Source organism: Amycolatopsis sp. NPDC088138 (assembly GCF_044741685.1).
Lineage (GTDB): Bacteria > Actinomycetota > Actinomycetes > Mycobacteriales > Pseudonocardiaceae > Amycolatopsis.
On record NZ_JBIUTB010000001.1, the window covers coordinates 169863 to 277440 of the forward strand.

Genomic DNA, 107578 nt, shown 5'->3' on the forward strand with positions numbered 1-107578 from the left:
AGCGATCGAGGCCGCGCGGGCCCGCCTGACCGGCGTCGTCCTGGAGACCCTGCCGCAGCTGCTCGACCGCGACGCCGGGCCGCTGCCCGCGGTCACGGCGGACGAGGAGCGGCTGTCGCTGCTGATCTACACCTCCGGCAGCACCGGCACGCCCAAGGGCGCGATGTACCCGGCGCGGCTGGTGGCCGAGCTGTGGCGCGGGTTCTTCCCCGAGCGCGCCGGCCTGCCCCTGCTGGGCGTCAACTTCATGCCGATGAGCCACATCGCCGGCCGGGCCGTGCTGTTCGGCACGCTCTCGCGCGGCGGGACGTCGTTCTTCGTGGCCCGCAGCGACCTTTCGACGCTGTTCGAGGACATCGCGCTCGCGCGGCCGACCGAGGTGATGTTCGTGCCCCGGATCTGCGACATGCTCTTCCAGCGGTACCAGAGCGAGCTGGGTCGCGGCGGCACCGACGTCAAGGCCCGGCTGCGTGACGAGGTCCTCGGTGGCCGGATCCTGTGGGCCGCCAGTGGTTCCGCGCCGCTTTCGGCCGAGCTGACGACGTTCGTCGAGTCCGTGCTCGGCCTGCCGTTGCACGACGGGTACGGCTCGACCGAAGCCGGCGGTGTCCTGTTCGACCACAAGCTGATGCGCGAACGCGTGCTCGACTACCGCCTCGACGACGTCCCGGACCTCGGCTACTTCCACACCGACGCGCCGCACCCGCGCGGCGAGCTGCTGATCCGCTCGAACACGCTGATCCCCGGCTACTACCACCGCCCCGACGCCACGGCGGAAGTGTTCACCGAGGACGGTTTCTACCGCACCGGCGACGTCATGGCGCAGACCGGCCCGGACGAGCTGGTCTACCTCGACCGCCGCAAGAACGTGCTGAAGCTGTCGCAGGGCGAGTTCGTCGCGGTGTCCCGGCTGGAGGCGCTGTTCGCGGCCAGCCCGGTGATCCGGCAGATCTACGTCTACGGCAGCAGCGAACGGGCCTACCTGCTCGCCGTGGCCGTCCCGACGCCCGAAGCGCTCGAGCGGGCCGGTGGTGACGTCAAGGCGCTGCTCCTCGATTCGCTGCAACGGATCGCGAAGGACGAAGACCTCAACTCCTACGAGATCCCGCGGGACCTGCTCGTCGAGACCGAGCCGTTCACGACGGAGAACGGCCTACTGTCGGGGATCCGCAAGCTGCAGCGGCCCAAGCTGAAGGAGCACTACGGCGAGCGGCTGGAACGCCGGTACGCCGAGCTGGCCGAGCGGGAAACCGATGAGCTGCAACGCTTGCGCGCCTCCGGGCGGGACCGTCCGGTCCTTGAGACGGTGACCGCGGCCGCGGCGGCCGTGCTCGGCACCACCGCTGGGGATCTCGGCCCGGATGTGCACTTCACCGATCTGGGCGGCGATTCGCTGTCGGCGCTGACGTTGTCGAACCTGCTGCAGGAGATCTTCGCGATCGAGGTGCCGGTGGGCGTCGTCGTCAGCCCGGCCAACGACCTCGGCGCACTGGCGGAGTACGTCACCCGCAACCTCGCCGGCAGCGAACGCCCGACCGTCGCCGGCGTCCACGGCCCGGACGCGACCGAGGTGCGGGCCGCCGACCTGACCCTGGACAAGTTCTTCGACGCCGGAACGCTCGCCGCCGCGGAGAGCCTGCCGCGGCCGGCCGGGCCGACCCGGACCGTGCTGCTGACCGGCGCGAACGGCTACCTCGGGCGGTTCCTGTGCCTGGAGTGGCTGGAACGGCTCGCCCCCGAGGGCGGCAAGCTGGTCTGCGTGGTCCGCGGCCGGGACGACGCGGCCGCGCGCGCCCGGCTGGACGCGGCGTTCGACAGCGGCGACGCCGCACTGTCGCGGCACTACCGGGAACTGGCCGACGCGCACCTGGAGGTGCTGGCCGGCGACCTCGGCGAACCTCGCTTCGACCTCGAACCCGCGACCTGGCAGCGGCTGGCGGAGAGTGTCGACCTCGTCGTGCACCCCGCCGCGCTCGTCAACCACGTGCTGCCGTACGCGCAGTTGTTCGGCCCGAACGTGCTGGGCACGGCGGAGGTGATCCGGCTCGCGCTCACCACGAAGCTGAAGCCGGTCACGTACCTCTCGACGGTCGGTGTCCTCACCGGCGACGCGGCGACCGCGGCGGAGGACACCGACGTCCGCCGCACCAGCCCCACCCGGCCGCTGGACGACGGTTACGCCAACGGTTATTCGAACAGCAAGTGGGCGGGCGAGGTGCTGCTGCGCGAGGCGCACGACCTGTGCGGCTTGCCGGTGGCGACGTTCCGCTCGGACATGATCCTCGCGCACAGCCGCTACACCGGGCAGCTGAACGTGCCGGACATGTTCACCCGGCTGCTGCTGAGCTTGATCGTCACGGGCATCGCGCCTCGGTCGTTCTACCGCACTTCGGAGCCGGCGCATTACGACGGCCTCCCGGCGGACTTCACCGCCGCGGCGATCACGACGCTGGGCGCGGGCGTCGCGAAGGGGTACGAGACGTACAACGTCCTCAACCCCCACGAAGACGGGATCTCACTCGACACGTACGTGGATTGGCTCGTCGAGGCCGGCCACCCGATCACCCGGATCGACGACTACGGCACGTGGTTCGCCCGCTTCGAGACGGCGATCCGGGCGCTGCCCGACCGGCAGAAACAGCACTCGCTGCTGCCGCTGCTGCACGCGTTCGCCGTTCCCGCGGAGGCGGTGCCGGGCTCGGGCATCCCGGCGGACCACTTCCGGAGCGCGGTCCGCGAGGCGGAGGTCGGCCCGGAGCGGGACATCCCGCACGTGACGGCGGAGCTGATCGCCAAGTATGCGGCGGACCTGACGGGGCTCGGGTTGCTCTGATCCGTGGCGCGGTGCCCGGGTCAGGTCGGGCACCGCCGGCGGCGGGGTCGGGTTGTCCTGATGCCCGGGCGGTCGGCTCTTTCGGCGGTCGGGTCCGCCGCGAGACCCGAGGCTGAGGTTGGCCCGGACCGGGGCATCCCACAGGCGGTGGCGGAGCTGATCGCCAAGTACGCCTCGGGACTGCAAGGGCTCGGGTTGCTTTGACCCTGGCGCGGTGCCCGGGTCAGGCCGGGCACCGCCGGCGGCGGGGTCGGATTGTCCTGATGCGCGGTCGGTCGGCTCTTCCGGCGGTCGCGTCCGCCGCGAGGTCCGAGGTGGAGGTTGGCCCCGGACCGGGGCGTCCCGCAGGTGATGGCGGAGTTGATCGCCAAGTACGCCTCGGACTGCAAGTGCTCGGGTTGCGCTGACGCCTGGCGCGGTGCCGGGCATGGATTCCGTCGGGGTCGGTTGTTCCGGTCGGCCGCTTCCGCGGGTTGTCCTGATGCGCGGTCGGTCGGCTCTTCCGGCGGTCGCGTCCGCCGCGAGGCCCGAGGCGGAGATTGGCCCGGACCGGGACATCCCACAGGTGACGGCGGAGCTGATCGCCAAGTACGCCGCGGACCTGAAGGGCTCGCTGCCGACGGGGTCGGGCCTTGCCTGCCGATCGCTTCTGGCCTGCGGCTCACGGGCGGAAGTCGTTGCGGATCAGGGATATCCGCATGTCGTAGGCGAAGGGTGACCCCCGGCGTCAGGGCGGACGCAGCCGGTCGCGCAGACCGGCTGCGAGCCCGGCCACCGTCAGCAGGTCGAGCAGGCCGCCGCCGTACTCGGCGAGGCGGGGGCGGCGGGCCCCGGCCAGGCGGAAGCGGAGGTGGACCCGGGTGGTGCCGTCGCCGTCGTCCGTGAGGCGGATCGCCCAGCTGATTTCGAGGTGGCCGCGGGTGGAGCGGTGGATCAGGGTGTGCGGCGGGTCGTGGGTGACGATCTCGAAGGTCGCGTCGCGGCCGCCCCAGTCGTCGATCACGTCGCCCGGGCTCAGGTGCTGCAGCGCGAGGTCGAGGCGGCGCAGGGCGCGGCGGCGCCGGGGCAGCAGCGCCTCGGCCCACGTCGGCAGGTACCAGCCCGCGCGGTTCTTGCCGAGCTGGGCGAACCACGGCCAGACCCGCTCGGGCGTCGCGTCCAGGGTGAACCCGCGGTCCATCACGACGTCCGGATGGGGGACGAGGTCGTCGCCGGGCACGGTGGCGGCGATCTCGTCCGCGCGGGGTGCCACTCCGAAGCCGATCACCTTGACCACCACCGTTCCGTATCGAATGAAACCGTATCACCCGACGCCCTTTGGGGTAGGGTGCTCGCATGACCGGTAAGCCCAAGGCCCGCGCCACCGACCGCCCGGGGGACGTGTCCCCGTTCGCGCTGGGGCTGCTGCTGCGCCGGGCGCACGCCCGGGCGGCGGGGGCGATGGCCGCCGCGATGCGCCCGCACGGGTTGGAGCTGCGGCACTTCGCCGTGCTGATCATCCTCGCCGACCGCGGGCCGACGACGCAGCGGGACCTGGTCGAGGCGACCGGCTCGGACAAGGCCGGGATCATGCGGGTCGTCGACGACCTGGAGGCGAAGGGGTTCGCGGTCCGCAACGCCGTGCCGGGGGACCGGCGGGTGCGCGAGGTCGAGATCACCCCGGACGGTGTGAAGGCCTTCGACGCCGCGCACGAGGACGCCCTCGCCCCGGCCGAAGAACTGGTCTCGCGCCTGCGGGCCGGCGAGCCGGCGAAGCTGATGGACCTGCTGACCAGGTTCACCTACCCGCCCGGGGACGAGGTCACGCCACGGCGAGACCGTGCCTGAGGGCCGCGGCCATCGTCGCGACCCGGCGGCCCTGTGAGCGGGCCGCCGTCAACGCCGTTTCGCCGACGGCGATCGAGCCGTCGTCTCCGGTGACATGGCTTGCGCCGTAAGGGTTTCCGCCGGAGTCGTCGTGGTGGTCCTTGTAGCCGGGCGGGACGATGACGCCGCCGAAGTGGTAGACGGAGTTGTAGAGCGCCAGCAGCGTGGATTCCTGGCCGCCGTGCGCGGACGCCGTCGAGGTGAATCCACTGTAGACCTTGTCCGCGAGCAGATCGCGCATCCAGAGCCCGGACAGGGTGTCCAGGAACTGCTTGAGCTGGCTCGCGATGTTGCCGAACCGCGCCGGGGTGCCGAACACGATCGCGTCGGCCCAGAGCAGGTCCTCGTGCGTGGCCACCGGGATGTGCCCGGTGCCGGCCAGGTGCTCGACCCAGGCGCCGTTGCGGGCGATCGCCTGGACGGGCGCGATCTCCTCGACCCGCCGTAGCCGCACCTCCGCCCCGGCGTCGGCGGCGCCGGCGCGCACGGCGTCGGCGAGGGTGAAGATCGTGCCGGTCGCGGAGTAGTAGACGACGGCGACGTGACAGGTCGGCTCGGACATGACCGCTCTCCTCGTTGATTCATCACTCGGTGAATCCTTCACGACTGAACGTATCACATGATACCGTCGCGAACGAAACCAAATGACTGCGTCGAGAGGAGGCGTATGGACCTGGACGGGATCGACGCGATCGGGCGGACCGCGTTCGAGGTGGCGCTGCTGCGCGCGGCCGAGGACCGGCGCCCGGACCGGCTGTTCGCCGATCCGTGCGCGCGGCTGTTCCTGGAAGCGGCAGGGATCACCGAAGAGAAGCCCGACTTCGCCGCGCTGATGGGACCGCAGGTCGCCGTGCGGACGCGGTTCCTGGACGACGCGCTGCTGTCCGGCGAAGCCCGGCAGGTCGTGCTCGTCGCGTCCGGAATGGACGGACGTCCGTGGCGGCTCGGCTGGCCCGGCGGCACGGAGGTCTTCGAGATCGACCAGGCCCCGGTGCTGCGGTTCAAGGACGCCGCCGCGGCTTCGCTGACGGCCCGGTGCGTCCGGCGCCCCGTCGTCGCCGACCTGCGTGAGGACTGGGCGGTGGTGTTGCGGGAGGCCGGGTTCCGGCCCGACCGGCCCACCGCGTGGCTGACGGAGGGCCTGCTCTACGCACTGGACGAGGCCGCCGCGGAGGGCCTGCTGGCGACGATCAGCGGGCTCAGTGCGGCGGGCAGCACACTCGCGTTCGACCACGTCGAGACCAGTGCGGCGTTGCGGGCGGCGATCGGCCCGGACCTCGCCCGGCTGTGGCGGTCCGGGCCGGTCGATCCGGCGCGGTGGCTGACCCGGCACGGCTGGGAGCCGGACGTGACTGAACTCGCCGACATCGCCGCGAAGTACGGACGGCGGATCCACTCGGCCTACGACCTGGCGGCCGGTGGCACGGCGCGGGCGTGGCTCGGCCGAGCCGTCTTCCTCGGACGGGAAAGGTGATCATGAGTGCACCGAGGTTCGTCACCCACCCCGACGGCGTGCACCAGCCGCCGGGCAACGCGTTTTCGCACGCGGTCGTCGCCGGCGGCCTGGTGCACACCTCGGGCCAGGTCGGCATGAGCCCGGACGGCCTGCTGCTGGACGGCTTCGAGGGCCAGGCGAAGCAGGCGTTCGAGAACCTGAAGGTGGTGCTCGGCGCGTGCGGCGCCGGGCTGGCCGACGTGGTGAAGGTCAACGTCCTGGTCGCCGAGACCGCCGACGTCCGCAAGTACCTCCCGATCGCGGCCCGGTACCTCGCCCACCGCCCGGCGAGCACCCTGCACGCGGTGAAGGCGTTCGCCATGCCGGGGCTGCTGTTCGAGGTGGACGCGGTCGCGGTGCTGCCGCGCTGAGAGAGCGGTGCCGGGGACCCTGGCCCGGCACCGTTCGTCAGCGAACCGGGAACATCCGTTGCTTGACCGGCGGCAGGGCTTCGGCGAGGCGCAGCACCGTCCGGAAGGCGTGCCGCGGCAGCCGGGACGTCGTCGCCGCGCCGCGGGCGTTGCGGGTGGACAGCGCCAGTGCCGCGTTGGCGTAGGCGCGCATGTCGTCTTCGTAACCCCGCACCCCGCCGTCGCCGGCCAGGTGCCGGCACAGCGTGTCGGCGTCGCGCAGGGCGGTGTTGGCGCCGATCCCGGCCATCGGGGTCATGTTGTGGATCGCGTCGCCCAGCAGGGTGACGGCCGTAGGTGCCCAGTGCGGCAGCTCCGGCATCGTCTTGAGCGGGATCGCCGCGACGGTCGCGGGATCGGTCCCGGCGATGATCCGCCGGAGCGGGGGAGCCCAGGCCGCGGTCCGGTCCCGGACCAGCTCGAGCAGGTTGGTGGCGTCGAGGTCGTCCGGGTAGGTCGAGCGGTCCGCGGCCCACGCCCACACGACGTACCGTGCCTCGGCCCCGGCGTCCCAGGTGGACAGGAACATCCAGCCGGGCCGGGCGGGCACGACGTTGTTGACGGCGCCGTCGACGAGCGTCGCCGGCAGGGCGCTCGCGAGCTCGGGGGTGAGCCGGACGCGCCCGGCGACGTTGACGATGCCGAGGTCCTGGCGCCGGAGATCGGGCAGCCGTTGCTCGCGGACGCGGGAGTTCGCGCCGTCGGCTCCGACGAGCAGGTCCGCGTCGATCGTGCGGCCGTCGGCGGTGTGCACGCGGACGCCGTCGCCGCTGTACTCGAAGCGGTCGAACGCGGTGCCCCAGCGGAGCACGCCGGCGCAGCCGAGGAGCAGGGCGTCACGCAGCGCGTCGCGGTTCACCGCCCGCCGGCGCGTGACGGGATCGGTGTTGGCCGGGCTGCCGGTGTGGTCGCGTTCGGCGAGCACCCGCAGGTCCTGGTCGTGGAAGCGGACGATGTCCGGCGCCGGGGTCGACGTCTCGGCCAGCTGGGCCCAGTTCTCCTCGGGAAGACAGGAGTGCAGGGCGCGCAGGCCGTCGGCGTTGAGGTGGATGCCGTAGCTGGCCGGCCGGGCGTCCGGGGTCGGGTGGCGTTCGAGCACGACGACGTCCACGCCGCCGCGGCGCAGTCCGTGGGCCAGGCACAGGCCGCCGAGCCCGGCGCCGGCGATGACGACTCGCATGAGTTTCTCCCTCTTCGGTGATCAGGGTCGGTGGATCAGGTATCGCCGGGAAAGGCGAGCCGGGTGAGCTGGTCCAGCAGGAGCCGGACGTCGCCGAGGCCTTCGCGCAGGCGCGCGGCGACGGGCTCGGCGTGGCGGTGGGCGGTGTCGAACACGGCCGTCCCGGCGGGGGTCGGGGTGATCGTGTGCACCCGCCGGTCGCCGGGGTGCGGGTCGCGGGTGACGAGCCCGGCGCGTTCGAGGTCGTCGACGACGCGGACCATCGTGGCCTTGTCGCCGCCGACGGCGCCGACGAGCGCCCGCTGGCTCATCGGCCCGCTGGTGTGGAGCGCGACGAGCACGATGAAGTGCCGGAACTCCAGCCCCAGCGGCCGCAGGACGCCCAGCAGCTCCGCGGCGACGCGGTCGTGGGCGCGCCGCAGCAGCAGGCCCAGGGCGAACGGGGACTCGTCGCCGGGTCCGTCCGTCGCTCTCGCCGTGCCCAGCTGCATCGTCATGACCGAGAACGTATCAGTCGATACGACCTTGCGCAAGAAAGTTTCATGTGAGACGTTCTCTGGTGTGAACACGAACCAGGAAGTACGCGTCCCGTCCGAACCCGCGGCCCCGCCGCGCAAGAACCGCTGGGAAGGGATCGTGGTGACCGCCGCGCCGACGGTGGCCTTCCTGGCCGCCAACGCCCTCGGCGATCTCACCGCCGGCCTCGTGGCCGCCGCGGTCACCGCGATCGCCGCGTTCGGCTGGCGGCTCCACCGCCGCCAGCCGGTGCGCCAGGCCGTGCTGGGCCTGCTGCTGGTCGCGGCGTGCGCGGTGGTGGCCGCCGTCACCGGCGAGGCGCGCGGGTTCTTCCTCATCCCCGCGCTGATCCCGTTCGCGGTCATCGCCGTCTGCCTGGCGACCGTCCTCATCGGACGCCCGCTGACCGGCATCGTCCTCAACCGCGTCGCCGGCGGGCCCGCGGACTGGCGGTCGGTGCCCCGGCTACGGCGGATCTACACCGTCTCGACGCTCACCTGCGCGGCGGTCAACGTCGTCAACGGCGCGCTCCAGGTGATCTACTACCGGGGCAACCAGCCCCTGGTCCTGGGAGCGGTGCACATCGCGACGGGTCCGGTGTTCGCCGTCATCGTCGCGGTGACGATCACCTGCGTCCGGCGCGCCCGGCCGGGTCACGTACGGCGGAGCGCGTAGCCGAGCCTGCGCGTACGGCGCTCGACGTACGCGCGAAGCCGCCTCACGCCCGGCGACGGCGGTGCCCTCGGCCCGGGACACTGTGCGCGTCAACGCATCCGTGACGGATCAAAGGTGGCGCTCATGACCGGGACAGTGCTCGGCGAACGGACGAAGGCGGGCTGGGCGCGGGCGATGCGGGTCGCCGCGACCGGGGAGGTGCTGCTGGTGCTGCTGCAGGCGGCCACCGCGGGGCAGCTGCTGGAGGGGGTGGCGTCGGCCCGGACCCTGCACGGCGCCGGGGCGATCCCGGTGTCCGTGTTCGCGGTGGCCGAGCTGGTCGTCGCCGCGGTGCTGTGGCGGCGGGGGCCCGGCCCGGCGTGGCCGGTGTGGGCGAGCGGGGCCCTGGTCGTGATGACGGTCGTGCAGGCGATGCTCGGCGGGATGGGCAACGTGGCGGTGCACGTGCCGTTCGGGGTCGCCGTGGTGGTGCTGGCGTCGGTGCTCGCCGCGTGGTCCTGGCGGTCGCGTCCGTCTACTGTGGAGTGAGCGGTGCCGTGAACGTGTGCCGTCCCGGTCCTTCGGTCGTGGTCCCGCCGGGAAGCCGGATCTCGGCACGGGTGCCGGGCGGCACCTCGACGGTGAGCCGCAGCTGGTCGCCGTCGCGCTGCCACGCGCTGCGGATCGGGCCGTAGGGACCGAGGTGTTCCGCTTCGGCCCGGTCCAGGCCGCCGCCCGGGCGGGGCTCGACGATGAACCGGCGGTACCCGGCCTCGCCGGGGCCGGGGTCCTCGGGCAGCCGGATGCCCGCGATGTGGGTGTACAGGAACGAGATCGCGGCACCCTTGCTGTAGTGGTTGAGCGAACCCCGGACCTCGCCGCCGTCGACAGCGTCCCAGCGTTCCCAGAACGTCGTCGCGCCGCGGTCGAGCATTTCCAGCCACGACGGGATTCCCGTCGACAGCAGCACCCGGTAGGCGACGTCGAGGTAACCGTGGTCGGCGAGTGCGGGCAGCAGCAGGCCTGTGGTGAGGAAGCCCGTGCCGACGCGGTCACCGGCGTCGGTCACCAGCGAGGCGAGCCGGGCGGCCACGGCGTCGCGCAGGTGTGACGGCACCAGCCCGAAGGCGAGCGCCCGGACGTGGTTTCCTTGCGTGGACTCGCCGAGCGTGCAGAGGTACTCGTGTTGCCAGGCGTCCCGGACGCGGTCCGCGAGCCGCCCGAACCGCGCGGCATCCGAGTCGTGGCCGAGGATCCCGGCGATCCGGCCGAGCACCCGCGCGGAGCGGGCGAGGTAGGCCGTGGCCACGATGCCGTGGTCCGCCGTGGGGTCGGGGTTCGGCGGGACGCCGGGCTCGAGCCATTCGCCGAAGTGCCCGCCGGTGTCCCACAGGAACTCCTCGTGCGGCAGCGGACTCCCCGCGCGGTCGGGGTGCCGCCGTTCGCGCGCGGCCGCCGCCGCGTACTCGACCCAGCGGACCATCGACGCGTACTGCCGGGCGAGCAGCTCCCGGTCGCCGTAGGCGCGCCAGAGTTCCCAGGGCACGAGCACCGCCGCGTCGCCCCAGCCCGCGGACCCCGCCATCGCGTCGGTGAACGGGTTCCCGGACGGGCCGTCACCCGTGGGGTCGGGGGTGATCGTGGGGACGCGGCCGTCGGGCCACTGGTCGGCGGCCAGGTCGTTCAGCCACTTCGCGGAGAACCCGGCGACGTCGTGGGTCAGGGCGGCGGTGGCGACGTACACCTGCCAGTCGCCGGTGAACCCGGAACGTTCCCGCTGCGGGCAGTCGGTCGGGACGTCGCAGGCGTTGCCGCGCAGGCTCCACACCGCGGCGCGGTGCAGGGCTTCGAGACGGGCGTCGCCGCACCGGAACCAGCCGGCCTCGGGAAGATCCGTGTGCACGACGACGGCGGTGATGTCCGACGCGGCGAGCGCGCCGGGCAGCCCGTCGATCTGGACGTAGCGGAAGCCGTGGGTGGTGTGACGCGGCTCGAAGACGCCCGGGCCCGCCGACACCACCGTGTCGACTTGCCCGGCGGGCAGGAGCTGCTTGGTGGCGAAGTCGAACGCCCGCAGGTGGTCGGTGGTGACCCGGCCGTCCGGGCCGAGGTGCTCGCCGTGGGTCAGCCTCAGCCGGGTGCCGGCCGGGCCGAGATCGCTCAGCCGGACCCAGCCGTTGAGGTTCTGCCCGAAGTCCACGACCACGCTCTCGTCGAGCCGGCTGACCGAGACCGGCGGGAGCTCCGCGATCCGCCGCACCGGCGGCGCTTCCGTCAGCACCAGCTGGTCCGGGCCGCCGTCGCGAGTGCGTGCCGGGTGCCAGCCGGGCGCATCCAGTGCCACGGAACCCGGTGCGGGCAGCCGGAAGTCGGTCGCCTGGCCGTCCATGAGGTCCGCGGTGAGCCGGCTCGGCCGCGACCACCAGCCCGGGCCGGTGGTGACCGTGGTGACGCCGTCGACCTCCAGGACCAGCCACGCGGCGACGCGGTCGCCGAAGCCGTCCGCGGCGCGTTCGAACCCGTGACGGCCGCGGAACCAGCCGTCGGACACCAGGAACTCGACGGAGTTGACACCCGCCCGCAGTAGGGCACCCACGTCGTGCGGCTCGACCTGGAGCCGCTTGCGGTAGGCGGTGAACCCCGGCGTCAGCTCGAGGTCGCCGACGCGGGTGCCGTTGACGAACAGTTCGTAGATCCCCTGCGCGCTCGCCCACGCCGTCGCGGTCACGACCGGCTCGGCGAGCGTGAATTCGTGCCTCAGCTGGTAAGCCGCACGCTCGCCGGGCGGCGCGACGACCGGCTCGTGCGGCTCGATCCACGCCGCCGTCGCCGTGGGCAAGGCGACGACGGTCCACGGCGCGGGCTCCGACCAGTCGCTCTCCCCGAGGTCGGTCCAGACGCGGACCTGCCACGACGTGGCCGGGCGTTCCGGTGCGAAAACGAGCACCGACTGAGCGCTCTCGCACCGGCCCGACGTCCAGTCCGGGCCGGTCAGCCGCACCTCGTAGGCGTACTGCACGGCCGCGCCCTCGGGCAGCCACCACGAGAGCCGGGGTCGTGGCCCCGACGGGCGGCCCGGCGTGAGGTGGCCGAGCCGCAGCCGGGTGGGCGCGGTGCTCACGTCAGCCGGTAGAGGTCGTAGCGCACGGTGTCCGGCGTGCGTTCCGCCGACGCCACCAGCACACCGGCGGACAGCCGCCGCTCGACCGCGCCGGAAACCGTTACGCTGAGCCGGAATTCGTACCGGGACCGGTCGACGTGCTCACCGCGGGCGAGCGCGGCCAGCACCTCGGGCGGTCCGGTGCGGACGCCGGTGGAGGTGATCGAGACGAGCCCCTCGCCGGTTTCGACGACGTAGCGCGCCTCGACCAGCGTGGTCCCGTCGGGCAGGATCCGCTGCCAGTCCGCGCCGACCGGCCGGATCCGCCCGGCGAGCCCCGGGCCGTCGAACTTCCCGCCCGTGATGGGGACGACCCGCCGGTGCCCTTCGAGCGTTTCGCCGAGGTCCAAGGGTTCGCCGAGTTCGACGACCGCGCTGGTGACGTAGTCGAGTGCTGGTAGCGCGAACAGCGGCACTAGCGGACCTTCCGGATCGGCAGGATCAGCACCGCGCCGAGCAGCCCGGCGACCGCGCCGGCGATGAACAGCGCGGGGAAGTTCTGCGGCACGGCGGCCGACGCGCCGATGGCGAGGATCGCGGGGGCCAGCGCCGGCACGATCGACGTCGGCAGGTTGCCCGCGAGGTTCATCAGCCCCAGGTCCTTGGCCGTGTCGTCCGGGTTGGGCAGCACCTGGGTGATGAGGGCGATGTCGACGGCGAAGTAGACCCCCTGGCCGAGGCCGATGATGCCCATCGCGACCAGGAACAGCGGGTAGGTACTGGTGAAGGTGGCGAACAGCAGCCCGATCCCGAAGATCACCGCGGCGGTGACGACGAACGGCTTGCGGCGCCCGATGCGGTCGGAGATCTTGCCGGCCAGGGGAGCGAACAGCAGGGCCGCGCCGGTGAGCACGAGCGTGGACAGGAAGACCGCGTTCGCGATGCCCGCCGGCGAGATGTGGAAGACGTTCATCAGGTAGAAGGCCTGGTACGCCTGGATCGCGGCGACCCCGAAGAAGATCAGCAGCCGGCTCAGCCAGGTGAACCCGAAGTTGGGGTGGCGCACCGGGTTCACCCAGAACGTGCGGGGCAGGTCGCGCCACGCGAACGCGGGCCGCTCCTCCGGCGAGAGGCGCCGGTCCCGCATCGTGAAGGTGAGCAGGAGCGTCCCGAGGACGGCGAGCCCGGCCGGCAGCAGGATCATCGCGGGCAGGTTCGGGGCGACCAGCTGGGCGATGAACAGGCCGACGACCGCGCCGACCGGCAGGGCCAGCCCGACCACCGCGGACGCCGGGCCGCGGCGGTCCGGCGGCAGCTGGTCGGGGATGACCGAGGTGAACGCGACGGTGGCCGCGCTCGCGCCGACCGTCGTGCAGCTCGCCGCCACGGTCAGCGCGAACGTCGTGGTCCCCAGCTGCAGGCCGATGGCGCCGAGGGTGAACAGGACGGCGCCGAGCAGGAGGAACGGCCGGCGCCGGCCGAACCGGCCCGTGGTCCGGTCGCTCAGCCTGCCGAACACCGGGAAGGCCACGAGGGAGCACAGGGCGCTGATGCTGGTCACGATCGACACCATCGTCGTGGCGCCGGCCGGGTCGAGCAGGGTGGCCTTGACCGACAGGGTCAGCACGGCCGGGACGAGCACGGCCATGCCCGCGCCGACCGCGGCGAAGGCGAAGAAGAAGAGGAACCCGCGCCGGGGTGCGGGAAACGCCGCTCCCGCGGAGGAGGTGGACTCTTGGCGGAAAGAAGTACTCATCGTTGGGCACCTTTCGCGTCTGGTCGGCTGACCTGCGGGGAAGGATGAGCGCCTCGTGCGGTGTACCGTGAGGGGGATGCCAATCAATGGAACACCGATGTCGATATGACCGATTCCGCGCGGGTGCGGGGCCGCCGTCCGGCCCATGGTGAACCCGTGGTCGATCGCGCGCTTTCCCTGCTGGCGTCGTTCGACGCGGAGCATCGGACCCTCACGCTGGCGGAGCTGAGCAGGCGGGCCGAGATCCCGCCGAGCTCGGCACTGCGGCTCGCGAACCGGCTCGTGGACTGGGGTGCGCTGGAGCGGGACGACGCCGGCCGCTTCTGCGTCGGGCTCCGGCTCTTGGAGGTCGCGACGCTCGCACCGCGCGGCCACGGCCTGCGGCAGGTGGCGCTGCCGTTCATGAACGACCTCGCCGAGGTGACCCACCAGCACGTCCAGCTGGCGGTGCGCGACGGGATGCAGGCGATGCTCGTCGAACGGCTCTCGGCGCACCAGGCCGCGCCGGTCGACTACCGGATCGGCGGGCGGCTTCCCTTGCACTCCACCGGTGTCGGGCTCGCGCTGCTGGCCTTCGCGCCGAAGGAGGTGCAGGAGGAACTGCTCTCCAAACCGGTCTACAGCGAGCCGGACAACCGCCTGATCGCCGCGGACGTCCTGCGCCGCACGCTGGCCGACGTCCGGCGCGAGCGGCTGGCGATCTTCCGGCGGGAGGACGAGCACGAGTCGATCGTCTCGGTCGCCGCGCCGGTGTTCGGCCGCGACGACGTCGTGCTGGGGGTGGTGGGTGTCCTCGTCCCGAAGCGCGTCGCTCAGCCGCGCCGGCTGGGCCTGGCCGTGCAGACCACCGCGCGGGGTATCTCCCGCGAGCTCGGCGCCGCCGCCACACGCATCTGACGCTGCCATTCAATGGAACTGACGTAGGTGCACGCGGCCGCGTGCCGCCATCCTCGGCGCCATGCTCCCTGTGCTCGACGACAACGGCGTCGCCTTCCGCGATCTCGACGGCGACGGCGTGATGGCCCCGTACGAAGACCCGCGCCGCCCGGCGGAAGAACGGGTGCGGGACCTGCTTTCCCGGATGACGGTGGCGGAGAAGGCCGGGTTGCTGTGCCACGCGCCGGTGTCGGTGGCGCCGGACGGCGGGCTGGTCGATTCCCCCGCAGGGCTGCTGCCGACGGCGCCCACGACGTCCGTGCTGCGCGACGGGCACCTGCGCTGCCTGAGCCTGATGGCCCCGGTCGCCGCCGGGCCGCTGGCCCGCTGGCACAACCGGGTCCAGGACGTCGCGGCGCACAGCCGGCTGGGGATCCCGGTGCTGTTGTCGTCGGACCCGCGGCACTCGGCCACCGAAAACCCGCTGACGTCGGTGGCCTCCGGCGGCTGCTCGCGCTGGCCCGAGCCGCTCGGGTTCGGCGCCCTGGCCGACGAGGAGCTGGTGCGCGAGTTCGCCCGTACCGTGCGGGCGGAGTACACGGCCGTCGGCATCCGGCTGGCGCTGCACCCGATGGCCGACCTGGCCAGCGAGCCGCGCTGGGCCCGGATCTCCGGCACCTTCGGCGCCGACCCGGACGTCGTCGCGCGCCTGGCCGCGGCCTACGTCGAAGGCCTGCAGGGACCGGCGCTCGGCCCGGGCTCGGTGGCCGCGATGGTCAAGCACTGGCCGGGCGCGGGGCCGCAGGCGGGCGGGCTCGACGCGCACTTCGCGTCCGGGCCGGACCAGGTCTACCCGGCCGGGCGGTACGAGCTGCACCGCGACCGGTTCCGCCCGGCACTGCGGGCCGGGGCCGCGGCGGTGATGCCGTACTACGGCCGTCCGGTGGGTGTGCCCGGGCTGCGTGAGGTCGGGTTCGCGTTCGATCCCGAGGTGGTGGCCGGGCAGCTGCGCCGCGGCGAGGGCTTCGACGGCCTGGTGTGCACGGACTTCGGGCTGCTGACCGACAGCGTGCTGGCCGACGGGACGGTGTGGCCCGCGCGGGCCTGGGGCGTCGAGCACCTGGACCGGGCGGAGCGCGCCCTGCTCCTGCTGGACGCCGGGGTCGACCAGTTCGGCGGGGAGTGGTGCCCCGAGGTGATCACGGGCCTGGTCGCGGCGGGCCGGGTGCCCCAAGCGCGGCTCGACGAGTCCGCGGGCCGGGTACTGACGCTGATGGTCCACTTGGGACTGTTCGAGAACCCTTACGTATCCGAGGAAAACGCGGTGCGCACGGTCGGACGTTCGGACTTCACGGCCGCGGGTGCGGCGGCCCAGCGGCGATCGATGGTCCCGCTCGACTCCGGAATCCTGCCGCTCACCGAGGGCATCCGGCTCTACGTCGAAGGCGTCGACCCGGCGGTCGCGATCCGGTATGCATCCCTTGTGGACACCCCGGCCGCGGCCGACGCGGCGCTGGTGCGTCTCGGCACGCCTTACGAACCCGCGCGGCGGCTGCCCGAGGCGTTCTTCCACCAGGGACGGCTGGACCTGCCTGCCGACCGCCGTGATGAGCTGGTCGCGCTGGCCGCGACGGTGCCGACCGTCGTGGACGTCTTCCTCGAGCGCCCGGCCGTCCTGCCGGAGGTCGCCGCGGCCGCGGATGCGTTGCTCGCGGACTTCGGCGCCTCCGACGAAGCCGTGCTGGACGTCGTGTTCGGCCGCGCGCGGGCCGAAGGCCGGTTGCCGTTCGAACTGCCCCGCTCGATGGCCGCCGTCGAGGCGCACCCCGAAGACCTGCCCGGCGGGACGGCCGACCCGCTCTTCGCACTCGGACACCCCCAGAAAGGCTGAGCCGCATGCCGATCCACCCCGCCGTCGTCGAGAAGCTCCCGCTGCTCGACGGCGTCCCCTCGTTCGAGGCGCTGGTGACCGATCCCGCGTTCCAGGACCGGATGATCCGGTTCATGACGCCGTCCGTGGGCGGCCCGCCGCCGGCCGTCGAGACCCGCGACGAGAAGGTGCCCGGGCCGCACGGGCCGATCCCGGTCCGCGTCTACGCGCCCGGTGAGGGGCGGCCGTGCCTGGTCTGGCTGCACGGCGGCGCGTTCAAGATGGGCGACCTCGACATGCCGGAGGCGGACTGGGTGGCGCGCGAGATCGCCGCCCGCGCGAGCGCGACGGTGGTCAGCGTCGACTACCGGCTCGCCGTCCCGTACCCGGTGCCGCACGACGACGTCGTCGCCGCGGTCCGCTGGGTCCGTGACACCCTGGGCCCGTCCCGGATCGTGCTGGGCGGCGCCAGCGCGGGCGGCAACCTCGCGGCGGGCGCGGCCCTGCGCCTGCGCGACGCCGACGGCTGGCAGCCCGCCTCGCTGGCCCTGGTGTACCCGGTGCTGCACCCGGAACTCCCGCCGCCGCCGGCGTCCCTGACCCGGCTCATGACCGAAGTGCCGCCGCTGCTGCACTTTCCGCCGGACGAGGTCCGCTCGATCACGGAGGCCTACCTCGGCGGCCCGGTGAGCAGCGCGGACGGCTACGCGATGCCGGGCCTGGCCGTGCTGGCGGACCTGTGCCCGACCCTGCTGCTCACCGCGGAGTACGACGACCTGCGGCCGTCCGGTGAGCGATTCGCGGGAGCCCTGGCGGCCGCCGGGGTGGATGTGCACCACGTCCAGATCTGCTCGATGCTGCACGGTTTTCTCGGCCTGCCCTCGGCGATCGAGCCGGTGGACCGGGCTTTGACGCTTATCGCGGGTACGCTCGCGTAGCCCACGCAGGTACTTCCCCGAACGCCGCCTCGGGAAGCTCAGACGAGCGCGTGCAGGAACTTCGCCGATCGGTCGACGATCGCGCCGATGTCCCGGGCGTCCGTCCACATGTGACGGGCGCCCGGCACCAATTCCAGTTCCACCGGCGCACCCGCCGCCCGCAACGCCGAGGCCAGTCGCTCGCTCTGGGACGGTGGCACCAGGTCGTCGGCGTCGCCGTGCATCAGCAGGATCGGCGGCGCGTCCCCGTGCGCGTAGGTGAGCGGGCTCGCCGCCCGCGCTCGCTCGGGATCGGCCGAGGGGGACACGCCGAGCAGTTCGGCCTCCCGTGAATCGTCGGCCGCGCCGGTGAGATCGTCGCCCAGGCCCAGGAGGTCCGTCGGCGGGTACCACGCGACGACACCGTCCACGTCGCCGCCGTCCAGCGCCGTCAGCAGGGCCAGGTGCGCGCCCGCCGACTCGCCCCACAGGAACGTCGCGGCACAGTCCACTTCGGACCGCAGCCACGCGATGGCCGCGCGGACGTCGTCCAGCTGCGCGGGAAAACGTGCCTCCCCGCTGAGCCGGTAGTCCACCGCGGCGACCGCGAAACCCCGCTCCGCCAAAGTCGGGCACAGGTCCGCGGGGATCGTCTTCCGCCGCGATCCGCGTCGCCAGCCGCCGCCGTGCAGGTACACGATCGCCGGGTGCGGGCCGGGGCCGGACGGCAGGTGGAGGTCCAGCTCCAGCGGCCGGAAGCCGAGGACTTCGCGGTAGACCGTCACGCGGCGGGCGCCTTGTGGAACCGGCCGCCCTGCATGATCGCCAGCAGGTTTTCCTTGTCCTGCAACAGGGTCACGTCCGCAGTCGGGTCACCCCTCACCACCAGGACGTCGGCGAAGTAGTCCTCCGTCAGCACACCGACCGGCATGTCCAGCACCTGGCCACCGTACTGCGTGGTGGCGCGCAAGGCCTCCGCGGGGGAGTAGCCGAACAGCCGCACGAACAGCTCCAGGTCGCGCGCGTTGCGCCCGATCGGGTTGTTCGGGAAACCGTAGTCACCGCCGGGCAGCACCCGCAGACCGCGTTTGCGCAGCTCCGGGTAGAGCTGCTCCATCGCGGCCAGCGACTTCACCGAGCCCATCTTCTCCGCCAGCGCGGCGTCGATGCCGAACTCGGCGCCCTCGTGGACGTTCGCCCACATGATGCCGACCGCGGGGGACAGGAAGATCTCGTCCTTGTGCTCCTCCAGCAGGTCGATCGCCTCCTGATCGGCGTAGGAGCAGTGGTAGACCGACCGGAACCCGCTGCGCACGGCCAGCTTGATCGACTCCGGCGACTGCGCGTGGCAGTTGAGCCACACCCCGGACTCGCGGGCCTGCTCGCCCGCCGCGGCGGCTTCCTCCGCGCTGTACTGCGTGACCATCGAGCCGCCTTCGAAGAAGACGTCGTCGTTGCTCATCAGCAGCTTGACGCTGTCGAAGCCGAGCGCGGCCTGCTCACGGATGAACGCGCGGACCGCCTCGGGCCCGATCTCCTTCGGCGTCGGGCCGTCCGGGCCCATCTGCACCGGGTTGTTGTCGCGTTCGAACGACGCCGCGCGCATCCGCGGGCCCGCCGTCAGCCCGGCGGCGATGCGGTCGCGCAGCCGCACCTCGGTCGGCACCGGCGTCAGCGAACCCGCGGAGTACGCGCTGGTGAAGCCGTGGTCCAGGAGGATCCGCGCGTTGCGCTCGGCGAGCGCGAGGTGCTCGTCGGGCGTCGGCATGTGGTGGAAGAACGAGACGTCCAGCGGTGGGTTGAACGACGGGTCGACGTGCCCGACGGCGGACGGGAACGTCAGGTGCGCGTGCGACTCCACCAGCCCCGGCATGACCGTGGCGCCGCGGCAGTCGACGACCTGGTCACCCGGCTCCGGTTCGACGCCCGCGCGCACGGCCTCGATCCGGTCGCCGCGCACCACGACGTCAGCCGGCACGGCCGGGGAGCCCGTCCCGTCGAACACTCGGCCGCCGGTGAACACCACTCTGGTTTCGCTCATTGTTCCGTCCTCACTGACGAAATGACGAAATGACGAATCAGGCGCCGATCATGTTGTAACCGCCGTCGGCGACCATGAAGCTGCCGGTCATGTGGCTCGCGTCGTCGGACGCGAGGAACAGCGCCGTCCCGGCGAGCTCCTCCGGGCCGGGGATCCGGCCCAGCGGGGTCGCGTCCCGCAGCTTCTCCGCGCGGCCGGTCTTCCAGTCCTCACGCCCGAGCGTCGCCTCGGTCTCCATGAAGCCCGGCGCGAACACGTTCACCCGCACGGTGGGGGCGAGGGCGTGCGCGTAGGACTTGGTCAGGCCGATGATCCCGTACTTCGCCGCCGCGTACTGCGGGGCGCGGGCGCTGCCGCGCGCGACGACGGTCGAGCCGATGTTGACGATCGCGCCGCCGCCCTGGGCGAGCATCCGGTCACCGAACTCGTGGGTGCACAGCAGCGTGCCCTTGATGTCCACGGCCAGCACGTGGTCGATGGACTCCTCGGTGATGTCCCGCCAAGACATCTGGTCCCTGGCGACGTCCCCGACGTTGTTCACGGCGACGTCGACCCGGCCGAAGTGGCTCCACACGTCGTCGGCCATCCGGCGGATCTGCTCGTGCTCGGCGATGTCGGCCTGTACGAGGAACGCCTTGCGGCCCAGCGCTTCGACGCGTTCCACGGTGCGCTCGGCACCCTCGCGGGACCCGCGGTAGTGCACGGCCACGTCGGCGCCCTCCTCGGCGGCGCGCACGGCGATCGCGGCGCCGAACCCGGTGCCGGCGCCGGTGACGAGGACGACCTTGTCGGTGAATCGCACAGAAACTCCTTAAACGAGGGTGCGGCCGCCGTCGGCGTACAGGACGTGTCCCGTGACGAACGCCGAGCGGGCGGAGCAGAGGAACAGGATCGGGCCGAGCAGGTCGTCCACCGTGCCGAGGCGGCCGGCGGGGACCAGCGACGTCAGCTCGTCGCGGACGCCGGGCTTGCCGAGATGGTGCCGGGTCAGCCCGGTCTCGGTGTAACCGGGGGCGACGGCGTTCACGGTGACGCCGCTCGCCGCCCACTCCCGGGCCATCACCCGGGCGAGCTGGTTGACCCCGCCCTTCGTGGCGGCGTAGGGCGCGTGGTGGGGGTGCGCGAGCAGGCCGGAGACCGACGACAGGTAGACGATCCGGCCGTGCCCGGCCGCCGTCATCACCGCGCCCGCGGCCTTGCCGGTCCAGAACGCGCTGCCCAGGTTGAGCCTGACGATGTCGTCCCAGACCTCGTCCGGGGTGTCGAGCACCGGGCGCCGGTCGTTGACGCCGACGGCGTGCACGAAGACGTCCAGCCCGCCCAGCAGCTCGGTGGCCCGGGCGACGCACTCCCGGCTGCCCTCGGCGGTGGTCAGGTCGGCCTTGAGCGTCTTGGTCCCGACGGCGGCCAGCCGCTCCTCGTCGACGTCGGCGACCACGACCTCGGCCCCCGCTTCGGCGAGCGCGGCGGCGACCCCGCCGCCGATCCCGCCGGCGCCGGCCACCAGGGCCTTCCGCCCGCCCAACCCGAGCCAGTCCACCCGCACGCTCCTCTTCGGTTCTTGGTCCACCCCACGCTAGGTTCCGGAGGCCGGGACGGGGAACGGCCGTGCCATTGGTTGGCACATCCGGGCGCACCGGGCGGGGGCGCTGGTGGGATGGGCGGCATGAGCAGGCTGCCGCACCTCACCCCCGACGACCTCGAACCCGACCAGCGGGCGCTGTACGACGAGATCACCGGCGGCCCCCGCGCGGCCGGACCGCAGCGGTTTCCCCTGGTCGACGCGGCCGGCCGGCTGGCCGGTCCGTTCAACGCGATGCTCGTCGCGCCCCCGGCCGGGCAGGCGCTGCAGGCGCTCGGCGCCGCGATCCGGTATTCGACGACACTGGGGGACCGGATCCGGGAGCTGGCGATCCTCGCCGTCGCGGCCCGCTGGGACAGCGCGTTCGAGCGGTACGCCCACGAGCCGCACGCGCTCGCCGCCGGGCTCACCGAAGCTCAGGTCGAGGCCGTCCGCGACGGCTCACTGCCGGACCTGGCCGACGAGACCGAGCGGGCGGCGCTGCGGTTCGTGTCCGCGCTGCTGCGCGAGGAGGACGTCGACGACGTGACTTACGCCGAGGTCTTGCCAATCATTGGCAACCGGATGGCCGTCGAGCTCACGACTTTGGTGGGCTACTACGCGACGCTGGCCCTCCAGCTGCGTGTGTTCCGCGTGGCCGACCCCGCAGGAAGTGGACCCCGATGAAGCTCGTCACCTTCAACGACAACCAGGTCGGGCGCATCGCCGACGACCAGGTGCTGGAACTCGACACCGCCTCGACGCGCGAGTTCTTCGAACGCGACCGGGACGTGCCCGAGACCGGCCGCCGCTACCCCCTGGCCGACGTGCGCCTGCGCGCGCCGATCGTGCCGAAGAAGTTCTTCCACACCGCCGGGAACTTCCGCGAGCACCACGAGGACCTCGTCCGGGTGAACTGGTCGCACCCGGTGAACAAGGGGATCGTCTTCTTCCAGAACGTCGACGCGATCATCGGCCCGGAGGAGCCGATCGTCTACCCGTCGCACCTGACGTCCGAGCTGGACTACGAGCTCGAGCTGGCGATCGTGCTCGGCAAGCCGGGCAAGTTCTTCAGCGCCGAGCAGGCGGCCGAGCACATCGGCGGTTACCTCGTCTTCAACGACATCACCGCGCGCGACATCCAGCGCCGCGAGATGCAGTCCGGCGTCTTTTCGTTTTCGAAGGCCATCGAGACGTTCTGCCCGATCGGCCCGTACATCGTCACCGCCGACGAGATCGAGGACCCGCACAACCTGGACATGGAGCTGCGGGTCAACGGCGACGTCCGGCAGAAGTCCAACACCGGCCGGATGTCCGTGTCGATCCCGCAGCTGATCGCCTACCACTCGCCGCAGACCTACAGCGCGGGCGACCTGATCACCACCGGCACGGTCGCGGGCGTCGCGGCCAGCACCGACGACCCGTTCGCGAACTACCTCAAGCCCGGCGACGTCGTCGAGGCCGAGATCGAGGGCATCGGCGTGCTGCGCAACCCGGTCGTGTCCTGGGAGGACGCCCACGGCACCCCGCCGCCGGCCGCGGACCAGTGGGTCTGATGCGCCTGTCCACAGTGGACGACCGCGCGGTCCTGCTCGTCGGCGACGGTTTCGTGGACGTCGCCCACGCGAGCGACGGCCGGTTCGGCCCCGACCCGATGGCCGTCCTCGAGGAGTGGACGGCGTTCCGGGTGTGGGCGGCGAACGCTTCGCTGCCCACCGCGGAGCCCCTGGCCGGCCGTGCGCTCGACGCGCCCGTGCCGCGGCCGCGCCAGGTCTTCGCGATCGCCCTCAACTACCCGCCGCACGCCGCCGAGGCGGGCTACCAGCCGCCGGCGGATCCACTGGTGTTCACCAAGTTCCCGAGCTGCATCACCGGCCCGGACACCACGGTGGAGCTGCCCGGCGACCGCGTCGACTGGGAGGTCGAGCTGGTCGCGGTGATCGGCGCCGGCGGCCACCGGATCGCGGCCGAGGACGCCTGGGAGCACGTCGCCGGGCTGACCGTCGGGCAGGACCTGTCCGAACGCGGCGTCCAGCTGCTCGGCACCCCGCCGCAGTTCTCGCTGGGCAAGTCGTTCCCGGGCTTCGGCCCGACCGGCCCGGCCCTGGTGACCCCGGACGAGTTCCCCGACCCGGGAGACCTGCGGCTGACGACCGAGCTGAACGGAACGGTGGTCCAGAAGTCCCGGACCGGCGAGATGATCTTCGGCATCCCGGAGCTGATCGCGCGGCTGTCGGCGATCTGCCCGCTACTGCCGGGCGACCTGATCTTCACGGGAACCCCGGCGGGTGTCGGCAACCGGATGAGCCCACCGCGCTACCTGGGGCCGGACGACGTGCTGGTCAGCCGGATCGAGGGAATTGGGGAGCTGCGCACCCGGTTCCGGGCCGCCTGAGCCTGCTGCGAGGTGTCGATGGAGGATTCTGGCCGCTGAGCGACCAGAATCCTCCATCGCCGAACGCCGAGGGCTCTTGTCGGGCCGCGACCTACTCCCGGCCCGCGGGGGCGAAGGTCGCCGTGCCGGGTCTCCGGCGGGCTGTATGCGAGGTTCTCGGGTGGTGCCGGTCAGCTGGGTTGCTGCACCACTCGTGTTTCCCGGCCGCTGCGGCCTACTCCCGGTCCGCCGAGGCGAAGGTTGCCATGCCGGTTCCCCGGCGGTCTGCAGGCGAGGTTCTCGGGATGGTGCTGGTCAGCTGGGTTGCTGCACCACTCGTGTTTCCCGGCCGCTGCGGCCTACTCGCGGCTCGCCGAGGCGAAGGTTGCCATGCCGGTTCCCCGGCGGTCTGCAGGCGAGGTTCTCGGGATGGTGCTGGTCAGCCGGGTTGCCGCGCCACCCGTGTTTCCCGGCCGCTGCGACCTGCTCGCGGCCCGCCGAGGCGAAGCTCATGTCCTGGTACCGATCCCCGGCCACCTGCCCGGCCAGCGGCTCACGGCGGTGCAGGTCGCCGGGTTTCCCGTGACCTGCACCGCGAGTACTCGAGCCGGATCGCGCCGCGTTGCGATCCGGCTCCCGTCAGCGGGACCCCGGTCCCTACTCGCGGTCCGCCGAGGCGAAGGTCGACATGCCGGGTTCCCGGCTGCCTGCACGCGAGGTTCTCGGGATGGTGCCGGTCAGCCGCACAACCCGCCTTCCCAGCCGCCGCGGCCTACTCCCGGCCCGCCGAGGCGAAGCTCATGTCCCCGTACCGATCCCCGGCCACCTGCCCAGCCAGCGGCTCCAAGGCTGCCACCTCGGCGTCGGTCAGCTCGATCGCCGCACCCGCCGTGTTCTCCGCGACCCGGGTGCGGCTGCGGGTCCCGGGGATCGGCACCACCGGCAGGCCGAACACGCGCTCCCGCCCGTGCAGCCAGGCCAGCGCGATCTGCGCCGGCGTCGCGTCCCGTGCCGAGGCGATCTCGCGTAGCGGAGCCAGCAGGTCGGCGTTGGCCGTGGCGTTGGCGCCGGCGAAGCGCGGCAGGTCGCGCCGGGCGTCGCCGTCGGCGAGGTGGACCGGGGCGCCGGCCAGGACGCCGCGGCCCAGTGGTGAGTAGGGGACCAGGGCTACGCCCAGCTCGGCCGCCGTCGGCACCACCCGAGTCTCGATGTCGCGGCTGAACAGCGACCACTCCGACTCGACCGCCGCGATCGGGTGCACCGCGTGCGCGGCCCGCAGCTCGTCGGCGGTCACCTCGCTCAGGCCCAGGTGCCGGACCAGCCCGGCTTCGACCAGCTCGGCCATCGCGCCGACGGTGTCCTCGATCGGCACCGCGACGTCGCGGCGGTGCAGGTAGTACACGTCGACGTGGTCGACCCCCAGGCGGCGCAGGCTGGCTTCGGCGAAGCCGCGGACGCGGTCCGGGTCGTTGACGATGCCGCGCGCCCGGTCCGCGAGGCCGAACTTCGTCGCGAGGACGATCCGCTCGCGGTGCGCGGCGACGAAGGGCGCGAGGAAGGTCTCGTTGGCACCGTCGCCGTACGCGTCCGCGGTGTCGAACAGCGTGATGCCGAGCTCCAGCGCCCGTTCGAGGGTGGCGCGGGACTCCGCTTCGTCCGTGTGCCCGTAGTACGCCGTGTTGATGGCCATCGCGCCGTAGCCCTGGCGGCCCACCAGCGGGCCGTTCGCGCCGAGGCGCACCTTGCCGAGTTCGTTCATGCTTCGAGCGTGTGCCTGGCCGCCGCGGGCAGCCAGCGTCACGCTCACCCTAGGTATGGCAGAACCACCTTCGCCGTCGCGCGGCGTCCTATCCTGGGACCGTGAGCACCATCGGCGACTTCCTCCGCTCGCGCCGCGCCCGGCTGACCCCGGCCGACGTCGGACTCGCCGACTTCGGCCGCCGCCGGGTGCCGGGCCTGCGCCGCGAAGAGGTCGCCCAGCTGGCGGGGGTCAGCGTGGACTACTACGTCCGGCTGGAACAGGGCCGCGGGCAGCACGTGTCGGACTCGGTACTCGACGCCGTCGGCCGGGTGCTGCGGCTCGACCCGACCGAGCACGCCTACCTCAAGGACCTCGCCCGGCCGCGGCGCGCGGCGGACCCGGGCCGGCCGCCGGTCCGCGACTCGGTGCGGCGCCTGCTCGACGGCATCGGCGACGCGCCGGCGGTCATCGTCGACCACCGGATGGCCATCGTCGCCGCGAACGCGCTCGGCGCGGCCCTCTTCAGCCTCACCGACGACCCGGCGAGCCACGACCGGCCGCGCGAGTTCTTCCTGAACCCCGCGTCGCGCGACTTCTTCGCGGACTGGGACGGCGACGCCGAGACGGTGGTCGCGGAGCTGCGCCTGCAGGCGGCCCGCCACCCGGGTGACCACGTGCTCACCGACCTGATCGCCGAGCTGACGGCCGAGAGCCCCGAGTTCCGCGCGTTGTGGGCCGAGCACCCGGTGCGGGAGAAGCAGTACGGCGTCAAGCGGGTGAACCACCCGGTCGCCGGACCGCTGTCCCTGACGTACGAGCGTCTCGGGGTGGCCGGCGACGACGAGCACGTGCTGGTCGTCTACCAGCCCGAGCCCGGGACGCCGACCGCGGAGCGCCTGGGCCTGCTCGCGGCGCTGGCCGTCTGACGGGCCGCTACTTCCGGCGCCCCGCCGCCTTGGCGCGGTCGTGCGCCCACCCCGTCAGCACGACGCCGATCGCCGTCGCGACCAGGTAGCAGACCAGCGTCCCCGTGAACCCCGCGTCGAGCCAGCCGAGCAGGCCGACGTTCCCGTGGTCGATCAGCAGGCGGATCGCGCCCTGCGCCCCGGCCACCGTCAGAACCATCCCCAGCACCTGCAGCACGTCGAACTTCATGGTGTCCCCTCCCGTTGGTGATACGACTGCATCATAACCAGGAGTGACCGACGCGCTCAACTGCCGGGAGCGCGGTAGCGTGTCCGGCGTGGCGGGGAGCCGGATCACGGTGCGGGTGGGCGAGCGGCAGCTGACGCTCTCGAACCTCGAAAAGGTGCTCTACCCGAAGACCGGGTTCACCAAGGGCGAGGTGCTCGACTACTACACCCGGATCGCGCCGCTGCTGCTGCCGCACATCCGCGACCGGGCCATGACGTTCGTGCGGTTCCCCGACGGCGTCACCGGCGGCTCGTTCTTCGAGAAGGACGTCTCCCGGCACGCCCCGGACTGGGTCCGCACCGCCCGCCTCGCCGTCGGCGGCCGCGGCAAGGAGCACGAGATCGTCGCCTACCCGCTGATCAACGACCTGCCCGAGCTCGTCTGGGCGGCCAACCTCGCCGCGCTCGAGCTGCACGTCCACCAGTGGACCGTCGACGCCGACGACGAGCGGAGCACCCCGGACCGGCTGGTGTTCGACCTCGACCCCGGGCCCGGCGCGACCGTGGTCGACTGCTGCCGGGTCGCCGAGCGGCTCTACGACGTGCTCACCGAGGACGGCTTCACCCCGGTCGCGAAGACCAGTGGCTCCAAGGGCATGCAGCTCTACGCGGGCGTGGTGACCTCCGACGGCGGTGAGACGTCGCAGTACGCGAAGGCGCTGGCCGAGCGGCTGGCCGCGGAGACCCCGGACCTGGTGGTCGCGCGGATGACGAAGACCCTGCGCCCGGGCAAGATCTTCATCGACTGGAGCCAGAACAACCCGTTCAAGACCACGGTGGCGCCGTACTCGCTGCGCGGGCGCGACGAGCCGACGGTGTCGACCCCGGTCACCTGGGACGAGGTGCGCGCCTGCCGGCACGTCACGCACCTGCGGTTCACCGCGGACGAGGTCCTGGAGCGCGTCGCGGACATCGGTGACCTCTTCGCGGACCTGGAACGCACGCGCGTGCCGATTCCGGCATTCGGCTGAATTTCGGAAAACGCAATTCCCCGGTGAATGGTTGCCGGTTCTCGCCGTGCCCGTCGTATCGGCCGGAAGAATTGCCGGATACCGGCGGTACCAGGGCGATTCGATCGTCCTCTTCGGACTGGTGCACGTGCAGACGGCCGTGTCGGTGCACGCCCTCCGGAACGGGATCTTCCCGTTGTGCGCCAAGGTGGACGGACTGGGTACGGTCTACGCGTAAACCGTCAGGATGAGCCGCCGGAGCCGGTCATGAGGATCCAGAAACCACCGCGGCTTTCGCGAGCCTTCGGCCGCAGTTCGCCGGGCGCGTTGTGCGAGCCGTTCTCGGTCACCACCACGTTCGAAGGTGATCGGTGCGCGGTCGTCGCCGTGGTGGGCGACATTGATCTCGCCACCGTCGGAATTCTTGTCGAATGTATTGAAACCGCGGTTCGGGCGGGCGGGGTGCTCGTCGTCGACCTCGCGGAGGTGACGTTCTGCTCGGGGGCCGGGCTCCGCGCGCTGCACGGGGTGCGGCGCGGGGCCGAGCTCGCGGCCGTGCCGGTCGCCTGGGTGGTGCGGAGCCCGCGGGTGTGGCGGTTGCTGCGGGGGACCGGCGCCGCCGGGTTCGCCTGCTACCGGGACCGCGCCGACGCGCTCGCCGCCGTCGGCTGAGCGCGGTCTCGACCGGCCGGGCAGGGCGCCCGGCCGGTTTCGGAGGAGGGAAAGGAAACGGGTGTCCGGCCTGATCGACGCCGATCTCGAGTTCTGGTTCCAGCGCGGCCTGCGCGCCTACCTGGGCGAGGTGGCCAGGGCGCTCGGCTTCGGCCTCGAGTCGTGCACCGTGGACGTCGACGTCCCGGTGTCGGCCTACCTCGCGGTCGACTGGCGCCTGCGGCACTTCCCGGAGCGCGACGTCGCGCTGCTGTGGGACGAGGTCCACGGCTGGGCGGTCGCGGTCGAGGCGGCCTGCGGGGAGGAGATGATCGTGCTGGCCTACCTGGGCGGGGCCGACATCCTGCCGGACCCCCGCGTGATCGTCCGGTTCCTGGCCGCGCTGCGCGCCGGTGACCTGGCCCATGACGGGCCCGGCTCGCCCGTGCTGCGCCGCGCCGGCAGCCACCAGGAGCTGCTGCCCCTGCTGCCGACCGGTTAGCGCGCCGGGGCTCGATCCTCCACACTGGACGCCATGGCGGGGACGGTGCCGGACGCGGTTGCGCCGATGCTGGCCGTCGACGGGCCGCTTCCCGACGACGACCACCACGGCTACGAGTGGAAGTGGGACGGCTTCCGCGGCTGCGTGCGCGTCGCGGGCACCGGCGAAACCCGGATCACCAGCCGCAGCGGCAGCGACCACACCCCTCGCTACCCGGAGCTCGGCGACGTCTTCGGGCCGGCGCTCGGCGGCCGGGCCGCGGTGCTGGACGGCGAGGTCGTCGCGCTGAACGCGGCCGGGCGGCCGGAGTTCGAGCTGATGCAGCGCCGCGCCATGCACGAGCCGACGCCGAAGCTGCGCGCGGAGGTCCCGGTCGTCTACTTCGCCTTCGACCTGCTGCGGGTCGACGGCGAGTCGCTGCTGACCGTGCCGTACGCGCAGCGGCGCGAGCTGCTGGCCGAGCTGGTGCGCCCGGCGGACGGCCGGATCGTCGTGCCGCCCTGGTACACCCGCGCCGACATCGCGCCGGCCGAGCTGCTGGCGACCGCGGCCGAGCACGGCATCGAGGGCGTCGTCGCGAAGCGCCTGGACGCGCCCTACCTGCCCGGCGCCCGGTCGCCGTTGTGGACCAAGCGCGCGCTGACCCACACGGACGAGGTGATCGTCGGCGGCTGGCGTCCCGGCGCCGGCCGCCGCGCGGGCACCCTGGGCGCGCTCCTGCTGGGCGCGTACGACGACGAAGGCGCGCTGGTCTACCTCGGCGACGTCGGCACGGGTTTCACTGACGACGCGCTCGAGAACCTCAGCGCGGTGCTCGCCCCGCTGGCCCGCCCGGCGAGCCCGTTCGACACCGAGGTCCCGCGCGACCGCGCCCGCGGCGCGCACTGGGTCGAGCCGACGCTGGTCGGCGAGGTCGTCTACCGGCGGATCACCCCGGACATGCGGCTGCGCCACACCTCCTGGCGCGGCCTGCGCCCGGACCGGACCCCGGACGAGGTCCGAGTCCCGCTGTCGTGAGTGCCGGAAACTGTCGGTGGCCGGTGGTTTCATGGGCGCCATGACGACTTCAGTCCTGCAGGCTCCACCCGCGCGCATCCACCGGCCGGACGTCACGGTCATGGAGCAGGCCACCGTCGACGAGCTGCCCGAGATCCAGAAGCTCTGGCCCGCGTTCGAGCGGCTGGTCGGGCTGCGCGGGCGCAAGATGTACGGGCGCGCCGACGTCAAGGCGAACACCTACACGGCTTGCACGCCGGTCAAGGACGACGACCGGCCGGCGGAGTTCGGGCTGGCGACCGGGGTGCTGGCCGGCGGCTGGTACCTGCGCGGGATCCTGACCGGTGAGCCGCCCGCGATCTTCGGGAAGATCGGCCCCGGGATGGCCGAGCTGGAAGGCGCCGAACCCGTCGACCACGGCCGCCCGCTCGTCGAGTTCTACCGCCGCAACGACGTCATCGAGCTGTGGGTGCCGGTGTTTCCGGCGTGACCGGGCCGATGGAGCTGGTCGAGATCACCGGCGAGAACCGGGACGCCGTGTGCGCGCTGGCCGTGCGGCCCGGCCAGGAGCGGTTCGTCGCGTCGGTGGCGCGGTCGCTGGACGACGCCGTGGCCACGCCCGAAGCCGAGCCCTGGTACCGGGCCGTCTACGTCGGCGGCGAGCCCGCCGGGTTCGTCATGCTCAGCTGGAACGTGCCGCCCGGGCGGCCGGGCATCCTCGGGCCGTACTACCTCTGGCGGCTGCTGATCGACGCGCGCCACCAGGGGCGCGGGCTCGGCCGGGCGGTGCTCGCGCACGTGGCCGGCCTCGTGCGCGCGGACGGCGGCACCGAGCTGCTCACCAGCCACCAGCCCGACGACGACGGCCCGGGTCCCTTCTACGCGAAACTGGGGTTCCGCCCGACCGGCGAGATCGACGACGGTGAGGTCGTGGTGCGGCTCGTCCTTTGACTCAAACGAGCAAGAGGGCCACGTACACCCCGCCGCCCGCGGAAAGCAGGCCGAGGAGCAAACCCGCCCACCGCGGGATGTCGTAGTCCTCCAACAGGAGTTCGCGGACGAGCGCGATGAGGAGGCCGATCGAGGCGACGACGATGATGCCGATGTCGTTGCCCACGGTGTTGCGCAGGTCCACGACCGTGCCGTTCTTGCGCACGGAGACGATGTCGTCCGTCGTCTTCGACACCTGGACCACGACCTGCGTCCCCGGCTCGGTGTCCAGCGCCTGCTGTTCGTCGCCGAACTCGAAGTCCCCGGTCGCGCTGCGGACGGTGATGAAGTAGGTCGTGTACGGGGTCGAGTCCTGGGTCGCCTCGTGGTGCTGCTGCCGGTGCCCGACGACGGTGCCCTCGATGCTGTAGGTCGGCGCGTCCCGCACCTCGAGGTCGTGGACGGCGTAGGTGAGCACGCCGGCCGGGACGCCGAACCACAACAGGGTGCCGATGAGCCGCAGCACGATCATCGCTTCAGCCTTCCGTCAGGCGGCCTCTGGCGGGAGGGGGTAACGACCGTCCTCGGAAGTGACCACGGTCACGTCGCCGGCTGTCACACGGGCGCGGTCCCCGGGGTCGAGCAGGTGACGGTCCCCGAACCCCGGGGGCCGGAAACCCTTGAGGAGCCCCGATGTCCACCGCCTACCTGATCGTCAGCATCGTCGGTGCCGCCATGGCCGGGTTCTCGGCCTACTCGGTCTTCAGCCACGCGAAGTGGGTCGTGGAGCCGCTCGCCGAGTACGGCGTGCCCCGCTCGTGGTGGCCGTGGCTCGGCACCGCCAAGGCCGCCGGCGCGGTCGGGCTCGTCGTCGGCCTGTTCGTCCCGGTGATCGGCGTCGCCGCCGGCATCGGCCTGGTGCTCTACTTCACCGGCGCCGTCATCACCGTCGCGCGGGCGAAGTCGTACGCGCACCTGGTCTTCCCGGTGGTGTACATGGCGCCGGTCGTCGCTTCGCTGGCGCTGGCGTCCTGATCAGCGCTGCGTGAGCCAGCCGAGTGCGTCGGCGGCGTGGTCGAGCACGGACAGGTGCCCCTCGGCGGGGTACGGCCGGAACTCCGCGGCAGGACAGTGCGCGGCGAGCCACGCGCCGTGCGTGGCGGGGATCAGCCGGTCGTCTTCGCCGTGCAGCACCAGCAGCGGTGTGGTGATCGACGCCGGATCGCAGCCCCACGGCGTGACGTACGCGAGGTCGTCGTCGACGAGCCCGCCGATTCCGCCGTCGAGGGCGGCGCGGACGACGTCGTTCAGCCACGACTGCGAACCCTCGAGCGCGGCGAAGTCCGCGGCCGTGAAGATGTCCGGGTCGAATTCGGCGCCGGCCTCGTGTTTTTCCTTGGCCGCCCGGCCTTCGGCGGCGGCGCGCAGCGAGGCCGCGCTCGCCGGCGCCATGCCGCCGAACCAGTCGAGCCCCGCCGCGCCGAACGGCGCCATAGCGGAAATGCTCACCGCGGCGACGACCCGGCCGGGCAGGAGCGCGGCGCAGGCGAGGGCGTGCGCCCCGCCGCCCGAGTGCCCCATGACGGCGAACTCGCCGAGGCCCAGCGCGTCGGCGACGGCGGTGGCGCACGCGGCGGCGTTCGCGATGTCGCGCCCGGGCACCGGCGTCGAGGTGCCGTACCCGGGCCGGTCGTAGGCCACCCACCGGACGCCGGGGGACGCCCGCACCAGCGGCGCGGGCGGCGTGCCGGTGTTGGGCGTGCCGTGGTGCCACAGGACGGTGAGCCGGGCGGGCCCGCCGGTGTCGTGGACGTGCAGCGTCCGGCCGTCGGGCAGCGCCAGGTCGGTCTCGGTCACCATGGCCCGACCCTAGCGGCTGTAACGAAACCCCGGTGCCGGTCCGGCTTCTGCACGGTGTCGACGCCAACCCGGCCGACGACCACGGCAGAAGCCCGGCACGGTGTTCAACGCCAACCCGCGGTCCGCCGACTACAGCCCGGCGAACTTCAACCGCCTCGCCCGCTACCTGCGCCAGCAGGGCAAGCCCGCGCCGGCCGAGGCCGCACTGCACACCCGCCAGCTGGCCCGGCGCGACGACGTGATCCGGCAGGCGGGCGGCTGAACCGCCGTCAGCGGGCCAGCCGTTCCGCCAGCCAGGCCAGCGAAAGCGGGTAGCGGTAGTCGATCGCGGCGTGGCCCGCGTCGAACAGCTCGAAGTGCACCCGCTCGTCCGGGACGCCCGCCTTGGCCAGCTGGTCGCGGAACGCCTGCGCGCCGACGTCGAGGTAGTACTCGTCGCGGGTGCCCGCGTCGATCCAGACCGCGCGCAGCGAGCGGACCGCCTCCGCGTGGTCCGGCACCATCCGGACCGGGTCCCAGTCGAGCCAGCGCTGCCACGTCTCCGGCCGCAGCACGCCCGTCGCGGGGTTGAACGGCAGCTCCGGCTTGCCGTCCTCACCGGGGGAGAAGCAGGCGGAGACGCCGATCAGCTGCAGCAGGTTCCCGTCCTCCGGCTTGGTGAACGCCGGGCGGGCGCGGAAGTCCGCCCACCACCGCTGGATGTCCTGGTCGTAGCCGCGCAGGGCGCGGACGGCGTCGCCGAAGTCCGGGACGTAACAGAGTTCGTACAGGGTGTCGCCGGCGTGGGTGGCCAGCGCGCCGAACAGGTCCGGGCGCAGCATCGGCGTGATCATCGCGCCGAACCCGCCCGACGACTTGCCCGTGATCGCGCGGGATTCGCGGTCCGGGATGGTGCGGTAGTGCTCGTCGACCCACGGCACGATCTCGTCGCACAGGTACGAGTGGTAGCGGCCGGTGCCCGGCGAGTCGACGAACTGCGAGCCCCCGTAACCGGTCCACGCGTCGACGTACACCACGACGCAGCCGGGCGCGCCGTTGGCGAACACCGCGTCGGCCGTCTCGATGAACGGCTGCCGGAACGGCGTCCGGTTGGCCCACATCGCCAGGTGCCCGGTGTAGCCCTGGATGACGTACACGACCGGGTAGCGCTCGGTGCCGTCGTCGTAGCCCGGTGGGACGTACACCCACAGCGGCCGCTCGTGCGGGTCGCCGAGCGGATTGCCGCGCAGCAGCGCGGAGTTCACGGTGTGCCGGTCGAGCCGGCCGGCGAAGTCGCCGTCCCAGGGCAGCATGCCGCCAGTCAACCACGCACCGACCAGTTGCGTGGGCTAAGCGATAGCTGTTTTCCTCGCGTAGCGTTTGAGCCGCTTCGACCCGACTGCCGTGTTAAGGGCACGGTGGTGGGTAGGGAGATGCGGGGAAGATCATGAAACGTCCGGGGCCGTTGTTCACATTGCTCGCCGGGGTCGTGCTCGCCGGCGGGATCGGGATCACCAACCTGGTGACGGGGACCGGCGTGACGCCGGTCGCCGGGGCCGCGAACGCGGCGGGGGCACCCTCCGCGACGGAAGCACCCCGGACGGAGCCGCCCAAGACGGCTCCGCCGAAGACGTCCGAAGCGCCGAAGTCCGACGCACCGGCGCGGGCGGACTACGCCGGGCGTGTCGAGGGTGGCGGCGCGTCGGTGGCGGTGTCGATCCGCGACGGCCACGCGATCGCCTACGTCTGTGACGGCAAGAAGGTCGAGGCCTGGCTGCAGGGGGTGACCGTCGGCGGGAAGCTGGACCTCAAGGGCCCCAAGGACGCGAGCCTCGCCGGGAGCTACAACACCGCGGCGGTGACCGGCTCGGTCACCGCGGGCGGCAGGACGTGGCGGTTCACGGCGGGCCCGGCCAAGAAGCCCGCCGGGCTCTACCGCGCTGCGCCGAAGGTGCGGGGCAAGGCCTCGAAGGCCGGCTGGATCGTCCAGGCCGACGGCAGCCAGGTCGGCATCCTCACCACGGACGACCAGTCCGCCGCCGCGCCGGTGCTCGACCCGGCGGCGCGGACCGCGACGGTCGAGGGCGCCCTGGTGGTCGCCGAGCCGATCAGCGGTGTCGACGGGGCGGGTGAGTTCTGATGACCGCCCCCGCCGCCGGCAACCGGGCCGGGTCCGTGCTGCTCGTGCCGCTGCTGGTCGGCGCCGTCGTCGCGGTGGCGCTCGGCGTCTACGGCAACCTGCACACCCCGACCGGGGTGGCGGTGAACGTCGCGGGCTTCTCCGGCCCGCAGGCGGTGAAGGCGTGGCTGGCCACGGTCGTCGTCGTGCTGGCGCTCGTGCAGCTCGTCACGGCCCTGGTGCTGTACGGCAAGCTCGGGCGCAGCGCGCCGGCGTGGGTCTCGCCGGTGCACCGCTGGTCGGGCCGCCTGGCGTTCCTGGTGTCGATCCCGGTGGCGCTGCACTGCCTCTACGCGCTCGGGTTCCAGTCGTTCGACACCCGCGTCCTGCTGCATTCGCTGCTGGGCTGCTTCTTCTACGGCATCTTCGTCGTGAAGATGCTGCTGCTGCGCCGTGACGGGGCGCCCGGCTGGTCGCTCCCGCTCGTCGGCGGGCTCGTGTTCACCGCGCTGGTCGGGCTCTGGCTGAGCGCGTCGTTGTGGTTCTTCACCCAGTCCGGCTTGACCTTCTAGGGGGACGATCGTGCGCGACGAAGAAACGCTGGGCCGCCGGACGGCGCTCGCGGTGCTGGGTGCCGGGCTGGTGGCGGGCTGCAGCACCTACGGCGGCGGCGCGGGCGGGACGTCCGCGGCCCAGCAGCCCGCCGCGGGCAGCGGAACCGAGCTGGGCGCGGCGGGCGACGTCCCGGTCGGCGGCGGGAAGGTGTTCGCGGACAAGAAGGTCGTGGTGACGCAGCCGGCGGCGGGCACGTTCGCCGCCTTCTCGGTGATCTGCACCCACCAGGGCTGCGCGGTCGACGCCGTGGCGGACGGCACCATCAACTGCCCCTGCCACGGCAGCAAGTTCAAGATCGCCGACGGCTCGGTCGCGGCGGGCCCGGCGACGCAGCCGTTGGAGAAGAAGTCGGTCACGGTCACCGGCGGGAAGATCACCCTGGCCTAGGTCGTGCCCGGCAGCGCCGAGTCGGCCGCTCCGATCGGCAGGGCCGGCACGGGCACGGGCTCGGTTGTGTCGAGGTGCATTCCGGCTACCGCGCGGAATCGTCCGGCCGGCTGTGTGGCCGCGAGGTGACGATGGAGGAATGGAGACGTCGGACGGCCAGAATCCTCCATCGACAAGCCCCGGCCAACGGCCATCCTGCGAAGCTAGGTGTAGGCCTTGCTGATCGTCGCCGGTGGGGCGGCGCCCGCCGGCACTGTCCACAGTGGAGTCGAAGTGTCCGGGTCGCCGGACAGCACGGTCCGGCCGTCGGTGCAGGTGTAGCGCGCGGGCGGGGGCGCGGCGGCGCACTGCAGGCCGCTTGCGAGGGTGAGCAGGAACGGGCTCGCCGTCCCGCCGGCCGCCGGTGGTGCCGGCAGGGCGCCGGGGTAGGTCAGCAGCACGCCCCTGGTCGGCGACGTCGGGCAGACGACCTGGTGCCGCGGATTCGCCGCCGTGGCGGCGAAACACGGGTCGTACGCCTTGTCCCCGGCCGTGCAGCGGTAGGCGTCGTGCCGGCCGGACACCGCGGACACCGCCGGGCAGGCGCCGGACGCGGCCGTGGTCCGGATGTCGGCGGCGACGCGCGTGCCGGTCCACGCCCGGTAGACGACGGCCTGGGTGAACGGCCCGGTGCCGCGGCTCGCGGTCAGCGGCACCTCGACGCCGGGGCTGCCCGCGGCGTCGGCGAGCCAGCCGGTCAGCGGGCCGATCCCGGCCGCCAGGAAGCTGTGCAACGCGCCGGCGTCCGCCGTGCCGCACGCCGTGAGCGCCGTCCAGGTTTCCGCCGCGACCTGCGCGAACGGCCGGTCGGCGGCGTAGTGCGCGGCGCCCGCCTCCGCCGCGCAGGCCAGCACACCCGGGTCCTGCTCGAGCTCGCCGGGCCGGTCGAGCGCCATGCCGAAGAGCCCGGCCGCGCTGTGGGCCGTCCAGGCCAGCGCCAGCCCGAGGTACGGGCCGGGGTCGGCCTGACCGCGGATGGTCGCCGGCAGGCGGGTGACGGGGACGTCGTAGGTGACGCCCGCGCCGGGCCAGAGCAGGTCGTGGAACCGGGGCTGCGGGAACAGCTGGACGGCGGACGTGCTCGGCGCCGCGGTGCGGGCGGTCGGCTCCGGCCAGCCCGGCGGCAGGACGAGCCGGTACGGCACCCGTGCGTTCGACGTCAGGGTGACGCTCGCGCCGCCGCCGTTCGCGGTCACGCACGCCCGGACCGGCGACCGCGGGTCGGTCCCCGCCGCTCCACCGACCTCGACGGTGAGACCGGCCGAACTGGCCGCGCGCCCGAGGCACGTCGCCGGCGGGTCCGCCGCGGCCTGGCCGACACCCCGGCCGAGCGCGGCGAAGTCGAGCAGCCCGCCCCAGAACGCGCCGTCGGGTGCCAGATCCGCGACGATCCGGTGGGTCTCGGTGTCGTAGGTCGCGAGGGTGAGGCGCGTTCCGTTCGCGGTGACGACGACGGGCGCGAACCCGGGCGGCGGCGCGGCGGGCACCGGGATCCGCACCTGGACCGGCAGCCGCGGCCGCGCACCGGCGTCGAAGGTCAGCTCGGCGCCGCCGCCGCTCCGGCGCGCCGCCGGGGTCAGGGCGCCCGGCTCAGGCGCGGGGTGGGCGGACAGCCGGGTGCCGGGCACGACGGCGTCCGGGGGCACGACGACCTCGATGTCCCCGACGGTCAGCGTCGCGCCCGCGGCCCCGGTCACCTCGGAGGCGTCCCCGGCGGCGGCCAGCCGCTGCTGCACCAGCACCCCGCCGGCGCCCAGCAGCAGCGCGACCACGGCGGCCGCCAGGGCCAGCCGGGCCGGCCCGTGGTCCGTGGCCATCCGCGCCTCCCAACACCTGCTCGTCCAGTCTCCGGACCGCACCCGCTCGTTAGCCGTCGTCGCCCAACCGTGACCGGGACGCATTATGGGCCCCCGGTCGCACCGTGCGCGAGGCTTCGGCCCAGGTAATGGGCTCGCCGCCGTCCGGCCCGTCTGGCACCATCGGGCGGGTGAACCCGGTCGAGATCGCCTGCGACGAGTCGGGTTCGGAGGGGGAGAACCTCGTCGGCGGCGAAACGGACGTCTTCGCGCACGCCGGGATCCGGATGTCGCCGGAGCAGGCCCGGGCCTGCGTGCGGGAGATCCGGCGCCGCATCGGCTCGCCCGCCGAGGAGTACAAGGCCAACCACCTGCTGCGCGCCAAGCACCGGCCGGTGCTCGAATGGTTGCTCGACCCGGCGGGCCCGCTCGCCGGCCGCGGGCACGTCCACCTGACCGACAAGACCCTCTTCGCCGTGCGGGCCGCGGTGACGCTGCTGGCCGAGGGCGGCACCGACACCATGGCCCGCACGCTGCACCGCGGCGGCCGGGCGGCGTTCGGCGCTCGCTGGGACTTCTTCCTGGCGTCGTTCACCAGCGTGCTGCGGCTCAACCCGCGCCGCGGCGTGACGACGTCACCCGCCGAGTTCTTCGCCCTGGTCGGCGAGCTCGCCGAGACCCCGGGGGAGGCCGGCGAGATCATGAGCCGCTTCCGCGACGGCGGCGAACGCGTGGCCGCCTACCGGGCCCGGCTGGCCGAGGACCCGAGCGTCGTGCCGGTGCTGGATCCGCTGGTGCCCGCGGTGCTCCACACCATCCGGCACTGGAGCGCCGACGGCACCCCGGTCGCCGTGGTGCACGACGAGCAGCTCGCGCTGACCGCCGAGCGTGTCCTGCAGCTCAAGGCCACGCTCGGGCCCCGGCTGGCGGGGGTGCGGTTCGTCGACTCCCGGTCCGACGCCCGCGTCCAGGTCGCCGACTTCCTCGCCGGGGTCGCCCGGCGCATCGCCTCCGAAGAGCTGAACGCCCGCGGTGACACCACATTGACCGCGCTCCTGGAGTCCTTTGTGGACGCGGAGTCGGTCTGGGACGGCCCGTTCGTCAGCAGGTGACGACCGTGGCCGGTGACGTCGTGTTGTCGAGCCGCTTGACGTAAGCCGCCCCGGCACGCTGCGCGCACGCGGTTTCCTTGCCCGCGAAAGGACCTTCGTAGACGGCGTACACGTCGGCGCCGTTCACCTGCTGCCGCAGCGAGCCGCAGCCGGTGCTCGGCGTGTGCAGGTAGTGCGCGCCCGGGTGGGCGGTCAGGAACTGCTGGACGTCGGCGCGGTAGCGGGCCGGGGTGATCGCGGAGCCGAGCACCACGACGTAGGAGCCGTCGCACGCCGGGGTGCTCAGCGGGGTCGCCAGCCCGAGGTCGGCCGCCGGGACGACCGAGGTCTGCACGGTCACCTGGGTGGTCGTCACCGGCGGAGCGCTCGACGTCGGTGGCGGCGGCGGTGTCGAGGTGGGCGCCGACGGGCTGGGCGTCGCCCCGGCCTGGGACGACGACCGGTCGAGGAGGAACCACACACCGGCGGCCACCAGGGCGAGCACCGCCACCCCGGCGACCAGCCACGGCACCTTCGAACTCCGCGGGACGGCCGTGGCGGGCGGTGCCGTCCGGGTCGCCTGGCGGGTCGGGGGCGCGGGGGAGTGGACCGGGCTCGTGCCGCCGAGCGCGGCCCGCGCGGCGTCGGCCAGTTCCGTCACGGTTCCGAACCGCTCCGCCGGATCCTTCGCCATGCCTCGCGCGATGACGTCGTCGAACGCCGCGGGCAGGCCCGGCCGCACTTTGCTCGGCCGCGGGGGCGGCTGGTGGAGGTGGGCGCCGATCAGCGCCGCGGTGGTCGTCGCCGCGAACGGCTTGCTGCCGGTCAGGCACTGGTGCAGCACACAGGCCAGCGCGTAGACGTCGACGCGGTGGTCGGCCGGCGCGTCGGTGAACCGTTCCGGCGCCATGTAGTCGAGGGTGCCGACGGCGCCGCCGGTCGCCGTCAGCTCGGTGCTGAGCCCGGCGGCGCGGGCGATGCCGAAGTCCACGAGGTAGGCGAACCCGGTCGGCCCGACCAGCACGTTCGACGGCTTGACGTCCCGGTGCACCAGGCCTTCGGCGTGCGCGGCGGCCAGCGCCTGCGCGACCTGGCCGACGACGTCGACGGCGTCGGCCGCCGGCAGCGGCCCGCCGGCGGTGAGGCGGGTGCCGAGGTCGTCGCCCTCGACCAGGCGCATGTCGAGGTAGAGCCGCCCGTCGATCTCGCCGTAGGCGTGGATCGGGATGACGTGCGGCTCGCGCAGCCGCGCCACCGCGTGCGCCTCGCGCCGGAACCGCTCCTGGAACGCCTGGTCGGCGGCCAACTCGGGGGCGAGCAGCTTCAGCGCCACGACGCGGTCGTGGCGGGTGTCGTAGGCCCGCAGCACCTCGCCCATCCCGCCGCGGGCGATCGGCGACTCCACCCGGTACGGCCCGAACTGCCAGCTCACGCGCACTTCCTCCACTCCGTCACCGGGCGTGAGGAGACTACGCGATCCGGGCGGGTCCGGGAGCCGGTCCACTGTGGATCAGGCTCCCGGTCCGGCCGGGCTCAGGTCCGGGGCGTGCCGAAGTCCTGCGTCCAGTACGCCTTCTTGGCCGAGTCGACGCTGTAGGCGATGCCGATCTCGCGCAGCGAGCAGTCGAGGATGTTGGCCCGGTGCACCGGGCTGTGCATCCACGCGTCGACGACCGCGGTGGGCGTGCGCTGGCCGGCGGCGATGTTCTCGGCCCACTGCGCCCAGCGGTAGCCGGCGTCGGTGATCCGCGCCGCGGGGTTCTCGCCCTTGCGGCCGGTATGGCTGAAGTAGCGGTACTTCGCCATTTCGTCGTTGTGCGCCTGGGCGGCCACCGCGAGCTGCGGGTCGGCGGTGAGCGGCTTGCACCCGTTCTGCACCCGGTTGCTGTTGGTCAGCTGGAGGACCTGGGCGGGGTAGAGGTCCCCGGCGGACGCGGGGGCGGCCACCCCCGGGACGAGCGCCAGCGCCACCACGCCGCAGGTCACCATTTTCCGGAACATCACAACCTCCTCGATGGACGGTTTTCCCGACTCCCAAGGACTGCGCCGGGGGCCCGGGTGACCAAACCCGCCCATGGGGCGGATCCCGCCGCCACGGGCCGTGCCCGCGGCGGCCGGATCTTCACCGGAACCGGGAGCGGCGGCACCGGGCGGGTGGATCTCCGGGAAACCCTCGCCGACGAAGAGTCGCGGCCCGTTCAGCAGGTTCTCTGACTATGGTCAGGGAATGGACCGGGACCTGGTGGACGGCGTGCGGCGGTTCAACCGGACCGTCACCCAGCGGATCGGCGCGCTCGAGGACGCGTTCCTCGCCCGCGACCGGCCGCTCGGGCAGGCGCGCGTGCTGTGGGAGCTCGGCGAGGCCGGGTGCGACGTCCGGGAGCTGCGGGAACGGCTCGGCCTCGACTCCGGCTACCTCAGCAGGCTGCTGCGCGCGCTGGAGCAGGACGGCCTTGTCCGCGTCGAGCGCAGTGGCGAAGACGGCCGAGTCCGGGTCGCGCGCCCGACCGAGGCCGGGCTCGCCGAGCGCGTCACGCTGGACGAACTCTCCGACGCCTCGGCCACCTCGATCCTCGAACCGCTGTCCGAGGGCCAGCGCACCCGGCTCGTCGCGGCGATGGCCGAGGTCGAGCGGCTCCTGACGGCGTCGGCCGTCACGGTCGAGGCGCGCCTGCCCGGGCACCCGGACGCCCGGTTCTGCCTGGGCGAGTTCTTCGCCGAGCTGGCCCGGCGGTTCGACGGCGGCTTCGACCCCGCGCGCAGCACCCCCGCGGCCGACGACGAGATGACCCCGCCCGCCGGGGTGCTGCTGGTGGCCACCCTGCACGGCGAGCCGGTCGGCTGCGGCGCGCTGAAGTTCCACGGTGACGCGCCCGCGGAGGTCAAGCGGATGTGGGTGGCGCCGTCGGCACGCGGCCTCGGGCTCGGCCGGCGGCTGCTGGGCGAGCTGGAGGCGCGCGCGGCCGCGCACGGCGTCCGCACGCTGCGGCTGGAGACGAACCGCGCGCTCGCCGAGGCGATCGGCCTGTACCGCGCGGCCGGCTACCGCGAGGTCCCGGCGTTCAACGACGAGCACTACGCCCAGCACTGGTTCGAGAAGTCCACGTAGGCTGGTTCGGTGCGTACCCGGCCCACCCTGACCTGGACTTCGGCGGACGCGCCGCTGCCGCGGACGTCCAGCCTCGACGAGCTGACCGACGTCGTCTCCCGGCGGCGGGTCGCCGTGCTGAGTGGCGCCGGGCTGTCCACCGAGTCGGGGATCCCCGACTACCGCGGCGAGGGCGGCAGCCTGCGCCGCCACACCCCGATGACCTACGACGAGTTCGTCACCAGCGACGCCGGGCGGCAGCGCTACTGGGCCCGCAGCCACCTCGGCTGGCGCACGATCGCCCGCGCCGACCCGAACGACGGCCACCGCGCGGTGACCGCCCTGCGCGACGGCGGCTTCGTCGCCGGCGTGATCACCCAGAACGTCGACGGGCTGCACCAGGCGGCGGGCACCGCGGACGCCGTCGAGCTGCACGGCAGCCTCGACCGCGTGATCTGCCTCGGCTGCCGCCGCACCAGCCCGCGTGCCGAGCTGGACCGGCGGCTGCGCGCGGCCAACCCGGACTTCGAGGGCACCGCGACCCGGATCAACCCGGACGGCGACGTCGAGCTGCCCGAGGAGGTCGTGCGCCGGTTCAGCCTGGTGCCGTGCGCGGACTGCGTGTCCGGCGTGCTCAAGCCCGACGTGGTGTTCTTCGGCGAGAACGTGCCGCGCCCGCGGGTCGAGCAGTGCTTCCGGCTGGTCGACGACGCCGACGCGCTGGTCGTCCTCGGCTCGTCCCTGACCGTGATGTCCGGCCTGCGGTTCGTCCGGCACGCGGCGAACGCGGGCAAGCCGGTGGTGATCGTCAACCACGGCGAGACCCGCGGCGACCGCTACGCGACGGTGCGGGTGGACCGGCCGCTGGGCCAGGCCCTGACCGAGCTGGCGGACCGGCTGGACTGCCCGGTCAGCGGGGGTCCCGGCCGAACCGCGTGAGCAGCCGGTCCTGGCGCGACGCCGTCGATGCGACAGCTGGTTGCCCGGCGAAGAAGCGGTCCACCGCGAGCCCGGCGAAGATGTCGTCGTAACCGTCGTCGACCCACGCGACGAGGTCTGCGTCGAGCGTGTCGTCGGCGCCGAGGGCGCGGGCCAGGTCCCACGTGTGGACGACGCTGTCCGCGGTCCGCACGGCCAGCGCCTGCCGCCCGCTCAGCCGGCCCATCGGGTAGTCGACGACGCGGTCCAGCGCGCCGCTCCCGGCGAAGGCGTCCGCGCAGGCGGTGACGGACGCGGTGAACGCCGTGAGGGGGTCGTCGCCGAGCGCGTCCGCTTCCCGCTGGGCCAGGAACTCCTCGCGGGTCGCGCCGCGGACGAGCCCGACGTAGTTCAGGTTGCCGCGGGCCATGTGGTTGGCCAGCTGCCGGACGTCCCACTCGGTGCAGGGGGTCGGCGCGTGCCAGCCGCCGGGCGCCACCGTGCGGAGGTGGTGCTCAAAACCCTTGCTGGCAAGGAGAAACCGGTCCAGGAGCCCGGTGAAGGTGTCGGCCATGGCGCCCAGTCTGCCGGGCGCGCGCGGCGCGGGCAGGCGGGTTTCGGACACGGCGTCCGGTGGACGAACCGGCCCGGGCGGGTTGGGGGGAAACACGCCCGGGACGGCTCTGCGACGGACCTCCACAGCCAGTCGTTGCCAACAAGACGCCGCGGCCGTCCCGGGCGTTACAAGGTCTGCAACCCGTTCCACGACCAGCGCGGAACGGCCAGGTCAGCCGGTACTTCGCCGGGCGGTCCCGGGTAGGTGAGCACCTCGGCCACGGCCCACTCCATGTAGGACCGCAGCACGGCGCGGAACTCGGGATCGGCGGGCAGCTCCGCGTCGTCGGCGGCGTGCACGAAGCAGTCGACGAACCGGCGGCCGAGGTCGCTCATGTCGCCGTTGCCGGCGTGCATCCGGAGCATCGCCGAATGGTCCGCGCACTCGGTGGAGAACCGCGGCGGGCCACCCATGACCTCCGCCCAGTACCAGGCCAGCCGCTCCACGTGCTTCGGGTGCTGCCCCGGGTGGGAGAACGGGTGGTTCAGCTCGGGGTCGGCCAGGCAGCGTTCGTGGTGGGCGGCGGCCAGCGCGAGGAACGCGGGGTCCCCGCCGGCGAAGTCGTAGAGGGTCGGGCGCACGGGCCGAGCCTGGCACGCGCGGCCCGCGAACGCCAGGTCAGCGCGCGGCCGCGGCGGCGCGTTCCGCGGCCGGCGTGAACCCGCCGAACGCGTCGACGGCGTTGCGGACGTCTTCGGCGACGAGGTCGTGGTTCAGCATCCCCGCGGCGGCCGCGCCCTGCGCCGCGGCGATGATCACGGTGGCCCGCGCGTCCACGACGTTGCCCGCCGCCCACACGCCGGGGACGCTGGTCTGCCCGCCGGCGTCGACCTTGACGACGTCGGCCTCCACCGCGCAGCCGAGTTCGCGCAGCTGCGCGTCGTGCGGGACGGTCCGGGTGCGGATGAACAGCGCCACCCGCGGCACGAACCGGCCGCCCAGCTCGACACCGGTCATCGCGCCGTGCTCGCGGCGCACTGCGGTCACGGTCCCGTCGACGACCCGGATGCCCCGCGCGTCGAGCCGCTCACGGTCCTCTTCGGACGGTGGCGCGGTGTGGGCGAAGTACACGACGTCCGGCGACCACTGGCGGACGAGCAGCGCGTGCTCGACGCTCGCGGGCTCGGTGCCGAGCACCCCGAGCGGCTGGTCGCGCACCTCGTAACCGTGGCAGTAGGGGCAGGTGACCGCGTCGGTGCCCCAGCTTTCGCGCAGACCGGGGACGTCCGGGAGGTCGTCGTGGACGCCGGTGGCCCACAGGACGCGCCGCGCGCTCAGCTCGCGGCCGCCGGCCAGCCGCAGCGTGAACCCGGGCTCGAGGCGCTCGACGTCGTCGTCGATGAGGTCCACGCCGTAACCCAGGAGCTCTTCACGGCCGATCTTGAGGAGCTCACCCGGCGGGAGTCCGTCGCGGGAGAGGAAGCCGTGCATGTGGGCGGCGGGGGCGTTGCGCGGCGCACCGCCGTCGACGACCGCGACGCGCCGGCGCGCCCGGCCGAGCATCAGGGCGGCGTTGAGACCCGCGGCGCCGCCACCCACCACCACTACGTCGTACCTGCTGTTTTCGCTCATGCGCCCACCATGACCCGGGCGTCGCGAATTCGACAACAAATGTTGCCGTTTCCGGGACGAAGGAGTTTCCTGGAGGGCATGACGGACGCGATCAACCAGGCACTGGCCGAGGTCGGCCCCCGGCTCAAGCGGGTGCGCACGCAGCGGCGCGTCACCCTCGCCGACCTCTCGGAGGCGACGGGCATCTCGAAGAGCACGCTGTCCCGGCTGGAGGCCGGCCAGCGGAAGCCGAGCTTGGAGCTGCTGCTGCCGATCGCGCAGGCGCACCAGGTCCCGCTGGACGAGCTGGTCGGCGCCCCGGAGGTCGGCGACCCCCGCGTCCGCCTGACGGCCCGCCGCATCCCGCGTCACAACGGCGCGACGATGACGGTGCTGCCGCTGACCCGCCAGCCGGGCGCGCCCCAGGCGTTCAAGATGATCCTGGAGCCGGAGACGGGCGAGCCGGATCCCCAGGTCCACGAGGGTTACGAGTGGCTGTACGTGCTCTCGGGACGGCTGCGGCTGGTCCTGGCGGACCGCGACATGACGCTGGGCCCGGGTGAGGCGGCGGAGTTCGACACGCGGCTGCCGCACTGGTTCGGCGCGGTCGACGGTCGCCCGGCGGAGATCCTGAGCTTGTTCGGCAAGCAGGGGGAGCGGCTGCACCTGCGGGCCAAATCGCGTTAAGGACCTTCGACGCGGGTGATCAGCTGCTCGCTCCAGGCCCGGAGGGTCGCGGCGTGCTCGGGTGTCAGCGAGTCGAAGAAGAGGCGGCGGATGTTGCCCGCGTGGTGGGCGATGGCGTCCCGCGCGACCCGGCCGCCCTCGGTGGTCAGGCCGATCCCGGTGCGGCGGCCGGTGGCCCCGAACTGCGTCCGCTCCACGAAGCCGCGGTTCTCCATGCGGGTCAGCATGTGCGACACGCGGCTCTTCTCCCAGTCGAGCGACTCGACGAGCTCACTGACGCGCAGTTCGCGGCCGGGCGCCCGCCACAGGCTGAGCAGCACGCTGAACTCGGCCTTCGAGATGCCGCAGTCGTCCTGCAGGCCGCGGTCGAGTTCCCGGGCGAGCAGGCGTTGCGCCCGCATCCAGGTGTCCGGACCAGAACCTTGCTGCGTGGCGGAATGGTGGTCAGCATGGACCCGGCCGTCGGCGATCTCGCGCGGGGTGACGTGCTCATCGAGGACGGCCGGATCGCCGCGGTCGGCGCTGTGGTCGACGCGGCCGGCGCCGAGATCGTCGACGCCACGGGCAAGATCGTGCTGCCCGGCTTCGTCGACACCCACCGGCACACCTGGCAGACCGCGTTCCGCGGCCTCGGCGCGGACTGGACGTTCGACCAGAACCGTGTCGCCATGCACGGCGTGCTCAAACCGCACTACCGGCCCGAAGACGTGTACCTGGGCAACCTGCTCGGCCGGATCGAGGCCGTCAGTGCGGGTGTGACGACCTTGCTCGACTGGTTCCACTGCTCCGAGCGTCCGGAGAACGCCGACGCCGCGATCCAGGCGTTGCGGGAGGCGCCCGGCCATTCGGTGTTCTGCTACTGCACGGGAGTCGCGTCCGAGCTCGAGCGCGTGCGGTCGCTGGTGCCCGGCGACGGCATGGCGCTGGGCCTGCGCGGGCCCCAACTGACCACAATGGACACCACCGCCGACGATGTCGCACTGGCGCGGGAACTCGGGCTGCGGGTGAGCGTCCACGTGCACGGCGCCGCCGGCTGGCCCGGCGGCCGCCGTCCGATCGCCGAGATGCGTGCGCGAGGCCTGCTGGACGACCGCACGACCTTCGTGCACGGCAACGGCCTGTCCGACGACCAGGTGTCGATGCTGGCCGACGCGGGCTGCTCGGTGTCGATCAGCCCGGAGGTCGAACTGAAGATGGGCTTCGGTGCGCCCGAGACCGGCCGCGTGCTGGCCGCCGGGATCCGCCCGTCCCTGTCGGCCGACAACTGCCCGTCCGCGGGCGGCGACATGTTCGGTGCCATGCGCACGGCGTTCGCCGTGCAGCGCGGACTTGATGGTGCTCTGACGGCGCGGGACTTCCTGGAGTTCGCCACGCTGGACGGCGCCCGCGCGTGCGGCCGCGAGGCCCGGACGGGCAGCCTCACCGTCGGCAAGGACGCGGACTACGCCGAAGACCCGTCGATCTTCCCGGTGGGCAACGCGCCCGGCTCGATCGTCGCGGCCGGGCACCCGGGATTGGTGGACAGCGTGTTCGTCGCGGGTCGAGCGGTCAAACGGGATGGGCGGCTGCTGGGTGTGGACCTGCCGGGGTTGCGCGCGCGGGTGCTGGAGTCCCGGGACCGGATCGCCGCGGCCGCGGGTATCGCGGTCGACGGATCATGGACGCCGGCCGGGCCCTGACCCGGTTGGTGGTGCGTTCATCGCCGCCGTCAGGAACGTGATCGCCCAGCGCCGGGCCGCCGCCGGGGACCGTCCGGGCGGCGGCTGTCCATTGTGGACGTCGACGCGGTCCACCGCCGCCACCGCGAGGATCCCGCGGATCCGGAACCACAGCTCGTTCGCCGAAAGGCTGGGCAGCGCGTGTGCGAAAGCCGCCAGGTAGCGGTCGCGGACCGTGTCCTCGGCCGGGCCGGGCCACTCGCGCATCTCCTCGGCCGGGTCGCCGAGGATCCGCATGATCAGCCGGGACTTCCGGGCGCCGCCCTCGTCGCTCGCCGCCATCGCGTCGAACAACGGGCCCGCGAACGCCTCCACCAGCTCGGTGACCTCGGGGTCCGGCGTCCGGGCGAGCAACCGGTCGAGCGCGGCGGACTGCGCGGTGTTGATCGGCTCGACCACCCGGCGGACGACGGCGGTCAGCAGCTGCGCCTTCGAGCCGAAGTGGTACCCGACGGCGGCCAGGTTCGCCCCGGCGAGGTCGGTGATCGCGCGGATCGAGGCGCCGCGGAAGCCGCGCTCGGCGAAGAGGTGCTCCGCCGCGTCGAGGAGCTGGGTGCGGGTGTCCGGTGGCGCCACAGGCGTATCGTACAGACGTATGATTCAAACGAACGTATGAATGACGGACGGGATCACGATGAAACTGCTGGTCTACGGCGCCGGGGTGCTCGGCAGCCTGTTCGCCGTCCGGATGCACGAGGCCGGGCACGAGGTCGCGCTCCTCGCCCGGGGTGAGCGCCTGGCCGCCCTGCACCGGCACGGTGGGGTGCTGCTCGCCGAGGGGGACAGTGCGGAAGTCAGGCGGGTGCCGGTGCCGGTGGTCGAGCACCCGGACGGCGGGTACGACCTGATCGCCGTGATGGTCCGCGCCCACCAGGTGGACGCGGTGCTGGAGTCCCTCGCCGACGTCCCCGGCGACGTCCTGTTCCTGCTCAGCTGGGCAGGCGGCACGGAGCCGCTGGGCGCGGCGCTCGGCCCCGAGCGGGTGCTGCTCGGCGCGCCCACGGCCGGCGGCACGATGGACGGCGACGTGGTCCGCTACCGCGAGCCCAGCCTGCTGACTCGCCGCTTCCCCATGCCGGTCGGCGAACCCGGCGGGCGCAGCACGCCGCGGCTGGACCGGATCGTGCAGGCGTTTCGCGCCGCCGGGATCTACGCCAAGGCCGAGCCGCGGATGGAAGCCTGGCACCGGACGCACGCCGCGTTCGCGGTGCCGCTCGAGCAGGCGGCGCAGACCGCGGGCGGCCCCCTGGCGCTGGCCGCCGACCCGGCCGCCATCCGCGGCATGATCCGGCGCGTGCGGCAGTACCTGGCCGCGATGCCGGGACCGCCGGTCCCGCGCGGGTTCGTCGTGTTGCAGGTGCTGCCGGAAGTGGTGCTCGCGGCGGTGGTCCGGCGCTTCTTGCGGAGTTCGACGGCGGTGCACAGTGGACTCAGTACTGCGTCGCCCGCGGTGACGGCCGAATTGGAGCGACTGGCCGAGCAGTTGGGAGCTGGTGCGAACAGCTAGGGCCTGCAGCCTGATGTCCGCCCAAGCCGGGTTTCGGTAGTGTCTGACTCGCGGTGGCATCCGAACGCAAGCGGCTAGTGCTCCAGCGAGGCGGCCGCCCCGGTCAGCAGCCACTCGAGGCCGCGTTCGAAGCTCTCCGCCGGGTCGTCGTGGTCCAGCAGCCCGGTGAAGCCGGTGTCCGCGAGGTGGGGAAGCGTGCCCGCGTCGAGCTGGGTCCGGACGTAGTCCGTGGTGGCCTCGCGGCGTGCGGCGTTCGCCGCTTCCGTGGTGCGGCGGCGGATTGCGCCGGACAGCTCGGCCGCCACCTGGCCGAACGTGTAGGTGTCGACCGCGAGGACGAGCGCCCGCCGCGTAGCGCTGTCGGCGTCCAGCCCGCGGACCGCGGCGGCGGCTTCGTCCATGCGCTTGAGCGAGGCCGGGCCGATCGGGCAGCCGGCGTCCCGGGTGGCCAGCAGCCACGGGTGACGCAGCGCCGCGGCCCGGTTGGCGCGGGCCAGCACCCGCAGCGCCTCGCGCCAGTCCTCCGGAACCTCGCCGACCAGCGTCTCCTCGGCCGCGGCGTCGTGCATCAGCTCGAGGAGGTCGTCCTTGCTGCCGATGTGCGTGTACAGGCTCATCGGGCGGGCGTCCAGCTCGCCGGCGATCCGGCGGATGGAGACGGCGTCCAGCCCTTCGGCGTCGGCCACGGCCATCGCCGCCGCGACGATGCGCTCGCGGGTCAAAGGCGGCGGCTTCTCGGCTTCGCGAAGCCAGATCTGGGCGGGAGGACGTGGTGCAGGCACCGGCCGAGTCTAGCGAAAACCGCCCACGTTCGCGATACGGTGTCACGCGCAACGATACGGTGTACGGTCGAGTGATACGGCGTACGGAAGGTGAAGAATGTCGAGCATCGAGTGCTACCGGTTCGTCGAAGACGACCTGACCTCGGCCACCGGCGGCCTGTCCTGGCGGGTCGGGGAGTGGAACGGGGTGAGCGGGCCCGTCGCCTGCTGCGTGAGCGGGTTGCACGCGTCTCTGACACCGCGTGATTCCGTGCGGAACGTGTACGGCCGCCGGTGGTTCCGAGCGGAGGCTCGAGGCGAGTTCTCCCGCCAGGACACCAAGTTCGCGGCGAGCGAGATGAGGCTGGTCGAGGAGATCCCGCCCCTCGTGCTGCGACGCTTCGCGGTCCGTTGTGCAAGGCGCGGCCTCGAGCAGCGACACGGGATGGACGCGCGGATCCTCCGGTGCATCGAGGCCACCGAAGGGTTTCTCGACGGCGCGCTCGGCGAAGACGACCTTCTGGAAGCACGCCGAGCCGCCGGCGCCCTCGTCACCGACCCGTCCATCGGCCCCGACGGCGGGCGTGCCCTGGCTGCCGCGCTGTCCGCGTCCCGTGCCGCCGACGGGGACGCGGCGTCCTGGACGGCCGCCGCGGCGGGAGCCGCGCACGCGGCCCACCTCGCCGCGGACGCCATCGCCGCGGCCATGGCACTCACCTCGTCGTACGCGGAGGTACACAACGTGGCGAAAGGCTTCGCCGCCGCGAAAACCGCGGATCACGCCGCAGCCGCCGCGCACTCGGCCGCCGCTTCCGGTGCTGTCGCGCACGCCGCGGCGGTGGCCGCGGCGAGGGGTTCCTACGCGCCGGACACCGCGTCCGACGCGTATTTCGCGGCCTGGTCGGCGGCTGCCGCGCAGCAGGCCGACAGCCACTACCTGGCGCAGAACGCCGACCTGATCGAGCTGATCGCCTGAGGGCGTGACGCACGCCATCTGGACGATTCGTCCAGCGGCTATACAGTAAGTCCATGACGAGCGAACACCCTTACCCCGCCGCCTTCCGCAGTGGCGATCTGGTCTCCGTCTCGGGACGGCTCGGCGTGACCGAGACCGGCGAACTGGTGCCCGGCGGGTTCGACGCCGAATGCGTGCAGGCTTTCGACAATCTCGACGCCGCACTGAAGTCGGTGGGCGCGAACCGGGCCGACGTGGTCAAGGTCGTGGCCTACCTGACCGACATCGCCGATCGTCCCGGTCTCAACGCCGTCTACGAGCGGTTCTTCGCCGAACCCCGGCCCGCGCGTACCTGCGTCGGAGTGGCGTCGCTGCCTTACGGTGCCGTCGTCGAGGTCGAAGCGCTGGCGCGCGATGTCTGAGCAGGACGCGATCCTCGCGGCGCTCGCCCCGGTCGCCGACGGCATCGCCGCGACCCTCGGCTCGTTCTGCGAGGTCGTCGTGCACGACTTCCGGCGGCCGGACGCCTCCGTCGTCGCGATCGCCGGCTCGGTCACCGAACGGACCGTGGGCGGCTCGATGAGCGAGATCGGCATGGGCCTGCTCGCCCGGGGTGACGCCGCCGAGGACCAGCTGAACTACCTCACCCGCACCGCTTCCGGGAAACTGGTGAAATCGTCGACGATGCTGGTCCGCGACAGCGGGGGCTCGGTGTTCGGCGCGCTGTGCGTGAACCTCGACGTCACCGCGCTGGGCCAGCTGCGGACCCTCGTCGGCGAGCTGGCCGACGTCGGCACGACCGCCGAGACGCCGACGACCACCTTCGGCGACGACGTCGACGCCGTGATCGACGCGATCGTCGACGAGCACCAGCTGCGCCTGAACAAACCGTGGTCCGCGCTCAGCCGCGACGAACGGCTCGACCTGTTCCGCAGCCTGCAGGACCGCGGTGTCTTCGCTGTCCGGCGAGCGGTGCCGCAGGTCGCCGCCCGCATCGGGATTTCCCGCGCCTCCGCCTACAACTACCTCTCCGACATCCGCGCCCAAGGAGCACCATGACCGTGACCCTCGACGACATCCGTGACGCCGCCGCTCGCCTGGCCGGTGTCGCGCACCGGACGCCGGTCGTGCGCTCGCGCACCCTCGACGACCTAGTCGGCGCCGAAGTGCTGATCAAGTGCGAGAACCTGCAGCGCATCGGCGCCTTCAAGTTCCGCGGCGCGTACAACGCCGTCTCCCGCCTGACGCCGGAGCAGCTGGCCAAGGGCGTCGCCGCCTACTCCTCGGGCAACCACGCCCAGGCCGTCGCGCTCGCCGCGCGCGAACTCGGGAGCAGCGCGGTGATCCTGGTCCCGGAGGACACCCCGAGGTCCAAAGTGGACGCGACGCGGGGCTACGGCGCCGAGATCGTCACCTACGACCGCTACACCGGCGACCGGGTCGCGATCGGCCAGGCGCTGGCCGCCGAGCGCGGGCTGGCGCTCATCCCGCCCTACGAGCACCCGCACGTCATCGCCGGCCAGGGCACCGCGGCCCTGGAACTGCTGGAGGACGCGGGGTCGCTGGACACCCTGGTCGTCCCGGTCGGCGGTGGTGGCCTCATCGCCGGCAGTTCGACGGCCGCGAAGGCGCTGCAGCCCGGGATCCGGGTCGTCGGCGTCGAACCCGCCGCGGGTGACGACACCAAGCGGTCCCTGGCCGCCGGGGAACGCGTCGCGATCCCCGTGCCTCGCACCATCGCCGACGGCCAGGCCGCCGAGATCCCCGGCGAGCTCACGTTCTCCATCAACCGGCACCTGGTCGACGAGATCGCGCTGGTCACCGACGACGCCATCCGCGAGGCGATGCGGTTCCTGTTCGAGCGGCTGAAGCTCGTCGTCGAACCCAGTGGCGCGACGGGCATCGCCGCGCTGCTCAGCGGGCAGGTGACGGCGCCGGGCCGGGTCGGCGTGATCATCAGCGGCGGCAACGTCAGCCCCGAGCGGTTCGCGGAGCTGATCGGCGGCCGGTGACCTGACAAGAGCGGACAGGATCTTCGCCGTCCCCCTCCGCCGGCGGGATTCCGTGGTGCAATGGGCTTTCGGTCCGGCGGGGCCCGGCACCGGGGAAGGTGCACGGCATGAGGCACACACGTACGGCCGGTCGGCGCATCGCTCTTGTACTCCTGGCGTTGACGACCGCGTGCGGCGTCGTGGCCGGGGCCGCGCCGGTCACGGCCGCCGCGGTCGCGACACCGTCGCTCGAGTTCGCGAACCCCGGCAGCCAGGCCCTGTTCGGCACCGCCTACGCGGCCGCGCTGGACAACCTGCTGCGCACCAACACCATCGCCTATGACGCCCGGTACAACAAGAGCGGCCTGCTCGACCCGGCCGTCGGCATCGTCCGTGCCGGCGGCGGGTACGACCAGCCCTGGACCCGCGACGCGTCGATCAACAGCTGGAACGCGACGAGCCTGCTCTCCCCGGCGCTGGCGAAGAACACGCTCTGGGCGGTCGTCGACAAGGACACCGCCGGTGCCCTGCGCGTGCAGCAGGACGACCAGCAGTGGGACCAGGTCGTCTGGGTCAGTGCCGCGTGGAACCACTACCTGGTCACGGGCGACCGGCAGTTCCTCGACAACGCCTACCGCGCCGCGGGGACCACCCTGACCATCCGGGAACACGCCACCACGGCGGGCTTCAACGCGACGTACGGCCTGTTCACCGGCCCGTCGTTCTTCAACGACGGCATCGCCGGTTACCCAGCGCCGCCCGCCGACGCGACCGAGTCGGTGAGCACGGGCAGCTCGCCGTGGCCGGGTGTCGCGAGCGGGATGTACCTGAGCACCAACGAGGTCTACTACGCCGCCTACGTCAACGCGGCGAACATGGCCGAGCGGCTCGGGCGTCCCGCGGCCGAGGTCGCCGGTCTCCGTACCAAGGCCGCGGCGCTGAAAACGGCCATCAACAACCACTTCTGGAACCGCGCGACCGGCACGTACAACTACCAGCTGCTCGCCGACGGGTCGGCCGGTGCCTACCAGGAGGGCACCGGGCTGGCGTTCGCGATCCTCTTCGGCGTCGCGGACCCGGCCCAGGCCCGGTCGATCCTCGCGCACGCCCGCGAGATGACCTGGGGCATGCCTGACACCTACCCGCACTGGGACCGGTATTCCGCCGCCCAGCCGGGTCGGCACAACGGGATCGTCTGGCCGCTCGTGCAGGGCCTGTGGGCCAAAGCGCTGGCCCGGCAGGGCGATCAGAACGGGTTCGCCTCGGAAACCGCGCGCCTGGCGAAACTCGCCACCGGCAACAGCGGGTTCTGGGAGATCTACAACGGGGACACCGGCGTCGTCGACGGCGGTTACCAGCGGCTGGGCGACACGGTGAAGTTCCACTGGGGTTCCCAGCCCGACCAGACCTGGTCGGCCACCGCGTTCCTCGACATGGTCCACACGGGACTGTTCGGGCTGAGTTTCACCGACGGCGGCCTCGCGTTCGCGCCGGACCTGCCCGCGGGCTGGGGTGACGTCACCCTGCGGAACCTGCGGTACCGCGCGGCGGACCTGACGATCGCGCTGCACGGGTCGGGCACCACGGTCGGCTCGTTCACGCTCGACGGCCGGGCCGTCCCCGGCAACACCGTCCCGGCCACGCTCACCGGCTCGCACCGCGTCGAGATCACCCTCACCGGCGCGACCGGCGGCGACCGGGACGGCGATCGGGTGCCCGACGCGCAGGACCGCTGCGCCGACACCGCGGGCACCGTCGCCGGCTGTCCCGCCCCCGGTCACCTCGAAGCCGAGGACGCGTACAACACCGGCGGGGTCAAGACGAACGTCAACCACACGGGCTACTCCGGCCGCGCGTTCCTCGACGGGCTCTGGGCCCAGGGCGCCGAGTCGTCGTTCACGCTGCACCGCGCGTCGGACGGCGCCACGACCGGTGCGGTCACCCTGCGGTACGCGAACGCCAACAACGACACGCGCACGATGACACTTTCGGTGGACGGCCGGGCGGTCCGGCAGGTGAGCTTCCCGAAGGTCTCCGGCAGCTGGGACGACTGGGGGACGGCGACCTTCGCCGACGTCCCCCTGACCGGCCGCGACCCGGTGGTGACGTTGTCCTACGCCGCGGGCGACACCGGCTCGATCAACCTCGACTGGCTGGAGTACCACGGCTCCTGAGGCTCTTTCGTTTGGCGCCCGGGGTCGCGGGTACCTGGACAGGAGACGGCGAGCTCGGCCGCGTTCGAGCTCAGGCGCAGTGGCCTCGACGGCCCGCGACCGCCGCGGCCACCAGCTACCCCTCGGTCGAGGGAAATTGAGGAGCCATTTCATGGCGAACAAGGAAGAAGACGTCATCGGTTTGCTGAAGCGGCAACACCGGGAGATCGGCGAGATGTTCACCGAGCTCGAGACCGCGAAGGGCGACCGGCGCACGGAGGTCTTCCGCTCGCTCGTGCGCCTGCTGGCGGTGCACGAGACCGCGGAGGAGGAGGTCGTGCACCCCGAGATCCGCGACCTGGAACCGGCGGCGGAGTCCGTGGTCGAGGCCCGGCTGGGGGAGGAGCACCGGGCCAAGGAGCTGCTGACGACGTTGCAGTCGATGGGCCCCGACGCCGAAGGCTTCGACACGCTGCTCGGCCAGCTGCGCGAGGACGTGCTGGCGCACGCGAAGCGCGAGGAACGGCACGAATTCCCGTTCCTGCGCGCGCACCACACCCCGGAGCGGCTGCGGGCGATGGCGGTGACCGTCCGGCTGGCCGAGGCGGTGGCGCCGACCCGGCCGCACGCGGGTGTGGAGAGCGCGAAGGCGAACCTGCTGCTGGGCCCGCCGGCGGCGATCATGGACCGGGCTCGCGACGCCATCCGGACCGCGCTCGGCAAGTGATCGGTTTGACGGCGTCGTGGCTCGGGTAGTGATCTTGCCGATGGTCCCCACCGAGGAGGTCCCCGTGTCCGGTCGTCGCCTGCACTTCGTTCCCGAAACCAAGGGCTGGTGCGCCCTGTACCTCGTCGTCGGTCTCCTGCTCACCGTGAGCCCGATCTGGCAGATGGTCCACGCCGGCGAGGTCGCCGTGTTCCCGGCCATCGCGGTCGTGGCCGGTCTCGCGCTGGCCGTCACCGCGGTGATCGGCCTGGCCGCGCCGCGGTTGCGGGGCCGCTGACGGCCGCGGCTCGTATCATGCGACGGTGAGTTACTCGACGGACCCGCGGGCCGCGCGCAGCCGGGAGGCGATCCTGGTCGCGGCGCGGCGGCTGCTGGCCGACGAGGGGCCCGCCGCCGTCACCCACCAGCGGCTCGCGCAGCAGGCCGGCGTGGGCCGGGCCACCGTCTACCGGCACTGGCCCCGCCCCGACCAGCTGCTCCTCGACGTCATGACCGGCGCCGACCTGCCCCTGTTCAAGGACCCCGAGACGCCGGTCCGCCCGTGGCTGCACCGCCAGCTCCGGCAGATGGCCGACGAGCTCATGCCCCCAGCTGTGGCCGGGCTGTCGCTCACGCTGATGCAGTCGGCGATCTGGGACCCGGAGATCGCCCGGCGGCGCGACGAGTCGAACCAGGTCATCAGCGAGCGGATCCAGGCCGCGATCCGGGCGGCGGTGGACTCCGGTGAGCTGGTGACCGGCGTCGATCCGGCGGACCTGCCGGCGATGCTGGTCGGCCCGGTCGTCTACCGCACGGCCATGCAGCGGGCCGAGGTTTCCGACGACCTCATCGACCGGCTCCTCGACGGCGTCGGGACCTGGCGCGGCTGACGATCAACTCGGGGTGTGGGTAACCGCCGCCGAAAGCCCGGTACGAGTGGAAGTTTCCGACCTCTCTTCCGGCCGGAACCGCTCCTAGGGTGACTCGCATGCCTGAGCAGTCCCGCGGTCTCACGGACGGGCTGATGCAGCCACGCCCGCTCACCGTCGCCCACGTCCTGGAGCGCGCCGAACGGCTCTACGCGCACAAGTACGTCGTCACCGCCGACGGCCGGCGGCTCACCTACGCCGAGGTGGCCGAGCACGCCCGGCGCCTCGTCACCGCACTGGGCTCCCTCGGCGTCCCGGCCGGTGCCTGCGTCGCGACCTTCGCGGGCAACGACCGGCGCCACCTGGAGGTCTACCTCGGGGTGCCGGCCGCCAAGCGGGTGCTGCACTCGATCAACATCCGGCTCTCGGCCGAGCACCTCGAATACATCGTCAACCACGCCGAGGACGACGTGGTGTTCGTCGACCGCGGCCTGCTGCCGCGGATCTGGCCGAGCGCAGGCCGGCTGCCGACGGTGCGGCACTGGGTGGTCATGGACGACGGCACCGGCACGGAGATCCCGTCGGACCCCCGGATCGTGGACTACGACGAGCTGATCGCCGGTGCCGAGCCGTTCGCCGGTTCGTTCGAGGACGCGTTCACGCTCGCGGACGAGAACCTGGCCTCCGGGCTCTGTTACACCTCCGGCACGACCGGGCCGCCGAAAGGCGTGCTCTACAGCCACCGGTCGACGGTCCTGCACTGCCTGGGGACGCTCGCGGCCGGCTTCATCGGCCTCCGCGAGAGCGACGTCGTGCTGCCGATCGTGCCGATGTTCCACGCCAACGCCTGGGGCCTGCCCTACGGCGCGATGATGGCGGGCGCCTCGCTGGTCCTGGCCGGCGCGTCCGCGGAGCCGGCCCACCTGCTGCGGCTGATGGAGGCCGAGGGCGTGACCGTCGCCGGTGCGGTGCCCACGGTCTGGACGAGCCTGGCTCCCGAACTGCGGGCCTACGACCTGGGGACCACGCGGATCCTGCTCAGCGGCGGTTCCGTCGTCGCCCCGGCGTTGTCCGAGACCTACCGCGCCGCGATCGGCGTGCCCATCACCCACTCCTGGGGGATGACGGAGGTCAGTCCGACCGGGGTCATCGGCGGTACGCGCACCCAGCACCGGGACGCGACCGAGGAGGAGCAGGTGGCCGTGCGGGCCGCCCAGGGCCAGCCCCTGCCGCTGGTGAACGTCCGGATCGCCGACGTCGAAACCGGCCGGGAGCTGCCGCGCGACGGCCAGGCCGTCGGCGAGCTGCAGGTGGCGGGGCCCTGGGTGGCCGGGGGCTACTACCGGGTGGACGCCCGCGACAGCTTCACCGCCGACGGCTGGCTGCGCACCGGCGACCTGGCCACCATCGACGCCGACGGGTACCTGCGGCTCGTGGACCGGATCAAGGACCTGATCAAGTCCGGAGGCGAGTGGATCTCCTCGGTCGAGCTGGAGACCGCCATCGCGTCGCACCCCGATGTCGTCGAGGTCGCCGTGATCGGCCGCCCGGACCCGCGGTGGATGGAACGTCCCGTCGCCTACGTCGCCCTGCGCGAAGGCGGCACCGCCACGGCGGACGAGCTCCTGGCCCACATCGCGCCGCTGGTCGCCAAGTGGTGGCTGCCCGACGAGTTCTTCTTCATGACGGCCCTGCCCAAGACGGGCACCGGCAAGCTCTCGAAGACCGAGCTGCGGGAGGCGGCGCGGATCGCCTGAGGCGCGTCAGGCCGGGCCGTCGAGCGTGCGGAGCTGGTGCAGCCGGAGCCCGAGCCGCAGCTCCAGGTCGTTCTCGTGGCGCCAGTCGGCCCCCAGGACGCTGCCGGCCCGGTCCAGCCGCTTGAGCAGGGTGTTGACGTGCACGTGCAACGCCCGTGCGGTCGCCGCGACGTTGGCCTGGTTGCCGTAGTACGCGGTGAGCGTCTCGACGAGATCGGTGCCGCGCCGCCGGTCGTAGTCGAGGAGCGAGCCGATGGAGGCGTCGAGGAACCGGTCGAGCTCGCCGGCCCGGTCGGGGTCGAAGACCATGGCGTACAAGGCATACCGGCGGGTGGTGGCCCCGGTGTCGGTGTGCCCGAGCGCCCGCATCACGGCGCCGCAGCGGCCGGCCAGGGCGAAGGCCCGGGCCCAGTCCTGGTCGATCGCCCGTTCCCCGACGACGACGAGGGGGACGCCCAGCGTGCGCCGCAGTCTACTGTGGACTTCCGTGACGGTCCGCTCGTCGTCGGCGCCGGGCAGGATCATCGTGGCCCGGCCCAGGTGTTCGCCGGCGAGCCCGCTCTTCTCGCGGGCGATGTCGTGCAGGTGGCGGGAAAGGTCGGTCGACGACACCGCGGGGGAGACCGCGACGAGGACCAGGTCCAGGCGGTCGGCGTCGATGTCACGGGCGCGGGTGCGGGCGCGCTGGGCCGGGCTGATCCCGGGGCTGGCGACCATCAGCTCGGTCAGCAGCTCGCCGCTCAGGCGCTCGCTGGCCTCGGCCACCGCCCGCTCCTTGAGGATGAGCAGCCCGAGGATGTGGGTGGCCCGCTCGAGGGTGCGCAGGTCCGTGTCGTCCGGGACTCCGTCGCCAGATTTCCGGCTCCACGCCAGGGCTCCGAGGTAACTGTCACCCGCCTGGATCGCCGCCACGCTGCGGGTCGTGCCGCCGGCGCCGGGCGAGGTCGTGCAGCGGCCGGAGCGGCGAGCGGCCTCGACGGCACCGGCCAGGTCGGACTCCGACGGGCTCGGGCACGGGCCCGACGCCGAGTCCCGGTGCACGGGCGTGGTCCCGGCCCGGTCGAGGAGTGTGACGCTACCGCCGAGCTGGTCGGCGAGCAGCTGGGTGACGTCGCCGGGGGTCCCGCCTCCCAGCACGACGCCGGTCAGAGCTTCGTGGATCGCCTGTGCCCGCTCGATCTTCCGGTACGCGCCGCGCAGCTCCCGCAAGGCGGTCCGGCTCGCTTCGTAGAGCCGGGCGTTGTCGAGCGCGACCGCGGCGTGATCGGCGAACGCGTTCAGCAACGCGATTTCGTCGGCCTGGAAAGAACGTTCGGAGCGGTCGGCGGCGAACAGCGCGCCCACTGCTTCACCCCGTATGACCAGCGGCACCCCGAGCAACGCCACCAAGTCCTCGGTGACGACCAGGCGGTCGAAGTTCGGGTCGTGCTCGATCAGCGTCGACGTGGCGTAGTCGCGTACCCAGTGCGGGCTGCGCGAAGCCAGGACCCGGCCGCCGAGCCCGACCGTGGCGGGGATGGCCGCCGCGAGGAACTCGGCGGAGATCGTGCCTTCCGACGCACGGGCCGACAACCGGCCGTCCGTGCCCACCAGGGAAAGGTAGGTGAAGTCCGTGCCGATCAGGTCGTGGGCGTGGTGCACGATCGACTGCAGGACCTCGTCCAGCTCGCCGAGCGCGGTGAGCGACTTGACGGTCGCGTACAACGACGCCAGCTCGCGCCGGCGGCGCACGAGCGAACCCGGTTCCGCGTCCTCGGTCACGGCGCCATCCCCTCGGTGTCGGGTGGGCGAAAGACCCACCGGCACGGTGGGAGGAGTGGGTGGTCCACACCTGAACCGCAGCGTAACGGCGCCTTAATATGACCGCCATCACCCGGCTGCGCTCATCGACGAAGGCGGCACCATGGCCATCCCGCTCACCGAACCCGAAGGACAGTCCGGCCGGGTGGAGCCCGATCCGGTCACGACCCGGCGCCGGGCCTTCCGCAAGCTGCTGGCCGCGGGACTCGTCGGCAGCTCGATCGAGTGGTACGACTTCTTCCTCTACGGCACCGCGGCCGCGCTCGTGTTCCCCAAGGTGTTCTTCCCGCATTCCTCGGCGCTGACCGGCACTTTGCTCGCCTTCAGCACGTTCTGGGCGGGCTTCGTGGCGCGGCCGATCGGCGGGGTGCTCGCCGGGCACCTGGGGGACAAGTACGGGCGCAAGCCGGTCGTCGTCGCCTGCCTGGCGATCATGGGGGCCGCGACGTTCCTGATCGGCTGTCTGCCCACCGCGTCGGCGGTCGGCGCGCTGGCCCCGACCCTGCTGGTCGTGCTGCGGTTCATCCAGGGGCTCGCGACCGGTGGCCAGTGGGGCGGCATCGTGCTGCTGCTCACCGAGTCCGCCGGGCCCAAACGGCGGGGATTCGCCGGAACCTTCGGCCAGACCAGCGTTCCCGTCGCCGTGATCCTCTCGAACCTGATCTTCGTGGCCGCCAGCGGCCTGATGCCGGACGCCGCCTTCCTCAGCTGGGGCTGGCGCATTCCGTTCCTGCTCAGCGTCGTGATGTTCTCGGTGGTCCTCTACATCCAGGCCAAGGTCGAGGACACCCCCGAGTTCCGTGAACTGCAACGGGAGGTGGGCAAGCCCGACGTCGCGGTGGTCCGGGCGCCGCTGGCCCAGGTCCTGCGCAGCAAGTGGGGCACCATCCTGCTCGGCTGCGGGATGCTTTCGGCCACCAACAGCCTGTTCTACGTCAGCATTTCCGGCCTGCTGAGCTACGGCACCGGAACGCTCGGGCTCAAGCGTGACGGCCTGCTCGCGGTCGTGCTGGTCGCATCCGTGGCGATGCTCGTGATCATCCCGTGGTCCGGGCACCTCTCGGACCGGCTCGGGCGCCGCCCGCTGATCCTGATCGGCGGCCTGGGCGTCGCCGCTTGGGGCTTCCCGTACTTCGGGCTGGTCAACACCGCTTCCCTGCCGCTGATCTTCGTCGCGGTGACGGTGGGTTTCGTGTTCCAGTGCCTCACCTACGGCCCGGTCGCGAGCTTCCTCGGCGAGCTGTTCGCACCCGGCGTCCGCTACTCGGGCGCGTCGCTGGCCTACCAGCTTTCCGCGATCATCGTCAGCGGCGGCACGCCGTTCCTGATGACCGCGCTCATCGCGAACACCGGGAGCACGGTGGCGGTCGCCGCCTACATCACGCTGATGGGCCTGATCACGTTCGCCAGCGCGTGGTTCCTGCCGGAGACGAACACCGCCGAAGTCCGCGCCGATCCGGAAGCCGTCCCGGGCACGCACCTCTACCGCTGAGAGACGAGGCCGAAGTGACATCGAGAACCCGCCTGCTCGCGATCCCGGCGATGCTGGTCCTGACGGCTACCGTCACGGCCGGGCCCGCCGCCGCGACGGCGTCGACGCCGGCGTGCGCCGGGCTGGCCCAGCTGAAGATCCCGGCGTCGGTGATGAGCCTGCCGACCAGCGGCGGCCGCGTCACGGCCGCGGCGGTCACGACGAGCGTGGTCAGCGGCAAGACGATCCGGTACTGCCAGGTCGACGCCGAACTCTATCCCGTCGACCGAGCCGCACCCGCCATCAAGATGCGCGTCGCCCTGCCTGATGGCTGGAACCACAAGGCCATGATGTTCGGCGGTGGCGGCTTCAACGGCACGATCCCCGATCCGGCGTCGGACGTGCCGTTCGGCCCCGGTGACCAGCCCGTGCCGTTGGCTCGGGGGTACGCGACGTTCGCGAGCGACTCCGGCCACCAGCAGAACCCGGCGTCCCCGCCGTCGCTGGACGGTTCGTTCGGGATGAACGACGAGGCCCTGAAGAACTTCGCCGCCGGTGACGCGCTCAAGAAGACCCGCGACGCGAGTCTGTTCCTCATTCGGCGCGCCTACGCGGCGACCCCGGGCGAGGTCTTCTTCGCCGGAGGTTCGACGGGTGGCCGCGAAGCGCTGAACGTCGCCCAGCGGTGGCCGACCGCGTTCGACGGCGTGATTTCCGCCTTCCCGGCCTGGAACAACCTCGCCGAGGTCCTGGATCTGGGTTACCTGGCCCAGGTTCTGTCGCGCCCTGGCGCTTTTCCCGGCGTAGACAAGCAAACGCTCCTCTACAACAGCGTTGTCAACGCGTGTGACGGCTTGGACGGCGTCAAGGACGGGGTCATTTCGAACCCGGCCGGCTGTCACTTCGATCCGCGCGTTTTGCGCTGTCCCGGCGGTGCCGATGCCGGTCCGGCGTGCCTGTCGGATCCCCAGATCGGTGCGGTGCAGGCGATGTCCTCGCCGTTCCGGTGGCCGTACCGGGTCGCCAGCGGCGAGACCGGGTATCCGGGCTTCCCGTTCCTGTCGGGGGCGGACATGCGGACGCCGTTCCTCGGGTTCGGGACGACCGCGCCCGCGAACCCGATGCCCGTGACGAGCGGGTACGGCCTGCAGTACTGGGAGCAGTGGGTCAAGTACTTCCTGACCCGGGACCCGGACCAGAACTCCCTCGCCGTGGACCCTCGGCACCCGGGGAAGTGGCTCGCTCGAATCAGTGCGCTGTCAACGATCGAGGATCGCAACAACGCCGACCTCGGCCCGTTCGCCCGGGCCGGCGGCAAGCTGATCCTGCTGCACGGCGCCGCCGACGAGCTGGTCTCCCCGTACTCGACGAGCGACTACTACGAGCGGGTGCGTCACGAGGTGGGGCCCCGGGCGACCGACGCGTTCCTGCGCTACTACGTCGTGCCCGGGGCGAACCACGCCAACTTCGGCACCCCGGCGTTCGCCGCCGGCTGGGACTCGCTCTCGGCGCTCGAGCACTGGGTCGACGGGGGACGGCCGCCCACGAACCCCGTCGTGGCCGACCTGACCCACGCCCGCACCCGTCCGCTCTGTGCTTACCCGGCCTGGCCCCGATACCGGGGCGGCGATCCGGACCAGGCCTCGAGCTTCGTCTGCACCCGCTGACGAAACCTGCTTCAGGAAGCGCTGCAACTGACCGTGGGCCAGTTCCGGTTCCCGTTGTGCTGGACGGTGACACCCCAGTTGTTGCCGCTGCCGTTGGGTTTCGCCACGAGGACCTGACTGCTGGGCCAGGTCGCGCTGATGTTCCAGGTGGCGATGATCTTCGCGGGACTCGGCACGGTCATGGTGACCGTCCACGTGCTGGAGCCGCTGACCGAGACGCTCAGGTTGTACCGGTCGCTCCAGGACTGGCCGGCCGAAAGCGTCGCGGTGCAGCTGCCCCCACCCGGTGTCGTGGGCGTGGTTGTCGGAGTGGTCGTGGGATTCGTCGGTGTGGTGGTGGGAGGTGTGGTCGTGCCACCGCCGTTGAGGACGTTGAGCACCGAGGTGTAGGCGGCCTTCTTGTTCCCGTTGCCGTCGAACAGGAGCGGGCTTTCGCCGGAGCGCCAGGAATCGCTGTCCCGCACGCCCCACACGGTGATGCCGACGCAGCGCGCGACGTTCACGCACGCCTGGGTCAGCGCCGCGTACTGCGAGGTGGACGCGTTCGTGACGTCGACCTCGGTCAGCGCGACGTCGACACCGAGGGCCGCGAAGCTGGAGATCGTGGTCTGCAGGTTGCCCGGCGCCGAGCTGCCGCCGGTGAAGTGCGCCTGCAGGCCGACGCAGTCGATCGGCACGCCGCGGGACTTGAAGTCCCGCACCATGTTGTAGACACCCTGGGTCTTGGCGTAGGTCCAGTTGTCGATGTTGTAGTCGTTGTAGCAGAGCTTGGTCGACGGGTCGGCCGCGCGCGCGGTCTTGAACGCCACCTCGATCCAGTCGTTGCCCGTGCTCTGCAGGTTCGACGAACGGCGGCTGCCGTCTTCGTTGAAGGCCTCGTTGACGACGTCCCAGTACGCGAGTTTTCCTTGGTAGTGGGCCATCACCTTCTGGATGTGGTTGATCATCGCGTTGCGGAGCGTGGTGCCGCTCATGCTCTGCATCCAGCCCGGCTGCTGCGAATGCCAGGCGAGGGTGTGCCCGCGGACCTGGGAACCGTGGCTGATCGCCCAGTTGTAGACCTGGTCACCGGCCGTGAAGTTGAACTGGTTCTGGTTCGGCTCGGTGGCGTCGGGCTTCATCTCGTTCTCAGGCGTGACCATGTTGAACTCGCGCGCCGCGATCGTGGTATAGGCCGAGTTGCTGAGCTTTCCGGAGGCGATCGCGGTGCCGAAGTACCGGCCGGACTGGGCGGCCGCGGCGCCGAGGGTGCTGGCCGCGGCGTCCGCGCCGGGCGCGGTCACCAGGACGGCCGAAGCGGTGGCGACGGTGACCACGCCGGCCAGTATCCGGCCGGCCGGCGACCGCCACCACCGGCTCTTCCGCAGCTCTGACGAACTTCCCGCCATCGGTGGTCTCCTTCCGGGCGCACGTCCGGAAGACCGAAACGTCGGCGGTCCGGGCGAAGTCGGTGATGGTCACCTACCGCGAGCAGCAGAGCACGGCGCGCTGTGGCCGGGCAAAGAGTTTCGGCCGAGTTTCGGGGTTGGTCAGTGCTGTGCGACGTCGGTGCAGTCGAGGTCCTGCTCCGGCAGCCGCCCGGAGTCCAGGAACGTGACGGTGGCGTTGTCGGCGCAGGCCGAGCCCTCGTGGTAGACGTAGTGCCCGCCGTTGCCGACGCCGACGAAGGCCGCGCGCTCGCCCAGGACGTGACGCAGGCCGACCCCCGAGTCCCACGGGGTGGCGTGGTCGCGGCGGTTCTGCAGGATCAGCGTGTTACGGGGGCCCTGACCGGTCACGGTCACCGGCTTCTCGATCGGCTGCGGCCAGAACGCGCACGGCCAGATGTTCGCCGGCATCCCCGCCGTCAGCGGCCAGGCCTTCCGGTCCGCGGCGGTGTTGCGGGCGTAACCGCCGACGTCGTGGGACCACTCGGCGTCCCCGCAGGTGAGGGCCAGGAACATGGTCGCCTGGTTGTCCGCGGGAACACCCGGGGCCGGCGGCGCGTCGGCGAAGACCTGCTGCAGCACCTGGCCGTCGGCGTCGGTGACGTGCCCGTCGGCCAGGTCGGCGGCCGCCTTCCAGACCTGCGCGAGCACCGGCAGGGTGTTGTTGTGGATGAGCAGCGCGTACGTGACGCTGCGCAGCATCGCCCCGCTCAGCGCCTGCGGGGTGCCCGGAACCGGCGCCGGCCGGTGGTCGAGCCGGTCGGCGAGTGCGAGGTAGGTCCGCGTGACCTCGTCGGCGGTGGCCCCGAGCCCGAGGGTGGCGTTCTGCGCGGCGGCGACGGCGGCCGCGTCGGGGAACCGTTCGGCCATGCCCTTGCCCCAGCTCGCGGCTTCACCGGCCCAGACGTGGGCCGGGTCGACGTTGCCTTCGAGGATCATGCGGTCGGTCCGGTCCGGGTACAGCGAGCTGTACACCGTCCCGAGGTAGGTGCCGTAGGACTGGCCCCAGTACGAGATCTTCGGTTCGCCGAGTGCCTCGCGGACCCGGTCGAGGTCGCGGGCGGTGTTGGCCGTGGTGAAGTAGCGCAGGGTGTCCCCGGCCTTCCTCGCGCACTGCTGCGCGGTGGCGCGGGCGGCCTGGACGTTCGCGTCGATCGAGCCGTCGGCGGCGGGGTAGGGGAAGAGCGCGGCGACGCTGGGGTTCTCGAGGCCGCAGCTCTGCGGGGCGCTGGTGCCGACCCCGCGCGGGTCGAAGCCGATCAGGTCGTAGCCGTCCAGGACGGACTTCGGCAGGGTCGGGGCCATCGTGCTGGGGGTGTCGAGACCCGGCAGCGCCGGGCCGCCCGGGTTCAGCAGCAGGACGCCGTGGCGCTTGGCGGTGTCGGTGCTCGCCAGCCGGGAGACGGCGACCTCGATCGACGTGCCCCCGGGGTGGCCGTAGTCGAGCGGCACCTTCACCTTCGCGCAGGTGAGCCGCGGATCGCGCGGGGTGCCCGCCGCCGGTGCCGGGCACGGTCCCCAAGCCAGGGCCGGTGCCGCGGCCGCCGGGCTGTCTTCGTCATCCGCGCTGTCACAGGCGGCCGCGCCGAGAACGGTCAAGGCGGTGACCGCCAGTGCCGCGGTGAGCCGGTGGCCGCGTGACCCGGACCTGCGTATCTTGTGCATCATGAGTGCCTTCCGAATTCCCGTTCGCGTTGACGGCGCCGAAGTTATCGGGAACGGGACAAAGCAGAAGTCACCCTGGAGGGCCCAGAATTTGTAGCTCGCGCGGGGGACAACGGCGCATATCGTCCGATGTGGACAGTCCGGGAAGGATCGCCGGGCGGCGGTGGGCGTTCGGGCTCGTCGTGGTCGCCCTCCTGGCCGAGATGGCCGTCGCGATGATCACGACGGCCGTGGAGCAGACGCCGACGATCGACGAGCCGGTCTACGTGGGCACGGCGGTCGTCTACCTGCAGCAGCACAGCCTGCGGTACAACCCCGAGCACCCGCCGCTGGGCAAGCTGATCATCGCGACCGGACTGGCCTTCGCCGACGTCCACCTCGACCCGGCCTTCGACGGCGACCAGTCGCAGCTCGGCCGGCGCGTGCTGTACGAGTCCGGCAACGACCCGGCCCGGCTGCTGCTCCTCGCGCGGCTCCCGGTGATCGTGCTGACGCTGCTGTTCGGCCTGGTCGTCTTCCTGTTCGCGCGTGATCTCGCCGGCCCGGTCGGCGGCTCGGCGGCGCTCGCCCTGTACGCGTTCTCGCCGGACGTCATCGCGAACGGCTCCCTGGCCACGCTCGACGTGCCGGTCGCCGGTTTTGTGCTGACGTCGGCCTGGCTGCTGTGGCGGGCCAGGAACCGTCCCGTTCTTTACCTTCCCTTGGCGGGGCTGGCCTTCGGCGCGGCTCTGGCCACCAAGATGAGCGCGCTGGCCGCGGTTCCGGTGCTGCCGCTGCTGATCGTGCTGTCCGTCCGGAACGCCCGTCTCGCCGGGAACTTCCGCTGGGGCCGGTTCGCCGGACCCGTCGCGGCGGTCGCCGGGGTGGCCCTGATCGCCGTCGCCGTCGTGTGGGTCTCCTACCTCGCCGTGGATCCGCGGCTGCGCTGGGCGACACCGCCGGACCTGCCCGCCGTCCACGGCCTGGGCGTGCTCGGCGACTGGCTGCCGCTGCCCCGGCCGTACCGGGACGGCCTGCACGTCCAGTTCGGCTTCGAGGACCAGGTGTGGGGCGGCTTCCTGTTCGGCCGCCGCTACTTCGGCGCGCTGTGGTACTACCTGCCGGCCGCCCTGCTGGTGAAGACGCCGCTGGGCGCGCTGGCACTTGGGCTGGCCGGCGCCGTCGTCATGGTGGCGGTCCGGCGGCTGCGCCCGGCCGCGCCCTACGTGCTCGTTCCGACGGCCGTGCTGCTGATCGCGGCCATGACCGGCAGCCGCGACCTCGGCGTCCGGTACGTGATCTTCGTGCCGATGTTCCTGGCGATCGCGGCGGCCGGCGTGGTCGCGCTCCGCCGGCGGTGGGCGTACGCCGCGGTGGCGGTCCTGGCCGGGTTCGCCGCCGTCAGTTCTTTGCGGACTTTCCCGTACTACCTGCCGTATTCCAACGAAGCGTTCGGCGGCCCGGCGGAGACCCACCTGCGCCTGCACGACTCGAACGTCGACTGGGGCCAGGACCTGGGCCGGCTGGCCGACCGGCTGAGACAGCGCTATCCGGGCGAACCGGTCTGGCTCGTCTACAAGGGGAGTGGCGTGCCGTCGTCCTACGGCATCGCCGCCGCCGACCCGCTCACCACGCCGGCCGGGCAGGTCCACGGGCTGCTCGCGGTGTCGGACTCCGCGGCCGTCAAGGCGGACGACCACCTGCGGGCGTTGCTCGGCGGCAGCACCCCGATCGACGAGGTCGGCCACTCCATCACGATCTACCGCCGCCCCTAGGCGGAAACCGCCGACGGTCCCGGTGGTGGGCGCGACCCCCAACAACCACGCCCGCCACCGGGGCGTCCCCGGCAACCCCCTCGCCGTGTCCCCCAGGGTTCCCGACGCCGTCCTCGTTTCGTCCTCGCGGCGGCATCCGTGGTCGCACCTGCGCGTTTCGGCGCCGGTCACCGGGCGCTAGCCTGGACGGCGAGGGGGGATGCGATGAGGTTCCGGATTCTCGGGACGCTCGAAGTGCAGGCGTACGGGAGCCGGGTCGCCTTGGCGAGCCCGCGTGAGCAGCGCGCGCTCGCCGCCCTTCTGCTCAACCCCGGCTCGGTCGTCCCGGTCGAGCGCCTGGTCGACACCCTCTGGGAGGACGAGCCGCCGGCGACGGCCGTGAAGCAGGTGCGCAACTGCGTTTCCGCCTTGCGCGGCCGGCTCGGCGAGACCGGCGGGTTGATCGTCACCGACGGCCCCGGGTACCGCCTGCAGGCCGACGCCGACGATCTCGACTCGCTCCGGTTCCGCCGTCACGTCACCGCGGCACGGGGACTCGCCGCACAGACCAAGTTCGTCGACGCCGTCGAAGAGATCCGCGCCGGGCTCGCCCTGTGGCGTGGCCCGGCGCTCGACGGGCTGCGGACGGCCACGCTCGCCGGCCGGGCCGCGGTGCTCGACGAACAGCGTGTCGACGCCGTCGAACTCGGTGCCGAGTGGCAGCTGCGGCTCGGTGAGACGGGTGAGGTCGTCCGGGAGCTGACCGAGTTCTGCGGTGAGCACCCGATGCGCGAGCTGTCCCACCTGCTCCTGATGCGCGCCCTCGCGAAGGAAGGCCGTTACGCCGAGGCGTCGACGCTGTTCCACGGCCTGCGCCGGCGGCTGGCCGACGAGCTCGGCGTCGATCCGAACCCCGACCTGCGGCGGCTGCACGAGCAGATCCTCGCCGAGGCCACACCCCGTGCCGTGGCAGCCGAGCCGACGGAAGCCCCGGCGGAGCACCACTTCGATCGCGCGGTCACCGAGCTGGCCGAAGCCGTCACGTGGCAGTGGCGTGCCGAAGCCGAGCTGCGTTCGCTGCACCGGCCGCAGCCGATCGCCCTGCGCTGGTCGGCGCGCCCACGTGCCGCGGGAAAGCCGGCGCTGCGAGGCGATCTCGACGACATCGCGGAGACGTTCACCGCGCTGCCCGTGCGGCAGCTGGTCGTGCTCGGCGACCCCGGCTCCGGCAAGTCCGTGCTCGCCCTGACGCTGACGCTGGAACTGCTGCGCGCCCGTGCCCCGGGCACCCCGGTTCCCGTCCTGTTGTCGCTGGCCTCCTGGGATCCGGGGCGCGACCACCTCGACCGGTGGCTGGCGCGCCGCCTGGCCGACAACCACCCGGCCCTGCTCACCACGCGGGTGTACGGCCCCGACGCGCCCACCCGGCTCGTCCTCGGCGGCCACGTCGTCCCGGTCCTCGACGGCCTCGACGAGATGCCGGCCGACCTGCGCGTCGCGGCCCTCGACGCCCTGGACCAGACCATGGCCGTGGGCCGCTCGCTGGTGCTGACCTGCCGCCCCGCCGAGTACGAGCAGGCCACCCGCGAATCCGCGACGGTGCTGGGTGCCGCCACCTTCGTGCGGCTCGAACCCGTCGCGCGGCAGGAGGCGATCACCTATCTCTCGGCGCGGGGGAGCGACCGGTGGCTCCCCGTGGCCGAGCGGCTGCGCCGGGATCCGGACGCGGCACTGGCCCGGGTGCTGCGGACGCCGTTGATGGTCGACCTGGCGCGGATCGTCTACGGCCGTCCCAGCGCGGATCCCGCAGAACTGCTCGGCGCCGAAGACGCGGCCGCCCTCGAAGGGCAGTTGCTCGACTCGTTCGTCCCCCACGCGTATGCCCAGGTGCCGCAGCCGCCGGGGCGGAACCCGAAGACCAGCCCGTCCAGGAGGTACACGGCCGAGCAGGCGGCGCACTGGCTGGGTTTCCTGGCCCGGCACCTCGAACAGGCGCGCAGCCGCGACCTGGCCTGGTGGCAGCTGTACCGCGCGGTTCCCGCAGGCACCCGGTCGGCCCTGATCGGCCTGCTGATCGCGCTGTTCTTCGTCGTCACCGGCTGGCTCGACGACGGGCCGGTGCTGGCCGCGATCTACGGCCTTTCCTTCGGTGGCGCCGGTTACCTGACCCACCGCTTCGGGCGCCCACCCGAGCCATTGCGCACGGAACTGCGTTTCGCCGGGGCGACCCGGAAGTTCGCCGGCCGGTTCGCGCTCGGTGCGGTCGTGGGTTCCCTGCTCGGCCTGGGCTGGTCGCTGGCCACCGGCCTGGTCGTGTTCCTCGCCGTCGTGTTCGGCCTGGTGTTCGCGGTGCACGTGTGGCTCGCGAAACCGGTCGACGCCAGCCGCGTGTCCAGCCCGGGCACCATCCTGCGCAACGAGCGGACCGGCGCGATCGCGTTGTCCGTCTCGTTCCTGGTGTCCCTGGGGCTGTTCGACGGCATGGCGTTCGCGTTCACCGCGAACACCCGGTTCCTGCCGGTGCTGGGCGGGCGGTACGACCTCGCGCTGGCCGTGGCCGGCGGGATCGCGGGTGCGTCGTTCGGCTGGTTCATGGCCCGCGGTACCGCCGCGGTCTGCTACGGCCTCGCGGGCGCGATCGCCGGCGGCCAGGTGTTCCCGCCGGCGACGAACGCGGTGCTGCCGATCGTGGTCGGGGTGTGCTTCGGCGGTGGCATCGGCCTGACGGTGCTCGTGACCCGCGCCTGGGGCAACTACTTCGTCCACCACGTCTGGCTCGCCGCGACCGGCCGCCTTCCCTGGCGCCTCATGCACTTCCTCGACGACGCCCACCGCCGCGGCGTCCTCCGCCAGGCCGGCGGGGTCTACCAGTTCCGTCACGCCCGGGTGCAGGAGCGGCTGGCCGCGGTGAGGGAACGGAAAGCCTGACGGTCGCCGATGAGGTGCGGAGCGGGGGATCCGCACCTCATCGGCGCCGGGTTCAGCGCCCTACCTGGGGCCCGATCATCGTGTTGACGTCGATGGGGGACGGGATCGTGCCCAGTTGCAGCAGCAGGTCCGGCACTCGCTGCAGGCGCCGCGAGTCCAGGGTCGAGCCGTACCCCGGCAGGGTCAGCAGCTTGGCCGTGTCCTCGTCGATCTTGGCGAACCGCACCAGCAGCGGCTCGACCTTGGCGCGGTCGTTCGTGGCCTCGTGGGTGGCCTTCTGCATCGCCCGCTGGAAGGCGGCGAGGGTCTTCGGGTGCTCCTGCACCCACTTCCTGGTCGCGCCGAAGCCCGTCAGCGGGAAGTCCTGGGTCGCGCCGGTGTTGATGTCGACCACGGGGATCGCGCTGGCCGTCTTGGCGGCCTGCGTGATGTACGGCTCCGGCAGGTACGCGGCGTCGGCTTCACCTTGCTGCAATGCGGCCGCGATGTTCGGCAACGGGATCAGCACCCATTTCACTTTGCTGAAGTCCACACCGTGGTCCTGCATCACCGAACGGGTGAGCAGATCCGACGCGGTGTTCTTGGCCGTGATGGCGATCTTGGCGGTGGCCAGGTCGAAGATTGTTTTCACCGGTGAATTCGGCACCGTGACGATCGCATTGGTCTTGGCGTTGACCGAGGTCGCGTCGGCGACCAGCTGCATGTCGGCGGTACCGGTGCTCTTCGCGGTGAAGAACGGCGGGTAGGTCGAGAACGCGATGTCGGCCTCACCCGAGATCGACTTCGCCAGCGAAGCCTGACCGCTGGCGGCGACGACGGACTCGACGTTCAGCCCCTCGTCCTTGAAGAAGCCCTCGTCCTGGGCCAGCCAGAACGGCCCGAGGTCGGTGGTGGGCAGGATCGAAACCTTCAGCGTGGACTTCTCCAGGCCGCCGCTGCCTGACGACGCTTTCGAGGTGTCCATGCCGAGTGCGCCGCAGCCCGACACGACCATGACGGTCGCGAGGGCGAGTGCGGCGTGACGTGTGCGATGCCGGCCAGTGTGCCTGGCGATTCGAAACAAGGCCTGCTCCTTGACGGAGGTCACGGTTGATGTACCGAATCCGGGGAAGACGCGTGAATAAGTCCCGGGAGTCAGGCAGGCCACTGTAGGTACCCCCGACATCGCTTGACAACGCGTCAGTAGATCGGGCGAGGAATTTCACCAGAATGGCGGCGTGAATAGTTGATCAATTGTCGTTATTTGATCATCGAATATCGCCAGAAGCTACGAATACGTGTGATCAAAAGGATGATCGACGCCGGTTTTCTGGACGGACGGGCGCCAAAATCACGGATTCGACAGGGGTTGAGGGTGGTGACGGAGAGTCACCGGCGCGGCCGGTGAATACGATTAATCGCAATGCGGTTATTCAGGAGAAATCGTCGATCATGTCCGGGAAGTTTTCCGTGTAACCCAGGAGCAGCAACCCTCGCCGGGGGAGCAGGGTGGCCAGTTCGGTCCAGCCGGCGGCGCCGGGTGCGCCGTAGAGGTGTTTCAGGTCGGCGACCACGGCGTTCGCGTCTTCCGCGGACGGGGCGGCCGCGCGGTCGAACCCGAGCAGGGACGCGCCGATCCCGATGTGGCGGTAACCGTGTTCGGCCATCCGGCGGATGATCGCGTGGTTCTGGAAGACGTTCCAGTCACTGGTGAAGTAGCCGTTCGGGATGGCCGCGACGGCGAGGTCGTCACGGGACACGGGCACCCGCTGCACGAGGACGACGTCGTCGAGGAGGCCATCCGGGTTCCGGTTGACCGCGACGAGCGCGGCGACGTCGGCTTCGCCGCCGAGTCGTTCGCCGGGCAGGTCGTCCCACTCGACCCGGGAGCCGCGATCGTCGAGGGCGGCGGCGACGTGGGCGGCCCGGGCGTCGTCTGCCCGTCGTCGCGCGGCGGGGTCGTCCTCGTCCGGGTCACCGTCGTCGAACCAGAGCCGGTCGTCTTCGGAGGCGTGTCCGCTTGTGTAGGCGCACTGGTTGACGTCGTCGAGCGTGCAGAGGATCCGCGCCGGACCGTGCTCGATGCGCAGGTCGGCAAGGATTTCGAGCAGCTCGGTGAAGGTGGCGACCTCGTCGAGCCGCGCGACGGTGTTCGAGTCCAGCCGTCCCCGCTGCACCTTCTCGGCCGGTTCGTAGCGCGTCACTCGCATGGGCGTGATCTTGCCAGTGCGCCCGGGGTTGCGTCCGTGTGGCACATCGCACTCCCGGTGCACTCGACCCGGCCGTGAGCGTCTTTCCTGGTGAGAGGGATTTCGGTGAAAAGATCACCGAACCACGGAGGGAGATCTCATGAACCGCACCGGACTCGTCCGCACCGCCGCCGTCGCCGGGCTGGCCGCCGCGCTCGGCCTCACCGCCGCCGCGCCGGCGCTGGCCGCGGAGCCGATCACCACGGTCGCCGACCTGAACGGCGACGGGGAGCTCGAGACCGTGACCGCGCAGCTGACCGGCGAGAGCGACCAGCTGATCTCGGCCACGGTGAACGGGACGTACACGTCGATCCACCTGCCGGCCGACAGCCAGTTCGGCATCGAGGCCCCGCGGGTGACCGACCTCAACGGCGACGGCCGCGCGGAACTGGTTGTCGCACAGTCCATCGGCGCCAACACGACGTTCTTCTCGGTCCTGCACTACGACGGCCGCAACCTGAGCCAGGTCGTCGGAGCCGACGACAAGCCCTTCTCGGTCGCCGAAGGCGGCGGTATGGCGGCGCACCTGGGCTACCAGTGCACACCCTTCGAAGGAGGCCGCGCGTTCGCGACGGTCGCCGCCGAGACGGACGACCTCAGCCGCCCGGTGGACCAGCTCACCTATTCGGGGACGCGCACGGTCTACACGCTCCGAGACGGCGCGCTGAGCATCCAGGACACGGTCCCGTTCAGCGGGCGCCCGTCGACGGACCCGGTGCTGACCGAGGATCCCGCGACCTGCGCCTGACCATCCCGCAAGTCCGTGAAGGCCACCTTGAGGGACTCTGAGTCCCTCAAGGTGGCCTTCACGGACAGCTGGACTCGACGCCGAACTCCAGCGCCAGCCTGCGTTCGGTCACCGGCACCGCGCCGCGGAACACGAGCCCGCTCCCGGCGCCCAGCTCGACCAGCTCGTCGAGGGTCCTTTCCTCGCCGCCGAAGCACATCAGCATGAACAGGTCGATCCCGGTGTGGGCGCCGTGCCCCCGCACCGGCTCGATCAGCAGCACCGTGGCGTCCGGCGCGGCGGCCCGGCGACACTGGGCCAGGATCGTGCGGGCGTGGTCGTCGTCCCAGTCGTGCACGATGTCGGACAGCAGGTAGGCGTCGGCGCCCGCCGGCAGCGGGTCGAAGAAGCTGCCCGCCACGGTGCGCACCCGGTCGCCGAGCCCGGCGGCGGCGAACCGCTCGGCGGCCGCGGCCGCGGTGGGTGCCAGGTCCAGCAGCGTGCCCCGGACGCCGGGGTGGGCGCGCAGGATCTCGATGAGCAGCGGACCGTCGCCACCACCGACGTCGACGATGTGGGGGAACCGGCCCCAGTCGAAGGCTTCGGCGATCCGCGGGGCGTGCTCGCGGAAGCGCCAGTTCATCTGGGCGTCGAACGACTTCCGCAGTTTCGGGTCGGCGTCGAGGTCGGCCCAGAAGTCGCACCCGTACCGGCGTGGGTAGGCCGGTTCGCCGGTGGTGATCGTCTCGAGGAGGTCGGCGAACGCGAGCTCGGCCCGACCGCCGGCGCAGCTGATGTCCAGCAGCCGCTTGACATCGGCTGTGCCCATCTGCGCGCCGAGCGGCGTGGGCCGGTACCGCGCGGAATCCGCGTCGAAGGCGAAAACCCCGGCTGTGACGAGGTGTTCGAGCAGGCGCCGGAGGATCCGCGGTGGGGTTCCGGTCGCGGCGGCGAGATCGTCCGCGGTCGCTCCCGCGCCACCCGCGTGCTCCACCAGGCCGAGGGTCGCCGCGACCCGGATGGCCATCGGGGTGGCCAGGTCGGCCAGCGCCATGATCGAGGGTTCGTCCATCGTCCGAGCTTATCGGCCACAACGCGATGTCCCGCAGGAAAACCGGATGACACGGTGGCCGCCGCCGTGGCACGCTTCCCGCCATGTTCCCCGTGTCCGATAGCGCGACGTTCGCAGGCGTGTCCCTGCCGAGCGCCCTTTCGGCACGGCTGCTGACCGGCGCTCGAAGCTGACCCTTCCCCGATTCCCCCTGTCCTGACGCGGAACCGCCGGGGGAGGGTCGACGCGCTCGCCCGGTTTCGCGCATTCACCCGCCAGTACAGGGAAAGACCATGAGCAAGCAGCAGTACGTGCGGACCAAGCCGCACCTGAACATCGGCACGATGGGGCACGTCGACCACGGCAAGACCACCCTCACCGCGGCCATCACCAAGGTGCTCGCCGAGCAGGGCGGGAACAACTCCTACGTCGCCTTCGACCGCATCGACCGCGCGCCGGAGGAGATCGAGCGCGGCATCACGATCACCATCGCGCACGTCGAGTACGAGACGGCCACCCGGCACTACGCGCACGTCGACATGCCGGGCCACGCCGACTACGTCAAGAACATGATCACCGGCGCGGCCCAGCTCGACGGCGCCGTGCTGGTCGTCTCGGCGCAGGACGGCGCGATGCCGCAGACGCGGGAGCACGTCGTGCTCGCGCGGCGGATCGGGGTCGAGCACCTCGTGGTGGCGCTCAACAAGGCCGACCTCGCCGACGACGAGGACCTGCTCGACCTGGTCGAGCTGGAGGTCCGGGAGCTGCTGACCCGCTACGGGTTCGACGGCGACGCCGTGCCGGTCGTCCGCGTGTCGGGGCTGCGCGCGCTCGAGGGCGAACCGCTGTGGACGCAACGGATCCTGGACCTGCTCGCCGCCGTCGACGAGCACGTGCCGATCCCGCCGCGGCGGCTCGACCTGCCGTTCCTGATGCCGATCGAGAACGTCCTGACCATCACCGGCCGCGGCACCGTCGTGACCGGTGCGGTGGAGCAGGGCACCCTCGCGGTCGGTGACACGGTCGAGGTGATCGGGCTCGGCCCGGCGGTCACGAGCGTGGCCACCGGGCTGGAGACGTTCGGCAAGCCGATGGAGCGCGCCGAGGCGGGGGACAACGCCGCGGTGCTGCTGCGCGGGGTGAAGCGCGGTGAGGTCCGGCGCGGCCAGGTCGTCTGCCTGCCCGGCAGCGTCCGGCCGCACACGCGGTTCCGCGCGGACGTCCACGTGCTGTCGGCCGCGGAAGGGGGCCGCAGGACGCCGTTCGCGGCGCACTACCGGCCGCAGTTCCACTTCCGCACCAGCGACGTCGTCGGCGTGGTCACCCTCGCCGAGGGCACTGCGGTCGTCTGGCCGGGTGAGGCCGCCGAGCTGACCGTCGAGCTCGGGCTGCCGATCGCGATGGGCCCGGGTCTCGGCTTCGCCATGCGCGAGGGCCGCCTGACCGTGGTCGCCGGGACCGTCACCGAGGTCCTGGACTGAAGCGACGGCCCCGCCCGGAACCCCCGGGCGGGGCCGTCTTCACGTGATCGCCAGGTCCGTCCGAAGTGGACGGCCCTGCATCGCGCGCCACACCGCCGCCGGGGTCAGCGGCATGTCCGCGTGCCGCACCCCGTAGGGCCGCAGCGCGTCGACGACGGCGTTGACCACGGCGGCGGGGGAGCCGACCGTCGCGGACTCGCCGATGCCCTTGGCGCCGATCGGGTGGTGCGGGGACGGTGTGCACGTCTCGCCGAGTTCCCACGACGGGCATTCGAGCGCCGTCGGCAGCAAGTAGTCCATAAAGGACCCACCGAGGTGGTTGCCGTCGTCGTCGAACGCGATCAGCTCCATCAGCGCCATCCCGATCCCGTCGGCGAGGCCGCGGTGGACCTGCCCGGCCACGATCGCCGGGTTGATCCGCACCCCGCAGTCGTCGACGGCGACGAACCGGCGCACCGCCACCTGCCCGGTCCCGGGATCGACGTCCACCACGCAGATGTAGGCCCCGAACGGGTAGGTCAGGCTCGGCGGGTTGTACACACAGGACGCGTCCAGGTGGCCTTCGACGCCTTCGGGCAGCGCCAGGTCCGAATGCGCGGCGCGGGCGATCTCGCGCATCGTGACGCCCTGGCCCGGCACCCCGCGGACGAACCAGCGCCCGGGCTCCCACTCGAGGTCGTCCGGGCTCACCTCGAGCATCGCCGACGCGACCAGCTGCGCCCGCGCCCGCACCTTCCGCGCGACCAGCACGGTGGCGGCGCCGGACACCGGTGTCGAGCGCGAGCCGTAGGTGCCGAGGCCGAACGGCGTGGCGTCGGTGTCACCCTGCACCACCTCGACCTCGTCGGTCGGGATGCCCAGCTCGTGCGCCACGATCTGGGCGAACGTCGTCTCGTGCCCCTGGCCCTGGGACATGCACGACAGCCGCAGCACGGCCGAACCGCTCGGGTGCACCCGCAGCTCGGCGCCGTCGGCCATGCCGAGGCCCATGATGTCCATGTGCTCGCGCGGGCCCGCGCCGACGGCCTCGGTGAAGAAGCTCAGCCCGATGCCCATCAGCTCACCGCGTTCGCGCTTCTCCTTCTGCTCCCGGCGGAGGTCGTCGTACCCGGCGATCCCCTTGGCCAGCGCCAAGGCCGCGGGGTAGTCGCCGGAGTCGTACTCCCAGCCGGTCGCGCAGGTGTAGGGGAACTGCCCGGGCCGCAACAGGTTCCGCTCCCGCAGCTCCGCCGGGTCGAGGCCGAGGTCGTAGGCCAGGACGTCCATCATCCGCTCGACCAGGTACACGGCTTCGGTGATGCGGAAGGAACACGCGTACGCCACGCCGCCGGGCGCTTTGTTGGTGTAGACGCCGGTGACCGCGCAGTGGGCCGCCGGCAGGTCGTAGGAGCCGGTGAAGACCTGGAAGAACCCGGCCGGGAACTTGGACGGCTGCGCGGTGCCGTTGAACGCGCCGTGGTCGGCCAGCACCCGCACCCGCAGGCCGAGCAGCTTCCCGCCGCGCGTGGCCGCGATCTCGCCGCGCATGTGGTAGTCGCGGGCGAACGACGTGCTCATCAGGTTTTCGGAGCGGTCCTCGACCCACTTGACCGGCCGTCCGGTGACCATCGTGGCCGCCACGGCGCACAGGTAACCGGGGTACATGCCGACCTTGTTGCCGAACCCGCCGCCGATGTCCTGGGCGACGATCCGGATCTTGTGCTCGGGCAGGCCGGTCACCATCGAGTAGAGCAGCCGGTGCGCGTGCGGGGCCTGGGCCGTGGCCCAGACGGTGAGCTTCCCGGTGACCGGGTCGAGTTCGGCGACCGCGCCGCAGGTCTCCATCGGCGCCGGGTGCACCCGCGGGTACAGCATGTCCTGCGTCGCGACGACGTCCGCGCGGGCGAAGGCGTCGTCGGTCGCCGCGGCGTCGCCGGACTCCCAGTCGAAGATCCGGTTGTCCGTACGGTTCTCGACGTCGTCGCGGATCAGCGCGGCATCGGCGTCGAGGGCGGTCCGCGCGTCGGCGATCACCGGCAGCGGCTCGTACTCGACGTCGATCAGCTCGAGCGCGTCCCTTGCGGCGTAACGGTCTTCGGCGACGACGAACGCGACCTCCTGGCCCTGGAACCGGACCTTGTCGGTGGCCAGCACCGCCTGGACGTCGTGGGACAGCGTCGGCATCCACGCCATGCCGCGCTCGGCCAGCATCGCGCCGGTGAGCACGGCCCGGACCTTCGGGTGCGCCTCGGCCGCGCTGGTGTCGATCGCGACGACGCGGGCGTGCGCGTGCGGGCTGCGCAGGATCGCGCCGTGCAGCATCCCGGGCCGGGTGACGTCGTCGAGGAACGTGCCGCGCCCGCGGACGAACCGGCCGTCCTCCTTGCGGCGCACGGAACCGTGGCCGTTCGCCGTCACGCTTCACCGTCCGGGTGCTCGGCGGCCCAGCGGACCGCGCGCACGATGTTCTCGTACCCCGTGCACCGGCACAGCTGCCCGGAGATGGCCTCGCGGATGGTGCCTTCGTCCGGGTCGGGGTCGCGGTCCAGCAGCCAGCGCGCGGTCATCAGCATCGCCGGCGTGCAGAATCCGCACTGGACGCCGTGGCAGGCGACGAACCCCTGCTGCACCGGGTCGAGCCGCGGGCCGTCGGCGAGGTCCTCGACGGTCCGGACGCGCTTGCCGTCGGCCATCGCCGCGAGCACCGTGCAGGACTTGACCGGCAGCCCGTCCAACCAGACCACGCAGGTGCCGCAGTTGGAGGTGTCGCAGCCCCAGTGCGTGCCGGTCAGGCCGAGGTCGTCGCGCAGGAAGTGCACCAGCAGCAGCCGCGGCTCGACGCTGCGCCGGTACGGCTCGTTGTTGACGGTCACGGTGATCTCCACGTCAGCCCGCCCGCCTGTGTTGGGCCTGCTGGAGGGCCCGGCTGGTCAGCTGCGCGACGAGGTGGCGCTTGTAGTCGGCGGGCCCGCGCTGGTCGGCGGCGGGGGAGCAGTGCGCGGCGGCGATCGCGCCGGCCTCGTCGAACCGCTCCGGCGTCGCCGGGCCGCCGCGCAGGAAGTCCTCGGCCTCGACCGCGACGAAGTGCGGGGCGCCCACCGCGGTGAGCCCTAGGCCGGCCTCGGCAACCACGCCACCGTCGACCCGCAGCGACGCGCCGACCGCGGCGATCGCCCAGTCCCCGGCCCGGCGGCCGACCTTGGCGTACGCGCTCCCCGTTCCGTCGCGGATCGGCAGCCGCAGCTGCACCAGCAGCTCACCCGGCCCGACGGCGGTCTCGTACGGCCCGGTGAAGAACTCCCGCACCGGCACGACCCGCGTCCCGTCGGCCCCCTCGACGACGGCCTCGGCGCGGACGGCGGTGAACGCCGCCGACAGGTCCTCCGACGGGTCGGCCTGGCACAGCGAGCCCCCGACGGTCCCGCGGTTGCGCACGATGGGGTCGGCGACCACGCGTTCGGCGTCGTGCAGGATCGGGAACAGCCGTCCGGCTTCGGCCGAATCGAGCAGTTCGGCGTGCCGGACCAGGGCCCCGATCCGCAGCTCCCCGCCGACGACCTCGATGCGGCTCAGCTCGCTGAGCTCGTTGATGTCGATCAGGGCTTCGGGCCGCGCCAGCCGCAGCTTCATCATCGGGATGAGGCTGTGCCCGCCGGCGATCACCCGGCCCTCGGGGCCGTACTTGGCCAGCAGCTCGAGGGCGTGCCCGACACTGGTGGCCCGCTCGTACTCGAACTGCGCCGGCACCTGCATGACCGTGGATCGTTCCCGGCGGGCGGGAGGCCCGCAAGAGTGGATTAAGGGAAGGCTTCAGACGTCGGCGCGGACCTGGGTCCACCGCAGGGCCTGGTGCCACTCCGCGATCAGCGCTTCGTCGTCCGCGAACGTCGGGGTCGTGCCCACCGGGACCCACGTCTGATCGACCAGTTCGCCGGCTTCGACGCGCTGGACCGTGACCCCGGTGTACTTCACCACCTCGCGGCCGAACTCGGCCGGGGCGGAGACCGCGCGGGTGCCCAGCCGCAGCCGCACCTCTCGTTCGCCCGTCACCGACCACCCTCCCCTTCATTCTCGACAGTGCTGTCGCGAATGGGCCGGGTTCTGTAACAGCCCGGGCCGGTGAACTGCGGTGAGCGGCCGGAAACAGCCGGTGGACGGCAGATAAATTAGCTCTCGTGAATCGCACCGAACGGCTGTACGCCCTCGTGGAAGAACTTCGGGCCATTTCGCCGAGGCCGCGCAGTGCGACCTGGCTGGCGCGCCGGTTCGAGGTCAGCGTCCGGACGGTCGAACGGGACCTCGACGCGCTGCGGGAGTCCGGCGTCGCCATCCGGAGCGACACCGGGCGCAACGGCGGGTACAGCCTGGACCGCGAGCGCACCCTCCCGCCCGTGACGCTGACCGCGCGCGAGGCGCTGGCGATCAGCGTCGCGCTGCGGGCCGCGTCGGCCACGCCGTTCGCGGACGCGGCGCGGCGGGCGGCCCAGAAGGTGCTGGCCGTCCTGCCGTCCGACGTGCGCCGCCGGGAGGACGCGCTGGCCGCCCGGGTGCACCGGGTCGGCCCGCACCCCGACCTGCCGGTGATCCGCGGGGCGGTGGCGGACACCGTCGAGGACGCCGTGGTGGCGAGCCGGGTGCTGCACCTGACCTACACCGACCGGGCGGGTGCGACCTCCGAGCGCGACGTCGAGCCGATGGGCCTGCTGTGGGGCCCGCACGGCTGGTACCTGGTCGCGTGGTGCCGGTGGCGCGAGGGCGTGCGGGGGTTCCAGCTGCACCGGATCACCGCCGCCGCGTCGACCGGCGAGCGGTTCCGCCCGCGCGAGGCGGAATGGGCCGCGGAGCTGGACCGCTTGGACGCCGAGGCCTTGCGCTGAAATGTGACGGCGAACACCGACAGGACGGTGTCGCGGTCCGCCGGAACAGTGGCGGACATGGGAAACAACGAAGAACGGATGCGGTTGTGGTGCCGCATGTGGAACGAGGACCCCGCGCTGGCGCACGAGCTGATGAGCCCCGCCTGCGTGCAGTGGTCCGGGCAGACGCCGGGCCTCGACAGCGTGGTCGGGCCGGCGGAGCAGGTGCGGTTCCTGGACGGCTACCGCGCCAAGCACGTCAACCTCTTCCGGCCGCGGGTGCTCGCCGACGGCGGTGACCACTTCGCCTACCTGTGGGACGTCGACAAGGCCGACGGGCAGAAGCTGACCGGCTTCGACTTCAACATCCTCCACGGCGACCGGATCGCGGAGAACTGGACGTTCGTGGGGGAGCGGCGCGACACCGCGCCCGACCCGGGGTATGCCGGCGGCCACGACCTGGACAAGGTGCTCGACGGCTGGCTCCGGTGGCGCGCCGGTGATCCGGTGGACGTGCTCACCGAGGACTTCGGGTTCTTCTCCGGCGCGGCGGGCCCGCTCGCGCGGCCGGAGCCCGCGGTCCTGACGCCGCACCGCGAACCCGTCGTGGATCCGGAGCGCGGGACGGTCGCGTTCTTGTGGGCCGGTCCGGCGGCGAGCGGTGTCGAGCTGCTGTCCGTGCGCGATCGCCGGGTTGCTCGGGCGTGGTCGCTGACCGGGACCCGGTCGTTCCGCTATTGAGTGTTGGTTGCGAGCGCCCTCCCGCGGCGAGCGGCGTCGACCTGCTGTCCGTGCGCGACGGCCGGGTTGCTTGTGCCTGGTCGCTGATCGGGACGCGCTCGTTCCGCTACTGACCTTCGGGTGCAACAGCGCGCCGGACGCTCTCCCGCAGGAGCGTCCGGCGTAACTCGTGCAGCTCCGGCGGTTCCTCGCCGGTGGCGGCGTAGACGTTGCTGACCGGCGACCACGCCATCGACATCGCGATCACCATGGCCATCAGGTCGAACGGGTCCCCGGCCCGGACGAGCCCCGCGGCCTGCGCGTCGGCGATCGCGCCGAGCTTCTCGGTGTCCAGGCGGTCGGCCTGCTCGACGAGGTGCCCGGCCGGGCGGCGTTCCAGGCGGACCCAGGTGGCCAGCCGGATCAGGTCGGGGCGGCGGAGGTACTCGTCGTACAGGCGGACGGCCCAGTCGGCGAGGTCACGGGCGTCGATCGGGACGACGTTGCGGATCGAGTCCATCGAGTCCATGAAGATCGCGTCGAACAGCTCTTCCTTGCTGCCGAAGTAGGCGTAGAGCTGCGCCTTGTTGGTGCGGGCGGCGGCCACGATCCGCTCGACGCGCGCCCCGGCCAGCCCGTACTGCGCGAACTCCTGCGTGGCCACGTCCACGATGCGCTGTTTCGTCGCGGCACCGCGCGAGGTCAGGGGCATGGCGTCCACGATAACAACAGACCAGTCGGTTTGCCGGTTCGCCGAAGCTCGGCTACGGTCAAACAGACCGAACAGTCTGTTTGCTTGAGGAGTGGACCATGAGGACAACCGTGGGCTGGCAGGCCGGCCCCGCCGGTGCCGAGCTGCGCCAGGTGCCGCTCGAGCGCCGTGACCTGCGCGCGGACGACGTCGCCGTGCGCGTCGACTACTGCGGGGTCTGCCACAGCGACCTCCACGCGCTGCACCGCGACGGCCGGGACACGTCGCTGGTGCCCGGGCACGAGTTCACCGGCGTGGTGACCGAGGTGGGGAGCGGAGTCACGAGATTCGCCGCCGGGGACGCGGTCGCCGTGGGCAACATCGTGGACTCGTGCGGGGAGTGCCCGATGTGCGAGCGGGGGCAGGAGAACTTCTGCCACGAGTTCCCGACCCTGACCTACGACGGCACCGACCGCCACGACGGATCCACCACCCTCGGCGGCTACTCGCGCGAGTACGTCGTCCGCGAAGGGTTCACCTACCCGCTGCCCGCGGGGCTCGACCCGGCGGCCGCGGCACCGCTGCTGTGCGCGGGGATCACCGTCTGGGAGCCGCTGCGGGCGCTCGGGGTCGGCCCGGACAGCCGGGTCGCGGTGGCCGGGCTCGGCGGGCTGGGGCATCTGGCGGTCAAGCTCGCCGTCGCGCTCGGGGCCGAAACCACCGTGATCAGCCGCTCGGCGGACAAGGCGGAGGACGCCCGCCGCCTCGGCGCCCACGACCTGATCGTGTCGGCCGACGAGGGGCAGCTGGCCGCGGCGCGGGACCGGTTCGACGTCGTCCTCGACACGATCGCGGTGCCCCACGACCTGGGTCGGTACCTGAAGCTGGTCGCGTTGGACGGCACGCTCAGCGTCGTCGGGTACCTGGGCCCGGTCACCGTGCCGATGACGGACCTGCTGGTCGGCCGCAAGCGGCTCGGTTCGGCGGGTAGCGGCGGCCGCCCCGCGACGGCGGAGATGCTGGCGTTCTGCGCCGAGCACGACGTCACCGCCGACATCGAGCTGCTGCCCTCGAAGCAGGTGAACGAGGCGCTCGACCGGCTCGGCCGCAACGACGTCCGCTACCGATTCGTGCTCGACCTCGCCGACCTGTCCTGACGGTTTGCCCTTACCGGTGCGGGGTATCCGCCGGCAGGCGAAAGGAGAGAACCATGGGATTGCTCGTCGGGTTGCTCGTCGTGTGGGCTGTGCTGATCGTGCTCGGTCTGGTGGTCAAGAGCCTGTTCTGGCTCCTGTTCGTCGGGATCGTCCTGTTCTTGGCGACCGGGGTGATCGGCTTCGTCAAGCGGAAGACCCTCGGCCGCAGTTAACCGAGCAGGCGCGGATCCGGCTCGCCGCCGGCTTCGCCCAGGGCGCCGAAAACCGCTCGTGCCAGGGTGACCAGGTCCTTCGGGTTCTTCTTGTCGAGCCCGCCCACGAGCTGCTTCAGCACCGTCAGCTGGTCGAAGTAGACGCGCTCGGTGACCAGGTTCTCGTGCTCGTCGAAGACGAAGAACGCGGTCATCCGGGTGCGGTGCCTGCTGCCCGTCGCGGGGATCTTGCCCAGGGGGCCGAGGTGGGTCCCGGTCAGCCAGAACTCGACGACCACGGCGTCGGCGGTGTGCCGCAGCGCGATGATCTCGTGGTCCTGGTCGGGGAAGGCGACGCGGGTGTCGTGGTAGTAACCGCGCACCTCGCCGTCGCCGTCGTGCACCGTCATCGACGCGATCAGCTCGTAGTGCGGGTGCGGGAACGTCTCGAGCACGTCGTCCCAGGCTTGCCGCACCTCGTCGTGGAAGTGGTCGAGGACGAGCTTTTCGCGGGCGTGCAGCACGTCTTCCGGCGGCAGGGTGTAGGCGGTCGTCATGGCGGATCCTTGGTCGTCGCGGTTAAACCTACGCCGTAGGTATGTGCCGACCGTAAACCTACCCTGTAGGTTTTGTCCAGGAGGTGCGTGATGGACACCCGGACCGAACCACCGCGGCGGGGACGGCCGCGGCGCGGGCAGGAACCGTTGTCGCGAGCGCGGATCGTCGACGCGGCGATGGCGCTCGCCGAAGCCGAAGGCGTCGAGCGGCTGACCATGCGCGGTGTGGCCAAGAGCCTCGGGGTCGACGCGATGAGCCTCTACAACCACGTCGCGAGCCGGGACGCGCTGCTCGACGCGATCACCGAAGCGGTACTGGCCGGACTGCGCCTGCCCGCCCCCACCGGTGACCTCGAGGCCGACGTCCGGGCGGTCGCGGGCGCTTTCCGGTCGGCCGCGCAGCAGTACCCGCGCTGCGCGGCGCTGGTGCTCACCCGCCAGCTCGGCGCGCCCGCGGCGCTCGGGCCGACCGAAGCGGTGCTGGCCGTCCTCGACCGCGCCGGGTTCCCGCCGGACCGCGCCGTGCACGCGCTCCGGACGGCGCTGGCCTTCCTGGTCGGTTCCCTGATGCGGGAAGTGTCCGCGGGGCCGGCCTTCAGCGGCACCGACGTCGAAGGAGCCCAGCAGCGGGAAGCCGAGCTGCGCGCTTCGGGACTGCCGCACGTGGCGGCGGCCGCGCCGGACCTCGCGATCTGCGACCACGACGAAGAGTTCGAGTTCGGCCTGGCCGCACTGGTCGCCGCGCTGGAGTCCGTCCGCGGCTGAGGGTGTCACGGTGCGTGCCGGTGCGTGCCCCGGCCGGGGCGAACCGCTGGTGCGCCCCGGTGAAAACGCACCGGAATGGTGATTCCACACCTTGGGGTGAAACGGATCCGGGTCGCGTCCGTGCGGGCGCAAACTGCTCGGGACAAAGCCCGACGGAAAGGTGAAGAATCGATGGGTGCCACCGCGGTCGACCGGATCAAGCTCGTTTTCACCCTGTTCGACGTCGACGGGAACGGCTATCTCGAAGAGCACGACTTCTCGACGATGGCGGACCGCGTGGTGCGGGCGGCCGAGGGCTCCGGCGACGCCGCGAAGCGGGCGATGGAGGCGGCCTTCCAGCGGTACTGGACCACCCTGGAACGGGAGCTCGACGCGAACCACGACGGCCGGGTGAGCTACGAGGAGTACGCGGGCTGCGTGCTGTCGCCTGAGCGGTTCGACGGGACGGTGACGGAGTTCGCGGAAACCCTGACCGCGCTGGGGGATCCGGACGGCGACGGGATGATCGAACGGCCGCTGTTCGTCGCCCTGATGACGGCCATCGGCTTCGACCGCCCCAACATCGACGCGCTCTTCGACGCCTTCGCGCCGTCGGCCGGTGACCGCGTCCGGGTGCCGGTCTGGGCCGCGGCGATCAAGGACTACTACAGCCCGGACAAGGTCGGCATCGCCGGCGACCACCTGGTCGCGAACGTGGCCGGCTGAATGGGCGCGCACCGCGCGCGGCCGGTCGTCGGGCTGGCGGTCGGCCGGGGCACCGGGGGAGAACTCGCGGACGTCTTCGAAAACGTGCTGACCCGGATCGGCCGGCTGTGTTCGACCGAAATCGGCGTAACGCGCTCGCCCCGGACCTACCATTCCTATTTCACCCTGAAGGACGCCGGCGGAACCGACCGGACCCGCCGGCTCACCGAAGAGGACGCCGGCCACTACGAGCAGTTCTGCCGGGAACAGGCGCGCGCCGGGGTCTCCGCGGTCTTCCGCACGGCGATCAACGCGCAGTCGCTCTACCTGGTCCGCGAACGGCTGCAGGCGGTGAAGGTCGACCCGGTCACGCCGTCCCTGCTGCTGGTCCGGGACCAGGCCCAAGGTTTTTACACCGGCGAGAACCGGCACACGCCGGACACGGTGACCCGCACGATGGTGTTCAGCAAGGAGATCACCGAGAAGGTGCTCACGTTCGCGGTGCGCCGCGCGTGGGCGCAGTGGCCCGGCGACGGCCCGGCCCGGATCGTCCTGGCGTACAAGTTCCACCTGCTCGACGGCGCGTTCGGCGAGTGGGTGGCGGAGATCGCCGGGCGGCTCGGCGTGGCCGTCGAGCTCGGTCAGCCCGACACGGTCAACCGCAACCTGGTCGAGCACGGCCTCGCGCCGCGCACGCTGCTGGTGGCCGGCAACGAATGGGCCGACATCATGCACGTCGTCCTGCTCGCCGCGTTCGGCGGCGAACGCCAGGAGAACCGGTACACCGAGAACGTCCACCTGCACCCGGACGTCGACGGCCTGGTCGAGTACCAGACCGTGCACGGCTCGGCCGACGACCTCGCGGGCACCGGCCGGGTCAACCCGACGGCGACGCTGCGGGCCGCTGCGGCGATCGCGGAGCGGCACGCGGGCTGCCCGGGTGCCATCACGGCGATGGAGCAGGCGCTGCGCGAGGCGCGCGACCGCGGCGTCGGCACCCCGGACGCCGGCGGCCGGCACTCGACCACCGAGGTCGTGGCCGAGGTGCTGGACGCGCTGGACCCCGCCCCGGACCGGGTTTCGGCGGCGGGCGCGTGAAGACGGCGCTGGTCGTGGTGGACCTGCAGAACGACTTCTGCACCGGGCCCGCCGTCGCGGCCCGGTACCGCGGCCGGCCGGGGACGCTGGAACGGGTCACCGCGAACGCCGGGCGGGCCGTCGACCTCGCGCGGCGGGCCGGCACCGAGGTCGTCTTCGTGCGGTTCCTCGGCGACGTCGAGTACCAGCGGCCGAGCTGGCGGCGCCGGGACCGGGTGCTGGGCAAGGCGCCGAAGTGCCTGGCCGGGTCGTGGGGCGCGCAGTTCCACGGGGTCGCGCCCGCGCCCGGCGAACGCGTCTTCACCAAGTACGCCTGTTTCGACGCGTTCTTCGCCCACGGCTTCGGGCAGTACCTGCGGCGCCGCCGGATCGGGCACCTCGTCTTCGCCGGGGTCTACGCCGACGTCTGCGTGGACTCGACGGCGAGAACCGCGTTCCAGAAGGGATTTCACCTGACGGTACTGACTGACTGCACGACCGCGCTGCACCGGAGCGACGAGGAAACCCTGCGGTTCATGGAAACCGTCTACGGCGCCCGGACGACCACCCACGACCGGCCCGGGTCGTGGACTCGATGCGACGGGGAGGAGAGCGAGTGGTCACCACCCGAGGCGTCGAAGGCGGCGTCGGCCGGACCGCGCTGATGGTCGCCGCGGCCCGGGCGATCGAGGCGACCCGGCCGGATTCCCTGGCGCGGGACGGGTTCGCGCGCCACTTCGTCGAAGCGGCCCGGGTGCCGGGGGAGTGGCCGGTGCACTGGGACGACGTCCCCGGCGGGGCGGCGAACCCGCTGTGGGGCCGGCTCGGCCGGTACTTCGGCCTGCGCACCCGGGTCCTCGACGACTTCCTGCTCGGCGCCGGTGCCGCGCAGGTGGTCCTGCTGGGTGCCGGGCTGGACTCGCGGGCGTTCCGGCTCTCGTGGCCGGCCGGTTGCCGCGTCTTCGAGCTCGACCGGCCGGACGTGCTGGCGTTCAAACAGGAGGTCCTGGCCGGCCTCGGCGCGACGGCGGCCGCGGCGCGCACGACCGTCGCGGTGGATCTGCGCGACGACTGGGCGGAACCGTTGTGCGGAGCGGGTTTCGACCCGGCCGTCCCGACGGCGTGGCTGGCCGAGGGCCTGCTGCTCTACCTGTCCGCAGACACCGAGCGCCGGCTCGTCTCGGCGATCGATCGCCTGGCCGCGCCCGGAAGCCGCCTGGCGTTCGAGGTGAAGCTCGCCGTCGAACACCGGGCGAGCCCGATCTACCGCAGCGCGAAGGAGCAGATCGGGGTGGACCTGACCGCGCTGTTCGACGCCGGGCCGCGCCCGGACTCGGCGGAGGCACTGCGGAACCGCGGCTGGACGGTGTCGGCCCGCACGCCGTTCGACCTCGCGGCGCAGCACGGCGTGGACCTGGTCGCCGAGAGCGAAGACGCGCTGGCGAGCAACCGCTGGGTGTTCGCGGGCAAAGCGCGGCGAACCGGGACGGAGGGGGCATCGATGTCGTAAACTCCGAGGAGGACGACAGACCTTGGGGAGGGATCTGGTGATCTTCCGCGGACCGGTGTGCCCGGTGGCCGGGGTGGCGCGATGACGGCCGGGGAGGTGCGGAGCTCGCCGCCGCTGCCCGGGGATCCACGTTTTCCGGCGCAGCCCACGCTCGAGGAAGTCGGCCGGGCCCGGTTGTGGCTGTTCCGGCACGGCGTCCGGACCACGTTGCCGACCCGGCTGATCGCGCTGCGCGCCGGGTCCCGGAGCACCACGCCGTCGCTCGTTCTCGTGTCGCTCGCGGCGTTCGTCGGGGCCTGGGCGACAGCCTCGATTGACGATCCGCCGTTCGCCCACGCGGCCGGGGCGCTGGTGCTCGCCGTGGCGTTCGCCGTGTGGACGCTCGTCCGCCGGCAGGCCGCGCGCTACCGTGACCAGCTCGCGGCGCAGTTCGTGGAGCCCGGTGGCCGGCCGTCACCGAGCACGGCGGCCGGGCTGGTCGGCGCCTGGTCCTTCGTGTCGTTCGGGATCACCTTCATCGGCGGCGCGGCGTTGTACGGCACCCTCGTCGTGATCAGCCCGCCGATGCGCTCCGCCGCCGCGGTGTCGCTGGTCGTCCTGGGCGTCGGGCTGGTGCCGGCCGGGCTGGCCCTGCTGGATGCCTTCACCGCCCCGGTGATCGCCGAGGACGAGGCCTCGGCCGCCGTCGACCGGTTCCTGCGATCCCAGGACGTGCGCCGGTTCGTCCTGCCCGCCGCCTTCGCGTGGCTCGCCGGCATCAACGCCCCGGTCGCCTGGCAGCCGCTGCAGCTCGGGTACCTGGCGCTCGCCATCGGCACCCAGCTCGCCGGCTGGCTGCACGGCAACCGCCGCCGGCTGCCGCCCGGCTGGTACGGGCTGCCGTAACCGGTTCAGTCGGCCGCGATGCCGCGGGCGCGCAGGACCTCGCGCAGCTGCGGGCCCAGGAACTCGGAGCCGACGACGCGCCGGAGGTTCGGCAGCAGCGCGAGGTCGTCGAGCGAGGTGACGTCGTAGAGGTCGTCTTCGCCGTCCCAGATAGGCGAGCACTCCTGGTACACCTGCAGCCCGCCGTCCATGCTCAGCTGCTCGACCGAGGCCAGCAGCTCCGCGCCGATCTCCAGCGCTTCGAAGGGGCTACCGTTGCCGGGCACAGGCGGCGACATCTTCGTGGAACGCCTCGACGAAGCAGGCCGGTCGCTGAAGTTCTCCACCAGCGTCACCCCGGCGTGAGAGAGCACCTGGCGAGAACGGTGATCGCCTATGCTCGGGGGGTTGCCACGTCCGGTCCTGCACGGGAGAGAACCGCATGCCGATCCACGACCTCGTCTTCCGGGGCCGGCGCCTCACCAGTGACAACGCGCTGGTGATGGCGATCGTCAACCGGACCCCGGACTCGTTCTACGACAACGGGGTGACGTTCGAGGAGGAGCGGGCGCAGGCGGCGATCGGCCGGGCGCTCGAGGACGGCGCGGCGGTGATCGACATCGGCGGCGTCCCGGCCAGCCCGGGCCCCGAGGTCACCGTCAAGGAGGAGATCGCCCGGGTCGTGCCGACCGTCGAATGGGCCCGCGAGCACTTCCCGGACGTGGTGATCAGCGTCGACACCTACCGCGCCGAGGTCGCCGACGCGGTCTGCCGGGCCGGCGCCGACCTGATCAACGACAACTGGGCCGCCTTCGAGCCGGAGATCCTGGACGTCGCGGCCGAGTACGGCGCGGGGTACGTCTGCGCCCACGTCGACGGCCTCGACCCGCGCACGGACCCGGTCAAGCCGGTGTACGACGACGTCGTCGCGTCGGTCGTGGCCGACACCGTCGAGCTCGCCGAACGCGCGGCCGGGCGCGGGGTCCCGCGCGAAGGCATCATGATCGACCCCTGCATCGACTTCTCGAAGAACACCCACCAGTCCCTGACGGTGCTGCGGAACGTCGACAAGCTGGTCGCCACCGGCTGGCCGGTGCTGATGGCGTTGTCCAACAAGGGTGTGGTGGGGGAGACCCTCGACGTCGGCATGGACGACCGGGTCACCGGGACGCTGGCCGCCACCGCGCTCGCGGCCGCGCACGGCGCCGCGATGTTCCGGGCGCACCAGGTCCGCGAGACACGCCACGTGGTCGAGATGGTCGCGAGCATCGTCGGCACCCGGCCGCCGAAGAACGCGGTGCGGTGGCTGTGAAGCTCCAGCAGATCTGGCCGCCGGAGAGCGTCCGCGAACTCGGGCAGGACGACCTCGAAGCCCTCTACCGCTTCCCCGACGTCGCGAAGTGGCTGGTCGTCAACTTCGTGTCGAGCACGGACGGCGCGATCACCGTCGCGGGCCGGTCGCGCCCGCTCTCGACCGAGCCCGACCGGGTCGTCTTCAAGCTGGGCAGCGACCTCGCCGACCTCGTGCTGCTCGGCGCCGGCACCGCCGTGATCGAGCAGTTCGACGGTGTCCACCCGGACGAGGAGACGGCCGATCGCCGTCGTCGCCACGGCCTCGAGCCGGTCCCGCCGATCGCCGTCGTCACCACGGGCCGCAGCCTGCCGCCCGACGCGCCGGTGATCACCGGCGCCGCGGTGCCGACGATCGTCATCACCAGCGAGCGGACCCCGGAGAACCAGCGTGACGCCTGGATCGCGGCGGGTGCCGAGGTGATCGTCGCGGGCCAGGAGCACGTGGCGCTCGACCTCGCCGTCGCCGCCCTGACCGAGCGCGGCTTCCGCCGGATCGACTGCGAAGGTGGCCCGCACCTGTTCGCGGCGCTGGCGGAGGCGGGCCTGGTCGACGAGTTCCGCCTGACGGTCGCGCCGTTCCTGGTGGCCGGCACCGCGGACCGCGCGGCGGTCGGCGGCGCGTTCGACCCGCTGAAGCTCGACCTCGACACGGTGCTCACCGACGGCGAGAGCCTGCTGACGCGCTACCTGGTGCCGTAAGGCCTCAGCGGTCGGAGTGCTCACGGGCGGCGACCTCGCGGACGGCCCCGGCGACCGCGCCGAAGTCCTTGCGCAGGATCGCGCCGTGGTTGCTCGTGACCTTCGCGCTCACCTCGATGTGCGGGTTGCGGGCGACGGCGGCGTCGAGCCCGGCGCGGATCTTCTCCTGCTCGTCGCCGCGGCTGCCCAGCGACGTGCCGGAGGCGACCACGAACCGCGTCGGGACGGTGATCGTGTCGAGCACCGGGCCGAGTGCACGCTCACGGGAGAGCACGCCGACCTCGATGTTGCTCTCGGCCTGCTGCTCGGCACTCATCCGCGGGGCCAGGCCGGTCGGGCGCAGCAGCGGCAGGAACCAGCTCATCCGCTTGAACAGCTTGCGGATCCGCTGCTCCATGGCCTCGTCGAGCCAGTCGTAGGGGAAGGCTCCGTCGACCAGGACCGCGCCGATCGTGCGCTCCGGGTTGCGGGCGGCCCAGTGCGCGCCGACCAGGGCGCCGTAGGACCAGCCGACCAGCAGCGCCCGGTCCACACCCCGGGCCTTGAGCACCGCGTCGACGTCGCGGACGGCGACCTCGAAGGAGTAGTCGGCCGAGCGCTTCGACTTGCCCCGTGCCCGCTCGTCGAAGGTGATGTGCCGGAAGTCGTCGCCGAGCTCGGCGACGACCCGGCGCCAGTAGCCCTGGGTGGCGAACTGGCCGTTGAGGTAGACCACGGGGATGCCGGTGCCGCCGGTGTCGGTGACCGCGAGGGCCGTGTCGTCGATCTCCACCATGCCGGACCAGGTCGTGCTGTTCTTCGTCATGGGAGGAACTATCGAAGGCCGAGCTGACACGGACCTGACGCCGGGCTGACACGGCGGTCAGACGGCGGTGCCCCCGGTGACCGGCAGCACCACACCCGTCACGAAGGACGCCCGGTCGCTCAGCAGCCAGGCGGCCGCCTCCGCGATCTCCGCCGGCGCGGCGGCCCGCCCGAGCGGGGTGCCCGAGACGATCCGCTCGATGATGCCCGGATCGTGGCGGTTCCACTCGTCGACCATCTCGGTGAGGGTCAGGCCCGGGGCGATCGCGTTGACCCGGATGCCGGCCGGGCCGTACGTCACGGCCGCCGACTCCGTGATGCTGTTGACCGCGCGCTTGGCCGCGCCGTACGCGGGCAGGGCCGGGTTGCCGATCAGGCTGCCCACGCTGCTGGTGTTGACGATCGCCCCGCCGCCGGTGCGCTGCATGGCCTTCACCTCGGCCGACACCGCGTAGAACACGCCCTTGAGGTTGACCTGCATGACGAGGTCGAAGTCGGCTTCGGGGAAGTCCGCGATCGGGTGCGGCGGGACGCCGACGGCGCCGTTGTTGAACGCGACGTCGAGCCGCCCGTGCCGCTCGACGACCGTGTCCACCGCGCGTTCGATGCTCGCGACATCACCGAGGTCGGCGACGACGTAGGAGGCGCCAGGCAGATCCTCGGCGATGGTCTTCAGGTCGGCTTCGGTGCGGGCGGCCAGGACGACCGTCGCGCCCTCCGCCGTGAACAGGCGGGCCGCCGCCGCGCCGATGCCGCGGCTGGCTCCGGTGACGAGGGCGATCTTGCCGGACAACATTCCGTTCTGGGTCATGTCTCCACCGTGCGACGCCTTCGCACACTCTGGCAGGCCCTGGCTATACCTGGCAGGACCGCCGCCCCGGGGTGACACTCGGAGTATGGACAAGCACGCACTGGGCCGTTTCCTGCGGCTGCACCGGGAGCGGCTGACCCCGTCGACCGTGGGCCTGCCCGCGGCCGGGCCGCGGCGCACGCCGGGCCTGCGCCGCGAAGAGGTGGCCCAGCTGGCGCACATCTCGACCCAGTACTACACGCGCCTGGAGCAGGCCCGCGGCCCGCACCCGTCGCGGCACGTCCTGGCCGCGCTCGGCCGCGCGCTGCGGCTCAACGACGCCGAGCGGGACCACCTGTACACCCTCGGCGGGCAGCTCGCGGAGCCGCCGGGCCCGTCGGCCGACGTCCCGGACCGGATCATGGACCTCATCGAGCGGCTGCCGGACACCGCGGCCATCGTGCTCGACGCGAAGTACGACGTCCTGGCCTGGAACCCCCTGGCCGCGGCGCTCCTGGAGGACTTCTCGGCCCGACCGCGCCGCGAGCGGAACATGATCCGCCGCTACTTCCTGCACCCGGACGTGAGTCAGCGGCACTACGGCATCAGCGGGGGCGCTGACTTCGGGATCTTCGCGGCCGGCCACCTGCGCGCCGCGGCCGCGCGCTACCCGGACGACCCCGCGACCCAGGCGCTCGTGCGCGAGCTGCTGCGCGGCAGCCCCGAGTTCGCCGCGCTGTGGCCGAGCCCCGAGGTCTCCGACCAGCGGCACCTGGTCAAGACCGTCGACCACCCGCAGGTCGGGCCGATCACCCTGACCTGCGACATCCTCCTCGTGCCGGAACGCGACCAGCACGTCGTCCTCTTCACCGCCGAGGCCGGCACCCCCGCCCACGACGCCCTGCGGCTGCTGTCGGTCGTCGGCCTCCAGCAGCTGACCTAAACCTGGGTGGCGATCAGCTGACGCAGCTCGCCCTCGCCGAGCCCGCCCCAGATGCCGTGCGTCTCCCGGACCGCGACGGCGTGGTCGAGGCACTGCAGGCGCACCGGGCAGCTCGCGCAGATCTGCTTGGCGAGCTCCTCGCGACGCTTGCGCGCCATCCCGCGTTCGTTGTCGCTGTGGAAGAACACGGCGGCGTCCATCCCCCGGCACGCGCCGCGCATCTGCCAATCCCAGTTCTCGCTGACGACCACCGGAAGCCGGGACACTTCGGACACCGGGACCACATCCCCTCACGTTTGTCGGGCCGCGTTCCGGCCTTCGAGCGGCGGTTACCCGGTCGGCGCCCTGATCATCCACGCGGCGGTGAAGATCACCCACGTGTGGTACGCGAGGCCGGCCTCGGGGGTTAAGCGAAGGGTTATTCCCTCGTTGCCCAGCGTGTACTCCGGGTGGACGATCCGATCACCTGATCGACGGCGGAAGCGGGTACGCGTCATGCGGATCGAGTCCGACGGGCACAGCCGCGGCAACCCGCGGCTGTACGAACTCGTCGAGAACGCGCCGAAGGAGGGACCGAGCCCGACCGTCTGGGCGTGGCCCCAGCTGATCGGCTTCCTCAAGGTGGCCGGGCAGCCGGTGGCCGGGCCGTGGCCGCCGCACCAGCGGCCGCGACCGGAGCCCGAGGAGGACACCCTGCCGGTCGCCGTCCCGGACGAGGACTGACGCCGATGTACCCGAGCCGGTTCTCCTACGAAGCCCCGCGCGAACTCGGCGAAGCGCTCGCCCTGCTGCGCGAGCACGGTGACGAGGCGAAGGTCCTCGCGGGCGGGCAGAGCCTCGTCCCGCTGATGAAGCTCCGCTTCGCCGCGCCCGCGCTCCTCGTCGACATCAACAACCTCCCCGGGCTCGGCCACCACGAGGTCGACGCCGACGGGAACCTGCACGTCGGCGCGCTGTGCCGGCACGTGACGCTCGAACGGTCGGACCTGCTGCGGGAAACCCAGCCGACCATGGCCGCGGCGGCGCCGCTCATCGCCGACCCGATCGTCCGCAACCGCGGCACGCTCGTCGGGTCGCTGTGCCACGCCGATCCGCAGGGCGACTGGGCGTCGGTGGTGCTGGCCCTGGACGGCTCGATCGTCGCGGCCGGACCGGCCGGACGCCGCAGCATCCCGGCGCGGGACTTCGTGCTCGGCCCGTTCCAGAACGCCCTCGCCCCGGACGAGATCGCCGTCGAAGCCGTGATCCCCGCGCCGCGGGGAACCCCGTCGGGCGGCTACCTCAAGCTGGAGCGCCGGGTCGGCGACTTCGCGACGGTCGGCGTCGCGGTCGCCGTCGACACCGCCACCGACGGCCGGGTCACGCGGGCCGGGATCGCGCTCACCGGCGTCGGCGGCGCCACCATCGACTGCGCCGACGCCGCCGAAGCGCTCCTCGGCCGGTCGCTCGACGCCGAGACGATCGAGGAGGCGGCGGCGCTCGCGGCCCGCGACGCGCGGCCGAAGTCCGACCACCGCGGCAGCGCGCGGTACAAGCGGCACATGGTGCACACCTTCGTGGTGCGCGCACTGGAAGGGACGACCCGATGACGATCGTGCACGAAGTCCGCGACGAACCGGCCGCCGGCGTCCCCGAACGCCGGATCACGGTGACGGTGAACGGCGCCCGCAAGGTCATCGAGTGCGAGCCCCGGCTGCTGCTGTCGCACCTGCTGCGGCAGGGGCTGCGGCTCACCGGCACGCACATGGGCTGCGACACGACCAACTGCGGCGCCTGCACGGTCCTCGTCGACGGCACGCCGGTGAAGTCCTGCACGATGCTCGCCGTCCAGGCCGACGGCCACGAGGTGACCACCGTCGAAGGCCTGGCGACGGCCAGCGAGCTGCACCCGGTGCAGGAGGGCTTCCGCGAGGAGCACGGCCTGCAGTGCGGGTTCTGCACCCCCGGCATGATGCTCGCCTCGAAGGCCCTGCTGGACCGCGACCCCGATCCGTCCGAAGAGGACGTCCGGTGGGCCCTGTCGGGCAACCTCTGCCGCTGCACCGGGTACCAGAACATCGTCAAGTCGGTGCTCTGGGCGGCCGCGAAACTGCGGTCGGAACGGGAGGACCAGCCGTGACGAAGGCACTCGACGAGGTCGAGATCGGCGGCGTCGGCGCCAGCCGCAAGCGGGTCGAGGACAGCCGGTTCATCCGCGGCAAGGGCCGCTACACCGACGACATCGTGCTGCCCGGCATGCTGCACATGGAGATCCTGCGCAGCCCGATGGCGCACGCGCGGATCAAGTCGATCGACACCAGCAAGGCGTGGGAGATCCCGGGCGTCCACTTGGTGCTGACCGGCGAGATGGCGGCGACGCGCAACCTGGCGTGGATGCCGACGCTGTCCTACGACACCCAGGCCGTGCTGGCCACCGACAAGGTCCGGTTCCAGGGCCAGGAGGTCGCCTGCGTCGTCGCCGACGACCCCTACATCGCCAAGGACGCCTGCGACGCGATCGACGTCGAGTACGAGCCGTTGCCGGTGGTCGTCAACCCGGAGCAGGCGCTCGCCGAGGACGCCCCGGTGATCCGCGACGACAAGGCCGGCCAGGACGGCAACGTGATCTATCACTGGGAGGTCGGGGACAAGGCCGGCACCGACCGGGCGTTCGCGAACGCCGACCGGATCTCCAAGCTGCGGCTGCACTACCCGCGTTCGCACCCGTCGCCGATCGAGTGCTGCGCGTCGGTCGCCGACTACGACCGCGCGACGCAGAAGCTGACCGTCTACATGACCACGCAGGCGCCGCACATCGTCCGCGCCGCCGTCGCGATGATCGCCGAGCTGCCCGAGCACATGATCCGGATCGTCTCGCCCGACATCGGCGGCGGCTTCGGCAACAAGGTGCCGGTGTACCCCGGGTACGTCTGCTCGATCCTGTGCTCGATCCTGCTGGAACGGCCCGTCAAGTGGATCGAGGACAAGTCCGGCAACCTCATCTCCACCGGGTTCGCCCGCGACATGTACCTCGACAGCGAGCTGGCCCTGCGCGAGGACGGGAAGATCCTCGGCGTCCGCATCCACGCCGACGCCGACCACGGCGCGTTCTTCGCCGACGCCCAGCCGAGCAAGTTCAAGATCGGCCTGCTGCACTCGGCGTTCGCCTGTTACGACATCCCGGCCGCGCACCTCACCGCCCGCGGCGTCTACACCAACAAGGCGCCGGGCGGGGTCGCCTACCGCTGCTCGTTCCGCGTCACCGAGGCGATGTTCTTCCAGGAACGCATGGTCCACCAGGCCGCCAAGGACCTCGGCATCGACCCGGCGGAGTTCCGGCGCCGCAACTTCGTGCGCGCGGACCAGTTCCCGTACCGGACGCCGTTCGGCTTCCTCGTCGACTCCGGCCAGCCGGAGAAGTGCCTCGACGTCGGCCTGAAGGCGATCGGCTACGAGGACTTCCTGAAGCAGAAGGAAGAAGCACGCAAACGCGGGCGGCTGCTGGGCATCGGCATCTCGACGATGACCGAGCCGCTGGGCGCCGGCAACAGCCGCGAATACGACATCCTCGGCATCAAGATGTTCGACTCCGCCGAGCTGCGCGTGCACCTCACCGGCAAGGCACTGCTGCGGGTCGGGACGAAGAGCCAGGGCCAGGGCCACGAGACGACGTGGGCGCAGATCGTCAGCCACGAGCTGGGGATCCCGGCCGAGGACGTCACGGTCGAGGAGGGTGACACCGACACCGCGCCGTTCGGGATGGGGACCTACGCCTCCCGCAGCACGCCGGTCGGCGGCGCGGCGATCTCGATGGTGTCGCGCAAGATCCGCGCCAAGGCCCGGAAACTCGCGGCGCACCTGCTGGAAGTGTCCGAAGAGGACGTCGAGTGGGAGCTGGGCCGGTTCTACGTGCGCGGGGTGCCCGACCGCGGCGTCACCATCCAGGAGTGCGCGATGGCCGCGTACTCGAACATGCCCGACGGGATGGAACCCGGGCTGGAGAACCACGCCTACTACGACCCGCCCAACCTGACCTGGCCGTTCGCCGTCTACATCGCGACCGTCGAGGTCGACCCGGAGAGCGGCGTGTGGGACGTGCTGAACCTCGTCGCCGTCGACGACTGTGGTGTCCGCATCAACCCGATGATCGTCGAGGGGCAGATCATGGGGGGCCTCACCGAGGCGTACGCGATGTCGAACATGCAGTTCATCACCTTCGACGAAGAAGGCAACTGCGTCGGCTCGAACTACATGGACTACCTGCTGCCCACCGCCTGGGAGACGCCGGGGTTCGAGCTGCACAGCGAGGTCGTCACGCCGTCCCCGCACCACCCGATCGGCGCCAAGGGCATCGGCGAGTGCGCGGCCGTCGGCGGGCCGGCGGCGTTCGTCAACGCCGTGATGGACGCGCTCGACGGCACCGGCGTCCGCAACATCGACATGCCGCTGCTGCCCGACCGCGTCTGGCAGGCGCTGCAGACCGGGCAGGACGTCTCGGGCGTGCCGCCGGTCCGGACGGACGACTGATGAGCGGCTGGGACGTCCTGGCCGAGGCGGGGGACCGGGCCCGCCGCGGGGAGGCGTTCGCGCTCGCGACCGTGGTGTGGCGCGAAGGGCCGTCGTCGGGCAAGGAGAGCTGCCGCGCGATCGTCACCGAGGACGGTGAGCTGCACGGCTGGATCGGCGGCGCCTGCGCGGAACCCGTGGTGCTGCGCGAAGCCCGGCAGGCGCTGGCCGAGGGCACGCCCCGGCTGCTGCTGCTCGGTACCCCGGAGCGGTTCGGGACGGTGCCGGCGGGGATGACCGTCGTGCCGATCGCGTGCCAGAGCGAGGGAGCGCTGGAGATCTACGTCGAGCCGGTCGTCCCGGCCCCGCACCTCGTGGTCGCCGGGCGCTCGCCGCTGGCGCACACGCTGGTCGCGCTGGCCGCGGCGCTGGACTGGCGGGCGGAGCTGAGCGAAGACCTCGCGGTGGTGACCGGACAGTCCTATGTGGTCATCGCGACCCAGGGCCACAACGACGAAGAAGCCCTCGAACGGGCGTTGGCGCGGGACCCGGCGTACGTCGGGCTGGTGGGTTCACGCCGGCGAGGCGAGGCCGTGCTCGGGTACCTGGCCGACCGCGGTGTCGCCGCCGACCGGCTCGCCCGCGTCCAGGTACCCGCCGGCGTCGACCTCGGCGCGGTCGCGCACCGGGAGATCGCCGTCGCCGTGCTCGCCGAGCTGGTCCGGCTGCGTGCGGTGCGTCGCCCGGTGCCGGTGGTCGCCGTGGACGCGGTGGACCCGGTGTGCGGGATGACCGTTCCGCCGCGTGATCCCGTCGAGTACGAGGGCGTCGCGTACCACTTCTGCTGTGTCGGGTGCCGGGCCGCGTTCGAGCGCGACCCGGCCGCGTACGCGAAGAAGGAGAGCCGATGCTGATCGAGAACGAGTTCGCGGTCGGGCAGCCGATCGACAAGGTCTGGCGGTTCTTCGACGACGTCCCGAAGGTGGCCGCGTGCCTGCCCGGCGCCGAGCTGACCGAGGACCTGGGCGACGAGGCGTACGAGGGCCGTGTGAGTGTCCACATGGGACCGGTTTCGCTGAGGTTCGGCGGTACGGCGAAGATCGCTTCCCGGGATGATGCCGCGAAGCGGATCGTCGTCGACGCGGCGGGCGCCGACGAGAAGGGCCGCGGCCAGGCGAACATGACCGTCACCGCGACCCTGACGTCGGCCGGCGGCGTCACGCGGGTGCACGTCACCCAGGACCTGCAGGTCTCCGGCGCGGCGGCGCAGTACGGGCGCGGCATGATCGCCGACGTCACCTCGGTGCTGATGCGCGACTTCGCGGCCAACCTGCAGAACGGCATCGACCGCGCCGAACGCGGCGAAGAGGTCACCGGCGCGGCGCCGGCCCGCGGGTTCAGCATCGGCCTGCAGGCGACGCTGATGGCGTTGAAGCGCGTGTTCCGCCGGTTCTTCCTGCCTTATCCCGTTTAGGAGGAGACATGGTTCTGTGGTGGATCGGCAATGCGGTGCTGCTGCTGGTCGTGCTGCCGGTGGTGATCGCGCTGCTGAACCGCGTATTGGCCGCCTGCGAACGGATTCGCGCGGCCACGGACACGATTCTCGTGGGCGGCGTCGAACTGGCCGGGCAGCTGGAGCCGGTGCCGGCGGCGCTCGCGCAGACCGACAAGACCATCGGCGAGGTCGCCGTCGGCGCCACCCGGTACGCGGGCAGCGTCGCGAAACTGCTGGGCTGAAAGGAGTTCCGTGATGCCCGTCGTCGCCTGGTGCACCCTGGCCATCGCCGCGCTGATCATCCTGTTCGCCGCGGTCGGGCTGCTGCGGGTGATCCTCCACTTGCGGCACATCCGCGACACGCTCCGCGCGGTGACCGGCGGCGTGCGGGTCGTCGCCGACCGGACCGCGCCGGTGCCGGCCGCGCTCGCCTCGGTCAACGCGCACCTCAAGCCCGTCCGCGACTTCTGCGAGTCGGTATGAGCACCGGCTGGGTGGTGGGGTTCGCCATCGGGATCGCGGTCGTGCTGGTCGTAGTCGCGCTGGTGGTGCCGATCCTGCTGCTGGCGCGGTCCATCGGCCGCGAGGCGCCGCTGATCGACGGCGCGCTGCGCGACGCCGTCCGCAACACCGCGCCGCTCGCGGAGCTGAGCACGACCATCGAGCACGCCGAAGTGATCGTCGCCGGGCTGCGCCGCGGCCGGACCCGGCTGGGAGGCTGACATGACTTCGTGGTGGATAGCCGTGATCGCGGGCTTCGTGGTGGTGCTCGCGGTGGCAGCCCTGCTGACGGTGCTGGTCGTCCTGGTCCGCACCATCGACCAGCGGGTGGTGGCGGTCCGGGACACCCTCGCCGAAGCCGCGGCGAACACGGCGTCGACGTCCCTGATCCCGGAGACGGCCACCCGGGTGGACGCGGTGCTGGCGGAAGGCCTGGAACATCACCTGTTCCTGGGGAGGGCACGGACATGACCCTGCTGGTGGTCCTGACGGTGCTGGACATCGCGCTGCTGATCGCGGGCCTGGCGTTCTACCTGTTCTGGGTCGGCTCGCTGCTGGCCCGGATCGCGGCGAACCTGGAGGAGTGCGCGGAGACGGTCGGCACGATCAACGGCCACGCGGCGCTGATCGTCCCGGGAGTGGCGCACATCAACCGGACCGGGGGAGTGGTGGCGGGCGCGCTGCCGCTGCTGTACGGAATGGCGGAGGACATCGTCCGCGAGGCCCCGGCACCTGCGGACCCGGTGGCCCGCCCGGCTTCGGGTACCCGCCGCTCCCGCCTGCACGACGCGGTCGGCTTCACCCCGCGTTGACCCATTCCGCCCTCTTTGCCCGACCCACGCTGATAACGTCCGGACGATGCGGTTGTGGTGGTGCGGCCTGGTGCTGACGGCGGCTGTAGTGCTGGCCGCCTGCGGCGGCGCCCGATCGGGAAACGGCCAGGTGGTGACGCCGACGACCACCCCGGTTCCGTCCACAACGGAGTCCCCGGTGACTACGACAACGTCGGCTTCGGACACCACGACCACGCGGGCCCACACCACCACGGCGACCACGAGGAAGACGACCACCCACCGCCGCACGACCACCCGCCGACGGCCGGGCTAGCGTCGTGAGTCCGGCTCAGCGTTCGTCGATGGAGGATTCTGGCCACCCAACGTCCCAAATCCTCCATCGTCACCATCCGGGCATGGTTTCGGCCGCTCCGTAACTGCTGGACCGGTTCGGGCGACCACCGGACGCAAAGGCTGGCCCGCCTCCACCACCGTCGTGACCGTGGAGCAGGCACCGGCCACGACGACGGTCACACTGCCACCACCGAACTCGGCACCTGGGACATCGACACCCAGCGTTGCGTACGCCCCTGATCAGTCCGTGTCCGCGGCCTCTTCGGCGTCCCCTTCGTCGAAGGGCTTGTCCGGCGTCGCGTCCGCGATGCCGGACTTCTCCGCCTGCTCGGCGGCGTCCTTGGCTTCCTTGATGTGCTCGCGGACCTCGGCGAGCTCGGCAGGCTTGTCGGTCATGGCGACTCCTTGGTTCAGCGGTTCCTGAGCTGCGGTTTCGCCAGGCCCAGCACGGCACAGACGATGAGGAACACGGCCACCACCGCCACGATCACCTCGAGGACCGGGACTCTCGCGGCCGCCGTCGTCAGGGTGATGATGCTCGAGACCAGCAGCAGCACGCCGGCCGCCAGGCTGAGCCAGCAGAGCGGGGTGGTTCGCGGGATGAGTTGCCAGCGGGTGGCCATCGCACCTCCTCGATCGGATCTTCCCGACGAAAATGCCCCGGGCCGGGGATGATCAAACGGCTCAGAGCACACGCCGCACTTCGGCGCCGGCTCGCAGGGCGCGGGGGATCTCGGCGACGGCGTCGACCGCCGCCAGCAGCCGGTCCACCTCCGCGGCGGACGCGGGGGAGTCCAGCTCCACCCGGTAGCTGATGCCGGTCGACGCCCACGTCTCCGGGTCGAAGCCGCCGCCTGCCGTCACGCGGACGCCGCGCAGCTTGATGCCCAGCGGCTCGGCCTCGCGGTACAGGTCGTTGAGGACGCACCCGGCGGCGGCGAGGTTCAGCAGGTGGCCGCCGGTGAAGTCGGTCTCGACGCTCACTCCCGCGGGCGTCCACCGATGGGGGAACGTCACCCCGCTGACGCTCCGCAGCGACCCGGCCCCCGCGACCACCTCGAACGCCGGCGTCACCGGCTGTGCCCGATCCATTCGTCCTCCCAGGCGTGCTCGTACCGTTCGCGGTTGCAGCGCGGCCGGTACACCGCCGTCAGCTCGCGGACGATCTGCTCGCGGTGCGGCCGCAGCCCGCCCGGCGGATCGTACGTGCAGATGTGCACCTTCCACCGCGAACCCGCCCGGGCGATCCAGCACGGCGCCCGCGGGTGGCGGAACGGGAGCCGCTCGGCGGCGAGGTCCTCGGCCTGCCCGACGTAGATCACGGCGTAGCGGCCCGGGTGGGCTTCGGCGTCGGGACGGCAGAGGATCGCGTAGACGGCCGGGGCCGCGGGCGGGGTCCAGCCGCCGAGCAGCCGGGGGCCTTCGAACGGGTAACCCGCCGCCGTGCCGAGGCGGATCACGACCGGTCCAGCGCCGGCAGCAGCGCCGCCAGCTCCTCGAGCCCCCGCAGGTCCTGGCCGGAGACGAGCACGTCGATGTGCGGGCGCACCACGCTCATCCCGAGCGAGTCACCGCCGGGGTGCGGGTTCGTCCACACGAGACGGTGGCACAGCCGGGACAGCCGTTCGGCCGCCCGCGCCAGGACGTCCGGGTCGCCGCGGTCGAGGCCGTCGGAGCAGACGACGACGATGCCGCCGCGGCACCGGCCCCGCCGGCCCCACGTGCCGACGAACTCGGCCAGCGACGCGCCGATCCGCGTACCGCCGTCCCAGTCGAAGACGGCCTTCGCGGCGCGGTCGAGAGCCTCGTCGACGTCACGGGTGCGCAGCTCGTCGGTGATCCGCGACAGGCGGGTGCCGAAGCAGAACACCTCGACGTGCGTGGCGGCCCGGCCCGCCGAGTACGCGAACTGCAGCAGGGCGCGCGAATAGTCCGCCATCGACCCGGAGACGTCCAGGATCAGCGTCAGCGGACGCGGCCGCACCCGGCGCCGCCGCCGGTGCAGCCGGGCGGGTTCGCCGAACAGCCGCAGCGACTCCCGCACGGTGGCGCGCAGGTCCGCGAGCGGCCCGGTGCGGGCGGGGAGGCTCCGGCGGGTCTGCCGTCGCGGGGAAGTGAGGCGCAGTCTGACGGTCATGCGCCGGATCGCCGCCAGCTCTTCGGGGGTGCAGGCGCCGAACGCCTTGTACCGCAGGCTGTCCACAGTGGACGCGGCGAGTCCGGCGGCATCGGGGGTCTCCTGTTCTTCCCCGGGTGACGCGGACTCCGGCAGGGAGAGCACGGCGTCGGACTCCAGGGTGGCGGTGAGCGTGGCGAATTCGGACGCGCCTTCGGCGTCGAGGAAGTAGCGGCGGAAAACCTCGTCGTAGTGCGCGATGTCCTCGCGGCGGCGCACGAGCGTCACCCGGCCCGCCCAGTAGACGTCGACGAGGTCGGCCGGGTCGAGCCGGGCCGCGGCGCGGCAGTAGGTGAGCACGTCGCCGGTGCCGACCGCGAGCCCCTCGGCCCGCAGTGCGCGCCCGAACCCCGCGAGGACCCCGGCGAACTCAGGCACCGGAGGTGAGCTCCGCCAGGTGCTCACGCACGAGCTCGAGGTCGTCGCGGTCCTTGACCACGGCGCCGAGGGTGTCGGCGGCGGAGGAGAGGTCGAGGTCGGCCGCGCCGAGGAAGGTGAGCATCCGCGCCCAGTCCACGGTTTCCGCGACCCCCGGCGGCTTCGCCAGATCGAGCTCCCGCAGCCGGTGCACGGCGGCGACCACCTTGCGGGTCAGCGTTTCGGTGACGCCGGGCTCGCGGACGCGCACGATCTCGGCTTCGCGCCCGGCGTCCGGGTAGTCGATCCAGTGGTAGAGACAACGGCGTTTCAGCGCGTCGTGCAGCTCGCGGGTGCGGTTGGACGTCAGCACCACGACCGGAGGACTGTCCGCGGTGATCGTGCCGATCTCGGGGATCGTCACCTGGAAGTCGGCCAGCAGCTCCAGGAGGAAGGCTTCGAACTCGTCGTCGGCGCGGTCGATTTCGTCGATGAGCAGCACCGCGCCGGCCCCCGCGCGCACCGCGGCCAGCAAGGGCCGTTCCACCAGGAACTTCGGCCCGAAGAGCTGGTCGACGGCCGTCTCGCCGGACGCCTCGTGCTCCGGCAGGGCTCGGATCTGCAGCAGCTGGCGCGCGTAGTCCCATTCGTAGAGCGCCTGCGCGGTGTCGATGCCTTCGTAACACTGCAACCGGATCAGGCGTTTTCCGAAGACCGCGGCCAGCGTGCGCGCCAGCTCGGTCTTGCCGACGCCGACCTCGCCCTCCAGCAGTAGCGGGCGGTGCAGGGAGACCGCCACGAGCAGCGCGGTGGCGAGGCCGCGGTCGGCGAGGTAACCGCCGCCGCGCAGCGCCCCGGTGAGGCCCGCGACGGTGTCCGGGTAGTCCATCTACCGGTCCGGGCCGAGCACGAGGTCGCCGACCGTCGAGTCGCCCAGCTTGCCCTCGCGGGCCAGGCGGGCGCGCCAGGCGGCGGCCGGGTCGTCGTCTTCGGCGAACCGGTCGAAGCCGACGTTCGCCATGCTCTTGCACGATTTCTGCGGTCCGCAGTCGAGGTCTTCTTCGGTCTGGCCGCCGGCACGCCAGACCGCGCGGAGCACCTTCAGCGCGTCGCCGGGCTCGTCCATGGGGTGGACGGTAACTCGGTCGGACGCTGGGCCGGGCCGTGGATTAATGGTTCGCTTATCCACGCCTGTTTCGGGACCGGGGTCACAGAGAGTATCTGAGCATGACGTTGGGCCAGCTGAACGCGTTCGTGCTGGTGGCCAGGCTGGGTTCGGTCACCGACGCGGCGAAGGCGCTCGGGGTCAGCGAACCCGCGGTGTCCCAGGCCCTGGCCGCGCTGCGCCAGCACCACGGCGACAAGCTGCTCATCAAGCGCTCCGGCGGCATGACGCTGACCGCGGGCGGCAGCCGGCTGCTGCCGATCGCCTCGCAGATGGTCGCGCTCGGCGCCGAGGCGGACGCCGCCGTCCGGCAGGCCAACGGCGTCGCCGCGCGGCTGCGGCTCGCGGTGACCAGCGAGATCGCCGAGTTCGTCGCGAACCCGCTGCTGGAGGCGTTCCGGAGACGCGCGGGGAACACGATCGACGCGAACGCCGGCGTGGCGCGCACGGCCGAGCTGCCGGTGCTGGTCGCCAACCGCCTGGCCGACGTCACCCTCGGCCCGCAGCTGAGCGTGGAAGGCGGGCAGGACCTCGACAGCGTGCCGATCTTCCGCGGCTCGCTGGTCGTGGTGGGCGCCCCGAACGCGCGCCACCAGGGCGGCCCGGCGCACTGGCCGTGGCTGCTGGACCCGGCGGGCGCCGACCCGGGCAGTGACACCGGGCGGCTGCTGCGCGCCCTCGGCGTCGCGGACGACGCGATCCAGGTGTTCCCCAACCAGACGGCGGCGTGGTCGGCCGCGGCCAGTGGCGGCGGGGTGTCGGTCGCGCTGGAACACCTGGTGGCGCCGCAGCTGCGGCGCAAGGAGCTGGCGGTGGTCCCGACCCGTGCGACCCCGGTGTCGGCCTGCTGGTTCGTGACGACGCTGCCGACGGACCGCCGCACCGGCGCGGCCAACTCCCTGCGGCACTTCCTCGGTACACCGGGCGCGATGCACGTCATGCGGGCGCCGGGCAGCGGGGTGCCGCCGTCGCGGTTCCGGCCGCCGGTCTACGTGACGATCTGGAGCTGACGGCGTTCCACTGGCCGGAACACCGGACTGTCCCGCGAGCCGGGCCGGTGCGACGGTCGGAGCATGGCTCCCGTGATGGCGGCGATCGTCGGCCCCGGCAACATCGGCACCGATCTGCTGGCGAAGCTGCGACGCAGTGAAGTTGTCGATGTCGGTTACGTCGTCGGCGTGGTCGAGTCCGACGGGCTCGAACGCGCTCGCGCGCAGGGGATCGCGGCGTCCGCCGAGGGCGTCGACTGGCTGCTGCGCCAGGATCCCTTGCCCCAGCTGGTGTTCGAGGCGACGTCGGCGAAGGCGCACGCCGCGAACGCGCCGCGCTACGAGGCCGCCGGCATCCAGGCGATCGACCTGACCCCGGCGCACCTGGGCCCGATGGTGTGCCCGCCGGTGAACCTCGGCGCGCACCTCGACGCCCCGAACGTCTCGATGATCACCTGCGGTGGCCAGGCCACGATTCCCATGGTGCACGCGGTTTCCCGGGTGACGCCGGTGCCGTACGCGGAGATCGTCGCTTCGGTGGCTTCACGCGGCGCGGGCCCCGGGACCCGGGCCAACATCGACGAATTCACCCGCACGACGTCCGGCGCGGTGGCCGAGATCGGCGGCGCCGGGCGCGGCAAGGCGATCATCATCCTCAACCCGGTCGAGCCGCCGATGATCATGCGGGACACGGTGTTCTGCGCGATCGGGATCGACGCCGACCGCGACGCGATCACCGCGTCGATCCACGAAATGGCCGACGAGGTCCGCAAGTACGTCCCCGGCTACGCGCTGCGGGCGGATCCGCAGTTCGACGACGCGCGCGAGGAGTGGGACGGCAACGCGCGGGTCGGGATCTTCCTGGAGGTCCGCGGCAACGGCGACTACCTGCCGGAGTACGCGGGGAACCTGGACATCATGACCGCCGCGGCCGCCCGGGTGGGCGAGCTGATGGCGCGGGCGAAGCAGGAGGTGCCCGCGTGAGCAGGCCCGAGTTGAAGCACGACGTCCGGATCGTCGACACCACGCTGCGCGACGGCAGCCACGCCATGGCGCACCGCTTCACCGAGCAGCAGGTGCGCGACACGGTGCGCGCGCTGGACCGCGCCGGTGTCGAGGTGATCGAGGTGACCCACGGCGACGGCCTCGGCGGATCGTCGTTCACGTACGGGTTTTCCGCCGTCGACGAGCTCAAGCTGATCGCCGCGGCGCGGGAAGAGGCGAAGCAGGCGAAGATCGCGGTGCTGCTGGTGCCCGGCATCGGCACGGCCGAAGACCTGCAGCGCGCGTTCGACGCGGGCGCGGAGATGGTCCGCGTCGCGACGCACTGCACGGAGGCCGACGTCTCGCCGCAGCACTTCGGCCTGGCGCGGGAACTCGGCATGGAGACGGCCGGGTTCCTGATGATGGCGCACCGCACGCCGCCGGAGGACTTGGCGAAGCAGGCCCGGATCATGGTGGACGCGGGCTGCCAGGCGGCGTACGTCACCGACTCGGCGGGCGCGCTGCTGATGCACGAAGCCCGCGCGCGGTTCGAGGCCCTCGTCGCCGAGGTCGGCGACCAGGCCTGGGTCGGGTACCACGGGCACCAGAACATCTCCCTCGGCGTCGCGAACTCCGTGCTGGCCTACGAAGCCGGCGTCCGCTACATCGACGGGTCGCTCTGCGCCCTCGGCGCCGGGGCGGGCAACTCGCCGACGGAGGTCCTCGCGGCGGTGTTCGACCGGCTGGAGGTCGGCACCGGCCTGGACGTCGGCGGCCTGCTGGACGCGGCCGAGGAGATCGTCCGCCCGTACCTGCAGCGCTGGCCGAAGATGGACCGCAACGCGATCGTCCAGGGCTGGGCCGGGGTGTACTCGAGCTTCCTGCTGCACGCGGAACGCGCGGGGG

General features: G+C 72.3%; 122 protein-coding genes (2 of these 122 only partly in view). 74 read left to right on the plus strand and 48 right to left on the minus strand.

Translation table 11 applies throughout. The features are described from left to right. Positions 1-2833 carry the 3' portion of a carboxylic acid reductase gene (gene car, locus ACIOD2_RS00815; RefSeq protein ID WP_400532786.1) on the plus strand. 611 nt of this gene lie to the left of the window's left edge, so 2833 of the gene's 3444 nt are visible here — the last part of the coding sequence; the start codon falls outside the window, past its left edge; its stop codon occupies positions 2831-2833. Between the two features lie 727 nt (positions 2834-3560). On the opposite strand, the gene ACIOD2_RS00820 is transcribed toward car, so the two are convergent. Beyond that, on the minus strand, positions 3561-4100 hold the full coding sequence (locus ACIOD2_RS00820) for an SRPBCC family protein (RefSeq protein ID WP_400532787.1): 540 nt from the start codon (positions 4098-4100) through the stop codon (positions 3561-3563). 68 nt (positions 4101-4168) lie between these two features. Between ACIOD2_RS00820 and ACIOD2_RS00825 the strand changes: the two genes are divergently transcribed. Beyond that, positions 4169-4660 (plus strand): MarR family winged helix-turn-helix transcriptional regulator, encoded by a 492-nt coding sequence (locus ACIOD2_RS00825; RefSeq protein ID WP_400532789.1) that lies wholly within the window; start codon positions 4169-4171, stop codon positions 4658-4660. Here ACIOD2_RS00825 and wrbA read toward each other — a convergent pair. Beyond that, on the minus strand, positions 4635-5261 hold the full coding sequence (wrbA, locus tag ACIOD2_RS00830) for an NAD(P)H:quinone oxidoreductase (protein ID WP_400532791.1): 627 nt from the start codon (positions 5259-5261) through the stop codon (positions 4635-4637). The two genes, ACIOD2_RS00825 and wrbA, sit on opposite strands and share 26 nt — an antisense overlap. Positions 5262-5366: 105 nt before the next feature. Between wrbA and ACIOD2_RS00835 the strand changes: the two genes are divergently transcribed. Together ACIOD2_RS00835 and ACIOD2_RS00840 are read left to right on the plus strand one after the other, a co-directional pair. After that, positions 5367-6173, plus strand: a complete 807-nt coding sequence (locus ACIOD2_RS00835) for an SAM-dependent methyltransferase (RefSeq protein ID WP_400532793.1) — start codon at positions 5367-5369, stop codon at positions 6171-6173. Between the two features lie 2 nt (positions 6174-6175). After that, positions 6176-6565 carry a RidA family protein gene (locus ACIOD2_RS00840; RefSeq protein WP_400532795.1) on the plus strand — a complete coding sequence of 130 codons (390 nt, stop codon included), beginning with the start codon at positions 6176-6178 and terminating at the stop codon, positions 6563-6565. 37 nt (positions 6566-6602) lie between these two features. Here the strand turns inward: ACIOD2_RS00840 and ACIOD2_RS00845 are convergent, their stop codons facing one another. Both ACIOD2_RS00845 and ACIOD2_RS00850 read right to left on the minus strand, forming a co-directional pair. Beyond that, positions 6603-7784: an FAD-dependent oxidoreductase gene (locus ACIOD2_RS00845; RefSeq protein ID WP_400532797.1), complete on the minus strand. Its 1182-nt coding sequence runs from the start codon at positions 7782-7784 to the stop codon at positions 6603-6605. Positions 7785-7819: 35 nt separating this feature from the next. Next, positions 7820-8281 carry a MarR family winged helix-turn-helix transcriptional regulator gene (locus ACIOD2_RS00850; protein WP_400532799.1) on the minus strand — a complete coding sequence of 154 codons (462 nt, stop codon included), beginning with the start codon at positions 8279-8281 and terminating at the stop codon, positions 7820-7822. Positions 8282-8345: 64 nt separating this feature from the next. Between ACIOD2_RS00850 and ACIOD2_RS00855 the strand changes: the two genes are divergently transcribed. After that, the gene (locus ACIOD2_RS00855) at positions 8346-8975 is read left to right on the plus strand and encodes a DUF3159 domain-containing protein (protein ID WP_400532801.1); all 630 of its coding nucleotides are present in this window, start codon (positions 8346-8348) and stop codon (positions 8973-8975) included. Positions 8976-9098: 123 nt separating this feature from the next. Further along, entirely contained in the window at positions 9099-9503 is a 405-nt protein-coding gene (locus ACIOD2_RS00860; RefSeq protein WP_400532803.1) for a hypothetical protein, read from the plus strand. On the opposite strand, the gene ACIOD2_RS00865 is transcribed toward ACIOD2_RS00860, so the two are convergent. Genes ACIOD2_RS00865 through ACIOD2_RS00875 form a run of 3 tightly spaced genes read right to left on the minus strand, consistent with a single transcriptional unit; the run spans position 9490 to position 13810 of the window. Next, a complete protein-coding gene (locus ACIOD2_RS00865) occupies positions 9490-12075 on the minus strand; it encodes a family 78 glycoside hydrolase catalytic domain (protein ID WP_400532805.1) in 2586 nt (861 codons plus the stop codon). The genes ACIOD2_RS00860 and ACIOD2_RS00865 overlap by 14 nt on opposite strands. Beyond that, positions 12072-12530 (minus strand): DUF3237 family protein, encoded by a 459-nt coding sequence (locus tag ACIOD2_RS00870; RefSeq protein WP_400532806.1) that lies wholly within the window; start codon positions 12528-12530, stop codon positions 12072-12074. Before ACIOD2_RS00870 ends, ACIOD2_RS00865 begins: the two co-directional genes overlap by 4 nt. Then, on the minus strand, positions 12530-13810 hold the full coding sequence (locus ACIOD2_RS00875; protein ID WP_400532808.1) for an MFS transporter: 1281 nt from the start codon (positions 13808-13810) through the stop codon (positions 12530-12532). The genes ACIOD2_RS00870 and ACIOD2_RS00875 overlap by 1 nt, the downstream gene beginning before the upstream one ends. A 156-nt stretch (positions 13811-13966) precedes the next feature. On the opposite strand from ACIOD2_RS00875, the gene ACIOD2_RS00880 reads away from it, so the two are divergent. The 3 genes from ACIOD2_RS00880 (at position 13967) to ACIOD2_RS00890 (ending at position 17494) form a co-directional block, all read left to right on the plus strand. Continuing rightward, complete coding sequence (locus tag ACIOD2_RS00880) at positions 13967-14707, plus strand: IclR family transcriptional regulator (protein ID WP_400532809.1); 741 nt, start codon at positions 13967-13969, stop codon at positions 14705-14707. Between the two features lie 61 nt (positions 14708-14768). Further along, positions 14769-16577, plus strand: coding sequence for a glycoside hydrolase family 3 protein (locus ACIOD2_RS00885; protein WP_400532811.1), 1809 nt, complete (start codon positions 14769-14771; stop codon positions 16575-16577). 5 nt (positions 16578-16582) lie between these two features. After that, positions 16583-17494, plus strand: a complete 912-nt coding sequence (locus ACIOD2_RS00890; RefSeq protein WP_400532813.1) for an alpha/beta hydrolase fold domain-containing protein — start codon at positions 16583-16585, stop codon at positions 17492-17494. 38 nt (positions 17495-17532) lie between these two features. On the opposite strand, the gene ACIOD2_RS00895 is transcribed toward ACIOD2_RS00890, so the two are convergent. The 4 genes from ACIOD2_RS00895 to ACIOD2_RS00910 are packed head-to-tail and all read right to left on the minus strand — an operon-like array spanning position 17533 to position 21054. Further along, complete coding sequence (locus ACIOD2_RS00895; protein WP_400532815.1) at positions 17533-18258, minus strand: alpha/beta hydrolase fold domain-containing protein; 726 nt, start codon at positions 18256-18258, stop codon at positions 17533-17535. Further along, positions 18255-19514 carry an amidohydrolase family protein gene (locus tag ACIOD2_RS00900; RefSeq protein ID WP_400532817.1) on the minus strand — a complete coding sequence of 420 codons (1260 nt, stop codon included), beginning with the start codon at positions 19512-19514 and terminating at the stop codon, positions 18255-18257. The genes ACIOD2_RS00895 and ACIOD2_RS00900 overlap by 4 nt, the downstream gene beginning before the upstream one ends. 37 nt (positions 19515-19551) lie before the next feature. Continuing rightward, complete coding sequence (locus ACIOD2_RS00905; RefSeq protein WP_400532819.1) at positions 19552-20316, minus strand: SDR family NAD(P)-dependent oxidoreductase; 765 nt, start codon at positions 20314-20316, stop codon at positions 19552-19554. Between the two features lie 9 nt (positions 20317-20325). Then, positions 20326-21054 (minus strand): SDR family NAD(P)-dependent oxidoreductase, encoded by a 729-nt coding sequence (locus ACIOD2_RS00910; RefSeq protein WP_400532821.1) that lies wholly within the window; start codon positions 21052-21054, stop codon positions 20326-20328. Between the two features lie 126 nt (positions 21055-21180). Here ACIOD2_RS00910 and ACIOD2_RS00915 point away from each other — a divergent pair, with 126 nt between their 5' ends. The 3 genes from ACIOD2_RS00915 to ACIOD2_RS00925 are packed head-to-tail and all read left to right on the plus strand — an operon-like array spanning position 21181 to position 23470. Further along, positions 21181-21762, plus strand: a complete 582-nt coding sequence (locus ACIOD2_RS00915) for a carboxymuconolactone decarboxylase family protein (RefSeq protein WP_400532823.1) — start codon at positions 21181-21183, stop codon at positions 21760-21762. Then, on the plus strand, positions 21759-22631 hold the full coding sequence (locus ACIOD2_RS00920) for a fumarylacetoacetate hydrolase family protein (protein WP_400532825.1): 873 nt from the start codon (positions 21759-21761) through the stop codon (positions 22629-22631). The genes ACIOD2_RS00915 and ACIOD2_RS00920 overlap by 4 nt, the downstream gene beginning before the upstream one ends. Next, positions 22631-23470, plus strand: a complete 840-nt coding sequence (locus tag ACIOD2_RS00925) for a fumarylacetoacetate hydrolase family protein (RefSeq protein ID WP_400535361.1) — start codon at positions 22631-22633, stop codon at positions 23468-23470. Before ACIOD2_RS00920 ends, ACIOD2_RS00925 begins: the two co-directional genes overlap by 1 nt. Positions 23471-24221: 751 nt before the next feature. Here the strand turns inward: ACIOD2_RS00925 and ACIOD2_RS00930 are convergent. Next, entirely contained in the window at positions 24222-25208 is a 987-nt protein-coding gene (locus ACIOD2_RS00930) for an aldo/keto reductase (protein ID WP_400532827.1), read from the minus strand. A gap of 101 nt (positions 25209-25309) precedes the next feature. On the opposite strand from ACIOD2_RS00930, the gene ACIOD2_RS00935 reads away from it, so the two are divergent. Beyond that, a complete protein-coding gene (locus tag ACIOD2_RS00935) occupies positions 25310-26116 on the plus strand; it encodes a helix-turn-helix transcriptional regulator (protein ID WP_400532829.1) in 807 nt (268 codons plus the stop codon). A 7-nt stretch (positions 26117-26123) separates the two neighbouring features. Here the strand turns inward: ACIOD2_RS00935 and ACIOD2_RS00940 are convergent, their stop codons facing one another. After that, a complete protein-coding gene (locus tag ACIOD2_RS00940) occupies positions 26124-26345 on the minus strand; it encodes a hypothetical protein (protein ID WP_400532831.1) in 222 nt (73 codons plus the stop codon). 88 nt (positions 26346-26433) lie between these two features. On the opposite strand from ACIOD2_RS00940, the gene ligD (ACIOD2_RS00945) reads away from it, so the two are divergent. The 7 genes from ligD (ACIOD2_RS00945) to ACIOD2_RS00975 all read left to right on the plus strand — a co-directional run bounded on the left by ligD (ACIOD2_RS00945) (position 26434) and on the right by ACIOD2_RS00975 (position 30433). Next, complete coding sequence (gene ligD / locus ACIOD2_RS00945) at positions 26434-27354, plus strand: non-homologous end-joining DNA ligase (protein ID WP_400535363.1); 921 nt, start codon at positions 26434-26436, stop codon at positions 27352-27354. Positions 27355-27400: 46 nt separating this feature from the next. Next, complete coding sequence (locus ACIOD2_RS00950) at positions 27401-27571, plus strand: hypothetical protein (RefSeq protein ID WP_400532833.1); 171 nt, start codon at positions 27401-27403, stop codon at positions 27569-27571. Between the two features lie 29 nt (positions 27572-27600). Further along, positions 27601-28005: an STAS domain-containing protein gene (locus ACIOD2_RS00955; RefSeq protein ID WP_400532835.1), complete on the plus strand. Its 405-nt coding sequence runs from the start codon at positions 27601-27603 to the stop codon at positions 28003-28005. A 61-nt stretch (positions 28006-28066) separates the two neighbouring features. Beyond that, complete coding sequence (locus ACIOD2_RS00960; RefSeq protein WP_400532836.1) at positions 28067-28486, plus strand: DUF6292 family protein; 420 nt, start codon at positions 28067-28069, stop codon at positions 28484-28486. A gap of 33 nt (positions 28487-28519) precedes the next feature. Further along, positions 28520-29503: a non-homologous end-joining DNA ligase gene (ligD, locus tag ACIOD2_RS00965; protein WP_400532838.1), complete on the plus strand. Its 984-nt coding sequence runs from the start codon at positions 28520-28522 to the stop codon at positions 29501-29503. Positions 29504-29543: 40 nt separating this feature from the next. Next, complete coding sequence (locus tag ACIOD2_RS00970; protein ID WP_400532840.1) at positions 29544-29972, plus strand: hypothetical protein; 429 nt, start codon at positions 29544-29546, stop codon at positions 29970-29972. Next, positions 29969-30433, plus strand: coding sequence for a GNAT family N-acetyltransferase (locus tag ACIOD2_RS00975; RefSeq protein WP_400532842.1), 465 nt, complete (start codon positions 29969-29971; stop codon positions 30431-30433). Before ACIOD2_RS00970 ends, ACIOD2_RS00975 begins: the two co-directional genes overlap by 4 nt. Position 30434: 1 nt before the next feature. Here the strand turns inward: ACIOD2_RS00975 and ACIOD2_RS00980 are convergent, their stop codons facing one another. Then, a complete protein-coding gene (locus ACIOD2_RS00980; protein ID WP_400532844.1) occupies positions 30435-30944 on the minus strand; it encodes a hypothetical protein in 510 nt (169 codons plus the stop codon). Between the two features lie 161 nt (positions 30945-31105). Here ACIOD2_RS00980 and ACIOD2_RS00985 point away from each other — a divergent pair, with 161 nt between their 5' ends. Continuing rightward, entirely contained in the window at positions 31106-31447 is a 342-nt protein-coding gene (locus ACIOD2_RS00985; protein WP_400532846.1) for a DoxX family protein, read from the plus strand. Here the strand turns inward: ACIOD2_RS00985 and ACIOD2_RS00990 are convergent, their stop codons facing one another. Then, entirely contained in the window at positions 31448-32272 is an 825-nt protein-coding gene (locus ACIOD2_RS00990; protein ID WP_400532848.1) for an alpha/beta fold hydrolase, read from the minus strand. Positions 32273-32372: 100 nt separating this feature from the next. Between ACIOD2_RS00990 and ACIOD2_RS00995 the strand changes: the two genes are divergently transcribed. Beyond that, on the plus strand, positions 32373-32534 hold the full coding sequence (locus ACIOD2_RS00995; protein WP_400532850.1) for a hypothetical protein: 162 nt from the start codon (positions 32373-32375) through the stop codon (positions 32532-32534). A 7-nt stretch (positions 32535-32541) separates the two neighbouring features. Here the strand turns inward: ACIOD2_RS00995 and ACIOD2_RS01000 are convergent, their stop codons facing one another. Next, positions 32542-33564, minus strand: coding sequence for an alpha/beta hydrolase (locus tag ACIOD2_RS01000; RefSeq protein ID WP_400532852.1), 1023 nt, complete (start codon positions 33562-33564; stop codon positions 32542-32544). Positions 33565-33698: 134 nt separating this feature from the next. On the opposite strand from ACIOD2_RS01000, the gene ACIOD2_RS01005 reads away from it, so the two are divergent. The 3 genes from ACIOD2_RS01005 to ACIOD2_RS01015 are packed head-to-tail and all read left to right on the plus strand — an operon-like array spanning position 33699 to position 35372. Further along, a complete protein-coding gene (locus tag ACIOD2_RS01005; RefSeq protein ID WP_400532854.1) occupies positions 33699-34391 on the plus strand; it encodes a hypothetical protein in 693 nt (230 codons plus the stop codon). Next, on the plus strand, positions 34391-34942 hold the full coding sequence (locus ACIOD2_RS01010) for a DUF6529 family protein (protein WP_400532856.1): 552 nt from the start codon (positions 34391-34393) through the stop codon (positions 34940-34942). The genes ACIOD2_RS01005 and ACIOD2_RS01010 overlap by 1 nt, the downstream gene beginning before the upstream one ends. Before the next feature lie 10 nt (positions 34943-34952). Then, positions 34953-35372 (plus strand): Rieske (2Fe-2S) protein, encoded by a 420-nt coding sequence (locus ACIOD2_RS01015; RefSeq protein WP_400532858.1) that lies wholly within the window; start codon positions 34953-34955, stop codon positions 35370-35372. A 203-nt stretch (positions 35373-35575) separates the two neighbouring features. Here the strand turns inward: ACIOD2_RS01015 and ACIOD2_RS01020 are convergent, their stop codons facing one another. Then, entirely contained in the window at positions 35576-37228 is a 1653-nt protein-coding gene (locus tag ACIOD2_RS01020; protein ID WP_400532860.1) for a hypothetical protein, read from the minus strand. A gap of 170 nt (positions 37229-37398) precedes the next feature. On the opposite strand from ACIOD2_RS01020, the gene ACIOD2_RS01025 reads away from it, so the two are divergent. Next, complete coding sequence (locus tag ACIOD2_RS01025; RefSeq protein ID WP_400532862.1) at positions 37399-38319, plus strand: DUF3800 domain-containing protein; 921 nt, start codon at positions 37399-37401, stop codon at positions 38317-38319. Here the strand turns inward: ACIOD2_RS01025 and ACIOD2_RS01030 are convergent. Continuing rightward, complete coding sequence (locus ACIOD2_RS01030) at positions 38309-39730, minus strand: serine/threonine-protein kinase (protein ID WP_400532864.1); 1422 nt, start codon at positions 39728-39730, stop codon at positions 38309-38311. The genes ACIOD2_RS01025 and ACIOD2_RS01030 overlap by 11 nt on opposite strands. A gap of 101 nt (positions 39731-39831) precedes the next feature. After that, complete coding sequence (locus tag ACIOD2_RS01035; RefSeq protein WP_400532866.1) at positions 39832-40299, minus strand: CAP domain-containing protein; 468 nt, start codon at positions 40297-40299, stop codon at positions 39832-39834. 226 nt (positions 40300-40525) lie between these two features. On the opposite strand from ACIOD2_RS01035, the gene ACIOD2_RS01040 reads away from it, so the two are divergent. Beyond that, positions 40526-41407 (plus strand): GNAT family N-acetyltransferase, encoded by an 882-nt coding sequence (locus tag ACIOD2_RS01040; RefSeq protein ID WP_400532868.1) that lies wholly within the window; start codon positions 40526-40528, stop codon positions 41405-41407. Between the two features lie 9 nt (positions 41408-41416). Continuing rightward, the gene (locus ACIOD2_RS01045) at positions 41417-42325 is read left to right on the plus strand and encodes an NAD-dependent protein deacetylase (RefSeq protein ID WP_400532870.1); all 909 of its coding nucleotides are present in this window, start codon (positions 41417-41419) and stop codon (positions 42323-42325) included. On the opposite strand, the gene ACIOD2_RS01050 is transcribed toward ACIOD2_RS01045, so the two are convergent. From ACIOD2_RS01050 to ACIOD2_RS01060, 3 genes are all read right to left on the minus strand, one after another. Next, positions 42297-42878 carry a TIGR03086 family metal-binding protein gene (locus ACIOD2_RS01050; protein WP_400532872.1) on the minus strand — a complete coding sequence of 194 codons (582 nt, stop codon included), beginning with the start codon at positions 42876-42878 and terminating at the stop codon, positions 42297-42299. The genes ACIOD2_RS01045 and ACIOD2_RS01050 overlap by 29 nt on opposite strands. 167 nt (positions 42879-43045) lie before the next feature. Further along, complete coding sequence (locus ACIOD2_RS01055; RefSeq protein WP_400532874.1) at positions 43046-43501, minus strand: group II truncated hemoglobin; 456 nt, start codon at positions 43499-43501, stop codon at positions 43046-43048. A 37-nt stretch (positions 43502-43538) separates the two neighbouring features. Then, a complete protein-coding gene (locus tag ACIOD2_RS01060; protein WP_400532876.1) occupies positions 43539-44492 on the minus strand; it encodes an NAD(P)/FAD-dependent oxidoreductase in 954 nt (317 codons plus the stop codon). 78 nt (positions 44493-44570) lie between these two features. On the opposite strand from ACIOD2_RS01060, the gene ACIOD2_RS01065 reads away from it, so the two are divergent. Next, the gene (locus tag ACIOD2_RS01065; RefSeq protein ID WP_247052756.1) at positions 44571-45158 is read left to right on the plus strand and encodes a helix-turn-helix domain-containing protein; all 588 of its coding nucleotides are present in this window, start codon (positions 44571-44573) and stop codon (positions 45156-45158) included. Here the strand turns inward: ACIOD2_RS01065 and ACIOD2_RS01070 are convergent. Further along, positions 45155-45559 (minus strand): MarR family winged helix-turn-helix transcriptional regulator, encoded by a 405-nt coding sequence (locus ACIOD2_RS01070; RefSeq protein ID WP_400532878.1) that lies wholly within the window; start codon positions 45557-45559, stop codon positions 45155-45157. The genes ACIOD2_RS01065 and ACIOD2_RS01070 overlap by 4 nt on opposite strands. 21 nt (positions 45560-45580) lie before the next feature. Here ACIOD2_RS01070 and ACIOD2_RS01075 point away from each other — a divergent pair, with 21 nt between their 5' ends. After that, the gene (locus ACIOD2_RS01075; protein WP_400532880.1) at positions 45581-46837 is read left to right on the plus strand and encodes an amidohydrolase family protein; all 1257 of its coding nucleotides are present in this window, start codon (positions 45581-45583) and stop codon (positions 46835-46837) included. Here ACIOD2_RS01075 and ACIOD2_RS01080 read toward each other — a convergent pair. Then, complete coding sequence (locus ACIOD2_RS01080) at positions 46814-47452, minus strand: TetR/AcrR family transcriptional regulator (RefSeq protein ID WP_400532882.1); 639 nt, start codon at positions 47450-47452, stop codon at positions 46814-46816. The genes ACIOD2_RS01075 and ACIOD2_RS01080 overlap by 24 nt on opposite strands. Positions 47453-47492: 40 nt before the next feature. Between ACIOD2_RS01080 and ACIOD2_RS01085 the strand changes: the two genes are divergently transcribed. Beyond that, a complete protein-coding gene (locus tag ACIOD2_RS01085; protein WP_400532884.1) occupies positions 47493-48383 on the plus strand; it encodes a ketopantoate reductase family protein in 891 nt (296 codons plus the stop codon). Between the two features lie 74 nt (positions 48384-48457). Here ACIOD2_RS01085 and ACIOD2_RS01090 read toward each other — a convergent pair whose 3' ends face one another. Continuing rightward, positions 48458-49165 carry a TetR/AcrR family transcriptional regulator gene (locus tag ACIOD2_RS01090; RefSeq protein WP_400532885.1) on the minus strand — a complete coding sequence of 236 codons (708 nt, stop codon included), beginning with the start codon at positions 49163-49165 and terminating at the stop codon, positions 48458-48460. A gap of 97 nt (positions 49166-49262) precedes the next feature. Here ACIOD2_RS01090 and ACIOD2_RS01095 point away from each other — a divergent pair, with 97 nt between their 5' ends. From ACIOD2_RS01095 to ACIOD2_RS01135, 9 genes are all read left to right on the plus strand, one after another. Continuing rightward, positions 49263-50120 carry a hypothetical protein gene (locus ACIOD2_RS01095; RefSeq protein WP_400532887.1) on the plus strand — a complete coding sequence of 286 codons (858 nt, stop codon included), beginning with the start codon at positions 49263-49265 and terminating at the stop codon, positions 50118-50120. Positions 50121-50173: 53 nt separating this feature from the next. After that, positions 50174-50521 (plus strand): RidA family protein, encoded by a 348-nt coding sequence (locus tag ACIOD2_RS01100; RefSeq protein WP_400532889.1) that lies wholly within the window; start codon positions 50174-50176, stop codon positions 50519-50521. Next, positions 50514-51158, plus strand: coding sequence for a transcriptional regulator (locus tag ACIOD2_RS01105; protein ID WP_400532891.1), 645 nt, complete (start codon positions 50514-50516; stop codon positions 51156-51158). The genes ACIOD2_RS01100 and ACIOD2_RS01105 overlap by 8 nt, the downstream gene beginning before the upstream one ends. After that, complete coding sequence (locus tag ACIOD2_RS01110; RefSeq protein ID WP_400532893.1) at positions 51155-52111, plus strand: pyridoxal-phosphate dependent enzyme; 957 nt, start codon at positions 51155-51157, stop codon at positions 52109-52111. Before ACIOD2_RS01105 ends, ACIOD2_RS01110 begins: the two co-directional genes overlap by 4 nt. A gap of 107 nt (positions 52112-52218) precedes the next feature. Further along, positions 52219-54264, plus strand: a complete 2046-nt coding sequence (locus tag ACIOD2_RS01115; RefSeq protein ID WP_400532895.1) for a glycosyl hydrolase family 65 protein — start codon at positions 52219-52221, stop codon at positions 54262-54264. A gap of 151 nt (positions 54265-54415) precedes the next feature. Further along, positions 54416-54970, plus strand: a complete 555-nt coding sequence (locus tag ACIOD2_RS01120) for a hemerythrin domain-containing protein (RefSeq protein WP_400532897.1) — start codon at positions 54416-54418, stop codon at positions 54968-54970. Between the two features lie 64 nt (positions 54971-55034). Continuing rightward, a complete protein-coding gene (locus tag ACIOD2_RS01125; RefSeq protein ID WP_392778371.1) occupies positions 55035-55247 on the plus strand; it encodes a hypothetical protein in 213 nt (70 codons plus the stop codon). 25 nt (positions 55248-55272) lie between these two features. Further along, on the plus strand, positions 55273-55839 hold the full coding sequence (locus ACIOD2_RS01130; RefSeq protein ID WP_400532899.1) for a TetR/AcrR family transcriptional regulator: 567 nt from the start codon (positions 55273-55275) through the stop codon (positions 55837-55839). Between the two features lie 98 nt (positions 55840-55937). Continuing rightward, positions 55938-57575, plus strand: coding sequence for a long-chain fatty acid--CoA ligase (locus tag ACIOD2_RS01135; RefSeq protein WP_400532901.1), 1638 nt, complete (start codon positions 55938-55940; stop codon positions 57573-57575). Between the two features lie 6 nt (positions 57576-57581). Here ACIOD2_RS01135 and ACIOD2_RS01140 read toward each other — a convergent pair whose 3' ends face one another. After that, positions 57582-59336 (minus strand): helix-turn-helix domain-containing protein, encoded by a 1755-nt coding sequence (locus tag ACIOD2_RS01140; protein ID WP_400532903.1) that lies wholly within the window; start codon positions 59334-59336, stop codon positions 57582-57584. Positions 59337-59478: 142 nt separating this feature from the next. Between ACIOD2_RS01140 and ACIOD2_RS01145 the strand changes: the two genes are divergently transcribed. Both ACIOD2_RS01145 and ACIOD2_RS01150 read left to right on the plus strand, forming a co-directional pair. Continuing rightward, positions 59479-60867: an MFS transporter gene (locus ACIOD2_RS01145; protein WP_400532905.1), complete on the plus strand. Its 1389-nt coding sequence runs from the start codon at positions 59479-59481 to the stop codon at positions 60865-60867. 50 nt (positions 60868-60917) lie between these two features. Further along, entirely contained in the window at positions 60918-62513 is a 1596-nt protein-coding gene (locus tag ACIOD2_RS01150; RefSeq protein ID WP_400535365.1) for a tannase/feruloyl esterase family alpha/beta hydrolase, read from the plus strand. A gap of 11 nt (positions 62514-62524) precedes the next feature. On the opposite strand, the gene ACIOD2_RS01155 is transcribed toward ACIOD2_RS01150, so the two are convergent. Together ACIOD2_RS01155 and ACIOD2_RS01160 are read right to left on the minus strand one after the other, a co-directional pair. Then, on the minus strand, positions 62525-63901 hold the full coding sequence (locus ACIOD2_RS01155; protein WP_400532907.1) for an endo-1,4-beta-xylanase: 1377 nt from the start codon (positions 63899-63901) through the stop codon (positions 62525-62527). Positions 63902-64042: 141 nt separating this feature from the next. Then, a complete protein-coding gene (locus tag ACIOD2_RS01160; RefSeq protein ID WP_400532909.1) occupies positions 64043-65608 on the minus strand; it encodes an alpha/beta fold hydrolase in 1566 nt (521 codons plus the stop codon). Between the two features lie 128 nt (positions 65609-65736). On the opposite strand from ACIOD2_RS01160, the gene ACIOD2_RS01165 reads away from it, so the two are divergent. Further along, a complete protein-coding gene (locus ACIOD2_RS01165; protein ID WP_400532911.1) occupies positions 65737-67359 on the plus strand; it encodes a phospholipid carrier-dependent glycosyltransferase in 1623 nt (540 codons plus the stop codon). Positions 67360-67563: 204 nt separating this feature from the next. Further along, the gene (locus ACIOD2_RS01170) at positions 67564-70266 is read left to right on the plus strand and encodes a BTAD domain-containing putative transcriptional regulator (protein ID WP_400532912.1); all 2703 of its coding nucleotides are present in this window, start codon (positions 67564-67566) and stop codon (positions 70264-70266) included. A 52-nt stretch (positions 70267-70318) separates the two neighbouring features. Here ACIOD2_RS01170 and ACIOD2_RS01175 read toward each other — a convergent pair whose 3' ends face one another. Both ACIOD2_RS01175 and ACIOD2_RS01180 read right to left on the minus strand, forming a co-directional pair. Continuing rightward, positions 70319-71260, minus strand: coding sequence for an ABC transporter substrate-binding protein (locus tag ACIOD2_RS01175; protein WP_400532914.1), 942 nt, complete (start codon positions 71258-71260; stop codon positions 70319-70321). 418 nt (positions 71261-71678) lie between these two features. Continuing rightward, positions 71679-72455: a hypothetical protein gene (locus ACIOD2_RS01180; protein ID WP_400532916.1), complete on the minus strand. Its 777-nt coding sequence runs from the start codon at positions 72453-72455 to the stop codon at positions 71679-71681. A gap of 139 nt (positions 72456-72594) precedes the next feature. Between ACIOD2_RS01180 and ACIOD2_RS01185 the strand changes: the two genes are divergently transcribed. After that, positions 72595-73242, plus strand: a complete 648-nt coding sequence (locus ACIOD2_RS01185; RefSeq protein WP_400532917.1) for an FG-GAP repeat domain-containing protein — start codon at positions 72595-72597, stop codon at positions 73240-73242. Positions 73243-73300: 58 nt separating this feature from the next. Here the strand turns inward: ACIOD2_RS01185 and ACIOD2_RS01190 are convergent, their stop codons facing one another. Beyond that, on the minus strand, positions 73301-74293 hold the full coding sequence (locus tag ACIOD2_RS01190) for a methyltransferase (protein WP_400532919.1): 993 nt from the start codon (positions 74291-74293) through the stop codon (positions 73301-73303). A gap of 272 nt (positions 74294-74565) precedes the next feature. Here ACIOD2_RS01190 and tuf point away from each other — a divergent pair, with 272 nt between their 5' ends. Next, positions 74566-75753 carry an elongation factor Tu gene (gene tuf / locus ACIOD2_RS01195; RefSeq protein ID WP_400532921.1) on the plus strand — a complete coding sequence of 396 codons (1188 nt, stop codon included), beginning with the start codon at positions 74566-74568 and terminating at the stop codon, positions 75751-75753. A gap of 39 nt (positions 75754-75792) precedes the next feature. Here tuf and ACIOD2_RS01200 read toward each other — a convergent pair whose 3' ends face one another. From ACIOD2_RS01200 to ACIOD2_RS01215, 4 genes are read right to left on the minus strand one after another with little or no spacing between them, the layout of a single operon-like run. After that, positions 75793-78150: an aerobic carbon-monoxide dehydrogenase large subunit gene (locus tag ACIOD2_RS01200; RefSeq protein WP_400532923.1), complete on the minus strand. Its 2358-nt coding sequence runs from the start codon at positions 78148-78150 to the stop codon at positions 75793-75795. Continuing rightward, positions 78147-78617 carry a (2Fe-2S)-binding protein gene (locus tag ACIOD2_RS01205; RefSeq protein WP_400532925.1) on the minus strand — a complete coding sequence of 157 codons (471 nt, stop codon included), beginning with the start codon at positions 78615-78617 and terminating at the stop codon, positions 78147-78149. The genes ACIOD2_RS01200 and ACIOD2_RS01205 overlap by 4 nt, the downstream gene beginning before the upstream one ends. A gap of 1 nt (position 78618) precedes the next feature. Continuing rightward, the gene (locus ACIOD2_RS01210; protein WP_400532927.1) at positions 78619-79485 is read right to left on the minus strand and encodes an FAD binding domain-containing protein; all 867 of its coding nucleotides are present in this window, start codon (positions 79483-79485) and stop codon (positions 78619-78621) included. 57 nt (positions 79486-79542) lie between these two features. Then, complete coding sequence (locus ACIOD2_RS01215) at positions 79543-79782, minus strand: hypothetical protein (RefSeq protein ID WP_400532928.1); 240 nt, start codon at positions 79780-79782, stop codon at positions 79543-79545. Positions 79783-79907: 125 nt separating this feature from the next. Here ACIOD2_RS01215 and ACIOD2_RS01220 point away from each other — a divergent pair, with 125 nt between their 5' ends. Together ACIOD2_RS01220 and ACIOD2_RS01225 are read left to right on the plus strand one after the other, a co-directional pair. Next, positions 79908-80609, plus strand: coding sequence for a helix-turn-helix transcriptional regulator (locus ACIOD2_RS01220; protein ID WP_400532929.1), 702 nt, complete (start codon positions 79908-79910; stop codon positions 80607-80609). Between the two features lie 57 nt (positions 80610-80666). Then, positions 80667-81329 (plus strand): hypothetical protein, encoded by a 663-nt coding sequence (locus ACIOD2_RS01225; protein ID WP_400532930.1) that lies wholly within the window; start codon positions 80667-80669, stop codon positions 81327-81329. Between the two features lie 106 nt (positions 81330-81435). Here ACIOD2_RS01225 and ACIOD2_RS01230 read toward each other — a convergent pair whose 3' ends face one another. Beyond that, positions 81436-82020: a TetR family transcriptional regulator gene (locus ACIOD2_RS01230; protein WP_400532932.1), complete on the minus strand. Its 585-nt coding sequence runs from the start codon at positions 82018-82020 to the stop codon at positions 81436-81438. Positions 82021-82118: 98 nt separating this feature from the next. Between ACIOD2_RS01230 and ACIOD2_RS01235 the strand changes: the two genes are divergently transcribed. Both ACIOD2_RS01235 and ACIOD2_RS01240 read left to right on the plus strand, forming a co-directional pair. Beyond that, a complete protein-coding gene (locus tag ACIOD2_RS01235) occupies positions 82119-83156 on the plus strand; it encodes an NAD(P)-dependent alcohol dehydrogenase (protein ID WP_400532934.1) in 1038 nt (345 codons plus the stop codon). A gap of 53 nt (positions 83157-83209) precedes the next feature. Beyond that, positions 83210-83368 (plus strand): hypothetical protein, encoded by a 159-nt coding sequence (locus ACIOD2_RS01240; protein WP_400532936.1) that lies wholly within the window; start codon positions 83210-83212, stop codon positions 83366-83368. Here ACIOD2_RS01240 and ACIOD2_RS01245 read toward each other — a convergent pair. Then, complete coding sequence (locus tag ACIOD2_RS01245; RefSeq protein ID WP_323330970.1) at positions 83365-83904, minus strand: ester cyclase; 540 nt, start codon at positions 83902-83904, stop codon at positions 83365-83367. The genes ACIOD2_RS01240 and ACIOD2_RS01245 overlap by 4 nt on opposite strands. 90 nt (positions 83905-83994) lie before the next feature. On the opposite strand from ACIOD2_RS01245, the gene ACIOD2_RS01250 reads away from it, so the two are divergent. The 6 genes from ACIOD2_RS01250 (at position 83995) to ACIOD2_RS01275 (ending at position 88825) form a co-directional block, all read left to right on the plus strand. Further along, positions 83995-84669: a TetR/AcrR family transcriptional regulator C-terminal domain-containing protein gene (locus ACIOD2_RS01250; protein WP_400532938.1), complete on the plus strand. Its 675-nt coding sequence runs from the start codon at positions 83995-83997 to the stop codon at positions 84667-84669. Between the two features lie 171 nt (positions 84670-84840). Beyond that, positions 84841-85374: an EF-hand domain-containing protein gene (locus ACIOD2_RS01255; protein WP_400532940.1), complete on the plus strand. Its 534-nt coding sequence runs from the start codon at positions 84841-84843 to the stop codon at positions 85372-85374. Next, positions 85375-86451 carry an isocitrate/isopropylmalate family dehydrogenase gene (locus tag ACIOD2_RS01260; protein WP_400532942.1) on the plus strand — a complete coding sequence of 359 codons (1077 nt, stop codon included), beginning with the start codon at positions 85375-85377 and terminating at the stop codon, positions 86449-86451. Further along, complete coding sequence (locus ACIOD2_RS01265; protein WP_400532944.1) at positions 86448-87095, plus strand: cysteine hydrolase family protein; 648 nt, start codon at positions 86448-86450, stop codon at positions 87093-87095. The genes ACIOD2_RS01260 and ACIOD2_RS01265 overlap by 4 nt, the downstream gene beginning before the upstream one ends. Beyond that, positions 87047-87940 (plus strand): SAM-dependent methyltransferase, encoded by an 894-nt coding sequence (locus ACIOD2_RS01270; RefSeq protein WP_400532946.1) that lies wholly within the window; start codon positions 87047-87049, stop codon positions 87938-87940. The genes ACIOD2_RS01265 and ACIOD2_RS01270 overlap by 49 nt, the downstream gene beginning before the upstream one ends. An 81-nt stretch (positions 87941-88021) precedes the next feature. Further along, positions 88022-88825: a hypothetical protein gene (locus tag ACIOD2_RS01275; protein ID WP_400532948.1), complete on the plus strand. Its 804-nt coding sequence runs from the start codon at positions 88022-88024 to the stop codon at positions 88823-88825. 5 nt (positions 88826-88830) lie between these two features. On the opposite strand, the gene ACIOD2_RS01280 is transcribed toward ACIOD2_RS01275, so the two are convergent. Further along, positions 88831-89091 (minus strand): DUF6892 domain-containing protein, encoded by a 261-nt coding sequence (locus ACIOD2_RS01280; protein WP_400532950.1) that lies wholly within the window; start codon positions 89089-89091, stop codon positions 88831-88833. 155 nt (positions 89092-89246) lie between these two features. Here ACIOD2_RS01280 and folP point away from each other — a divergent pair, with 155 nt between their 5' ends. Both folP and ACIOD2_RS01290 read left to right on the plus strand, forming a co-directional pair. Further along, positions 89247-90116: a dihydropteroate synthase gene (gene folP / locus ACIOD2_RS01285; RefSeq protein WP_400532952.1), complete on the plus strand. Its 870-nt coding sequence runs from the start codon at positions 89247-89249 to the stop codon at positions 90114-90116. After that, positions 90113-90856 carry a pyrimidine reductase family protein gene (locus ACIOD2_RS01290; protein WP_400535367.1) on the plus strand — a complete coding sequence of 248 codons (744 nt, stop codon included), beginning with the start codon at positions 90113-90115 and terminating at the stop codon, positions 90854-90856. The genes folP and ACIOD2_RS01290 overlap by 4 nt, the downstream gene beginning before the upstream one ends. A 4-nt stretch (positions 90857-90860) precedes the next feature. Here ACIOD2_RS01290 and ACIOD2_RS01295 read toward each other — a convergent pair whose 3' ends face one another. Continuing rightward, a complete protein-coding gene (locus tag ACIOD2_RS01295; RefSeq protein ID WP_400532954.1) occupies positions 90861-91661 on the minus strand; it encodes an alpha/beta fold hydrolase in 801 nt (266 codons plus the stop codon). 57 nt (positions 91662-91718) lie between these two features. Next, the gene (locus tag ACIOD2_RS01300) at positions 91719-92471 is read right to left on the minus strand and encodes an SDR family NAD(P)-dependent oxidoreductase (protein WP_400532956.1); all 753 of its coding nucleotides are present in this window, start codon (positions 92469-92471) and stop codon (positions 91719-91721) included. 85 nt (positions 92472-92556) lie between these two features. Here ACIOD2_RS01300 and ACIOD2_RS01305 point away from each other — a divergent pair, with 85 nt between their 5' ends. Beyond that, the gene (locus tag ACIOD2_RS01305; RefSeq protein WP_400532958.1) at positions 92557-93393 is read left to right on the plus strand and encodes a helix-turn-helix transcriptional regulator; all 837 of its coding nucleotides are present in this window, start codon (positions 92557-92559) and stop codon (positions 93391-93393) included. Here ACIOD2_RS01305 and ACIOD2_RS01310 read toward each other — a convergent pair. Then, positions 93390-93668, minus strand: coding sequence for a WhiB family transcriptional regulator (locus tag ACIOD2_RS01310; protein WP_323330982.1), 279 nt, complete (start codon positions 93666-93668; stop codon positions 93390-93392). The genes ACIOD2_RS01305 and ACIOD2_RS01310 overlap by 4 nt on opposite strands. 220 nt (positions 93669-93888) lie before the next feature. Between ACIOD2_RS01310 and ACIOD2_RS01315 the strand changes: the two genes are divergently transcribed. The 12 genes from ACIOD2_RS01315 to ACIOD2_RS01370 are packed head-to-tail and all read left to right on the plus strand — an operon-like array spanning position 93889 to position 100981. Further along, a complete protein-coding gene (locus ACIOD2_RS01315) occupies positions 93889-94116 on the plus strand; it encodes a hypothetical protein (RefSeq protein ID WP_400532960.1) in 228 nt (75 codons plus the stop codon). A 5-nt stretch (positions 94117-94121) separates the two neighbouring features. Next, a complete protein-coding gene (locus ACIOD2_RS01320; protein ID WP_400532962.1) occupies positions 94122-94982 on the plus strand; it encodes an FAD binding domain-containing protein in 861 nt (286 codons plus the stop codon). Continuing rightward, entirely contained in the window at positions 94979-95512 is a 534-nt protein-coding gene (locus ACIOD2_RS01325) for a (2Fe-2S)-binding protein (protein ID WP_400532964.1), read from the plus strand. Before ACIOD2_RS01320 ends, ACIOD2_RS01325 begins: the two co-directional genes overlap by 4 nt. After that, a complete protein-coding gene (locus ACIOD2_RS01330; protein ID WP_400532965.1) occupies positions 95509-97899 on the plus strand; it encodes an aerobic carbon-monoxide dehydrogenase large subunit in 2391 nt (796 codons plus the stop codon). The genes ACIOD2_RS01325 and ACIOD2_RS01330 overlap by 4 nt, the downstream gene beginning before the upstream one ends. After that, on the plus strand, positions 97899-98792 hold the full coding sequence (locus ACIOD2_RS01335; protein ID WP_400532967.1) for an XdhC family protein: 894 nt from the start codon (positions 97899-97901) through the stop codon (positions 98790-98792). The genes ACIOD2_RS01330 and ACIOD2_RS01335 overlap by 1 nt, the downstream gene beginning before the upstream one ends. Beyond that, complete coding sequence (locus ACIOD2_RS01340) at positions 98786-99352, plus strand: SRPBCC family protein (RefSeq protein WP_400532969.1); 567 nt, start codon at positions 98786-98788, stop codon at positions 99350-99352. The genes ACIOD2_RS01335 and ACIOD2_RS01340 overlap by 7 nt, the downstream gene beginning before the upstream one ends. An 8-nt stretch (positions 99353-99360) precedes the next feature. Further along, positions 99361-99615, plus strand: a complete 255-nt coding sequence (locus ACIOD2_RS01345; RefSeq protein WP_400532971.1) for a hypothetical protein — start codon at positions 99361-99363, stop codon at positions 99613-99615. A gap of 13 nt (positions 99616-99628) precedes the next feature. Then, on the plus strand, positions 99629-99856 hold the full coding sequence (locus ACIOD2_RS01350) for a hypothetical protein (protein WP_400532972.1): 228 nt from the start codon (positions 99629-99631) through the stop codon (positions 99854-99856). Next, positions 99853-100095: a hypothetical protein gene (locus ACIOD2_RS01355; RefSeq protein WP_400532974.1), complete on the plus strand. Its 243-nt coding sequence runs from the start codon at positions 99853-99855 to the stop codon at positions 100093-100095. Before ACIOD2_RS01350 ends, ACIOD2_RS01355 begins: the two co-directional genes overlap by 4 nt. 1 nt (position 100096) lies before the next feature. Then, positions 100097-100345 (plus strand): hypothetical protein, encoded by a 249-nt coding sequence (locus ACIOD2_RS01360; RefSeq protein WP_400532976.1) that lies wholly within the window; start codon positions 100097-100099, stop codon positions 100343-100345. Next, positions 100342-100686: a hypothetical protein gene (locus tag ACIOD2_RS01365; RefSeq protein WP_400532978.1), complete on the plus strand. Its 345-nt coding sequence runs from the start codon at positions 100342-100344 to the stop codon at positions 100684-100686. Before ACIOD2_RS01360 ends, ACIOD2_RS01365 begins: the two co-directional genes overlap by 4 nt. Positions 100687-100732: 46 nt before the next feature. Continuing rightward, on the plus strand, positions 100733-100981 hold the full coding sequence (locus ACIOD2_RS01370; protein WP_400532980.1) for a hypothetical protein: 249 nt from the start codon (positions 100733-100735) through the stop codon (positions 100979-100981). 260 nt (positions 100982-101241) lie between these two features. On the opposite strand, the gene ACIOD2_RS01375 is transcribed toward ACIOD2_RS01370, so the two are convergent. The 7 genes from ACIOD2_RS01375 to ACIOD2_RS01405 all read right to left on the minus strand — a co-directional run bounded on the left by ACIOD2_RS01375 (position 101242) and on the right by ACIOD2_RS01405 (position 104660). Beyond that, positions 101242-101397 (minus strand): hypothetical protein, encoded by a 156-nt coding sequence (locus ACIOD2_RS01375; RefSeq protein WP_400532982.1) that lies wholly within the window; start codon positions 101395-101397, stop codon positions 101242-101244. A 14-nt stretch (positions 101398-101411) separates the two neighbouring features. After that, a complete protein-coding gene (locus ACIOD2_RS01380) occupies positions 101412-101624 on the minus strand; it encodes a hypothetical protein (RefSeq protein ID WP_400532984.1) in 213 nt (70 codons plus the stop codon). A 61-nt stretch (positions 101625-101685) separates the two neighbouring features. Further along, on the minus strand, positions 101686-102093 hold the full coding sequence (locus ACIOD2_RS01385) for an OsmC family protein (RefSeq protein ID WP_400532986.1): 408 nt from the start codon (positions 102091-102093) through the stop codon (positions 101686-101688). Further along, positions 102072-102461 (minus strand): hypothetical protein, encoded by a 390-nt coding sequence (locus ACIOD2_RS01390; protein WP_400532988.1) that lies wholly within the window; start codon positions 102459-102461, stop codon positions 102072-102074. Before ACIOD2_RS01390 ends, ACIOD2_RS01385 begins: the two co-directional genes overlap by 22 nt. Beyond that, positions 102458-103555 (minus strand): VWA domain-containing protein, encoded by a 1098-nt coding sequence (locus ACIOD2_RS01395; RefSeq protein WP_400532989.1) that lies wholly within the window; start codon positions 103553-103555, stop codon positions 102458-102460. The genes ACIOD2_RS01390 and ACIOD2_RS01395 overlap by 4 nt, the downstream gene beginning before the upstream one ends. Further along, the gene (locus ACIOD2_RS01400; RefSeq protein ID WP_400532991.1) at positions 103548-104423 is read right to left on the minus strand and encodes an AAA family ATPase; all 876 of its coding nucleotides are present in this window, start codon (positions 104421-104423) and stop codon (positions 103548-103550) included. The genes ACIOD2_RS01395 and ACIOD2_RS01400 overlap by 8 nt, the downstream gene beginning before the upstream one ends. Continuing rightward, entirely contained in the window at positions 104424-104660 is a 237-nt protein-coding gene (locus ACIOD2_RS01405) for a hypothetical protein (protein ID WP_400532992.1), read from the minus strand. A 101-nt stretch (positions 104661-104761) separates the two neighbouring features. On the opposite strand from ACIOD2_RS01405, the gene ACIOD2_RS01410 reads away from it, so the two are divergent. The 3 genes from ACIOD2_RS01410 to dmpG form a co-directional block, all read left to right on the plus strand. Continuing rightward, positions 104762-105709, plus strand: coding sequence for a LysR family transcriptional regulator (locus ACIOD2_RS01410; protein ID WP_400532994.1), 948 nt, complete (start codon positions 104762-104764; stop codon positions 105707-105709). 63 nt (positions 105710-105772) lie between these two features. Continuing rightward, positions 105773-106672, plus strand: a complete 900-nt coding sequence (locus ACIOD2_RS01415; RefSeq protein WP_400532996.1) for an acetaldehyde dehydrogenase (acetylating) — start codon at positions 105773-105775, stop codon at positions 106670-106672. Continuing rightward, positions 106669-107578, plus strand: the 5' portion of a protein-coding gene (dmpG, locus tag ACIOD2_RS01420) for a 4-hydroxy-2-oxovalerate aldolase (RefSeq protein WP_400532998.1). The gene runs 116 nt beyond the window's last position; only the first 910 of its 1026 coding nucleotides appear in the window; it begins with the start codon at positions 106669-106671; the stop codon falls past the right edge of the window. Before ACIOD2_RS01415 ends, dmpG begins: the two co-directional genes overlap by 4 nt.

Coding starts and splice junctions, on each gene's coding strand:
- ACIOD2_RS00825 (WP_400532789.1), top strand. CDS start 4,169: ATGACCGGTAAGCCCAAGGCCCGCGCCACCGACCGCCCGGGGGACGTG.
- wrbA (WP_400532791.1), bottom strand. CDS start 5,261: ATGTCCGAGCCGACCTGTCACGTCGCCGTCGTCTACTACTCCGCGACC.
- ACIOD2_RS00835 (WP_400532793.1), top strand. CDS start 5,367: ATGGACCTGGACGGGATCGACGCGATCGGGCGGACCGCGTTCGAGGTG.
- ACIOD2_RS00840 (WP_400532795.1), top strand. CDS start 6,176: ATGAGTGCACCGAGGTTCGTCACCCACCCCGACGGCGTGCACCAGCCG.
- ACIOD2_RS00845 (WP_400532797.1), bottom strand. CDS start 7,784: ATGCGAGTCGTCATCGCCGGCGCCGGGCTCGGCGGCCTGTGCCTGGCC.
- ACIOD2_RS00850 (WP_400532799.1), bottom strand. CDS start 8,281: ATGACGATGCAGCTGGGCACGGCGAGAGCGACGGACGGACCCGGCGAC.
- ACIOD2_RS00860 (WP_400532803.1), top strand. CDS start 9,099: ATGACCGGGACAGTGCTCGGCGAACGGACGAAGGCGGGCTGGGCGCGG.
- ACIOD2_RS00875 (WP_400532808.1), bottom strand. CDS start 13,810: ATGAGTACTTCTTTCCGCCAAGAGTCCACCTCCTCCGCGGGAGCGGCG.
- ACIOD2_RS00885 (WP_400532811.1), top strand. CDS start 14,769: ATGCTCCCTGTGCTCGACGACAACGGCGTCGCCTTCCGCGATCTCGAC.
- ACIOD2_RS00890 (WP_400532813.1), top strand. CDS start 16,583: ATGCCGATCCACCCCGCCGTCGTCGAGAAGCTCCCGCTGCTCGACGGC.
- ACIOD2_RS00900 (WP_400532817.1), bottom strand. CDS start 19,514: ATGAGCGAAACCAGAGTGGTGTTCACCGGCGGCCGAGTGTTCGACGGG.
- ACIOD2_RS00915 (WP_400532823.1), top strand. CDS start 21,181: ATGAGCAGGCTGCCGCACCTCACCCCCGACGACCTCGAACCCGACCAG.
- ACIOD2_RS00920 (WP_400532825.1), top strand. CDS start 21,759: ATGAAGCTCGTCACCTTCAACGACAACCAGGTCGGGCGCATCGCCGAC.
- ACIOD2_RS00925 (WP_400535361.1), top strand. CDS start 22,631: ATGCGCCTGTCCACAGTGGACGACCGCGCGGTCCTGCTCGTCGGCGAC.
- ACIOD2_RS00930 (WP_400532827.1), bottom strand. CDS start 25,208: ATGAACGAACTCGGCAAGGTGCGCCTCGGCGCGAACGGCCCGCTGGTG.
- ACIOD2_RS00940 (WP_400532831.1), bottom strand. CDS start 26,345: ATGAAGTTCGACGTGCTGCAGGTGCTGGGGATGGTTCTGACGGTGGCC.
- ACIOD2_RS00955 (WP_400532835.1), top strand. CDS start 27,601: ATGAGGATCCAGAAACCACCGCGGCTTTCGCGAGCCTTCGGCCGCAGT.
- ligD (WP_400532838.1), top strand. CDS start 28,520: ATGGCGGGGACGGTGCCGGACGCGGTTGCGCCGATGCTGGCCGTCGAC.
- ACIOD2_RS00970 (WP_400532840.1), top strand. CDS start 29,544: ATGACGACTTCAGTCCTGCAGGCTCCACCCGCGCGCATCCACCGGCCG.
- ACIOD2_RS00980 (WP_400532844.1), bottom strand. CDS start 30,944: ATGATCGTGCTGCGGCTCATCGGCACCCTGTTGTGGTTCGGCGTCCCG.
- ACIOD2_RS00985 (WP_400532846.1), top strand. CDS start 31,106: ATGTCCACCGCCTACCTGATCGTCAGCATCGTCGGTGCCGCCATGGCC.
- ACIOD2_RS00990 (WP_400532848.1), bottom strand. CDS start 32,272: ATGGTGACCGAGACCGACCTGGCGCTGCCCGACGGCCGGACGCTGCAC.
- ACIOD2_RS01000 (WP_400532852.1), bottom strand. CDS start 33,564: ATGCTGCCCTGGGACGGCGACTTCGCCGGCCGGCTCGACCGGCACACC.
- ACIOD2_RS01005 (WP_400532854.1), top strand. CDS start 33,699: ATGAAACGTCCGGGGCCGTTGTTCACATTGCTCGCCGGGGTCGTGCTC.
- ACIOD2_RS01010 (WP_400532856.1), top strand. CDS start 34,391: ATGACCGCCCCCGCCGCCGGCAACCGGGCCGGGTCCGTGCTGCTCGTG.
- ACIOD2_RS01020 (WP_400532860.1), bottom strand. CDS start 37,228: ATGGCCACGGACCACGGGCCGGCCCGGCTGGCCCTGGCGGCCGCCGTG.
- ACIOD2_RS01035 (WP_400532866.1), bottom strand. CDS start 40,299: ATGTTCCGGAAAATGGTGACCTGCGGCGTGGTGGCGCTGGCGCTCGTC.
- ACIOD2_RS01040 (WP_400532868.1), top strand. CDS start 40,526: ATGGACCGGGACCTGGTGGACGGCGTGCGGCGGTTCAACCGGACCGTC.
- ACIOD2_RS01050 (WP_400532872.1), bottom strand. CDS start 42,878: ATGGCCGACACCTTCACCGGGCTCCTGGACCGGTTTCTCCTTGCCAGC.
- ACIOD2_RS01060 (WP_400532876.1), bottom strand. CDS start 44,492: ATGAGCGAAAACAGCAGGTACGACGTAGTGGTGGTGGGTGGCGGCGCC.
- ACIOD2_RS01065 (WP_247052756.1), top strand. CDS start 44,571: ATGACGGACGCGATCAACCAGGCACTGGCCGAGGTCGGCCCCCGGCTC.
- ACIOD2_RS01070 (WP_400532878.1), bottom strand. CDS start 45,559: ATGCGGGCGCAACGCCTGCTCGCCCGGGAACTCGACCGCGGCCTGCAG.
- ACIOD2_RS01085 (WP_400532884.1), top strand. CDS start 47,493: ATGACGGACGGGATCACGATGAAACTGCTGGTCTACGGCGCCGGGGTG.
- ACIOD2_RS01095 (WP_400532887.1), top strand. CDS start 49,263: ATGTCGAGCATCGAGTGCTACCGGTTCGTCGAAGACGACCTGACCTCG.
- ACIOD2_RS01100 (WP_400532889.1), top strand. CDS start 50,174: ATGACGAGCGAACACCCTTACCCCGCCGCCTTCCGCAGTGGCGATCTG.
- ACIOD2_RS01105 (WP_400532891.1), top strand. CDS start 50,514: ATGTCTGAGCAGGACGCGATCCTCGCGGCGCTCGCCCCGGTCGCCGAC.
- ACIOD2_RS01110 (WP_400532893.1), top strand. CDS start 51,155: ATGACCGTGACCCTCGACGACATCCGTGACGCCGCCGCTCGCCTGGCC.
- ACIOD2_RS01115 (WP_400532895.1), top strand. CDS start 52,219: ATGAGGCACACACGTACGGCCGGTCGGCGCATCGCTCTTGTACTCCTG.
- ACIOD2_RS01120 (WP_400532897.1), top strand. CDS start 54,416: ATGGCGAACAAGGAAGAAGACGTCATCGGTTTGCTGAAGCGGCAACAC.
- ACIOD2_RS01135 (WP_400532901.1), top strand. CDS start 55,938: ATGCCTGAGCAGTCCCGCGGTCTCACGGACGGGCTGATGCAGCCACGC.
- ACIOD2_RS01145 (WP_400532905.1), top strand. CDS start 59,479: ATGGCCATCCCGCTCACCGAACCCGAAGGACAGTCCGGCCGGGTGGAG.
- ACIOD2_RS01150 (WP_400535365.1), top strand. CDS start 60,918: ATGCTGGTCCTGACGGCTACCGTCACGGCCGGGCCCGCCGCCGCGACG.
- ACIOD2_RS01155 (WP_400532907.1), bottom strand. CDS start 63,901: ATGGCGGGAAGTTCGTCAGAGCTGCGGAAGAGCCGGTGGTGGCGGTCG.
- ACIOD2_RS01160 (WP_400532909.1), bottom strand. CDS start 65,608: ATGATGCACAAGATACGCAGGTCCGGGTCACGCGGCCACCGGCTCACC.
- ACIOD2_RS01170 (WP_400532912.1), top strand. CDS start 67,564: ATGAGGTTCCGGATTCTCGGGACGCTCGAAGTGCAGGCGTACGGGAGC.
- ACIOD2_RS01175 (WP_400532914.1), bottom strand. CDS start 71,260: ATGGTCGTGTCGGGCTGCGGCGCACTCGGCATGGACACCTCGAAAGCG.
- ACIOD2_RS01180 (WP_400532916.1), bottom strand. CDS start 72,455: ATGCGAGTGACGCGCTACGAACCGGCCGAGAAGGTGCAGCGGGGACGG.
- ACIOD2_RS01185 (WP_400532917.1), top strand. CDS start 72,595: ATGAACCGCACCGGACTCGTCCGCACCGCCGCCGTCGCCGGGCTGGCC.
- ACIOD2_RS01190 (WP_400532919.1), bottom strand. CDS start 74,293: ATGGACGAACCCTCGATCATGGCGCTGGCCGACCTGGCCACCCCGATG.
- tuf (WP_400532921.1), top strand. CDS start 74,566: ATGAGCAAGCAGCAGTACGTGCGGACCAAGCCGCACCTGAACATCGGC.
- ACIOD2_RS01210 (WP_400532927.1), bottom strand. CDS start 79,485: ATGCAGGTGCCGGCGCAGTTCGAGTACGAGCGGGCCACCAGTGTCGGG.
- ACIOD2_RS01225 (WP_400532930.1), top strand. CDS start 80,667: ATGGGAAACAACGAAGAACGGATGCGGTTGTGGTGCCGCATGTGGAAC.
- ACIOD2_RS01230 (WP_400532932.1), bottom strand. CDS start 82,020: ATGCCCCTGACCTCGCGCGGTGCCGCGACGAAACAGCGCATCGTGGAC.
- ACIOD2_RS01235 (WP_400532934.1), top strand. CDS start 82,119: ATGAGGACAACCGTGGGCTGGCAGGCCGGCCCCGCCGGTGCCGAGCTG.
- ACIOD2_RS01240 (WP_400532936.1), top strand. CDS start 83,210: ATGGGATTGCTCGTCGGGTTGCTCGTCGTGTGGGCTGTGCTGATCGTG.
- ACIOD2_RS01245 (WP_323330970.1), bottom strand. CDS start 83,904: ATGACGACCGCCTACACCCTGCCGCCGGAAGACGTGCTGCACGCCCGC.
- ACIOD2_RS01250 (WP_400532938.1), top strand. CDS start 83,995: ATGGACACCCGGACCGAACCACCGCGGCGGGGACGGCCGCGGCGCGGG.
- ACIOD2_RS01255 (WP_400532940.1), top strand. CDS start 84,841: ATGGGTGCCACCGCGGTCGACCGGATCAAGCTCGTTTTCACCCTGTTC.
- ACIOD2_RS01260 (WP_400532942.1), top strand. CDS start 85,375: ATGGGCGCGCACCGCGCGCGGCCGGTCGTCGGGCTGGCGGTCGGCCGG.
- ACIOD2_RS01275 (WP_400532948.1), top strand. CDS start 88,022: ATGACGGCCGGGGAGGTGCGGAGCTCGCCGCCGCTGCCCGGGGATCCA.
- folP (WP_400532952.1), top strand. CDS start 89,247: ATGCCGATCCACGACCTCGTCTTCCGGGGCCGGCGCCTCACCAGTGAC.
- ACIOD2_RS01295 (WP_400532954.1), bottom strand. CDS start 91,661: ATGACGAAGAACAGCACGACCTGGTCCGGCATGGTGGAGATCGACGAC.
- ACIOD2_RS01300 (WP_400532956.1), bottom strand. CDS start 92,471: ATGACCCAGAACGGAATGTTGTCCGGCAAGATCGCCCTCGTCACCGGA.
- ACIOD2_RS01305 (WP_400532958.1), top strand. CDS start 92,557: ATGGACAAGCACGCACTGGGCCGTTTCCTGCGGCTGCACCGGGAGCGG.
- ACIOD2_RS01315 (WP_400532960.1), top strand. CDS start 93,889: ATGCGGATCGAGTCCGACGGGCACAGCCGCGGCAACCCGCGGCTGTAC.
- ACIOD2_RS01320 (WP_400532962.1), top strand. CDS start 94,122: ATGTACCCGAGCCGGTTCTCCTACGAAGCCCCGCGCGAACTCGGCGAA.
- ACIOD2_RS01325 (WP_400532964.1), top strand. CDS start 94,979: ATGACGATCGTGCACGAAGTCCGCGACGAACCGGCCGCCGGCGTCCCC.
- ACIOD2_RS01335 (WP_400532967.1), top strand. CDS start 97,899: ATGAGCGGCTGGGACGTCCTGGCCGAGGCGGGGGACCGGGCCCGCCGC.
- ACIOD2_RS01340 (WP_400532969.1), top strand. CDS start 98,786: ATGCTGATCGAGAACGAGTTCGCGGTCGGGCAGCCGATCGACAAGGTC.
- ACIOD2_RS01345 (WP_400532971.1), top strand. CDS start 99,361: ATGGTTCTGTGGTGGATCGGCAATGCGGTGCTGCTGCTGGTCGTGCTG.
- ACIOD2_RS01350 (WP_400532972.1), top strand. CDS start 99,629: ATGCCCGTCGTCGCCTGGTGCACCCTGGCCATCGCCGCGCTGATCATC.
- ACIOD2_RS01355 (WP_400532974.1), top strand. CDS start 99,853: ATGAGCACCGGCTGGGTGGTGGGGTTCGCCATCGGGATCGCGGTCGTG.
- ACIOD2_RS01360 (WP_400532976.1), top strand. CDS start 100,097: ATGACTTCGTGGTGGATAGCCGTGATCGCGGGCTTCGTGGTGGTGCTC.
- ACIOD2_RS01365 (WP_400532978.1), top strand. CDS start 100,342: ATGACCCTGCTGGTGGTCCTGACGGTGCTGGACATCGCGCTGCTGATC.
- ACIOD2_RS01370 (WP_400532980.1), top strand. CDS start 100,733: ATGCGGTTGTGGTGGTGCGGCCTGGTGCTGACGGCGGCTGTAGTGCTG.
- ACIOD2_RS01375 (WP_400532982.1), bottom strand. CDS start 101,397: ATGACCGACAAGCCTGCCGAGCTCGCCGAGGTCCGCGAGCACATCAAG.
- ACIOD2_RS01380 (WP_400532984.1), bottom strand. CDS start 101,624: ATGGCCACCCGCTGGCAACTCATCCCGCGAACCACCCCGCTCTGCTGG.
- ACIOD2_RS01385 (WP_400532986.1), bottom strand. CDS start 102,093: ATGGATCGGGCACAGCCGGTGACGCCGGCGTTCGAGGTGGTCGCGGGG.
- ACIOD2_RS01400 (WP_400532991.1), bottom strand. CDS start 104,423: ATGGACTACCCGGACACCGTCGCGGGCCTCACCGGGGCGCTGCGCGGC.
- ACIOD2_RS01405 (WP_400532992.1), bottom strand. CDS start 104,660: ATGGACGAGCCCGGCGACGCGCTGAAGGTGCTCCGCGCGGTCTGGCGT.
- ACIOD2_RS01410 (WP_400532994.1), top strand. CDS start 104,762: ATGACGTTGGGCCAGCTGAACGCGTTCGTGCTGGTGGCCAGGCTGGGT.
- ACIOD2_RS01415 (WP_400532996.1), top strand. CDS start 105,773: ATGGCTCCCGTGATGGCGGCGATCGTCGGCCCCGGCAACATCGGCACC.